Here is a 115,343-nt window from a genome sequence, read left to right on the forward strand (position 1 = left end):
CTGCTCCTGTCCAGGTAGAACTGGTAGCAAAATAAAGCGGAACTGCTCCCGGGAATAAAACCGGATCAGGTGTGAAACGCACGTGGTACAATCCTGTCGGTAAACTGTCTGCCGTGTAAGTTCCGTTAGTCACGTTGACGGTTTCTACCGGGATTGCAACGATTGTATCCTGTACGAAATTGAATACTTCCAGGATTCCTTCAGCCGGCTGGCCGTTAACCGTCAAACTTCCCGAAATATCGTTGTTTGCCTCCTGTTCGTCCAAAAAGATTGCAGAATCGTAAATACCGTCTGAAACATCGGAAATCACCAATTTGATATGATACGTACTTCCGACCTGTGCGAAAAACTTCGCCTGTAAAGGAACCGTATAAGCGTCGAATACAAAATTCGTGGAATTCAGTCCGCTGGCATTGTCTACATAATACTGCGAATTGATGTACTGGTTGATGGAATTGATTTCCACCGGAACAGTTGTGCCCGGAACATTGGCAATGTTCACCGGCGGGCCTGCATTTTCCGAAACCAGGAACAGGAAACGGTCTGTGTACTGCGTGTTGGAGAACTCCGGGTATTCTTCCGAAGCAAAGATGTAATTGAAACGGATGGTATCCGTAATGATAGGTGTGAAATCAAACTGAACGGAAATAGCATCAAAACTGCCTGTTCCGGTTGCTACATTCCCATACTGAATGATGTCATAATCTCCGGGCATACTCATATCCACACTGGAAAAAGTAGAAGATGGAGCACTGGAAAGGTTCGGATAACCGGTCGACAGTACCAAACCACTGTTTACCCCTAAGGACATTCCGTTCTCAAAACGGGCAACTTGGTTTTGTGTTCCCTGGAGCGTAACATTGGTGACTCCCTGGCACTGAACACCGAAAATGTTCGTGATCAGTACTTCCAGGTCGGAAACACCGGAGTATATCAATTGGGAATTGGAAAAATTGGAATAAGTGAGAAGGAGAGCAAGTACAAAAGTTGTTTTCAATTGTTTCATAGCGCGGGTTATTTTCTTTCGGTAGGTAGACGCCATGTCCCGAAAGAAAGTTGCACTAAGTTTTTTGGATCAACTGAAAAAACTAGTTTACGGCTTCCACAGCAACGATTTCAGGAGCAACTCTTTTTACTGCTTCTTCCAATCCTGCTTTAATCGTCATCACACTCATGGAGCAATCGCTGCAAGCTCCGAGTAATCTCACTTGAACAACGCCCTCATCAGTAATATCAACTAATTCCATATCCCCTCCGTCAGCGTTCAGATGCGGTCTCAATTCACTTAACGAAAGGTTGATTTTATCAGTTAATTCGGATTTATTTAACACCATCTTTTTGTGTTTTTATTGCTTTACGCGCTTTGAGCACGTTTACCTCGTCTACAAAGATACGCACTAATTCTTCAAATGCTAATGCCGTAGGCGTATTTTCCTGAAATACAGCAGGTCGGCCCGCGTCTCCGGATTCGCGCACCCCCTGAACCAATGGAATGTGCCCCAGGAATGTTTCGTTCATTCCGGCAGCCAGGTTTTTCACTCCGTCACGCCCGAAAATGTAGTATTTGTTTTCCGGTAATTCAGCCGGTGTAAACCAGGCCATGTTCTCCACCAATCCAACGATCGGAACGTTGATCGTATCCAGTTTGAACATGTTCACTCCCTTACGCGCATCTGCCAAAGCCACTTCCTGCGGCGTGCTTACGATTACTACCCCGTCCAGTGGAACGGTTTGTACCAGGGAAAGATGAATATCACCCGTTCCCGGAGGAAGATCGATCAGTAAATAATCCAATTCGCCCCAGTAAGCATCCGTAAACAATTGTGTCATGGCTTTTGCTGCCATAGGCCCGCGCCAAACGATCGCCTCATCATTCTGGGAGAAGAATCCCATCGAAAGGATCTTGATCCCGTAACTCATTACCGGGTTGATCATCGGTTTTCCGTCCACATCCAGCATGGTAGGGCGTTCACCGTTCACATCAAACATCGTCGGGATACTAGGCCCGTAAATATCTGCATCCACAATTCCCACGCGGTATCCGGCTTTCGCCAATCCTCCGGCCAGGTTCGCAGTAACGGTAGATTTACCGACACCTCCTTTCCCGGAAGCAACTGCAATGATATTCTTCACTTCAGGAAGGATCTTGCGGTGTGTATCGCGCGCCTCGGAAGGCATTCCTTTTACCATGCAGGTAATTTCGATATCGTCACCGAAAACACGCTTCAAATTGAACTCAACAGCTTCCTGCATGCGTTTTCTGGCATGCAAAGCCGGGTTCGAAACATAAATTGTCAGGGTAATTTTCGAACCTTCAATCTGCAGGTCTTCTACAAAATTGAGTGTTACGATATCTTTCTTTAGATCGGGCTCCAAAATGGTTCCCAATACTTCCAACACTGCTTCCTTGGTCATGGTAATTTTTTTACACTGCAAAAATAGCTATTCGTTCCCGGAACTTCTCTTAAAAGCAAAAAAAATCCCGATCTATACGTAAGATCGGGATCATCAGTTTTAAAATCGTATTATGGTCTTCCGGCCGGTCTGGTCGGTCTGGTTGTCGGAGTTACAGTTCCCGGTCTGGTTGTTGTTGGCCTGGTCGGAGTGGTGGTTTTTCCATTATTCCCTCCGTTTCCGCCATTTCCGTTCCCGTTCTCATCATCAACCGTTCCGTTTGTTCCGCCATTCGGACCGCCGGAACCTTGTCCCGGATTGGATTCATCTGTTCCATCCGTATTGTTTCCGTGTCCGTTGTTTCCGTTTCCATTTCCGTTCGAACCGTTTGGATTCTCAACCGGACGAGATACATTAATCACACACGATTTGGTATCGGATCCGCTCGCGTTGGTAGCTGTAACCACCAATGGAACCGACACGGTAGACAATGTTACATTCACCTGGAAAGAGAATGTCAATACATTGCTTTCGATGCTTGAAGTAAAGGTCACGTTCTCTCCGTTGTATAAAATACTTACCTGGCTTGCATTTGCTACGTTTTGAACCGTTCCGGAAATCACTGCTGTTCCTGGCAGGAAGGTAGCCGGACAACGAATCGGATTAGTAAATGCGATAACAGGAGCAGGAATGACTTCCGGAGTATTGTAAATCACGATCTTGGAATCAGTAGCCGTCCCACCGGGTGTAACAGCAGTTGCCACGATGATGTTTTGTCCAAGCACATAGGTTGCATTGAACTGGATTCCTCCGGTACCTGCATTGAAATTAAAGTTAGTCACCACACCGTTCAGCGTTACTGAAACCTGTGACGCAGAAGTAACACCTGTCGTCGCAATCATTACAGTTTGTGCAGACTGATCTGTTTCCAAAGGTGACATGGAAGGACTTGTAATTTGAATGGTCGGAGCAGGAACAACCACTACTTCTTTTCTCACCACGTTGATCGACTTACTGTTCTCGCCGCATTTGTTTTTAGCAAGAATCACAAACGCATTTGCTCCCACTACCAGGTTTCGGTCCAAAGTCAGAACTCCTGTCTGCTGGTTGTAAACAAAACCGATCACCTGCCCGTTTTGGGTCACTGTAATTTCCGACTGACTTTCCACGTTTGATACTGTTGCAGAAAGATTAAATCCATCCGAAGTCACTGCAGCATTATTCGGAGAAGAACTTCCGGTAATAGTTACCACCGGAGGTTTGCACACGATGCGGGTAACTTTCCAGCTCACTTGTCTGGAACCACATTCATTCGTTACGATGATATCGATCGTATGCTGGCCTTCTGTTAAAGTAGCATTCAATGTTACGGTATGAGAAGCTTCGTCGTAATTGAACGCAACAACTACTCCGTCAACCTTGCACTGGATCTGTGAAACCTGTGTTACATTGCTTACCGTTGCCGCTACCGAAGCGTATTCGCTTTCAGTAATCAGTTCTTCACGAACCGGTTTCAGGCGAACGATTTCCGGTGCAATACATGGTATTACTTTCGGCTTCATCACAACAACCGTTGTACTGGAAGATGTTCCGCATGCATTTGTGGATTTGATCTCAATGGAATTGGATCCTTCAATAAGTGTCAGTGCTTTTTCAAACAGGGAAGTTCCGGCATTGAACGTTCCGGCTGTTTGCAGGTTTCCGTTCAGGTAAACCTCAATCTGGTTCACGGAAGTACTATTCGTTACACTCGCTTTTACCACAAATGCCGTTGTTTCAACCGTTGTATTCTGCATAGCAGGATTACTGAATGTAATAACCGGTTTGTTACAAGGAATTTCAATACGCTTGTAAATCACCGAAGTTGAAGCTGTGTGGCTTCCGCCGGCATTTGTTCCGGTAATCTCGAAAATGTTGTTTCCTGCATTCAATGTGTGATTGAACGTCACTTCCAAAGTTGCCGGGTTGAATGTCCAGAAACCTGGGTTTACAATTACCCCGTCTTCTTTCACCACGATCTGAGACTGCATGGTCACATTCGTCACTTTTGCTCTTACTATGTAAGCCGGTGAAGAAACTGTTTGTCCCGGAGTTGCCGGATTGATAAAGCTCACCACCGGAGGCAGGATCACTTCGTCGCGCTTATAGATGATCTGAGTGGCATCCGATGAGGTTCCCGCACTGTTTGTTGCAGTAATATTCACGGTATTTGCACCCAAAATCAAAGAAGCATTCATCGTCAGCACTTTTGTTGAAGTGGAATAAGTAAACCCTGAATAAGGTGCTCCGTTTACCAATACCTGGATCTGCTGTTGATTATCCACATTCAATACGGTCGCTGCCACATTGCTATTCGGCACATTCACCGTTTGAGGGTTAGCAGCCGGGTAAGTAATGGTAACTACCGGAGGCAAAGTCGGATTCGGTGCTCTGTAATTGATCACTGTTGTTTCAGCATCCGAACCGGCAGCATTCGTTGCAACAATTTCGATTACGTTTGCTCCGTTCACCAAACCGGTAGTGAATTCCATGATTTCACTGGAAGCCGTATAGATGAAGTTTGTAGAAACCTGGCCATTGATCTTTAATACGATCTGGCTTGCTGTGCTCACAAAACGAACACGGGCTTTCACCAGGTAAGAAGCATTTAATGAGGTAGAAGGATTCAAACTCGGATCAATGAAAGAAACAACCGGAGGCTGAACCGAAACCGGTTTTCGGTAAATGATTGTTTGCGTTTCACTGTCAGTTCCGGCGCTGTTTGTTCCCGTAACGGTGATGATATTCGCACCTTCAATCAAAGTCACCGCAAAAGAAGCATTGCTGTTCACAAACGTAAAGTTGGTAACATTTGCCCCGTTCACATTCACGTTCACCCCGCTTTGGCTGGTCACGTGAAGCACAGATGCGATTACATTCTGTATTCCCGCTGATGTCGTATAAGGATCTACATTCGGAGTTGTAAACTGAACCACCGGCGGTTGCACTGTTTCAGCCCGTTTGTAGATAATCGTTGTTTGTTTGGAATCTGTTCCGTCTGCATTCGTTCCGGTAACAGTTACCACATTTGCTCCCGGAACCAGGTTCAATGATTCGGTAACACCGTTTGAAGCAGCATTGTAGGTGAAAGTTGTCAGGTTTGTACCATTCAGTGTTACTTTAACCTGGCTCTTCTGAGTTACGTTCAATACGGTTGCATTCAGGTTGAATACCGGGCTGGAAGTTTCGTAAGGATTTGTTCCGGGATTGGTAATCGTTACAATCGGAGGTTTAGGAGCCACCCGGTTGTAAATAATGATTGTTGTTGCAGAAGCAGAACCGGCAGCATTCGTACCGATTACTTCAAATACGTTTTGTCCCGGAGATAAGATTACATTGCTGGTGAATTTATCCGTTTGGGCATTGTATGCGAAGTTGTTGTTGATGGTACCGTTTTGCTTAAAGCTCACGTGTTGCGCATCTGCCACGTTCAATACATCGGCAGTCAATGCAAACGTATTTTGGTTCACCGTATACGGATTGATATTCGGATTTACGAAGTAAACTACCGGCGGCTGGATGGTTTGCTGCGGCTGGTAAATAATTGTTGCTGTTTCTGTATCGGATCCGTATTGGTTGGTACCTGTTGTAACAACTACGTTCGAACCGGTCACTAAATTCAATGTCGAAGCGATTCCCCGTGTAGAAGCATTGTAGGTAAATACTACAGGGCTTCCGTTCAAAGTCATCGTAATCTGGTCCTTTCCGGTCACATTCAACACAGTTCCTGTCAGGCTGAACACCGGGTTTTGAACAGTCGTCGGATTGGAAGCCGGATTGGAATAAGTCACAACCGGAGGAGTTGGTGTTTCTCTCACATAGTTGATCACCGTTTGGTCCATATCCGAACCAAAATCGTTCGTTCCCGTCAATTCAAAGGTATTCTGACCCGGAACCAATGTCACGGTACTTTGGAAATCCTGTGTAGAAGGATTAAAGGTGAAATTGGTGATGTAATTTCCGTTTTGTCGGAAAACCACGTTCGAACTGGAACTCACGTTCTGAATTTTCCCTCTGATCACATACGTATTTGAATTTACGGTTGTTCCACTCGTACTCGGGTTGGTGAAATCAACTACAGGAGGAGTTCTTGTCGGTTGTGTCCAGGTTGGGTTTGTAACAACCGGCTGGCGCACTGTATCCTGATAAGTCATGTGTTCGTAATGATTTCTGATGTGGAATTTCAAATAAACGCTGGTGTAGTGATACCAGTCATTGGTATATTTTCCTTTCGAAGAAAGATGACCGTCAAAGTTGTCAGCCATAGTAAAGGTTGTCTTGTGCTCAATTCCCAATGAAACACCTTTGGCAATCTGGTAGCCGATACCGATACCTACACTTGGCATAAATTTCCCCATGCTTGCAGGCGAATTCAAATCCGTATCGAATTTCTTATCCGTCATGGAATGAATTTCCGTTTGTGTATAAGAACCTGAAGCGAGTTTGGTTGAATCATACAGGTACGTAAATCCGTCAGATCCATGTAAATCTCCTTTGGCACGATACCAGGTATAGCCGATACCTCCGAAAATATATGGGTCCCAGCCCGTACGTTCTCTCAACTTGTTAAAATGGATTGCCAATTCCAGGCTCAATTCGTGCAATCTCGTACCGAAATTCATCACTACGGGTTGACCCGCAGCATTGTATTCCTGGTAAACAGGATTGGAAGAAACGTTCGTAGAATCGGTGTTGTATCCTTTCCAAAGCCCGGTTAAGTAACGCAAACGCAAATCAAAACTGATCGGTCTCCCATAATTGTAATTGAATTGATGGCCTACTATCAGACCGTATCCCAGATCCAGCTTGTATGGAACATCTGTTTTAGTCCACGTTCCACCGACGTTTAAACCCCAAAACCAACGACTGTCGTTGTCGTAGTTGACTTTTTCATTCTGGGAAAATAAGGTGGTGGCAAATAGTAGACTTACAATTAGCGTGTAAAAATATTTCATAGTCTAAAGTTTAATCTATTTTGTGGCTTAACCATTCCTGTGCCAAAAAAGCACAAAAAGGTTTCCATTTAACAAAATTGACGGCGCGAAACTACGAAAAAACCATTAAAATATCCCTGAATGTATTAGTTTTACAATCATATACGCATCTTTCGCACATGAATCTCAGCGCTGTTAAAGTATTGTTAATCTCATTTTTAAGTGTGACTTCCGGGTTCGCCCAGTTGACAAACGATGCATGCCCGACAGCTACACCTTTGTGCCCGAATGTTTCGGTTTCCGGTTCCAATACCGGAGCAACAGCAACGGTCTGTCCGGGATGTGAAGATGACTTTACTTTTTGCTTTTCGGGAACGAACAGTGTTTGGTACCAGTTCAACACCAATGTAACCGGTGGTGATGTTACGTTCAATTTCAGCAATCTCCTGTTCAACCTGCAGGCAGGAAGAGGCACCGAATTGCAAGCCGCGATCATACAGGCGGTCGTTCCCTGCGATGCTGCAACCTATACGCTCATCAGCAATTGTGAATCCGGCTCTGCAACAGCATTCAGCCTGACAGCAGTGGGGCTTCCTGCAAACACCACTTATTACCTGGTTGTTAACGGCGCAAAAAATGGCGGAGCAACACTCCCGGCAGAAGCTTCTTTTGATTTAATCGGATCAGGAACAGGATTCGACAGGCCGGCTCCGGGACTTTCGATCGGGGGACCGACAATTACAGTATGTCCGCAAACTCCGACTTCATTTACAGCCTATCTAAGCAATTGTACAGATACCAGTGATTTCACCTGGTACGTGAATGGTGTTGTAAAAGCTGTGACTCAGTCCTCTCTATGGATTACAAGCAGCTTACAGAACGGAGATGTCGTTTCCGTAGATTGCAGTTGTTTTGACGTTTGTCCGCAGGCATTGAATGCTACGTATCTGGCTGTAACAGTTGATCCTTTGACGGTTGATGCCGGTCCCGATTACACGATCCAGGCAGGTAGCAGTGTTCAGATAACAGGTACTTCAAACGGAACCGATTTTATGTGGAGTCCGACGCAAACATTGAATACTCCCTACTCCATTACAACTTATGCCTCGCCGGAGGAAACCACCACTTACACTTTAACAGCTTTGAACGCAAATTGTTCCCTTTCCGACGAAATGACCGTTTCCGTTTCCAATAACCTCACTATTCCGGGAAGTTTCTCACCCAACGGAGACGGAAGCAACGATAAATGGATCATCGACGGAATTGGTTTTTATCCGGATGCACAGGTAGTTATTTATGATCGCTGGGGACAGAAAATTGCAGAGATTTCCGGCTACAGTTTAACTAAAGCCTGGGACGGAACCAATAAAGGCAAACCCGTTTCGGATGGGGTTTATTTCTATTCATTGGATCTGCGCCAGAATAACGACACCAAACCCCTTAAAGGAAGTATTACCGTAATCCGCTGATGAAAAAAACACTGCTTTGCATACTTGTTTTGATTGCTTCCTGTTCTTTCGGACAGCAAGTGAGTCACATGTCGCAATGGATCCATCATCAGTATGCGATTAATCCGGCATATACAGGAATCAAAACCTGCCTGGAAGCACAATCCACCTTCCGGGGACAGTGGATCAAAGTTGATGGAGCACCTTATTCCGGATGGGTAAGTGTTCACGCTCCTTTGCAATCGAAGCGCAGAAAATTCCTGAGCGGAAGACATGGTTTGGGCGGAATGGTTTACCTGGACAATATCGGTCCGTTCCAGGATATCCGTGTGCAGCTTTCCTATGCGGGACACTTTAATTTTTCACTGACCAATCGTTTATCACTCGGACTCGCAGTAGGTGCCAGACAACTTTCATTCGATTTGAATGAAGCAAAACCTTTGACTCCCGATCCGACCATTAACGGAAGTGCTTCTCAAATCCTTCCGACAGCTACTTTCGGTGCGTGGTGGAACGGAAAGAACTATTTTGCGGGATTTACTTTGTATGAACTCATTCCTCAGAAATGGAATGTAATCGGTACGAACGCAGGATCAAAAATGCATTGGATGGCTACAGGTGGATATAAGTTTTATATCAATCCGAAAATCAACCTGTTTCCCGGAATGTATGTCGCATACACCAAAAACACGCCCATTGAGTTGCAGATCCATGCTTTGGTCGAATTTCAAAGCAAGTTCAATCTCGGTCTGGGTTTAAGAAACACCGATGCGCTGATTGCCATGGTTGGTTTCCGGTTCAAGGAAAAGTGGAAACTCGGATATTCCTACGATTTCGTTCTTTCAAAGCTGCGTCCGAACACTTTCCACTCCCACGAAATCACCCTTTCTTTTTCTCCTTGCAAACAGCGTTCGGAAAGCACTTCCGGTTGCGCTGATTTCGACTAGAAGGCTGTGCTATTCCCATTTCACTGTTTATAAGTATCTCCTGGCCTCCTCTCAGCCGCCCGATTTCTTTCGAAATTTGAGTTTAAAGCATTTGAATGAAAACACAACTTTCTATAATCGCACTAATTGGCGCATTGACAGCATGCGTACCTGCAAAAAAATACAACGAACTTCTTGAAAGAGAAAAAGTATGCAGCGAAGAACTGAGTAAATACAAGGCTTCAAGCATCGAAAACGAAGGAAAAGCAAAAGACCTGCAAATCATGGTCGATCAATTCCGTAAAGACATCGTTACCTTGAAAAAGGACACATTAGAATTGGGATCAAACCTGCGTTTCCTGCAGTCACAATACGATCTGATGGTTGCGCAAAATGAAGCTTACGAACAGAAACTGGATCAAATGCGAATGAAGGGAGCCAAAGAATCAGCCAATTACCAGGCAGATATTGAAGCAAAGAACCAGGAACTTCAACGCAAAGAAGACGCTTTGAAAGCTTTGGAAAGTGAATTGGTAGCCAAGGAAAAACTGCTTATCGAGCGCGAAGAACGCGTGACCGAACTGGAGGAAATGATCAAGCGAAAAGACGATGCCATGAAGCAGTTAAAAACCCGTGTCTCCAGTGCTTTAAAAGGATTTGAGAACAAAGGGCTCACCGTTATTGAAAAGAATGGTAAAATATACGTTTCTCTGGAAGCCAAATTACTTTTCGCATCCGGAAGCACCACGGTTGAACCGGATGGAAAAAAGGCTTTGGTGGATCTGGCAAAAGTATTGGAGAACGAAAAGGATTTGGAAATCATCGTTGAGGGACATACAGACACGGATAAATTGGCAAGCACTGCTCATCCGAAAAACAACTGGGAATTAAGCGTACTCCGTTCAACGGCCGTTGTAGAAATTATGATTGGCAATAGCAAAATGAACCCCATGCAGCTAATGGCGGCCGGAAGAGGCGAATATCATCCGGTTGATCCGAAAGACAAAGCAAAAAACAGACGCATCGAAGTGATTATTTCACCGAACTTAAACGAGCTTTACCAAATTTTAGACGGAAAATAATCCGGAATGGACTTTCAAGAAAGGCACTCTTTTGGGTGTCTTTTTTGTTGAAAATAATTCGTAATTTAAAGAAACAAAAAGAAAGGTCATTCACATGGAACAAACATTGGTTATAGGAGCAACAACGAAAGAAGATCGTTACGCAAACAGGGCAATCCGCGCATTAAGAAGCCACAATTATCCGGTAGTAGCTTTCGGACAAAAAGAAGGTAAAGTGCTGGATGTGGATATTGAAACCGAATGGAATCCGGATTGGGATATTGAAACAGTTACGTTATATCTTGGTCCGCAAAACCAGGAAGGTTACATCGACAAGATCATAGCATTGAAACCGAATCGGGTGATCTTCAATCCCGGAACAGAAAACCCGGCGTTTGTCGAAAAATTAAAAGCCGCTAAAATATACCCTGAAATTGGCTGTACGTTAGTGATGCTTTCAATAGGAACTTATTAAAACATAAAGCCTTGCAAAAATGATTGCAAGGCTTTTTTATTTATGTTATCCGCAAAGGGAAATGTGCTCTTTCAATGCGTGGATAACGGTTTCAGCAATCAAAGTATGAAATGCGTTTTTCCCGTCTTCAGGAGCTTTTTCCAAAGCATTGTAATAACGAAGCCTGTTTTCCAATTCTCCTTTGATATTAGCAATGGGATAACCACTTTGCATCAAAATCAGGTTCATGATCAAACGGCAGGTTCTCCCGTTTCCATCAATGAAAGGGTGAATACGAACGATTTGTTCATGCATTTCTGCAGCCAATATCACCGGATGGAGCAGCGATTTATTTTTTTTATAAAAGGCAAAGACCTCTTCCATCATTGGATTAAGCATATATGGCTCCGGTGGCAAATGAGCACTCCCCGAAATACGAACTCCTATGGAACGGTAAACTCCGGCGTTTTCACGATCAATTCCTTTAAGGATCAAGTGATGGATTTCCTTCAGAATGCGTTCAGAAAAAGCCGTTTTTTTTTGGATCATTTCTCCCAGATAACTGATAGCTTCGGAATGATTTATCGCTTCCAGGTGCTCTCTGACAGATTTCCCACCAACGGTTATTCCATCATTAACAACCAGATAAGTCTCCTGAAGAGTCAGTGTATTTCCTTCAATCCGGTTACTTTCATACGTATAATTCAGATTGAAGTATTCTTCCATTTTCTTTAACTGAAGTTGATTGAGAGGCCGTTTAGAAGACCAGATCTCCAATAATTCAGAACATTCTCTTAATAAATCATTTAATTGGGGAGAAATTACTTTTTGATAATCTGCTTTATTCTGACGATCGTATTTAACCCGCTCTTCAGCAACTTGCATAGCTTTCTCGAACAAACGGCTGTCTTCATCAAACAGAGCATAAATCCTTTCACCAATCCAACTTGCCCTGGTACTATCTTCATCCAATTCCAAATGAGAGATCAATAGTTGTATATGCTTTTCGGAAGGTGTTCTTTCTCCTTTCTCATATTTGTTCAATAAAGCGATATCTATTCCTGAAACCCGCGACAATTCTTTCAATGTATAATTGAATCGCGTGCGTGCCTCTTTTAAAACATCCTTTAATTTCACCTTTTGACAAATTAATTATAGACTAATTTAGTCAAATTTTTTGGATAAAAAAATCCCCGAATCATTTTCGGGGATTTTTTTACAATATCAACATCGCATCTCCGTACGAATAGAACTTATATTTTTCTTTTATTGCTTCATGATAAGCTTCCATCATTAAGTCATGACCGCAGAAAGCTGAAATCATCATTAACAAGGTAGAAAGCGGTGTATGGAAATTCGTTACCAAACTATCTGCAATGCTAAAATCGTAAGGAGGGAAAATAAACTTGTTGGTCCAACCATCAAACGCTTTCAACATGTTATCAGTAGAAACGGATGTCTCAACTGCACGCATGGAAGTTGTTCCGATAGCACAAACGCGCTTCTTATTCCTCTTCGCTTCATTCACGATGCTGGCAGCTTTTTCAGTGATGATCACTTGCTCGGAGTCCATTTTATGCTTCGTCAGATCTTCTACTTCCACAGAACGGAAAGTACCCAATCCTACGTGCAATGTTACTTCAGCAAAGTTTACACCTTTCAACTCCAAACGCTTCAGCAATTCACGGGAGAAATGCAATCCTGCAGTAGGCGCCGCAACAGCTCCTTCTTCTTTCGCATAAATGGTCTGGTATCTTTCCTCGTCAGCTTCTTCCACATCACGCTTGATGTATTTCGGAAGCGGAGTTTCTCCAAGTTCTGTAATTTTTGCCTTGAATTCTTCGTAAGGACCATCAAACAAGAATCGCAATGTTCTTCCGCGGGAAGTAGTATTGTCAATAACCTCAGCTACCAATGAATCATCATCACCGAAGTACAATTTATTTCCAATTCTGATCTTACGTGCCGGATCAACCAATACATCCCACAAAAGGCTCTCACGGTTCAATTCTCTCAATAAGAACACCTCAATCTTAGCACCCGTTTTTTCCTTGTTTCCGTACATGCGGGCAGGGAATACACGTGTGTTGTTCATAATCATAACATCACCTTCACCGAAGTAATTGATAATGTCCTTAAACAAACGGTGCTCGATTTTTCCGGTATCGCGGTGGACTACCATCAAACGTGCTTCATCACGGTTTTCACTTGGGTATTCAGCAATCAGTTCGTCCGGAAGATCAAAACTGAATTCAGAAAGCTTCATTTTATTCATACAAGCTGTATTTTTATCTGCTTTAAATCAAAAGAGGGCAAAATTACAAAAAATCAGGGTATTTTACAAGGGTTGTCCCTCAATGAATTCAATCCATTCTTCAACACTCTTAGAATCCTGAATATCATAAATGCCAGACTTCGTTCTTCGCAATGCAATAAGGGTCGCACCACATCCGAGTTTTTGTCCGAAATCATGTGCAATTGAACGAATATAGGTGCCTTTCGAGCAGGAAATCTCAAAATCAACTTCCGGAAAACGGGTTGCATCAATCTTGAAATCCATTACTTCAATTGTATTGGCTTTCAATTCTTTTTCAATTCCGGCCCTCGCATAGTCATATGCCCGTTTGCCATTGATCTGTTTGGCAGAAAACAAAGGCGGAACCTGTTGCTGCACGCCCAGGAAACTCAAACGAACTTCTTCCAGCTGTTCCGGAGTAATCCCGGCAGTTTCCTTGTCTGAATTGTACTCAGTTTCCAGGTCGTAGGAAGGGGTTGTTTTTCCCAAAAGGAAAGTACCGGTATACGTTTTAGCATCTGAAGTCAGGCCTTCAATGAGCTTCGTATGTTTTCCGATACAAATAACCAGTAATCCGGTAGCTAAAGGATCCAGCGTTCCTGCATGTCCTACCTTTAATTTCTTTACTCCGAGCCGCTTGCGAAGATGCCAGCGCAGTTTATTAACCGCATCGAAAGAAGTCCATTCAAAGGGTTTATCCACCAAAATGGTGCTTCCCTGTGCAAATTCCGTAATCATTAAAGGATTGTTAATTCGTAACCACAAAGCATCAGGATCAGAATAATCCCGCCGACAATAATTCGGTACCAGCCAAAGAGCTTAAATCCGTGTTTGTTCAGAAAACCGATAAATCCTTTGATAGCGATAATAGCAACTATAAACGCCACTACATTCCCAATAATCAATAAGTTGATTTGGTCACCGGATAAAGAGTCGTGTTTTTCAAAATAATCCAGGGTCTTTTTAGCCGTTGCTCCAAGCATGGTAGGTAAAGCCAAAAAGAAAGAAAATTCTGCTGCCAGCTTCCGGCTCATCTTCTGGCTCATTCCTCCTACTATGGATGCCCCTGAACGGGAAACTCCAGGTATCATGGCAATGCATTGAAAGAATCCAACTTTTAAGGCATCCCAATAAGTCATTTCTTCCATTTTATGGATACGCGGTTTATTGAACCAATTATCCACAAACAATAAGATCACACCTCCGACAAGTAAGGAAATGGCAACTGCCATCGGGTTTTCCAGTAACTGATCAATATAATCCGAAAGCAAAACGCCCAAAACAGCAGCAGGAATAAAGGCTACAATAAGTTTCAGGTAAAACTGCACACTTTGAAAAAAGCGTTTGAAATACAGTACAAAAACAGCCAGAATTGCCCCCAATTGAATAACAATCATAAACAATTTGGTGAAATCATCATTCTCAACCCCCATTGCAGCAGACCCCAGGATCATATGCCCGGTCGATGAAACAGGCAAAAACTCAGTTAGGCCCTCAATGAGAGCCAATATAATTGCTTCAAACCAATTCATGGATTATTCTTGAGAATTAGAATCTTTCGCTTTCTTCATGATGCCGTAAATCATTACGACAAATCCTGCTACAATCAAAATCGGAGCAATGGTAATCCGAACGGTAGAAAACAACTCTTTTTCATGGAAATCCGCAGGATTATCTGCTCCACCACCGATCATTAAGAGGTAGCCGATAATATTGATTGCCAAACCAATGAAAATGATTCGCAGGTTTTCTTTTTTTATGGGAAAGTCGAATTTATTGTTCATGCTGTAACTGAATGTGTGGCTAAATTAATATAAATCATCCAATTTCGCACGTAAATATTTGTTTAGCGCAAACCACGTGGAAACAATGGTTAAAATACACCCAATAATCAGAAGTGATGCAAAAAGCAGCAGCACATCCATCAGTTTCATATCAATCTCAATAATGTCGAGTACATTGTTCAATGCAAAAAATACGGTCATTAAAAAAGCCATCCCGATAATTCCTGAAACAATTCCCTGGTAAACTGCCTGCTTCAAAAATGGTCTTCTGATAAACCCGCTGGTAGCACCAACCAATTGCATGGTCTTAATGGTAAAGCGCTTGGAATAAAGCGCCAAACGAATGGTATTGTTGATCATTGCTACTGCAATCACAATCAACAGGGAAGCAACAACCAAAATCAGGAAAGCAAATTGTTTAAATCCTAAATTCACTTCTTCCAGGGCCGCTTTATCGTAATTTACTTCAGCCAGCATGTCGCCGTATTTATTATTCAGGCGTATTTCGATTTCTTTCATTCCTTTTTTAGTCACAAAAGAGCTTAGCGGCCGGAAGTTAATGGTCGGAGGGAGCGGATTCTCTCCTTCAAAAATGGCAAGAATCTCAGATGAGTTCTGATCGGAACCTTTGAATTCATCAATAGCACGTTCGGGTGAAACGAAAACCACTTCTTTGAAGCAATCCCATGATTTTAGTTCCTGTGCTACTTGCTTGATATCTGCTGGATTGTACTCCGATTTAAAGAATAAATCACCGTGCAGATTTTCCCGAGCTTGTCTTTGCAGCGAATCCAGGCCAATTACTCCTGCCAATACCAAACCTATCATAAACAGAACCAACGAAATTCCGATTACCGTTGAAACGTAACTGGTTCGCAGTCCTTTTTTTCCTGTTTTTTCGATTCCTTTACTCATCATTACGAAATTACACTTTTTCGATACATGCTCTTTTATCAATTTGAGAAGCTATTAACGAAGAAATGAACAAATTTTCAGCTTTCTGAAATTTTGCTGTTTTGATAACCAAAAAACGCCTATTTTGTACCAACTTTAATTCAAAAACCCTATGAAAAAAACATTCTTTTACGCAGCAAGCATTGCTTTTATCACTTTGGGAATGACCGCGTGCGGCGCTTCAACCGAAGAAAACAAGGAAGACACAGCAACAACCTATGAGCTGGATTCAAAAGCAACAACTTTGAAATGGAAAGGTACGTATGCCGCAGACGGACACACGCACAACGGAACCGTGGACATTTCATCCGGATCGATTACCTACAAGGGCGAGACATTCGAAGCAGGAAATTTTACGGTTGACATGAAAACGATCAAGAATGAACTGACTCCTGAAATGGGTTCTGAAGACCTGAACAGCTCCATCATGGGCGAAGGTTTATTCAACGCATCCCAATTCCCGAATGTAGACGTGGTTATAAACAGCATTTCAGACAAGGAAATAGATGCAACATTAAAAGTTGCCGGAAAAGAAGTTCCTGCTAAAATGCCTGTCACAGTTAAGAGAACAGACAAGGAATTGACCGCAAAAGGAAAATTCACCGTTGATTTTTCTCCGATGGACGCAGAAGGATTCAAACCGGGAACTGAAAAAGGAAAAGAAACGCAGTACATCAAGCCGGGTGTTGACTTCGAATTGAACCTGGTAATGAAAGCTAAGTAACTATCAATAGCATTCAAAATAATAGGCAAGGCTTCCTGAATGGAAGCCTTTTTTATGTCAATGATTCTACAATTTTATTTTCACGACCAACATTTCAAATCATTACATTTAAAACATCATGTTTTATTTCTAAAAATTTGTGATAATTTGTTTTCATCGAATCGTCGGATTTGTTTTTGGATTATTTTTGCCGGAAATTAATTTCAGATGAACGTTTTTAAATTTGGTGGAGCTTCTGTGAAAGACGCCAATGCAGTAAGGAATGTATCTCACATTCTTTCCCTTTTCCCTAAAGATCAATTGATTGTTGTTGTGTCTGCAATGGGTAAGACAACCAACGCCATGGAAGAGATCGTAGAATCCCTTTGGAACAGGAATGAAAAACGTTACATGGAATTAATCGAAGACCGTTACCAGTTCCATCAACTGATCGTTGCGGAATTATTCCCGGAAAAACATTACTTCATTCATCAGCAGATGGAAGAATTGTTTGAATCCCTTAAAAGCCGTTTTCACCTTCCGATTTCCGACAATTACAACTTTGAATACGATCAGATCGTTTCATTGGGAGAAGTTTTATCTACTATGATTGTAGAAGCTTTCATGAAAGAAGAAGGTCATGTTACAGCGTGGGTCGATTGCAGAAAAATCATCCGTACGAATCACGAATACCGCGAAGGCGAAGTAGACTGGGCAAAAACAGAGGCGTTGGTAAAAGAACGTTTATTGCCTTTGTTCAAGGAAAAACGCATCGCAATCACACAAGGTTTTATCGGGCACACTTCGGAAGGGTTTACAACCACACTTGGAAGAGAAGGTTCTGACTTCACCGCCGGAATTTTGGCGTATTGCACAAATGCAAAAGGAGTTACGATCTGGAAAGATGTTCCGGGAATGCTGAATGCAGATCCGAAATGGTTCGATGACACGATCAAACTTCAAAAGATTTCGTTCAAGGAAGCTATTGAACTTTCATACTACGGTGCAAGTGTTATCCACCCGAAAACCATTAAGCCGCTTCAAAACAAAGGCATTCCTTTGTACGTGAAATCCTTTATCGATCCGAATGCAGAAGGAACGGTAATCCAGGAATCCATGGATTTCGATCATCTGGTTCCGTCTTTCATTTTCAAAATGGACCAGGTATTGATGTCTTTCACACCAAAAGATTTCTCCTTTATCGTAGAAGAGAACCTGGGAGATATTTTCCAGCAACTGGCTTTCTACGGAGTAAGAATTAATCTGATGCAGAATTCAGCACTGAGCTTCTCCATCCTGTTCGACCGTTCCAAAACTGAACCGATGAAACTGGTGGAAAAATTCAAAGATCAATATTCTATTCGCTACAACGAAGGACTGGAATTGGTGACGATCCGTCATTACGACCAGGCTACTATTGACCGCGTCACCATCGATAAAGACATCCTACTGGAACAGCGAACACGACAAACCATTCGTATGGTCATGAAAAATAAGTAGGGACGCGACGCATCGCGTCCCTACTTATTTTTATTATCACATCGCCTCCCTACTTATTTTTATTGTCGCATTCGTCCTGCTTATTTTTGTAACGAATCCCTAAGTTTGCATTATCAACTATGAAAAACTTATGAAAGGACTCTTACATTCACTTTTCATCCTTGCACCTATTTTGTCGTTCGCTCAAACGAAAGCACCGGTCGATTCCATGTCTTTTTACTTTGAGTTCAACAGCCATGTCATCAATTTTCAGTATCCGCACAATTCGGACACAAAAACAAAGCTCTCCAAACTCAAAGAGCCGTCGCTGGTTCTACGCGCTTATACCGATTCAACCGGTTCCAAAGAATACAATCTCAAACTGGCAGAAGCACGATTGGAAGCAACCAAACAATTCCTGGACAAAACCTATCCAAAGCAGTTTAGCATCCGTACAGAAGTTGCTATCGGTGAAGACCTTTCACAGCGGTCGGATTCAGATAAACGGCGGGTAGACATTATTGCTTCCCACTCTTCCAAAACAAACAGCACCGAAATTGCCTCCAAAAAGAAACGGACCTTTGAACTTAATGTTCCCATTCAATTAAAGATCCAATTTGTTTACGGACGTGATGAGGTACTCAAAAGCTCTTATGAAGACATTCAATTCCTGATTGAAACGCTCCGGGAAGATCCGACGCTTTACGTAGTACTCGGCGGACACGTTTGCTGCGGAACAGACAGCAAAAACCTTTCAGGAATGCGCGCAGACCGCATCAAACAAATCCTTGTAATGGAGGGAAACATTTCAGGAAGCAGGATTAATGCCGTTGGGTTCGGAAACAAAAAACCGTTGTTTGTTGAAGATTCGGAAGAGCACCGCCAGGCGAACCGGCGTGTTGAAGCCACGTTTTATAAAAAATAAGTAGGTACGCGATACATCGCGTGCCTACTTATTTCCGCATACGGTGATAATAAAACAAAAAAAGCCTCGAAGATCGAGGCTTTTTTTGTTTATGAATTTCCCTTCAATGGTTTCACCGATTTAATCGATTTGGCCATCAGGTCGATAATGATCTTTTCAAATCCGTCATCACGGCTTCTGAATACATAGGTAATCCCATTGATTACTTTTTGTCCGTAAACATGATACGTTTTATGCTCTACTCCTACTGATTTGGAAGCGCCTTTCTTTCCGTCAACCTTCAGTTCGCGTTCGTATAAAATGAAATCGGGTTCATCCGTCAAGTACTTGATCTTATAAAAGTTCAGGCCGGCCAAACGCTTTTTCTCCGAAGAAACCATTTCACGGTCAGATCCCCAATCATCGATAATCATGTGAAAGTTCGGGCCCACCATCAATTCCCATTTGAAATCATCTTCTACGTGAATCACCTCAGGTTGTGTGGATGCACCGATATTCGCAGTTTCATCCGGTAGCATGATCATAACCGGAATATCGTATGGCTTCATGGAAAACCCTTGAAATTCATACAATTCCTCATCAGTCAATTCTTTACTTTCTTCTGAATCACCGCAGCGAACTGCAAGAAATGAAAGGGTTAAAAGCAATAAAAAGAGTGGAAATTTTTTCATACCTGTTTTATAATTATCCATCTGAATCAGACCTCAAACGGAGAAGTAATTAGGACAAATATAGTTTTTTTATCAATTTTGACCCAAAATGATGGTTTCAATTAATAGCAGCTCACCGGTTTGCTTTTAACGATCCGGTTGACAACATATTGAAGGGGTAAAAGTTATGGCAGGATACAAAATCCGGGACTTGGAAATTCTAACGGGAATTAAAGCACATACGATCCGGATGTGGGAAAAAAGATATGGCCTGCTCACTCCTCAAAGAACCACCACCCATATACGGACTTATTCTGATGACGAACTGCTTTTACTCTTAAACATCTCTTTATTAAACAAAAAAGGAATCAAGATCTCCAGGATTGCAGAAATGAGCACCCGCCAGATTTTTGACACCTCCAGATCGATACACGACTCAAGGGATGTTGATACGGCGATCGAAGAATTCATTGTTTCCGTTTTGCAGCTGGACGAACACCTGTTCAATAAAACATTCCGCGAGCTGAACCAAAAAGCACCTTTATCCGATATTTTTTCAGAACACATTATCCCATTTCTCAATCGGATCGGTATCATGTGGATGGTAGGAACTATTAATCCGGCACAGGAACATTTCATTTCCAACCTGATCCGGCAAAAAATCATAGCTGCCATCGATCAATTACCCATTCCCGATCCGAACGCAGAAAAAATCATTATTTACCTGCCGGAACACGAATGGCACGAAATCAGCCTGCTGGTTTATCATTATCACCTCCGCTCAAAAGGCATCAACAGCATTTATCTCGGCCAGGCTTTACCCTATGATGCTTTGATTAAAACGGTGGAAACATTAAAACCCAAAGGAATTGCATCCAGCTGGCTTACAGCAATCGAACCTCAAAAAATACTGGATTATTTCATACAACTCGAAAGAGATCTCGGTCATTTAAAGATCATTGCCGGTGGTTATCAGATCGATCAGCTGGGATCCGCTCTTTCAAAAAATATCCGCCGGATTCACACACTTTCTGATTTAGAGCAGCTTATCCGGTAAACTTTCCGGCACTATTCTTTCCGATTATTTCTTTTTGTTTAATCTTTTTATATATTTGTTAAACAAAAATGATTTTAGCCGATTGAGTCAATTTAAATTGTACATTCATTCCGGATAAGATTTATGTCACATTTAAACGGCTCAATGTCAGGAAAAAAAATAGCTATTATCGGTTCAGGTATTTCCAGTTTATCCTGTGCGTCATTCCTGGCAAAGGAAGGACACGAAGTGCTTATCCTGGAACAGAACGACAGCATTGGCGGAAGAGCACGTCAGTTTAAAACGGATAACGGATTTACGTTCGACATGGGACCAAGCTGGTACTGGATGCCGGATATTTTCGAGAATTTCTACCGGCAATTCGGCTACACTACGTCAGACTTTTATGAACTCGTCCGGTTAAATCCGTCCTACCAGGTTATCTGGGGCAACAATGACATTGATCCCATTCCTGCTTCGATTCCTGAAATGGAAGAATACTTTGAGAAACTGGAACTGGGAAGCAGTATTAAACTGAGACAATTCCTGGCAGATGCCGAAAAGAAATACAACATCGGGATGAAGGATTTGGTGTACAAACCAAGTCTGAAACTGACCGAATTTGCCGATACCCGTGTTTTGACCGGTTTATTCAAAATGCAGCTCTTCACATCCTTTGCTTCGTTCATCCGGAAATATTTCACGCATCCGAAAATCATTTCACTACTTGAATTCCCGATCCTATTCCTGGGAGCAACCCCAAAAGATACGCCGGCCCTTTATTCATTAATGAATTACGCGGATATTCAACTGGGAACCTGGTACCCGATGGGTGGAATGTTCGAATTTGTGAAAGCATTCGAAAAAATTGCGCTGGAACAAGGAGTCACTTTTTCATTGAACACGCGCGTTCTCGGATTTAATACTTCAAACGGGGAAATCCGGTCTGTTAATACTTCCCGGGGAGAAATTGCCTGTGATTATGTGATCTCCGGAGCGGATTATCAACACACCGAACAACTCCTGAAAAATAAAGCCAATTACACGGACAGTTACTGGGAAAAGCGAATAATGGCTCCCTCCTGCCTCCTGTTCTACATCGGTTTGGATTGTAAAGTTCCGAATCTGCTTCACCACAACCTGTTTTTCGATGAGGATTTTGACGCACACGCTTCTGACATCTATAAAAATCCGAAGTGGCCGCGCAAACCGCTTTTCTATGCGAGTTGTCCTTCGAAAACAGATCCTTCCGTTGCGCCGGAAAACGGTGAAAACCTGTTTTTATTAATACCGATCGCACCAAATCTTACCGATTCGGAAAAACAACGCGAAGATTATTTCCAGATCCTGCGAAATCGATTAATCGAAAAAATAGGGTTTGATCTCAATCCACACATTGTTTACAAGCGTAGTTATTGCATCTCCGATTTTGTAACGGATTACAACGCCTTTAAAGGAAATGCTTATGGATTGGCAAATACATTGAAACAAACTGCTTTATTGAAACCCCGTATCAAGAACAAGCATTTATCAAACCTGTTTTATACAGGGCAATTGACGGTTCCGGGACCTGGAGTTCCGCCATCTATCGTTTCGGGAGAAGTGGTCGCAAAACATGTGATCAAACAAATTGAAAAACAATATTAAACCACTGCTATGAAACAATTATTCGACACACTTTCACTGGACATGAGCGCCATGACAACCAAAAGGTACAGTACGTCCTTTTCCCTGGGCATCCGATTTCTGAGCAGAGACCTGCAGGCACCTATCCATGCCATTTACGGATTTGTGCGTTTCGCAGATGAAATCGTAGACAGTTTTCACGAGTATGAAAAGAAAGATTTGCTGAAGGAATTCAGAGCCGAAACTTACAAAGCGATTGAACGCGGCATTTCCCTGAACCCGATCCTGAACAGCTTTCAATGGGTGGTGAATACCTATAAAATTGACGAGGAATTGATTGAGATATTTTTGGATTCGATGGAAATGGACCTGGAAACCTCCCAATACGAGCGCACGGTATACGAGCGGTACATCTTAGGTTCTGCAGAAGTGGTAGGCTTGATGTGCCTCAAGGTTTTTGTAAGGGGAAGCCAGCTTGACTACGAAGAATTGCAGGAACCGGCCATGAAATTGGGTGCTGCTTTCCAGAAGATCAATTTCCTGCGCGATCTGAATGCCGATTATTACCAGTTGGGCCGCTCATATTTCCCGGAAATGAATTTTGATCATTTCGACCATGCCATGAAGCAGAAAATCGAAGAGGAAATCGAAATGGATTTCAAAGCAGGATATGAGGGCATTAAGAAATTGCCTAAAGACGCACGCTTTGGAGTTTATATGGCTTATCGTTACTATGTCAAGTTATTCCACAAGATCCGGCAAACAGATCCCCATATTATTTTGGGCGAACGCATCCGGATTCCCGACAATAAAAAGTACCGTTTGCTATTTACTTCTTATCTTCGTCATAACCTGAATTTATTGTAGTTGTCAGAAAGAATAGCAAACGACACGGCAAGATTCAGGTAATTCAGTACAAACAAATAATAGAAGAAATACTTTCCCATGAAGATCTTTCGCGTCGAACAATTCAATGCTGCACATCGCTTATTCAATCCGAACTGGGACGATGAAACCAATAACCGTGTTTTCGGGAAATGCAACAACCCCAATTTTCACGGACACAATTACAAACTGGAAGTGGAATTGGACGGTCCGATCAATCCCGACACCGGTTATGTAATGGACATGAAACAGCTTTCCGACATTATGAAGCTGGAAATCCTGGAGCGTTTCGACCACCGGAACCTGAACCTGGATTGTCCGGAATTCAAAGATTTGATCCCTTCTGCGGAAAACATCGCATTCGTTTGCTGGAATATTTTACGCGACAAACTTCCGGCAGGATTGAAATTAAAAGTGCGCCTGTGGGAAACTCCCCGCAATGGAGTCGAATACGATGGAAACTAAATATTTAAAATGTAAGAAAAGGTTCTTGAATCTTTTATATTTTTGCGCACACATCAATTAGTATGAGAGCTCTTTCGGCAATAGGTTTTGTAATCAGCATTGTAGGTTTGCTTTTGGTTTGTTACAACCAATTCGCGATCATTCCGTTCCTGACAGATTTGAACAGTAATGCCGATATCAAGGACAATGAATTTACCCAGGCATTGAGATTCAACTACGAAAACCAGTTGTTTTCCCTGAGCATGCTCAGCATCATAATCGGTGTTTTTTCCGTACTATTCTGTTCGATCGTTTACCTGAAAAAACGCACGAGAATGACCCTGATCGGAACGATCGTAGGTGTTCTGGTGGCCGTTATGGGGATTATACATTCGTGGTATTAAAACATAAGTGTAGGGGGCGAAAAAATTTTTCGCCCCCTGCACATTTTATAGAATTATGGAAAAACTGACCTTCTTCTGGCATCGGAGAGATCTGAGAATCCACGACAATGCCGGACTTTTCAAAGCATTAAAACAAGGAGAAAATGTTCAGCCTATTTTCATTTTTGATACCCAAATACTAAGCAAACTTCCGAAAAATGACCAGCGTGTTCTGTTTATTCATCAGCAGATTGAAACATTACAGGCAGCTTATCAAAAACTCGGGGCTTCCTTGTGGGTTTTCCGGGGAAATCCAACGCAATTAATTCCAGAACTGGTCAAAGAATATTCCGTTCAAAAAGTATTTTGCAACAGGGATTACGAACCCGATGCCATTAAACGCGACAAATCCGTTCACGAAGCGCTTCAAAAACTGGATTGTACCTTTTCAGGCTCGAAAGACCAGGTGATTTTTGAAAAAGATGAGGTGGTGAAGCCCGACGGAAATCCCTATCACGTTTTTACTCCCTACATGAAACGATGGAAGGAAAAACTGAACGATTTCTACCTGAGTACTTACCCGGTTGAAAAATATACTTCCAACCTGAACAAGGGAAAGAAATTTGCTCTTCCCAGCCTGGAAGAACTAGGGTTCAGTGAAATTCAAACACAGGAATTTCCTTCACTCACCATTCCAACCAAAATCATCCGGAATTACCACGAAACCCGTGATATTCCTTCCATTGAGGGAACGTCGCGTCTAAGTCTGCACCTGCGTTTCGGGACGATCTCCATTCGCGAATTGGCCAGGTACGCAAAAGCAACCAACGAAAAATACTTCAACGAATTGATCTGGCGGGATTTTTACCAGATGATCCTGTATTGGTATCCCAAAAGTATGGACCATGCTTTCAAATCCGAATACGACCGCATTGAATGGGAATTTGACGAAAAACAATTCCGGGCCTGGTGCGAAGGTAAAACCGGTTATCCGCTGGTTGATGCCGGAATGCGCGAACTGAATGAAACAGGTCATATGCACAACCGTATCCGGATGGTGGTGGCGAGTTTCCTTTGCAAGCATCTGATGCATGACTGGCGATTGGGGGAACGCTATTTTGCGGAGAAATTACTGGATTTCGAATTAGCGAGCAATGTCGGTGGCTGGCAATGGGCCGCAGGTTCGGGAGTTGATGCAGCTCCCTATTTCCGCATTTTCAACCCGACCAGTCAGCAGGAAAAATTCGATCCGAAGTTTGAATACATCAAAAAGTGGGTGCCGGAATTCGGAACTGCTGATTACCCGGAACCAATTGTGGAACACAAATGGGCTCGCGAACGGGTATTAGAACGGTATAAAAAAGCGCTGAAAGCAAAATAACCTTTTTACTCTTGCCGTAAAGAGGTCATCGAAGAGCAGAATATTAAAACATGATATTATGATTTCGTTATATCACGAAATCATTTTTTGGGAGTTTTTATTGACGTCTCAGTTCACCGGATCGCCATTTCTGCAGGAAGGTTGCCCAGGCAAACGGGTTCAGCAAGTTGTTTACCGGAGATTGCCCCATTGTATATAAACGTGTATTGTTTTGGTTTACCACGTTCCCGAAAGAAAGAGAAGCATCACTCGGAACTAGGGAAGCAATTTGCGCCAGGGATTGTCCCGACAATTGTTTCTGAGCCCTCAGCATCGCATCGTCATAAGGATTCATTTCTACAAACGCTTGTGCAAATGCTTCTTTGGATGGCCATGGATAGACAACTACCTCAGTTAACTGAATGGTATCAACCATCATCATATGAATAATTGAATAACGGTTCTCGGTTAAAGTATCCGGAACAATGTAAGAAGAAGGTTTGTGACCGTAATACCGGAACATCACTGTATCTCCCGGCTGGACAACCAGGGAAAAGAACCCATAGACATCAGCAATCGTACCTCTATGAATGGTTTTGTTATAAACCCCGGCGTAAGGCATTTCCTGCAAGCTATCTGAAGAAACAACTACTCCCGACAATTGAATTAAACGCTCTTTATTTTGAGAATTCGCGTTCAGTGAAATGGCAAATACCATTCCGATAAGTCCGTATTTCAACCAATTATTCATACAGCAAGAATACGGAATTTTCGACAATCATCGAAGGCTTTGGAAGCGTTTAACATTAATTATCAGCTGAAAGTCGAAAAGTTAACAGAAACTTTAACTAAACCGATTTGTTTGTAACCGAAAATAATTACTTTTGCGAGAATTTATTTCAAAAGTAGGTTCAAACATGGCACTGTCCAATCTTAATTCAGTCAGAGAAGGTCTCACTTACGACGACGTACTCTTAGTCCCGGCATTTTCACAAGTTCTACCACGCGACGTTCAATTAAAAAGTAAAATTACCCGTAACATCGAGGTCAATACTCCTATCGTTTCCGCTGCAATGGATACGGTTACGGAAGCAAGTCTGGCTATTGCACTTGCCCAGCACGGAGGAATCGGAGTGATCCACAAAAACATGAGCATTGCCGACCAGGCATTGGAAGTACGGAAAGTAAAGCGTTCCGAAAGCGGAATGATCCTGGATCCGGTGACTTTATCCGAGCACGCCCTTGTCAAAGATGCATTGGAATTAATGGCTGAGTATAAGATCGGCGGAATTCCGGTAGTGGATGAAAACAGAAAATTAAAAGGAATTATCACTAACCGCGATTTGCGTTTTGAGAAAAACCATACTCGTCCGGTTAGAGAAATCATGACCACTGAAAACCTGATCACTACCAAAGACGGAACAAGTCTGGCAACAGCAGAAGATATTTTACAGGAAAATAAAATCGAAAAATTACCGGTTGTTGATGCAAACAACACCCTGATCGGGTTGATCACTTACCGCGACATCATCAAAGTAAAAACACACCCGAATTCCTGCAAGGACCAATACGGAAGACTGCGTGTTGCTGCAGCTGTTGGAGTTACACACGATACCATCGAGCGTGTACAGGCTTTAGTTGAGGCCGGTGTAGATGCAATCGTTATCGATACTGCTCACGGACATACGGAAGGTGTGGTTGTGAAACTAAAAGAAGTCAAAGCGCAATACCCGCAGTTGGATGTGATCGTAGGGAATATTGCTACTGCAGCCGCTGCAAAATACCTGGTAGAAGCAGGTGCAGATGCTGTGAAAGTAGGAATCGGCCCGGGTTCTATTTGTACAACACGTGTGATCGCAGGAGTCGGAGTGCCGCAGTTGACAGCTGTCAATGATGTTGCTCTGGCATTGGAAGGAACAGGAGTTCCGGTAATTGCCGACGGTGGTATCCGTTATACGGGAGATATCGTAAAAGCGATCGCTGCCGGAGCAGATGTAGTGATGATCGGTTCCATGTTTGCAGGAGTAGAAGAATCTCCGGGTGAAACCATCATCTACGAAGGAAGAAAATTCAAATCTTACCGCGGAATGGGATCTTTGGAAGCGATGCAAAAAGGTTCGAAAGACCGTTATTTCCAGGATGCGGAAGACGATATCAAAAAACTGGTTCCGGAAGGAATTTCAGGACGCGTTCCATATAAAGGAAACTTATTCGAAGTGGTTTACCAGATCGTTGGTGGTTTGAGAGCCGGAATGGGTTACTGCGGAGCAGGTTCGATCGACAAATTAAAAGGAGCTGAATTCGTACGCATTACCTCAGCAGGAATGCGTGAATCGCACCCGCACGATGTAACGATCACACGGGAAGCACCGAATTATAGTTTAAAATGATACATGGCAGGGGCGAATAATTATTCGCCCCTTTTTTTATACGCCACTGCCTAATCCTTAATTTTTTCTTAAATCATCCCGATTTTACTTTCAAACCAAAAACAATGTGTTATTTTTGGCGTTCTTGGTTTGCATAAAGTATTACAATACATGAAAAAACGACTAATATTAGCCTTAGGAATCCTGTTTTCCCTGAATACCACCGCTCAAACGGATAACGTTGTGATGGAAATTGACGGTAAAAAGGTCACCAAATCCGAATTCCTCCAGATTTACTTAAAGAATAATACCAATCCGAAATACGACAAACAATCGTTGGATGAGTACATGGAATTGTTCAAGAAATTCAAGTTGAAAGTTGCAGAAGCAGAAGCACTTGGATACGATACCATTCCGAAATTGAAAAAGGAATTGGCGGGTTACAGAAAACAATTGTCGCAGCCATACCTGATTGATTCTACGAAGAACAGTGCTTTGGTAAAACAGGCATACGAGCGCATGAAAAATGAAGTTCATGCTTCTCATATTTTAGTGAAAGTAGCGGAAAATGCTTCTCCTGAAGATACGCTGGCGGCTTACAACCGCATCATGGCTATCAAAAAACGCATCGAGAACGGTGAAGATTTCGCCACTGTTGCAAAAGGAAAAAATGGTTCCGATGATCCATCCGCAGTAAGAAACGGCGGAGACCTGGGTTACTTCACTGCATTCCAGATGGTATACCAGTTTGAAGAAGCGGCTTACAATACACCGGTTGGGAAAATTTCCAATCCTGTTCGCACCAAATTCGGTTACCACATCCTGAAAGTAATCGATATGCGCCCGGCGAGAGGAACCATGAAAGCAGCACACATCATGGTTGCAACCGGAAAAGAAGCAACTCCTGAAGAAATCGAAACAGCTCATAAAAAAGTAGATGAGATTTACGCGAAATTGCAAGCCGGAGAATCTTTTGAAAAATTGGCAAGCGAGTTTTCCGACGATGCACAAACAGCTGAAAAAGGCGGAGAATTGCCATTGTTCGGAACAGGAACAACCACACGCATGGTTCCTGAATTCGAAGAAGCAGCTTTCCAGCTGAAAGCAAACGGAGACGTTTCACAACCGGTACAAACAGCTTTCGGATACCACATCATCAAACGTTTGGAATTAACACCTCTGCGCAGCTTTGAAGAATTGAAAAAAGAGATCCAGGGCAAAGTCAATAAAGACGAGCGTGCCGTTGTAACTCAGCAATCATTCATTGAAAAGCTGAAGAAAACATATGCTTTCAAGGATAATTACAGCAAAACAAGCAAGTGGTTCGTACAAAACATCGATACCAACTACTACAAAGGAACCTGGAATGCTGATGCTTTGAAATCAAACACAGCCATGTTTACTTTGGATAAAAAATCCTTCACTCAGAAAGATTTTGCCGCTTACCTGCAAAAGAACTTCAGAGCTTACAAGAGCATGGACGCAAATACCCTGGTGAAAAAGCAATACGCAGCTTGGCAAAACAGCGAAATCCTTGGTTACGAAGAAAGCAAATTAGACAGCAAATACCCAGACTTCAAAGCATTGATGCAGGAATACCACGACGGAATTTTGTTGTACGAAGTGATGTCCGATAAAGTTTGGAACAAAGCGATCAAAGATACTTCCGGGTTGAAAACTTTCTTTGAAAGCAACAACGCGAACTACAAATGGGGAAAAAGATACAACGCCTATATTTACGAATGTTCGAATGAAGACATCGCGAAAAAAGTGGCTGCTATGCTGAAAAGCGATACGATTTCTTCCCGCACGGTAATCAATGCAATCAACAAGGATTCGGAATTGAACCTGCGTGTAAGAACTGGTAAATTTGAAGTAGAATCTACTCCGTATTTGAAAGGACACGAGTTGAAAAAAGGAGTCAATCCGGCTTATGTGGTTGACGGCAAGTATTACATTGTGAAAGTGGACGAGATCCTGGAGCCGATGCAGAAAACAATGGCAGAAGCGAAAGGAGCTGCAACTTCCGATTATCAAACCTATCTCGAAAAAGAATGGTTGACGGAAATTGCCAAAAAGCACCCGATAGTGATACACGAGCAAGTCCTTTACAGTTTAGGAAAATAAGAAAAGAAAGCCGGCAAAGCCGGTTTTTCTTTTTGCAAAAAACAGTTTATTCTTAAAATAATGTAATTTGCTTTGCGTTATTGATTGAATCTCAAAAAAGAACACGAAATTAGCAACTCATTTTGCTTGATAAAAAGAACATGAAATACAGCATAATCCTTAGTTTATTCTTCATACTGGCATTTACCAAATCCTTTGCCCAACCTAAAATCATCGATAAAGTAGTTGCTCAGGTGGGTGATAACATTGTGCTTTTTTCAGAAATCGAGGGACAAAAACAATCCATGAAGCAAAATGGTATTCCGGATGCAGACATCAATGACTGCGCTATCCTGGAACAAATGCTGTATAACTTCCTGCTGGTAAACCAGGCCGAATTGGATTCTATCCAGATCAGCGACGAACAGGTGGATGCAGAAATGGAAAACAAGCTTCGCATGATTGAAAGTCAGATGAAGAATGTGAAAGATGAAAAAGGGAATCCGATTACCATTGAATCTTTTTATGGCAAAACCAAACTCCAGATCAAAGAAGAATTCAGAACCATCATTAAGAAAAGAATGCAGGGACAGGAAGTAGAACGAGGCATTACTTCTGCCATTGATGTTTCCCCGCTTGACGTTGAGAACTTTTTCAAGTCGATCCCCAAAGACAGTTTGCCGTATATCAACTCGCAGCTTTCTTTCCAGCAGATAGCCATTTTCCCGGCCATTACAAAAAACGATAAGGACATTGCCTACAAGCAACTTTCAGATATCCGGAAACAAGTCGTTAGCGGTAAAACCAGTTTTTGTTCCGCTGCAGCGTTTTATTCCGAAGACCCGGGAAGTGCTAAAATCTGCGGACGGATCGAAGGTACACGCGGTCAGATGGCACGCCCGTTTGAAGCAACGGCTTACAGCTTAAAAGTAGGAGAAATCAGTGAAGTGTTTGAAACAGAATTCGGATATCACTTCATGCAGCTGATCGAACGAAAGGGTGATGATTACGTAGTAAATCACATCCTGATAGCTCCTAAATTCAGCCTGGACAACCTGGATGCTTCCAGCAAGCGCATTGAGAAATGCTACAGCGAACTGAAAGAAAATAAAATAACCTGGGAAGACGCTGTTAAGATCTATTCGAACGATGCAAACACGAAGGAAAACAAAGGATTCATCACCAACCCGATTACCGGGGAGATCAAATGGAGTGTTGAACAAGTGAACCAGGTTGACCCGATGATGTTCCAATTGACAGACGGACTGGAAATCAACCAGATTACCGCTCCGCTTTTGTACTACGATTTCAACGAGCGCAAGGAAGCAATCCGCATTGTACGCGTAGCTGAACGTACCAAGCCGCACGTGGGTAACCTAACGGATGATTACAACTTATTCCGCATGATGGCATTGGAACAAAAGAAGCAAAAAGCTATCGAAACCTGGACGAAATCTAAAATTTCAACCGCATATATCCGCATTGATGATTCTTTCAAAGATTGTCAGTTTCAAAATCAATGGGTTCCTAAAGCACCTTAAAGAAAAAACGATAAAACTATGTCAGACGTAGCTGCTATTGAACAACTGGTAAAAGACTATAAAGCACTTAAGAACGAAATCCACCAGGTCATTGTCGGCCAGGAAGAAGTAGTTGATCAGGTATTGATCTCCATTTTTTCCCGCGGGCATTGTTTGCTTGTAGGGGTTCCCGGATTGGCAAAAACCCTTTTGGTAAATACGATTGCCGACACGCTTGGTTTGTCTTTCAACCGTGTTCAGTTTACTCCCGATCTAATGCCATCGGACATTGTAGGTTCTGAAATCCTGGACGAAAGCCGCCAGTTCAAATTCATCAAAGGGCCTTTGTTCAATAACATCATTTTGGCCGATGAGATTAACCGTACGCCTCCGAAAACGCAATCCGCACTTTTGGAAGCCATGCAGGAGCGAAGAGTAACTGCTGCGGGAACAACGTATTCATTGCCGCATCCGTTCTTCGTATTGGCAACACAAAACCCTATTGAACAGGAAGGAACTTATCCGTTGCCGGAAGCTCAGCTGGACCGTTTCATGTTCAATATCTGGGTAGATTATCCGACGTTCGTAGAAGAATTGGCGATAGTAAAAAGCACGACTTCCGATACAAAAATACAATTGAAACAAATCGTTTCAGGTGAAAAGATCGCGGAATACCAGGAATTGATCCGTCGTATTCCGGTTCCTGACAACGTATTGGAATATGCCGTGAAACTGGTCGCAAAAACACGTAAAGACAACCCGATGGCCCCGCAACTGACGAAAGATTTTATTTCGTGGGGAGCAGGTCCGAGAGCATCTCAATACTTAATTGTAGGAGCAAAATGCCACGCAGCACTGCACGGGCGTTTTTCACCGGATATCGACGACGTAAAAGCTGTTGCTTTACCGATTTTGAGACACCGTATCGTAAGAAATTACCGCGCGGAAGCAGAAGGGTTCTCCAACGACCGATTGATTTCGGAATTGATGAAGAGCTAACAATAACCGGCGGTTTGACACAGACAAACGTCAGTACTTTCGTAAAAACATTTGAATAAAAAACGTAGGGGTGGAAAAATTTTCCACCCCTCGTTTTTTTGGATATATCTATAGGCGTTACACCACGATCGTATATGTCTGACCGTTGATCAGGATGGTAAATGTTCCGTCACAAGATCCCGAACCGTAATCAATCGTACGAACCGATTTTCCGGTTGGTGTGATCTCCAATGTTCCTTTTGTAATGTAAGGACATCCTACTTTCACATGCAATGGGCTGGTAATGTTCGCTACGTAACCGTCTCCGTTTACTACTTCTGCTGTAGCCGTTCCGGTCACGTCCCATTCATCGTCGTAAATATTCAAAATCGTATTGTACCCGTTCGTAAAAGTTCGCACCTGGGAAGAAACATACGTTGCAATTTCTCCGGTAGTTAAGGTTACAACACCGTCTACGTTCACATTGTAATAAGGCTGCCCCAATCCGTTTGGCCCCATATTCTCAACCGTCATCAATCCTTCTACCTTGTTGTTATTGACATAGTAATTAACCGGCGTATAGCGGATAATTGTTCCCTGGTTGTAATACGGTCCGTTGTAAGCAATGATCAACTTACCACGACGTTGTTTCTGATCCAGGCAGGTACAGTTGTTGGATCCCCAATCAATGGTAATTGTATCCTGAGAACCTACCGTATCAATCGTGATGATCACATTACAGTCTGCTTTCTCTGTTTCGGAAACTTCGTGAGTGTCCTGGTAACGGATAATTGGCTTCCCGATCCCGTAAACGAAAACACCTCCTTTGTATGCCTGGTCGGACATGTTCGCCATTTCGGCATAAGCATTTTCTGCGATTGCGTTTGTTGTCGGAGCGCTGCTTTGGTCATACTCCCAGCCAACCTTTTTTTTACATGATGCAACTTGTGCAAGAGTCGCTAAAGCGAGGCTAAAAATTAATAGTCGTTTCATTTTGATGTAGTTTTAGAGATACGAATATCGTTGATAACAAATAACATACCAAACGTTTTTGATATAAATGAGCAAATATCACTTTTAACCGATTATTTAGCAAAAAGTTACACAGTCTGTTATTTTTTACCGAGCAAAATCAAGCCCTTTAAACCTTTTTAATTCGTTGTTCACATTCCGGTATTAATAGTTTCAACGAAGGAAATCAAAATCAGAATTCAGCTTCCCATATCTTTGTTCTATGAAAGATCTCAAATCTTTACAAGCACTGATTGCGCTCATGGATGATCCTGATGAGCAAGTATATGCGCATGTAAGAGATCGTTTGCTGGAGATCGGCCCGGAAGCAGTTCAGCTACTCGAATCTTCCTGGGAAGAAAAAGATTACGGATTGCTCTTTCAATCCAGGATCGAAACTTTGATCCACGAGATCCAGTTTGAAGAATGCAAACGGCAGATGCTTTCCTGGTACCGCAGTTCGACCAAAGATTTGCTGAAAGGCTCCATCATCGTTGCAAAATACCAATATCCGGGTTTAGACGAGAAACACATTTACGAATTCATCGAACGCGTACGCAGGGATTGCTGGCTGGAGTTAAATCCGAATATGACCGCTTTCGAATCAATCCGGATTATCAATAAAGTACTTTTCGGACAATACGGATTTTCCGGAAATTCCAAGAATTATAATTCTCCGCTCAATTCCTTCCTGAACACGGTGATTGAAACCAAGAAAGGAAACCCGCTAAGTCTGAGCATTCTGTACAGTATTATTGCACAGGAACTCAAATTACCGATTTACGGGGTAAACCTGCCGAACCATTTCATCCTGGCGTATATGGATAACAACGGCGTGAACCAGTTTATTTCCAATGGCAACGAATACGGTGTTTTGTTCTACATCAATGCATTTTCCAAAGGAAGCATGCTGCAAAAAGACGATATCGTACAGTTTTTGTCGAGTATCCAGGTAGCTCCGCAGGCGAGCCATTTCCAGCCCTGCTCCAATTCGGATATTATCCGCAGAATGCTGACCAACCTCATTTCTTCCTTCCAGCAGGTAGGAAACCTGGAAAAGGTGAATGAATTGATCGAGTTGAGAAGTTTGCTGGATTAATCTTCTGCATATTCTTTTGATCTTTTCTTCCGGGTTAGAAATCTGGAAGACAATCATTAATTTAGAAGGAATGAAAAAGATACCAACTTTATATGAGTGGGCGGGCGATATCAAAACCTTTGAAACGCTCTTCAGCCAATTTTACGCGAAAGTTCTGAAAGATGATCTGCTTGGCGAAGTATTTAAAGACATGTCACCGGAACACGTGAAGCATGTCTCCAATTTTGTGGCAGAAGTTTTCGGCGGAGAAAAATTCTATACACAGGAGAACAACGGAAGTCATGCTAAAATGATCGGTAAACACATCGGCAAAATGCTCAACGAGGAAAAACGGCAACGCTGGGTACATCTTTTACTGCAAACGGCTGATGAAGTCGGGCTTAAAAGCGATCCTGAATTCCGGTCAGCCTTTGTCGGTTACATTGAATGGGGCACGCGCCTGGCTGTAATCAATTCCGCATTGACAGAAAACCCGGTGGACACAAACGAACCGATGCCAAAATGGGGCTGGGGAGAAACCGGCGGCCCTTATCTTCCGGATACAGAATAAAGCTTTTCCAGACCAAATAATTTGTATCTTGTTTCCCGCCACATTCACAAACCGCAGATAAATAATATACCATGACAAAATATCCCCTCATACTCATGACACTTCTTGGAACAACTCCTTTTATCCAGGCACAGCAAGACAATTATTTATGGCTGGAAGAAGTAGACGGTGCAAAAGCACTGGACTTTGTAGCTGCTCAGAACAAAGCTACGCTCGACAAACTAAGCAAAGAGAAGGATTACCAGTTCATCTACGACAAGAGCCTGGAAATTTCCAATTCTCCCGAGCGGATCGTTTACCCGGGAATTCGTGGGAAATACGTTTACAATTTCTGGAAAGACCAGGAACACGAGCGTGGAATCTGGAGGAGATGTTTGCTGACGGATTATACCAACGGAAACATTCAATGGGAAATTCTTCTGGACATCGATGAATTATCGCGAAAAGACAATATCAAATGGGTTTACAAAGGATCCACGGCCTTTCACGGTTCTGAAAACCGCTTTTTGGTCCAGCTTTCCAACGGGGGCGGTGATGCGGTAGTTATCAAAGAATTTGATGCTGCAAAAAAAGAATTCATCGCAGACGGGTTCCAAATCAATGAAGCAAAAGGCGGAGCGAGTTACATCGATGAAAATACGCTGTGTGTTTCAACCGATTTCGGAGAGGGAACCATGACCACTTCCGGTTATCCGAACCAGGTAAAAATCTGGAAACGCGGCACGTTGCTTCAGGATGCACAACTTATCTATGAAGGACAAGCATCGGATGTGGGTACCTGGGGCGGAACATTGCGGGATGGCGAAAAAACGTATACTTTCATATCTAGAGCTCCTACATTCTTCACTTCCCAAAAGTTGATCTGGATCGACAATAAAATTGTTGCATTGGATATTCCGGAAGACTGTAATATCAGTGGTTTACTGAACGATCAGCTGATCATTCAATTGAAATCCGACTGGAAGGTCAATTCCAAAACCTATCCAAACGGAGCGCTTTTAAGCATGAATTTCAGCCAGTTATTGAAGGGAACGAAAGAAGTTCAACTGATGCTCCAGCCGGATCAATTTTCCAGTATTTCGGAAGTATCGACCACTAAGAACAAAGTACTAGTGAACCTGTTGACCAATGTGACGAGCCAATTGTATATCTATTCGTTCAACAATGGAAAATGGGCCCATGAAAAGGTGAAAGCCCCGGATTTCGGAACAATCACCATTATTACGACCAATGAATCTTCGGACCAGTACTTTTTCCAGTACGAAAATTTCATTACTCCGACGACCTTGTATGTGGCAGATGCTTCCACCAACACTTTTAAAGCAGACAAGTCCCTTCCATCTTACTTTGATGCAAGTAAATACGAAGTAAAGCAGTTCAAAGCAAAATCAAAAGACGGAACGATGGTTCCATACTTCGTGGTAGCTGCCAAAAACCTGAAAATGGATGAAAGCAACCCTACATTGATTCTTGCCTACGGAGGATTTGAAGTTTCTTACCAGCCGTTCTACATGTCGAAATACGGAAATGCCTGGCTGGACAAAGGCGGAGTGTTTGTATTGGCCAATATTCGCGGTGGCGGGGAATTCGGTCCGAAATGGCACCAGGACGGCATCAAGGAAAAACGCCAAAATGTATTTGATGATTTATTTGCTGTCTCGGAAGATCTGATTGCGAAGAAAATCACCTCTCCACAACACCTGGGAGTTATGGGAGGAAGTAACGGCGGTTTGCTGGTTGGAGTTGCCTTCACACAGCGCCCGGATTTATACAACGCCATCGTTTGCCAGGTTCCGTTGCTGGATATGCAGCGTTTCAATAAATTACTGGCCGGAGCAAGCTGGATGGGCGAATACGGAAACCCGGATATTCCGGAAGAATGGGCTTACATTCAAAAATATTCTCCGTACCAGAACTTAAAGGCCGGAATGAATTACCCGGAAGTCTTCTTCACCACTTCTACCCGTGACGACCGCGTTCACCCGGGACATGCGCGTAAAATGGTGGCCAAAATGAATGAATTGGGATACAAAACGTATTATTACGAAAATACGGAAGGCGGACACGCCGGTTCATCTACCAATGAGCAAACCGCAAAGTCCAATGCATTGGTGTTTTCTTATTTATTAATGAAATTGAAATGATTGAAAATGGGGCTTTTTAACTTCCTCAAGCCGAAATCCCGTCCGTTCCTTAACGAAGCAAATTTTCGCAATAGCCGGGATACGCAAAAACACATGACTCCAAAAACACTTGAACAGTTGAGAAAAATTGGCGTAAATGAGGTTAGTGAATTGAAATTAGAGTACTTTTTTTACACAAATACAGCAGATAAAGCCGAACTATTGGCCGCTGAAATTGCAAAACTGGGTTACGATGTTCAATTTGGCGTTTCAGCGAGTGACAAAAAACTTTTCATAATAACAGGTTGGACGAATAAAATGAAAATGTCCGATGAGGTGGTAACAAATTGGACAGTGCAAATGTGTGATTTAGGCTACCAATTTGATTGTGAATTTGACGGCTGGGGAACAACACCTGACCAGATATAGGCTTTTTCAATTCTTAATTTATCCAAAATCTTAACAGTTTCTGGCAATTCATTTTCGGCAAAAAACAGCATGAAGCTGTAACTTAAGAATTCACCAAAAAGGAATGATTATGATGACCTGGAGGCAATTACGGAATTATTTGAAAGGGAAAGTCTTTTTAATCGGCTTGACCTTCGTAGATAAAGATGGGAAAGTAATCGAGCGTTACCAAACACACGGAAGGGTTGCTAAATTGACCATTGACGGATTTTTCAAAATCATCCGGGATGACGACAGCATTTTCCGGATTCCTTATTTGAAGGAAACGATCCGGAAAGCAAAATTTGGAGCATACCGGGAAAAATCGACCGGTGAAACCGTTGAAAACCCGGATTTTATTATGACTTGGAAAGTAAAAACTTCAGATCATACCGATTTGGAGGAAATCAAAAAGCATGGATATTTGCCTGTCCCTTAATTTCAGCCGGAAATAAGAATGAGTTGCGACGAGTGATCCGGAGCTTGTCTATAACTATTATTCGTGCACTTGTAATGTTGCAATGCATACTTATTTGTATATTAAACTCTCCGGAGCATTAAACACGCTGGAGCACAAACCAGGTTTGTAATTGTGAAATATCATGAGTTTAACGAATGAAATCAGTTTTATTTCCGTGGAAAACCAAAATCAGGATTTTCCCAGGCATTTTCACGAAACATTTTGTATTTCACTGATTCGAAGCGGTATTGAAAAACTGGAACTTGAAAATCAATTCCTCTACAGCCAGGAAAACTGTATTTCAATCACCAATCCGTTTGAAGTACACTCAAACCCGCTGGCAGACAACGACACCAACGTCAGTTTCGATACCCTGTATGTTTCGCCCGAACTAATGGCACACATGCTGAAGGGAAAACACATCGAATTCCTGGACAGACAGATCAGAAACAACGACCTCAATCAGACCTTTATCCAGCTTTTGAACAGCCTGAAATCAGGCGCTAATCATTCCTCCGAATATGCACTAACGGATTTTATCCATCGGCTTCAGCCACACGCTTACAATTCCCGGAATGAAAAAACATCCGGTTTCCGCTCCGATTATCTTTCGGAATTGATTCACTACATTGAAGATCATATCGAGGACAAATTCTACCTGGAAGAATTGGCCAAAATGATGCACCTGAACAAATTTGGTTTTTCAAAAAAATTCAAAGCCCTTACCGGCATGTCACCGATGAGTTATGTCCTGATGAAAAAGGTCTTTTCCGCAAAATCAGAAATTCGTCCGGACAGTGACCTGACAGATATTGCCTACGCATATAATTTTACGGACATGGCGCATTTTTCCCACAGTTTCAAAAAGTATGTCGGACTTTCTCCAAAACTTTACCGGGACAGAATCGAAAGATAACTGCCAATATTTTACAAGTAAAGTATTTCTGCTTCCTCTAAATTTGACAGTATCATTTAGAAACACATGAAGCACTTAGTTCTCGCAATCTTGATCTGTTTATTCCCGTTTTTTCAATCGGAAGCACAATCATTCAGCAAGCATCAGTTCCAAAAAGACTTTGACATCCTTCAACGCATTTACGAAAAAGCCAATGCCGGACTATATAAATACCATTCCAAACGGGAAACAGACAGTATCTTTCAGGCAAACCGCAAACGGATCCGAAACGGTATTTCTTACCGTGAATTTTACAAGCTGGTCTGGGAAGTCATCGATTTTACCGGTAGCTGTCACAACGACCTGTTTTATCCCGACACCTTGAAAAATGCATTGCGGCAACAACGGATATTCTTCCCTCTGCCGCTTAAATACATCCGTAACAAACTTTATACGAATCTTGCCTGGGAGAATATGCCTGCCGGCAGCGAAATCCTTGCTATCAACCATACCGATGCCACCAGTTTCGCAACCGAAGTCTCCCGCTTTTTAAGCACTGATGGTTACAATACAACCGGAAAATACGCTTTCCTGGAAACGAATGCCTTGTTTTTTAATGTTTATCTTGCCTACGGGCCGCAGCAGTCTTTTACAATCAGTTATAAAGACAGTTCCGGCATTACTCAAAAAACACTGGAGGCCGTTGATTACAAAACCGCAATCGGAAATTACAGGCAACGATTTATCCCGGATTATGAAAAAAACGTTCCTGACTATTCCTTTCGACTCCTTGATCAGACGGGTTTGCTAACGGTAAGCACCTTTGCATTGGGAGGCACGAAAAGCGATGGACATCAGAAATATGCGCGATTTCTTGATTCGGTTTTTACCGACCTGAAACAAAAAAATATCCGGAATCTGATTGTGGATATCCGGGAAAACGGTGGCGGAAATGATCCAAACGACCTCTTGCTGTATTCTTATCTGACCCACCGGAATTTCAGGGAGAATAAGTCTGCGCATACGCTTTTCAATAAGGTGCCGCTGAAAAAGTACTATTTGGAAGAAGAAAAAAACGAGATCAAAGAACTCGAAGAAACATTGAAAGAAGAACATTCCGTTTTAAAAGACGGTAAATATTATCAAAACGAAACATTTAACCCGGTCTGGACTCCAAAACCAAATGCCTTTTCGGGAAATATATATCTGCTGATCAGTCCGTTCGTTGCGTCTGCAGGCTCCCTGTTTGCCAGTATGGTTAAAAGCGATGAAGGACCGGTCGTTATCGGTCAGGAAGCTTTGGGTGGATACTACGGACACACAGGGCACATCCCCGTTACCTACCGGCTTCCAAATACGGGACTACGATTGTCCTTTTCAATTGTGGACCTGGAACAGGATGTACAAAAATTGCCTGATCAAAGATACGGAGATGGTATAAAACCCGACTACCAGGTGGAACAGACAATTGACGATTACCTGGGAGATAAGGATACAATTTTGGAATTTGCAAAAAAACTCCTGATGCACTAATTCTCAAATGAGTGAGAACGACCTTCAAAAACGGTCTGGATCAACCAGATCCTGAACTGCAAAAAGAAAAAGTTTGACCGAGGAATGAGTAGTCAATTAATTCGTATCAAAACCAATCTCCAACTGCATTTCTTTCATTTCTGAGAGCATTCTGGCAGACGGATTGATCCGAAGACGTTTCGAAGGCATACTCACCGTCAGATTGTCCAAATGATCGATTACCGTGAATTTCACCGAGCAGTTTCCTTCATCGCTTTCGCGGAACATGGTTTCCAGCTTGTTGAGCATCATCTGGTCCAATAGTTTGATCGGAACTGTGATATTGATGGTTGCCGATTTGTTCCCCATCATATCCTGTAATTGCTCAATAGAAGTAATACTGAACTCGATCGGTTTCATTTTCGTGATCTTATCCGGGTACGGGCCCTCCTGGACACGGCCTTTGATGGCAACGAACAAATCTTTCGTCAACAGGTGTTTGAATTTCAGGTAAGTATCCCCGAAAATGTATTGCTTGTGCGAATTCGTATAATCTTCAATGATGATCAGTCCGAACGGTTTACCGGTCTTCGTAGTTAAGTGCTGCGCATCCGTGATGATTGCAGGAATGGTGAAATCGCGGCCCAAATGATTTTTCACATTCTGGAGCAATTCTACATTTCCGTTACAGAATGCTTCGATTTCCACCCTGAAATCATCCAGCGGATGGCCGGAAATAAAGATCCCGACTACTTCACGCTCGCGGTTCAGTTTGTACAGCAAGCTCCATTCTTCCGAATTCGGGATCGTTGGTTCGGGCATCTTCACATCTGCTGATTCACCGAACATGGAAACCTGTGCGGAATTTTCATTATCCTGCAAACTGTTCCCGTATTTCAGAGCATTCTCAATGAAGGTTTTCCCCGATCCGTCCAAAGCAAAATACTGTGCCCGGTGCGCTCCTTTGAAGGAATCAAAACATCCCGCATAAGCCATGCTTTCCAACGCTTTCTTATTTACCAGACGCAGGTTCAGTCGCTTGGTCATATCAAAGATGGAAGTGAAAAATCCGTTGTTGCGTTCTTCGATAATATTTTCAACCGGCCCGCTTCCCAATCCTTTGATACCTCCCAATCCAAAACGCACGGCTCCGGCTTGGTTTACGGTAAATTCATAGGAAGATTCGTTCACGTCCGGCCCCAATACTTCGATTCCCATGCGCCGGCATTCTTCCATGAAGAAACTCACCTGCGTAATGTCATTCAGGTTATTGGAAAGTACCGCAGCCATAAATTCAGCCGGATAATTTGCTTTCAGGTAAGCTGTCTGGTAAGCAATCCAGGCGTAACATGTGGAGTGAGACTTGTTGAAGGCGTAGGATGCAAATGCTTCCCAATCTTTCCAGATCTTTTCCAGGATGTTCGGATCGTGGCCCCGCTCCTGCCCCTGCGCAACGAATTGCGGCTTCATTTTATCCAGGATGTAACGCTGCTTCTTACCCATTGCCTTACGCAGAACGTCGGCATCACCTTTGGAGAAACCAGCCAATTTCTGCGACAGAAGCATTACCTGCTCCTGGTAAACGGTAATTCCATAAGTTTCTTTCAGGTATTCTTCACAGGCATCCAAATCGTATTTGATTTCCTGTTCCCCGTTCTTACGCTTAATGAAATCCGGGATGTATTCCAACGGGCCCGGACGATACAACGCGTTCATGGCAATCAAATCGGCAAACACCGACGGGCGCAATTCACGCATGTATTTCTGCATCCCGGGACTTTCATACTGGAAGATACCCACGGTTTCACCCCGCTGGAACAATTCGTATGTTTTTTCGTCGTCAATCGGGAAATGATCCGGATCGAGATCGATACCATGCCGTTTTTTGACATTCCGGACCGCATCCTTGATCAAGGTCAAAGTCTTCAGTCCCAGGAAGTCCATTTTCAGCAAACCGGCTTCTTCCGCAACGGAGTTATCAAACTGCGTACACCACATGCCGGTATCTTTGGCAAGTGCTACCGGAACGAAATTCGTAATATCATCCGGTGTAATGATCACACCGCAGGCGTGGATCCCGGTATTCCGAACGGAACCTTCAATGCGTTGCGCCTGTTTCAGAACTTGTGCGCGCAGGTCATTTCCCCGCGCAAGTGCCCGCAATTCCTGTACGTTTGCCAGATCCAGCGGACTATTTGCCAACTTTTCAGCCAGTTTCGGTTCTTCCCAATTGAAAATCGCATCCAGTGAGAAGTTATCCGGAATCAGTTTCGCCAATCCGTTCGTTTCGATCAGAGGCAAATCCAATACACGGCCTGCATCCCGGATGGAAGATTTCGCAGCCATTGTACCATAAGTAATGATCTGCGCCACCTGGTTGGCTCCATATTTTTCAATTACCCAATCAATTACGCGTCCACGGCCTTCATCATCGAAGTCAATATCGATATCGGGCATGGAAACACGATCGGGGTTCAGGAAACGCTCAAATAGGAGATCGTACGCAATCGGGTCGACATTGGTAATTCCGGTACAATAAGCAACCGCTGATCCGGCTGCCGAACCACGGCCCGGCCCAACGGAAACGCCCATATCACGCGCTGCCTTACAGAAATCCTGTACAATCAAAAAGTATCCCGGATAACCGGTTCTTTCAACAGTCGCCAATTCGAAATCCAATCGTTCGCGGATTTCAGGTGTAATTTCCGGGTAACGTTTTGCCGCTCCTTCGTAAGTTAAATGACGCAGGTACGCGTTTTCTCCACGTTTTCCTCCGTCGACCTCATCTTCCGGGTGTTTGAATTCATCCGGGATATCAAATGCAGGAAGAAGTACTTCCCGCGCCAATGGATAATGTTCGACTTTCCCCAGGATTTCCGCAACACTTTCAATCGCTTCCGGAAGATCCAGGAACAATTCCTTCATTTCGTCAGCGGATTTGAAGTAATATTCTTCATTCTCCAGCCCGAAACGGAAATTCCGTCCTTTTCCTTTTGGTGTCGTTACTTGTTCACCGTCTCTCACACACAAAAGGATATCGTGTGTATTGGCATCTTCGCGCGTGGCGTAAAAGGTATTATTGGTCGCAACAACTTTTACTTCATGCTTTTGAGCCAGCTTGATTAATGAAGCATTTACGCGGTTTTCATCTTCCTGACCGTGACGCATAATTTCCACGTACAAATCATCCTTGAAGATATTCTTCCACCAGATCAATGCTTCTTCGGCCTGCTTCTCACCCACGTTCAACAACAAACTCGGGATTTCTCCACTCAGTCCTCCCGTAAGCACGATGAGGTCTTCGTGGTATTGTTCTATAGCCATTTTGTCGATCCGCGGAACGTAGTACATTCCTTCGGTGTGGGCCATGGAAGCCAGCTTGATGAGGTTGTGGTAACCGTTCTTGTTCTTTGCAATGAAAACAACCAATGATCCGTTGTCTTTCACCGTTTTATCCTTGCGGTCGCGGCACACATACATTTCACATCCGATAATCGGAAGCAAAGGTTGTTTGGTATATGTTTGACCGTTTTCTTCCGCCTGCTGGCGTTCCGCTTCAATTTCCTTATTGATCCCGGCAATTGCTTTCTCGAAATGGAAAGCGGCCATCATGTTTCCGATATCCGTCAGGGCAACGGCCGGCATGTTGTGTTTGATTGCCTGTTTCACCAATCCTTTCACATCCATCGTGGATTGGAGAATGGTAAACTGCGTATGATTGTGCAAGTGTACGAAAGGAACATCTCTCAATCGTTCCCTTGCTTCCGTCACATCGACTGAAACGGAATCGTCGCTTGTCTGCTTTTTGAGTTTGGCGCTTTCTTCCTTAAGATTCAGGTGAGTAAGCCCGATCGGCTGGATGAAATCCGGGTTCGCAATCTTGAAACGATCGAAAAACTCCAGTTCGACCTTTAATTCTTCTTTGGTAAAGACTTCTCTGCGGACCAATTCGAAGAAACAACGCGTAGTTGCTTCCACATCGGCAGTTGCGTTGTGTGCTTCACCGAAAGGAACGCTGAACAGGTAATTGTGTAGCTCCGTCAGTGTCGGTAACTTGAATTTTCCTCCGCGACCTCCGGGAATCTTACACAATTCAGCTGTTACCTCGGTACAGGTATCCAGAACGGGAAGAGCATGCATATTGGTTTCCACCTGCATCCGCAGGAATTCCGCCCCCATAATGTTCAGGTCGAAGCCAATATTCTGTCCGACCACGAACTGCGCTTTCCCCAGAGCTTCATTGAATTCTGCGATAACATCTTCCAAAGCTTCCCCTTGCTCTGTTGCCAATTCGGTGGAAATTCCGTGAATACGTTCTGCATCGTAAGGAATATCGAATCCGTCAGGGCGGATCAGGAAGTCTTTTGCTTCGATCAGATTCCCCAACTCATCATGCAATTGCCAGGCAATCTGGATCGCTCTCGGCCAATTGTCCAAATCGGTCAAAGGAGCATTCCAATCACGGGGTAAACCTGTTGTTTCGGTATCGAAAATTAAAAACATGTGAGTCTTTGTTTGGGGACAATAAAGATAGTCAAAAGAAAGGGACGAATCAAAACCGGGAAGGCCGCTTGTTAATAACTCACAGCTATTTTTAGCAAGTTTTAAAAATCAGGTGAATTTCAGCGCGTGGAACCGGGTGAACTACTTCTTTCTTTCGATTTTCTTCCGGTAATCGTGCAGCTTGCCATTAACAGCATTAACGAGTTTTGAATTCTTCAGAACTGCATCCCTGTTGCGCATTTGATTCGTTTTCACATGATCTTCGATTTTTTTATGACGAATCAGTTCCATCCGGGAATTCCATGGAATGACCTTTGTGGATTTACGCATGGCCCAGGCAAAATAATTAAACGTTTCCACCAGGCTTTTTACCAGCGATTGGTTTTCGGTATTCCAGCAAATGGTTTCGGTAACAGTTTCAGAAGATTCCAGGCAGAATTGTTTGACATCCGCTCCCGTAAACACATTGGCACGTCTGAGCAACATAAAATTCTTTTTGTTTTTCTCAAAGGCTGCATCTCTCTTTTTAACCAGTTTCACCAGGTACAGGTAATCCTTGCAAACAGAATCTGCCATGTCCAGGACATCCCGGTCAACACTATTGGCCAGCACTTCTTTTTCCGCAGCAATTTTCTTCCGCAGTTCCCGGATGTAGAATTTGTAGCTATCCAATTGGTTGATAACCCGCATTTCACCATCCATGTAATAGTTATTTACCAGGGGAACAGCTACTTTTTGCTGCTCTCTTAAATTCAGCCAAAGCACTCCCAGATTCAATTTAAAACGCGTTTGGATCGAACGGATCTCGGTGGTCAGTGAATCGCAATAAGATTTACCGGCAGCTATTTTTTGCCGGACTTTCTCAAGTTGTTCATCCTTCATTTTCTTTACCGGCCCCGCTTCCCTGTAGTTGTTGTTGAACTTGTTCAAAAAATTCGTTTCGGATCTGTGCAAGCTCTTCGACTTGAAACCCAGCGCACGCACCTGGTTTCTTTTGGTCGCTGTCCGGTTCACCAACTTGTTCAACTCCGCCAAATCGGTACGATTTTCTTTTAAAAGCACGTATTTCTTGGCAGTGTTCTTCCTGATCTGGAAAGTCGCTTCAATCCGGGCATCCTGCTGCGCTTTTTTGTAATACCCTCTCGCTTTCAACAAATAAGCCTCGGTGGAATCCATCAAATGTACCCTGGTCAAAGAATCTGTTTCTTTCAGGACTTCACCGAACAAATATCCTCCCATGGTCAGGTTGTAATTTCCCGGCAAAAAATGATTGTCCGGATTGCTGCGGAGGCTTGCTGAATAATTCCTTGCTTCCCTTACCAGCTCGTCGGATGCTTCATAATCATCGCAATCCAGGCAAAATGTCCCGTAACGGGTAGTGTCCATTGCTAAATACTCAGGAATGTTATAGGATTTAGTATCTGCAACAAAATCCGCCACATTGAAAGTCTTTTGCGAGAAAGCCCAGACCGGGTTATTCGGGAAGTGGGTCACCGCAAACTTTTCCGGGTTTGCCAGGTAGAATTCCGAATTCGCAACACCGTTGAATTTCTGCTTCATTTTAAAAGGAAACCAATTCAGTATCCGGATGAATATGCGCGGGAAGAAGCGGATAACATGTATTTTTTGAGAACTGTAAACGGTTTCTTTCGGCAAATTGCAAAGCTTATTCCTTTTAATTTTCGAACCGAATTTTACCTCGACTTCTTTCGTACGCCCTGATAATTTTTCAATTTTCCGGATTCGCCATTTTGCCAAACGTTTGTAATCCCAACTCACATTTCCGGAACACCAGGTTGGGTCATACAAATACCAGACACGATCCAGTTTCACCGCACTCCAGGCGTGATTGTCAAAATAAAGCGCATCGTTCACATCAAAATTCACTTCTTTCGCATACCCGGTAACGGTTACATTTTGCAAACCGGCGTAAATGCACAGCGAATCCATCAGATTGGTGTAATCCGTGCAGATTCCCCTCCTTCTTTTCAATGTCTGTTTCAACGAACGGTTGGACGAAAAAGCTCTTCCGGAATTATACCGCCGGTAATCGTATTTCAGATTGTTGACCACCCAGGAAAGAATGGCGTCGAATTTTTCTTTATCGCCCGTTTTCCCGGAAGTAATTGCAGCGGAAAGCACCTTCGCATCCAGTGTCAGCCCTCTTTTAAGAACTATTTTTTCAAACCGGATCGGCTTCAGGGAATCCTGCGCGTATGAAGGAACACTCCAAAATAAGAGCAGCACCATACTCAATTGCAGCAAATGTTGATTGGCCAGCCGGTTCATTCGATTAAATCTCTATACAATAATGCCTTTTCCGGAAGATGTTACAAAACAAAAAAGGTAAACAAAATTAGTTCTTTGTTTACCTTTTCAGAAATCGGGTGGATTGGAATTTTAGTTCGTCGAAACGGCTTCCGTTTTAGTTTCAGGCACTTTCGCAGTAAGCACATTTCCTTTGATGCGTACTACTTTCACCGACTCATTCACTGCATTGGATGTGATCGTAACGGATTTATTGATCGGACCTGCAGTAGCGGTGTTGTAATGCACCTTGATCTCACCGGTTGCTCCCGGCTGGATCGGTTCTGTAGGCCATTGAGGCACGGTACACGAACAGGAACCTTTCACATTTTCGAGGATCAACGGAGCATTTCCCGTGTTTTTGAATACAAAGACGCAATCGCCGTTTGCTCCGTTCTCAATCGTTCCATAATCGTGCGATTCTTTCTCGAATTGAATTTGCGGCCCTGTCAAAACTTGTGGCTGAGCCGATGCTTGTTTTACACCCAGTGTAAAAACAAAACTTAAGATTAAAAGAAGTGTATTTGCTTTCATTGTGTAGCATTTAAATATGAAGCAATCTACGGAATAGCAACGAAGTGGAAGTCAGGTTTAACAGGGCTTTAACTCAAGTCTTAAATTGTTGTTAATACAGAATGAGAGCGGGATAGATAATGAGAATGATGAAAAGAAGTGAAACGGCCTGAAAGCAGTTTTCTAGAGTTGTAAAAGATGGTTTAAATCCTCTTTACCGCTCTCATTTTCACTCTCTATTCTCCCTCCGGAATAACGAAGACTTTGAAGCGGACCTTTTCGGTTCCTTTTTTGGTATTGGTCGAAAGGATGATTGAACGATCCTGTTCGTAGTATTTTCCCTTTGTCTCAAAAGTCACGTGCATCACTGCCGATTTTCCGGGAGGAATCGGTTCTGGAAGTATTGCTTTGGTGCAAGGACAGGAAACTTTGTAATCGGAAATGATCAGGGGCGCATCACCGGTATTGGTAATAACGTAATCGTGTGAAATGACCGGCCCTTCTTTTGTTTTGGGGAAAGTAAACACGGCCTTATCAACAGAAAATTCCGCTTTCTGACCGATGCAAAAAGCGGAATTCAATAGCAGAAATGCGATAGTTAAAACACGCATTTGATGTTCATTTTTTTTAGTGAGCAGATGGAGCTCCACCATCGTTTACAGGACTTGTTCCTTCCGGTTGCGGAGCAACGTTTCCTTTGATACGGATTACTTTTGTAGGCTCATTTACAGCATTGGAAGTGATTGTTACGTTCTTGTTGATAGCACCCGGACGTTTTGTATCGTACTTCACTGTAATTACTCCTTTTGCTCCCGGAGCAATCGGTTCTTTCGGCCACTCAGGAACCGTACAACCACATGATCCTTTTGCGTTTGAAATAATCAAAGGCGCGTTCCCTGTATTTGTAAAAGAAAATGTACAAGTTCCATTAGCTCCGTATTTGATATTTCCGTAATCATGCGTTTCTTTCGCAAATTCAATCTTAGCCCCGCTTTGACTCTGAATTTCCTGAGCTACAGCAGTGTTTGCACTGATCACAGCTACAAAAGCTAACATCATTGTAAATAATACTCTTTTCATTTTGTTTCTTATTAGTTGTTGTAAATATAGATTATAAAGTCTTACTCCAAATTTTCTTTAACACATAGTTAACGAAATTCCATTCAAAAACCTAATTTGCTTTGGAAACGTATTCGTCAAAGGTCAAATCAATGTACTTTAAACGGTCTTCGATCTGCTTTCGTTGCTCGGGTTTCATATCCGGACTTTCCTTCAGCAATAGTTCGTAATACTTTTTAACCTTGTCCTTCTGTCTCGGAACAACAAATACATCGTAAGCACCGGCAAGACTTTCCAATACCATCGGCCGGTTTTTGTACACCGGGTACATGGCAATCAAAGAATCCGCGATAACTACCGAACGCTGGTGCAAACCGGAAGAAGCAAAAATAATGTGTGCTTTATCCATGTATCTTGGAGCTTCGGGTGATTTGGGAAAACGATGCGCTACCGACAAACATTTCTCTGCATACAGAACTGCTGTTTCCTGACTGTACTGCATTCCGCTTCTTTTCAGCGAATCTTCAAATAATTTCACTTCCTTCACGGCAGAAGCCAAATCGCCTTTCCGGGTTCCGGTTTTCTTTTCAACAGTTTTTTCGGGGCCGGAAGAACAAGCCATCATCAAACTTCCGACAGCAATTGCATAGAATACCTTCATTATTTTCCTTTTTTGAATGTCGGGAACTTCATTTTATAGGCTACAGAGATCAATCCCTGGGAAATATTCTGCAGTCGTTTGCTCAGCAATCTTCTTTTCAATACCGAAAGATGGTCTGTAAACAATACTCCTTCGATGTGGTCGTATTCGTGCTGAATGATCCGTGCTTTATAGCCATCAAACCACTCATCGTGGAATTGCCAGTTCTCGTCGTAATAAGTCATGCGGATCTTTTCCTTGCGGTAAACCTCTTCGCGGATTTTCGGGATACTCAAACATCCTTCATGGAATCCCCATGCTTCACCGGCTTCTTCTTCAATAATCGGATTGATGAAAACGCGTTTGAAACCTTCCATTCCTTCTGCTTTCGGATCTTCTTCTTCATCCTCATCTGTTTCCGCAAACGGACTTCCGTCTACCACAAACAAACGAATGGAGCGATTGATCTGAGGCGCAGCAAGACCAACTCCGGATGCTTCATACATCGTTTCAAACATGTCTTCGATCAGTTTATTCAATTCCGGATAATCCTGGTCGATTTCCACCGCTTCCTTTTTCAGGATCGGGTCACCGTATGCAACAATTGGCAATATCATTCTTTTCTCTTTTTTACTCTCATTATACAGATCAAGGTACCAATCCTTGTCTTTTCGAACTATTTCAGCGCGTTCAAAAGTGGAAATGTTCAATCGTTCAATGGAACCCTTTTGAACATTTAAACTCTTTGAACCATTTAAACATCTGCAAAGTTAGGAAATAGACTCTTTCAAAATACTTTTCCTTATTTTACGCGGGTTTCAAGGTAATCCTGGAGGATAATCGTGGCACTTACCGTATCAATCAATCCTTTTTGCTCCCGGTCTTTTTTCTTCAATCCGCTTTGTGCAATCACTGCCGAAGCCATTTTTGAAGTGAACCGTTCGTCCAGCAAACTCACTAACACCCCCGGAAAATTCTTCTGAACCGCTTCTTTCAATAAACGTACATTTTGGGTAATGTGTGAGTCGGAAGCATCTAATCTTTTTGGTTCACCGATTACAATCTCCACCACTTTCTCTTTCGCAACAAGCTGCTTCAGTTCATCCATCAGGGTTTTGCTGTCAATTGTTTTTAAACCGAATGCAAATAATTGCATGTCATCGGAAAGCGCCAGACCGGTTCTTTTCAGGCCGAAATCGATTGCGAGGATTTTAGACAAGTATTGAGAATTATAAGTTACCATGCAAAAATACTGCTTTATTCGTGATGAATTCCTAATCGGAAACAGGACGCGCAGCATTCGTTTTCCTTCCTATTATTTTTACTTTTGCTGAAAAACCAAAAATATGCGTTCCATTATTGAAGCTGCCTGGGAAAATCGGGCATTGTTAGACCAGGCCGAAACCCGCCAGGCAATTGAACACGTTATCGAAGATATCGACAAAGGAATACTGCGTGTTGCAGAGCCGAAGGAAGATGGTTCCTGGCAAGTGAACGAATGGGTAAAGAAAGCGGTTGTGATGTATTTCCCGATTCGCAAAATGGAAACCATTGAAGTGGGCCCGTTCGAATTCCACGATAAAATGGCTTTGAAAAAGAACTATGCCGAATTGGGAGTTCGCGTGGTTCCGCATGCCATTGCGCGCTACGGAGCATTTGTTGCACCGGGAGTTATTATGATGCCTTCTTACGTAAACATCGGAGCTTATGTAGATTCCGGAACGATGGTTGACACTTGGGCAACGGTTGGATCCTGTGCACAGATCGGGAAGAATGTACATTTGAGCGGTGGTGTAGGTATCGGAGGCGTATTGGAACCTTTACAGGCTGCGCCGGTGATTATCGAAGACGATGCTTTTATCGGATCGCGCTGTATCGTGGTAGAAGGAGTGCGCGTTGGAAAGGAAGCTGTTTTGGGTGCAAACGTTTGTTTGACCATGTCTACGAAAATCATTGATGTAACAGGACCGGAGCCGGTTGAACTGAAAGGATATGTTCCCGAGCGTTCGGTAGTGATCCCCGGATCTTACACCAAATCATTCCCTGCAGGAGATTTCCAGGTGCCTTGTGCTTTGATCATTGGCAAGCGCAAAGCATCTACAGATTTGAAAACTTCGTTGAACGATGCGCTGAGAGAGCACAACGTAGCTGTTTAAAACAGTTCTCAAAACATGGATTTATGAACCTTTCATTCAGGAAATGTCAAACTTGTTGCATTTCCTGAATCTTTACTATTTTTCAACCTGAATAAATTACAACCATATAAATCATGAAAACCATCCTTTTAATGATAATCCTGGCCGCATTTGCATGCGCATCCTGTGATAAAAACTACACCTGTAGTTGTGTGGAAACGGTTCACCAACCTGAATTTACCTATGGAACATACCATCAGGATGAATCCAGAACAAACTACTGGGTTGGTTTTTCTATTATCAAAAACACCAAAGAGCATGCTCAGAAGCTATGTGAAAGCAGAAACACGGCCGATATCTATCAGTCTGCTTATTATGCGGAAGGTTGTCCACCAGTAGTCTCAATAACAAACTGCTTTATCAGGTAAGCTCCGGAAATAACTTTGAAATGGTTGTTGGTCGCAAATTCGTTTAAAAAAACACTCGAATTCATCAATTTGTTAAACTTTTATTCAGGAAATATCAAACTTGTTGCATTTCCTGAATCTTTATTATTTTCGACCCGAATTTATAATCATTTGAATCATGAAAACAATCTTTTCATTGGCTATCTTAGCTACTTTGGCGTTAACATCTTGTAAGAAAGAGTACACATGTGCTTGTACTGTAACTGTACACCAACCGGAATTCTCTTACCAGGGACAAGTTTATCAGGAAGAAAATACAACAACGTCTTCCAGTTCAACTACAATCAAAGACAAAAAAGACGATGCTAAAAGCACATGCGAAGCAGGAAGCGCGAAAACATCTACGCCTTCTCCTTATGCTCAAGCAGGTGCTGAGCCAACAACTACAACTACTACTTGTGCTATCAAGTAAGCTGTAAAAAACATTTTAACATAAAAACCCGTCCTGGCCAAGCCGAGACGGGTTTTTTATTTGTGGATCAATTATAAAAAAGGGACATGTATGGACACGATGATGCCTCGCGTTCCTTCTATGGTTTTTCTTCTTCTTTCTTTTCCTGTGCCTTTTTCTCCTCTTCGAGTTTCTTCTTCTCTTCTTCCAGTCTTTGTTTTTCCAACTCCAATTTCTCCTGTTCCAGCTTCAATCTTTCTTTTTCAAGCCGGATACGTTCTTCTTCCAATTTCTTGCCTTCTTCTTCCGTATTGGAATTACCGGTCTTTTTTTCCAGTTCTTCTTTCTTTTTCTCAGCATCTTCTGCTTTTCTTTTTGCGTCTTCTGCTCGCTTTCTCAGGTTATCTCCCGCTCCATCCGGATTCAGGTTATCCATTCCCGGAATTTTTGGCACCTTGAATCCGAAACGGGAAGAAACACCCGTTGAAACCAGCGGCCCGCCAATACCTAATTCAAAGTTCATTCCCACAAACTTGGAGAAGTAGTAGCGGAATCCCCAACAAGTTCTCATCGAGATCGGGAAAGTCGGGAAACCACTCCAGAAACCGGTTTTGTCTTCTGTTTTAACTCCATTAACGAATGTTGTGCGGTATTTCGCATTGCTTCCGATACCGATTCCGCCATACATATCCAGGCGCTTTTTCTTGATCGGGAAATGGAAATTAAAGCGGGCCTGAATGCGCACCCGGCTCATTTTGCGTTCATAAGAGTTCGTGTACGAAATCCCATCAACGATTGAATCCAAACGGTCATAACTTACACTGCTTCCGCTGTAAATCGCGTCGACACCCATTCCAAACCAGTTGTTCAACATAAATTCAGTGCGTAATCCTGTCGGGCCGGACCCGCGACTGTCGATATTCGAAACATTCTCGTCGTCTTTTACCGCACCCAGGATTGAGCTTTTTAACCCCGGAAATAAATTGGTGTAATTCGGGAAACCGTAGTAGGGATCGTTGATCAGGTTCCATTTGGTATTCGCTTGTCCGGTTGCATGAAACACAAGCATAATGGACAGAATACTTCCCGCAAAAGCAGAAATTCTTTTCATAAATTGTAGCGTTTGGTTTTTATTATTCTCGCAAAAAAACCTTCCCTTTTTCAAAGGAAGGTTGATTTACGCGTTTTCGTTTTCACGGAGCGAAATTAAACTTATAGTTCATCTGCCTTGCATAAGTGAGACCTCAATTCGTAAAATACCTGTTTGAATGAGCCATTGACAGTATTAATTATGCTTGCATATTTCCCTTGAAAACCCCGTAAAACCAATAATTGGGAACAAAAAAATCCCCTCTTGAATGAAGGGGATTTCATAAGTTTTTCAGAATGAATTTCTTAGCTGTTTTACAACTTCCCGATCCACTCACTGCAAACCGGGATTTGTTATTCAAGCTATTTTAATTTGACTTTTCCTGCAACTTGATAAGATTCAATGCCGAACCTGCTTTAAACCAATCAATCTGTTGTTCGTTGTATGTATGGTTCAATTTAATCTCTTCTTTCGAACCGTCTGCATGAACGATTTCCAGGGTTAATTGTTTTCCCGGAGCGAAATCAACCAGGTCAATGAAGTTGAACGTATCGTCTTCCAGGATCTTGTTATAATCTGCTTCGTTTGCGAAAGTCAATCCCAGCATTCCCTGTTTCTTCAGGTTTGTTTCGTGGATGCGCGCAAAGGATTTTACAATGACTGCCTTCACTCCCAAATGACGTGGTTCCATGGCAGCGTGCTCACGGGAAGACCCTTCTCCGTAATTGTGATCTCCCACAACAATGGAAGGAACTCCTGCATTTTTATATGCCCGGGCAACCGCAGGAACTTCACCGGTAGAACCTGTCAATTGGTTCACCACTTCGTTTGCTTTATGATTAAACGCATTTTCAGCACCGATCAGCATGTTATTGGAAATGTTGTCCAAATGTCCGCGGTAACGCAGCCATGGGCCTGCCATTGAAATGTGGTCGGTAGTACATTTCCCGAATGCTTTGATCAATAATTTAGCATTGTGGATATTTTGTCCGTCCCAGGCAGGGAATGATTCCAATAGTTGCAAACGCGTAGAATCCGGTTTTACAATTACTTCTACGTTCGAACCGTCTTCTGCCGGAGACTGGTATCCCGGATCTTCCACATCGAATCCTTTGGTAGGAAGTTCGTCACCGTGAGGCGGAAGTAGTTTCACTTCTTCGCCCTTGTCATTGGTTAAGGTATCCGTTAGTGGATTGAATCCTAAATTTCCGGAGATTGCTATCGCAGCAACCATTTCCGGCGATGTTACGAATGCGTGCGTATTCGGGTTACCGTCTGCTCTCTTGGAGAAATTCCGGTTGAAAGAGTGCACGATCGTGTTCTTTTCCTGTTTATCCGCTCCTTCACGGTCCCACTGACCGATACAAGGTCCGCAGGCATTGGTAAAGATTTTCGTTCCCATTTTTTCGAAGGTCGCAATGATGCCATCGCGCTCAATGGTGTAACGAACCTGTTCCGATCCCGGGTTGATCCCGAATTCTGCTTTCGGAGTGATTCCGTGCTTCACAGCCTGCTCCACGATGGAAGCTGCCCGCGACATATCTTCGTAGGAAGAGTTGGTACAAGAACCGATTAGCCCCCACTCTACTTTCATCGGCCAGCCGTTTGCTTCCGCTTCTTCTTTCATTTTGGAAACTGGTGTACCGCGGTCCGGCGTGAATGGCCCGTTGATATGCGGTTCTAAAGTATCTAAGTCAATTTCGATCAATTCGTCAAAATAGGTTGCCGGATCTGCATACACTTCCGGGTCTCCTGTTAAATGTTCTGCAATCTGATCTGCCAAAGCAACTACTTCTGCTCTTCCGGTTGCATTCAGGTAGCGGCGCATGGCATCGTCGTACCCGAAAGTAGAAGTCGTAGCACCGATTTCGGCACCCATGTTACAGATCGTTCCTTTTCCGGTAGCAGAAAGCGAGATCGCTCCGTCACCGAAATATTCCACCACTGCCCCAGTTCCACCTTTTACCGTAAGAATTTGTGCCACTTTCAGGATCACGTCTTTCGCGGAAGTCCATCCGTTCAGTTTACCTGTTAATTTCACCCCGATCAGTTTCGGGAATTTCAACTCCCACGGCATTCCGGCCATGACATCCACCGCATCGGCACCACCGACACCAATGGCGATCATTCCAAGTCCGCCTCCGTTTACCGTGTGCGAATCCGTCCCGATCATCATTCCTCCCGGGAAAGCATAGTTCTCCAGCATCACCTGGTGAATAATCCCGGCACCCGGTTTCCAGAAACCAATTCCGTATTTATTGGAGATAGACGACAAGAAGTTAAATACTTCGCTGCTTTCGTTCAATGAGCGCTGCAAATCGGCATCAGCACCTACTTTTGCCTGGATGAGGTGGTCGCAATGTACGGTTGAAGGAACCGCTACTTTCTTTTTACCTGCCTGCATGAATTGCAATAAGGCCATTTGGGCCGTTGCATCCTGCATGGTTACGCGATCCGGCGCAAAGTCCACGTAAGATTTTCCTCTTTCGTAAGTTTGTGAAGCTGCACCATCCCAAAGGTGTGCGTATAATATCTTTTCTGTCAAAGTCAAAGGGCGACCAACAACTTTTCTTGCAGCAGCTACGCGTTCAGGATATGCAGCGTAGACTTTTTGGATCATGTCTAAATCGAAAACAGCCATTTTTAGTTTGTTTTTGTATACCTCTAAATTTAAGCATTAAAAAAATAACGCGTATCACCTGGAATCTATAAATGCATAGAATTTGTCTATGGGTGGGAAGATTGAGGTTTTTATTGCGCGCAGATCTCGCGGATTATGTGGATTCATGGGACCGCAGAGAAGAGCCAGCTGTAGCTGGTGAAGACGGAGTGTCGTCTGGAAGACGCAACACGGATGTAGGAGTACGCGAAGATTTATACTGGTTTTGCTCCGAGACTTTGAGGTTATTTGTGTTTCAAGGTGTTGATTGGTTGTTTCGCTCCACTCTCTGTTTTATCGCACGCAGATTTCGCAGACTACGCAGACTCATAGAACGCAGAAAGAAGGAGGGCACAGAAGCATGAAGATCGAACTGACGGTTCATCGGTCTACTTTGAATACTTCTTCTTAACGCTTACTTTTCCGAATAGTATTACCTTAGAATGTAAATACGGAAGCATAAATCCGAACCGGAAAATAAATAGACGATGGCTTATAGCGAAGAAACATTGGAAAGGATACGCAGAGTGTTGTTATCCAAAGAAGTGGATTTCGAGGAAAAGAAAATGTTCATGGGAGTTTGTATCATGGTAGACGATAAAATGTGCTGCGGTACACATATTTCAAAAAATAGTCAGGAAGATTTGCTTTTTTGCAGAATCAGTGATGAAGACTATTTGAAAGCGGTGGAACGAGACGATGTTTTCCCTATGAAAATGGGCGAACGTGTCATGAAAAACTACATTTATGTGATGGAACATGGATTTGAACATTCAAAAGACCTGGATTATTGGATCCAACAGTGTTTGAATTACAAGCCAACAGCAAAATCAAGCAAGAAGAAGTGAAAAGCAAATCTATCGCATCAATGAAACAACTCATAACCATCACGTCATTACTCATCCTTGCCATCAGCTTACCGGGCTGTAAACGGAAACTGTTTGATTACCGCAACAAGTACATCGGAAATTACCAACTCACGTATGATTTCCATTACTGGGAAATGGGCGGCATCACAAAGGACACTTCTGTTGTTTACAAGGGAAAAGTGAAATACGGAGAAAAAGGAAGTGTGAAAATCGACTGGTACGACGGTAGCGAATACATATTTGATGTTTCCAAAAAAGGGGCTATTTCCAAATGCAATCAATCTATTGGAACGATGGAGAGGAAACATTTCGAACTAAGCTTCACCGATGATGTTTGCGGCACCGGACCGATGGGGTCTAATTATACAGTAACGCTGAGTGGGAATAAGGAGTAATATTTATATCCACTTAATTTTCATCCATTACATCCATGAAAATCCAACTTGCAATACAAAAAATTGACTGGACACTTAGCAGGCACTATCATTTTACCGATTGGGAATTTGGTGGCGGGCTAGATAAAACAGGATTAAAAGCTCCCCGACCGGAAAAAACAGAATGGCTGACTGAATTATTTAAATACAAACTTAACCGACTGAAAGATTTTCTGTCTAGTAATCCAACCCCTCAGCATTTAGAAGACTTCATTCTGCAAGAAGTAATCAATATAAATACAACTCTTTTTCTCAGACAAGAATTCGCATTATTTGTCGGTAAGTACAATGAAATACCTTATTACCTGTTAAATTGCAATTCAGTTTTCAATTATTACTATCAAAACATAGATACCTTTATTTTTGAAGATGGCGTTATCTGACTTTTAATATGAATTTCTTCCGCAAACATTGGTATGACCTGGGAGGTGCTTTAGCTCTGATCGTTGGTATTGGCTTGTACATCAACCGGTATTCATTGACAGGTTACCAGTGGCTAATGTGGTGCAGCCTCATTTCGCTCTTCTTGCATCAATTGGAGGAATACCGGATTGTTAGGACTTTTCCGGGAATGATCAATAAAGTCATGTACAACAGTGTATTGCCTGATCGTTATCCTCTGAACACCAATACTGCTTTGTACGTGAATGTATTTGTTGGCTGGATTGTTTACTTATTGGCAGCAATTCTGGCTGAGAAAGCAATCTGGCTGGGCATTGCAACGCTGTTGGTCTCAGCGGGAAACATCATCGCCCATACGATTGTTTTTAATTGGAAGGGAAAAACGGTTTACAATGCAGGCTTAGCCACCAGTTGGTTGTTTTTTGCTCCTTGCCTGTTCTTCTTTTTTAAAATTGTTCAGGCCAATCATTTGATTACACTCACCGACTTAGTGATCGGCATTCCGCTGGGTATTGTTTTAAACGTTGTTGGTATTCTGAAAATGATTACCTGGTTTGCAGACAAAAATACGCCTTACGTTTTCGAACAGCGGAATTTGCTGCAAAGGGACAGGAAGTGAAAAAGCCCCGCACTTTCCCGAAAATTCGGGACTCAGTGGACGGGGCTTCCAATTATTATTTATTCTTTTCTTAATTCGCCAACAGCTTGTGAGATGGAGCAAACTTCGTTAAGTTAATTCCCTCAACAGCCTTTTTGTATTCTTCGATGGATGGCGTTCTACCCAAGATTGTAGAAAGCACTACAACCGGCGTGGATGAAAGCAACGATTCTCCTTTTTTACCTTCGGAGTCTTCTACTACACGGCCCTGGAACAAACGCGTGGATGTTGCCATTACCGTATCTCCTTTTTCAGCTTTTTCCTGGTTACCCATACACAGGTTACATCCCGGACGCTCCAGGTATAACATGTTTTCGTATTTCGTACGTGCTTCGCCTTTTGGAGCGTTGTCGTTGAACTCGAATCCGGAGTATTTCTGCAATACTTCCCAGTCGCCTTCTGCTTTCAATTCGTCTACGATATTGTATGTCGGAGGAGCAACAACCAACGGAGCTTTGAATTCCACTTTCCCGTTTTGTGCTTCTACGTTTTTCAGCATTTGCGCCAGGATTTTCATATCGCCCTTGTGTACCATGCACGAACCGATGAATCCAAGATCTACTTTTTTATCTCCGCCATAGAATGACAACGGACGAATCGTATCATGTGTGTATCGTTTGGAAACGTCTGCGTTGTTTACATCCGGGTCAGCAATCATCGGCTCTGCGATCTGGTCCAGATCAACCACTACTTCTGCGTAATATTTCGCATTGGCATCCGGTGTCAAAGCCGGTACTTCTCCTGATTTGATCTCTGCAATACGCTTATCGGCTCTGTTGATCAAGCCCTGAAGTACTTGTCTTGCATTGTCCATTCCTTTGTCGATCATGATCTGGATACGGCTTTTCGCAATTTCCAGTGATTCGATCAACGTATCGTCTTCCGAAATACAGATCGAAGCTTTCGCTTTCATTTCTGCCGTCCAGTCTGTAAACGTAAATGCCTGGTCAGCAGTCAGTGTCCCGATGTGAACTTCAATAACGCGTCCCTGGAATACATTCTCGCCACCGAATTGGTGAAGCATCTGGGCTTGCGTTGCGTGAACCACATCGCGGAAATCCATGTATTCTTCCATGGTTCCTTTGAAGGTTACTTTCACGGATTCCGGGATCGGCATGGAAGCTTCACCGGTAGCAAGCGCCAAAGCAACCGTACCTGAGTCGGCACCGAACGCAACTCCTTTCGACATACGTGTGTGTGAATCACCACCTATGATGATCGCCCACTCGTCTACCGTAATATCGTTCAATACTTTGTGGATTACATCCGTCATGGAATGGTAAACACCTTTCGGGTCGCGAGCGGTAATCAAACCGAAATCGTTCATGAACTTCATCAGTTTCGGGATGTTTGCCTGCGCTTTTTTGTCCCAAACAGAAGCCGTGTGACATCCTGACTGGTAAGCACCGTCCACAATCGGGGAAATAACCGTTGCAGCCATGGATTCCAATTCCTGTGCAGTCATCAAACCGGTTGTATCCTGCGAACCTACGATGTTTACTTCTACACGTACGTCAGAACCTGCGTGCAATACTTTCCCCGGGGAAATCCCTACTGCATTTTTGTTGAAGATCTTCTCAACTGCCGTCAATCCTTGTCCTTCCACGGAAACTTCTTTGGACGGAGCGAAAACTACCGGAGCTTCTATTTCAAGGATCTTCGCTGCCAATGTCTGTAGTTTCTTACCGAAAACGATCGCGTAAGATCCTCCGGCTCTGATGAACTCCATTTTCTGTGGCGTAAATGCCTTTGAAATATCAATCAGTTCCTGGTCGCCGTGGTATAATTTCTTGGTTTTTGTATTAATGGTCAAAACCGTTCCCGTAGCTACGGAATACACCTGCTCCAAAACCGGCTCGTCGTTCTCATTGCGGATAACGTTTCCTTCCGCGTCTGTTTTCTTCACCCAGTTTTTCAAATCCAACCCGATACCTCCGGTTACATCCACTGTGGTTAAGAAAATCGGGGAGATCCCGTTTGTTCCTCCCACGATCGGAGCGAAATTCACGAACGGCACATACGGACTAGCTTGTTTACCTGTCCACAATGCTACGTTGTTCACCCCCGACATACGGGAAGAACCAACACCCATTGTTCCTTTTTCAGCGATCAGCATCACGCTTGCATCCGGGTGCTGGGTTTGAAGCATTTTAATCTGGTCCTGCGCTTCCGGAGTGATCATGCATTTCCCGTGCAATTCACGGTCTGAACGCGAGTGAGCCTGGTTACCCGGAGAAAGTAAATCGGTAGAAATATCTCCTTCACCGGCGATGAACGTTACAACTTTAATTTCTTCGGCAACTTCCGGAAGTTTTGTGAAGAACTCAGCTCTTGTATAACTTTCCAAAATTTCCAATGCAATGGCATTTCCTTCCTTGAACGCTTCTTTCAAACGGTCGATATCTGCATCATACAGGAAAACCTGCGTTTTCAGAACATCCGCAGCCTGTTTCGCGATAGCAGGGTCATTTCCAAGTGCCAGATCAAGCAACACTTCGATGGAAGGACCACCTTTCATGTGTGACAACAATTCAAACCCAAAAACCGGCGTAATTTCATTCACCGTTGCTTCTCCAAGGATGATTTCCTTTAAAAATTCCGCTTTTACACCGGCAGCACTCGTAGTTCCCGGCAAGGTGTTGTAAATAAAAAACTTCAGTGAATCTTCGCGATACGCATTATTGACATCTTTGATCTGAGCAATAATCTCGCTTAATAATTCAGCACCATCGATCGGTTTCGGGTGAAGCCCCTGCGCTTTTCTCTCTTCAATTTCCTGAAGGTATTCTTGATAGGTATTCATAAAAGGAATTCTAGCTTTTGAAAGTTGTTGTTTTTTTCGAGTTGTTCGACGCGCGAATTTAGTCAAAAGCAATGGAACCTGAAACACAAAGAAAGCGGGAAGCTATCATTCCTAATTAATTCAGATTGGTTCTAAATTAATTGCGAATAGCTAATTTCGAATTGCGGATTGCAAAATGGGAGCATTCAACTAATGGTATTTTCCTTTCCGCAAAGCCTGGATTAAGAGCAAAAACGAGCAACATTCTTAAAATCATGCTTGTTATAAAGATTTTATTCCTACCTTTGCACCCCGCTAAGTGTGTCTTGGCGGTAATTTAGTATAAATAACAAATAAGTTTAATTATGAATTCTTACGAAACTGTTTTCATTCTTACTCCCGTTTTGTCTGAAGACCAGGCAAAGGAAGCAGTGCAAAAGTACGAAAGCGATTTGGCTGCCATGGGTGGTAAATTAACGCATTCTGAGAGCTGGGGCCTTAAAAAATTGGCTTACCCGATCCAAAAGAAATCAACTGGTTTCTATTTCTTATTCCAATTCGATGCTGAAGGTTCAGTAATCGCTGAGTTGGAATTGGCTATGAAACGTGACGAGCGCATCATGCGATTCTTAACTGTGAAAATGGATAAGGACCATGTTGCTTACGCTGAGAAACGTCGCAAAAAAATGAGCGGAGCTCCGGTTGAAGCTTAATTATTAATCCCATTAAATTTTAAGGACATGTCACAAAACGATATTCGCTATTTGACTCCGATCAACATCGAGATCAAAAAAGATAAATACTGCCGTTTCAAAAAAAGCGGAATTAAATTCATCGATTTCAAAGACGCTAACTTCTTGTTGCGTTTGGTGAACGAGCAGGGAAAAATTCTTCCTCGCCGTATTACCGGAACTTCTGCTAAATACCAGAAGAGAGTTAATAAAGCTATCAAACGTGCTCGTCACCTGGCTATCTTGCCTTACGTTGGCGATATGTTGAAATAGTCTTACCGTTTAATTTTAAAGACAAGAAATCATGGAAGTAATTCTTAAGAAAAATATCGATAAATTAGGTTACAAGGACGAAGTTGTAACTGTGAAGCCAGGTTACGGACGTAACTTCCTGATCCCTCAGGGTTACGCTTCTTTGGCTACTCCTTCTGCGAAAAAAGCGCACGAGGATATGATGAAGCAACGCTCTCACAAAGAGTCTAAAATTGTTGCTGAGGCAGAAGCAATTGCAGCTAAATTGTCTGAAGTTACTGTGAAAATCAGCACGAAAGTGGGTGAAAACGGTAAGATCTTCGGTTCAGTTAACACGGTTCAATTGTCTGAAGCATTGAAAGCTGCAGGATTTGACATCGACCGTAAAGCTTTGAAAATTAAAGACGAGCCAATCAAAGAAGTTGGAACGTTCGAAGCTGAAGCAAACTTACACAAAGGTGTGAAGCCTGTATTCAAATTTGAAGTTGTAGGAGAATAATCTTTTTCCGACTCCATATTTAGAAATCCCGTTGGTCATTGATTAGCGGGATTTTTTTGTTCATATAGACCACGAGGTACACAAAGAGCACCAGGTTACTTTTATACCGCTCCCATGGAAGACCACAAAGCAATATTCGGGAAGAACTATTCATTTGTTATAACATTACCTCGTGTGCTTCGTGCTCCTCGTGGTTAATTTTCGTGTTAATTTTCGCATCTTTGTTTTACTAATTACAAAGTCATGGCAATAGCAGTAGGAGACAAATGCCCCGCATTTACATTAAAGGATCAGAACGACCAATCTTTCGATATTCAATCGGTTCTCGGAAAAAAAATCATTGTGCTTTATTTCTACCCGAAGGACGGAACCCCGGGATGTACCGCCGAAGCCTGCTCCTTTCGCGACAGCTACGAAGATTTCAAGGACCTGGGCTGTGAAGTAATCGGGATTTCGAGTGATACCGCTAAAAGACACGCGAAATTCGCTGAAAAGAACCGCCTGAGCTTTATCTTGCTTGCCGACACCGGTAAAACTGTTCGGAAGCTGTTTGATGTCCCTACGAATCTCTTCGGGCTGATCCCGGGAAGGGTCACATATATCATCGACAAAAAAGGAATTGTGCGCTACATTTACAATTCACTGACGAATGCCGCCGGACACATCGAAGAATCTATTAATGCCGTAAAATCCATCCTTCATGAAGAAGCTTAATTTCCTGTTCTTAACTGCTTTTTGCGCAGGTTTGTTGATGACTTCGTGTTCACGCGAAGAAGAGAAAACGTGCTCCGAACCACAGATTGAACCCGGAACTGAAAAAAGTGTGGCAGGTGATTTCGACCAGGCATTGGCAACGGAACTGCAAGCTGACGATTACGGGATGAAGCATTACGTGATGGCTTTCCTGAAGAAAGGGCCGAACCAAAATCAAAGCCCCGAAGAAGTGCAGCGTTTGCAGCGTGCTCACATGGCCAATATCGGGAAACTGGCAGAACAACGCAAACTGGTTGTAGCCGGCCCGTTCATGGACGACACCGACCTGCGCGGAATCTACATTTTCGACGTGGAAACCGTTGAAGAAGCAGAAGCATTGACGAAAACAGATCCTGCAATCCAGGCCGGGCGACTGGTGATGGAAATGCATCCGTGGTATGGTTCTGCCGCCCTGATCAAATCTGCCGAGATCCATAAAACGATTTCGAAGAAGGAGATTTAAGACCCGATTTACTTTTTCAATAACGAATCTATCAGGCTTTCAACTTCGTCTATTTTAACTCCTTTTTGAATGAGCTTGTCCTGTTTGTCAAAAATGAGGATTGTCGGGTATTGGGAAATCGCATAATTGGTACTCATGCAAAAGTGGCTGTCGTGAAACAAAATCAGTCCTTTGTATTTCTGTTCATTTTGTTTTATCCAGGAAAACACCAATTGGGGATCTGATTCCGAAGTAACTCCTACAAACAAAACAGGTTCATTCAAATACTTTTTTTGGTTCAGTGCTGCCAATTGCTTCATTTGAGGTTTACAGGGCCCGCACCAGGTAGCCCAGAAAATAACAACTTTCAAATTATCTTCCAGAACGGCAGGATCAATGGATGAGGTTTTACTTTGAAAAACAAGTTTACCCGGATCACTTTGAATGCAATTCCCCAATTCATTTGCTTTCTGCATGCGCTTCAACTCTTTCGCAAATGAATCGTCGGCTTTATCCAGCAAAGTTTGCCAAAGAACTCTGTTACGGTTATTCAGATGCGTGGTGAAACTTTCTTCAGACGAAGTAGTGAGGATGCTGTGAATGTGATAACCGGTCAGTTCACTTTTGGGATACTTTTTTGAAAAATCGGCCAGATTTTCTACAAAAGCATTCACCAGCACACTTGTATCTTTTTCCGACCGGGCAATCCGTGTTAAAAACTGTTCATAATCATTCAAGTAGTGATTCCCTGAAAAGTGAATAAGTCGTTGCTGATGATTCCCGTTTTTCAATGTTCCGATATTTACCAGGTAATTATTCAAAGCTCCCGGTTTAACCGGAACAACTGCATTGATCTGGCTATTCTTCCAAAGTACAGAAGCCACCAGCACCTGCTGTTTCACGTCTTCCGGACACTTAAATTTCAATACTTCCCCTTTGTCAAAACGCGTTTTAAACAGCGTGTCTTTCGTAGTCAGATTCACCAAATAAAATTTGAATTCACGCTTTTTTCCGGCATCGCTGCAGGAATGGAAAGACCATATTGTTATCAAACAAGTGAGTAGAATAGCACAAAACTTCATACCAGTTAATTTTTGGAAAGGCGCATAATGGATTTATACGCCTTTTAAATGGGTTATTCTCTTCCGCAAGCATCAACCAACGGACGCAATTCCGGATTAATTGTATGAACCTGCTCCTGAGACAATCCTGCTAATCCATCAAAAAATTCCTGAGCAATGGGAATCAAACCCGGATCATTATTCTTTATCGCTTGAATCAAGGCTTCCAGTTTTAAAGACAAGCCTTCAAAACCAACATGGGATTTAAGTATCAAGCAAACATTTTCAAGGTTTACGAGATTCACATCATCAAAATAAGTTCCTTCGGAAATGACCAATCCACCGGCCCCGGCTCCTCCGCATGTACAGGAGGTCATACTGCCAAATATTCCAAAAGGGCCAACCTTGATTCTAACACAACTTGCAAGACAAACACCGTGCTTGATTGGGCATGTCACTCCACAACTTCCCCAAAAACCACTGATAAAACAACTACATGTATTTGCTTTCTCAATGGGTGTTTCAGGCTTCGTTTTTTCGGTTTTAACCGCAGGGTTTATTTTTTCCTTGGCGCATGAGAAAACAATAAGAGCCGCTAATGGTATTGATAGAAATACCGTTACAAAAATCAACTTTTTCATTTTTCTGATTTTAAATTGAAGTCTCTTTATACAGCAGAGATTTGCTAACTGACTTAATCGTGAATAATGGCCATCTATGTGAATAAGCACAATGATAACCATAAAAAATGAATTGGTTACACTTTCGTAACTAAAAAGTTTCAAACCCGGGATTTAAAACCCCTAATGCTAACAATATCACACAAATTTGCGTAATTGGTTCTATTGCGGAGTCGTCCTTAAAACCTCGAAACCTTGTGCATCGCCAGTGGATTCAATGCAGAATCTACGTGAGTGCTTGTATTGAACAATTCGTCTACTTTCTTGATGCGGTAAGCAAAGATGTCTTCCAGTTGTTTGCGGATGAACAGCCAATGAAAAAACTTGCCGATGAAACCGAATGGCATACGATAGGAAATCAGATCGGTCATTTCCACACCTCCTTCCACTTCCTTGAAATGGTGTTCGTGGTGCCACATGGCATACGGGCCTCTCCGCTGTTCGTCTATGAAATAAAGTTCTTCTTTGATGGTTTTGATCTCACTGATCCAGGTCAGCGGAATTCCCAAAATGGGGCGAATGGTGTAACGAATAATCAATCCTTCGTACATGTTTTCCGGAACCGGAGTGTGAACCCTGAAATCGACGTAATCAGGTGTAATGACATGCAGATTACCCGGCGCGGAAAAATATTTCCAACAGGTTTGAAGATCGGTATTGATGAATTGTGTTCTTTTTAGCTGATACATCCCGTTGAATTTTGCTTTCAACTAAATGTAGAAAAGTCCCTGCTGGTTTCAAAAAAGATTCACACGCTTTAACAATTCGGAACGATGGGCCTCACTCACCGGAATTTCCTTCCCGTCAATCAGCAGCAGTGATTTGGGATTAATCTGCGAGATCTGGCTGATGTTGACCATGTAAGTGCGATGTACCCGCAGGAATTCCTGTACCGGCAATTTCGCTTCCACGTGTTTCAAGCTGTAACTTACCACGAACTTCGCATCTTTGGTGTGAAGAATCGAGTAATTGTCACAAGCCTCCGCATAGGTGATATCGGAATAGGCCAGTTTTACCAGCTTTTGCTTGTCTTTGATGAAGAAATGCGTATTCGCCAAAACAGAGTTCGTAAAATCCACCTGCATATTGCTGGTTCGCACCTGGTAAGCATGCCAGGCCAGTTCAATTTGAGTTACCAGGTCGATTTTCTTGAACGGTTTCATGACAAATCCGCTTGGGTTCGTCAGTTTCACCCGTTCCAGCGTCTGCGAATCGGTATTGGAAGTCACGAACAGGAAAGGCTTGCCAATTTGCTGGTTCACAAAATGCGCCAGGTCCACACCATCCGGACCATTGCTCAGGTTGATATCCAGTAGGATTAAATCCGGTTTGAGATGTACCATTTGTGTTTTCGCTTCATCGAAACTGTCGGCTATTCCCAGGCTTTCATAACCTTCGTCCTTCAAACACTGCTCCAGGAATGCTGCAATGATCGGTTCGTCCTCTACAATAAAAATCCTCGGCTTCGTCATGACAATACGTTGTATTTCGTTATTACTAATTCTGTTTTCAAGCCTCTTTCGCTGCTGGTTTCGTTGATTGTTGCCTGTAATTTCCGCGCCATGGAACGGATGAGTTTCGCACCGAAATGCGTTCCTTCCGTGATATTCGATTTCCCGTTGCCATTATCCGCAACAACCAGGAAGAGTTTCTTGTCGCGCAATTTCAAGGACAGGCCGATCTGTGGGTTTTCCTGTTTATCGAATGCATACTTGCAGGAATTCATCACCAATTCCGCCACGATCAAACCGATGGGCAATGCTGTTTCGATGTCCAGGCTCAGGTTGTCACACTCCGAATTCAGGAAAATTTCTTTATTCACCTCTTTCTTGAAATGCGTAACCAGGTCGTTTACCAATTCTGCCAAATAAGGCCCGATCTGCACCGCACGGATATTTTCAGACTGGTACAATTTCTGGTGGATCATGGAAATGGCATTGATCCGGTTCATGCTCGCATCAATGAGTTTAATCGATTCCGGATCTTTCAATTCCCGCGACTGTAAGTCCAAAATTGCGGAAATGATCTGCAGGTTGTTCTTTACCCGGTGATGCACTTCGCCCATCATGAATTCCTTTTGTTCCAGGTTGGCCTGTGTCATGATGTACTTTTGCTCCAGCAGTACATTGATCCGTTTTTTATTCCGGAACAGGAAAAACAACAGCACGGACACCAGCAACACAATAAAAATAATAATCAGTAAAATGACCATCTGCCACCAATGCTGTTCTTCTTCGGCCCGTTGTTTCAGCTTCAGGTCCTTGACCTCAAAACGCGCCTGCATTTCTGCCAGGGCGTCGCTTTTTTCCTGCGTAAAGATCGTGTCGCTCAAAACGGTATACTCATTCAGGCTTTCGTAAGCTTTTTGGTATTCTCCCAAACCGGAATAAATCCGCGACAAAGTTTCATGAACAAATACTTCCCGTTCCTTTGCCCCTGTTGCCTTTGACAATTCCAGGCTTTTGAGCGCGTATTCCTCGGCTTTTTGATAATCTTTCAGATCAAGGTAGCAGTTCGCTGTTCCGTTATAGGCAGAAATCAGGTTGAAATCGCTGCGGTAGGTTTTGAAATTTGCCGCAGACTTTTCGAAATAAGCAATGGCCTTGTGCAAATCTCCTTCGTCGTAATAGATCTTGGCCAGTGAATTATAAGCTGCCCCCAAACCTTCCGGGTAGTTTTTCCGGTTGTAGATCCCAATGGCTTCCAGGAAATTCTTTTTCGCTGCTTTGGGTTTGTTCTGATAAGTAAAAGTGATTCCCTGGTTCACCAATGCATCCGCCAGATCAATTTCAAAGCCGTTCTTTTTACAGAGTTCAATGGCTTTCCGGTAATAGAAATCGGCATTCTCATATTGGTACTGGGAAAAATAACACACACCAAGCTGGGAATAGCAATAGGACAAATTCTCCTCGTTCTTTTCCAGTTTGAATAAACGGATGGCTTTGTGAAAATAAGAAGTGGCAACGGCAGAATTCCCCTTGATGTCATTGGCAACAGCCAGATTCATGTACGCAAAGGCCTCTCCGGACTGATAATCAGATTCTTTTGACAGTTTCAATGCCCGGGTGCTGACGGCGATGGATTTTTCCACGTCATTGGCATACAATTCTTCTGCTTTGAAATTAAGCGAATCTATCCTCTCCGTATTCTTTTGGGCAAAAATACAGTTGGCCGTTAAGCCAATACTCAGGAGGAGGAGACTTCGGAACATCTTCACACCAAATTTAACATCATTTACTCGAAAATATCCGGTAAACACCCTTTTTTTTTGAGTACTCACCACCCGTTCCCGACTTTCGCAGCGCAAAACTGTGTATGAAGAATCAATGAACCATTCCCCTTATTTCCCCGGGCAATTTGCTTCTGTTGCAAGCTGCCATACCAGTAAGAAAACAAATTAACCATCAAATCAACCTGTAATCGAAGATGATGTTTACAGAAACAATAACGTTTAAACATTGGGTGTTCGAAGTCCCGAGTAAATTAACCCGGAAAATCTATTCGAACACCCTGTGTGGTTACTCGGAATACCACGTACAGGAGTTCCGTTCCTTTTTCAAGTATTACGACGAGATCTTTACTCCCGAAATCAAAGACCTGCTGCATAAACTCGGCATTGATTACAAAAAAGACACCTTTCTGAAGCTGGTTCAGGATAAAGGCAAACAATCCTACATCGTTACCTACCAGTTTTTGGGAAGTATGGAAGTAAATTCTCCCGGGCGCATGCAGGAACCTTTTATTTTAGACGAGTTGGAATATGAGCCCGTTTCCGGACAAACCAGTATTGCTTTCTACCAGGTCGAAGAAACGATGATCGGGAAAGAGATTATTTATGCGGAACTTCTTTTTATTATCCCGGATAATATCTGATCCGGCGATTTAAAGCAGGCCCGAACCGCCGGATTTGCGGAAAAATTCCTATTCCTTCACGATTTTATACCTGTGATCGCTGATCTGCAGAAAATACAATCCTGCTCCATAACCGGAAAGATCTACCTGGAACTGTTTTTTGTTTAAGATTTGTACATCTGCTGAAACCGATCTTCCCGAAGCGTCAAACACTCCTGCAAAATCATTTGCGGAAGCATTCACGGTCAGTAACCCTTTTGCCGGATTCGGGTAGAGTGTTACTTCGTCATTTTCACACGTCAGGCTTGCAACGGAGAGCATTTCTTCTGTTCCGTCTACATCTGTTAAAAGCAAGCGGTAATAACTTGTTCCGCTGAGCGGATTATCAACCCGGTACGAATAATCGGTCCGTGTCTGGGAACTGAATTGTGCCTTCACTTGTGCTTCTTCCTTCCAGGAAAGGCCATCGGCTGAACTTTCAATGGTAAAATGATCCGTGCGGGATTCGCTTTCGGTAGTCCAGTTTAAAAGCCCGGAACCGCCAGAACAATTTGCTGTAAATGAACTAAGTTCCACCGGAAGGGCAGAAACAAGAACAAGCTGGACATTATCTACAAGCAGGTTACATGTTTCGGTGGTTGTACCGGTAAAAGTAAGCGTGTGCACAGTGGCTGTCGGTACAAAATCCACAAATTCGGTAACCAGGGAAAAAGCCGTTCCGTTTCTCGAAATATTTTTGGAAGCTGCCCCTCCGCTAATTGTTACGGTCATGCTTTGAACAGTTGGGCCACAACTGGTTCTGCGGGAACACAGGAAAGTAACGCGGTATAAAGCTCCGACCGTTAACCCGGTGATGGTCTGGCAAAGGCCGGCCACGGCATCAACTTCTGCTACTACATTTGTATTGGACGAACCTCCGTAAACGGATTCGGCATTTGTTTCAGGGTTACATCCCCAGGAAGCTGTTCCCGAATTGAAGTTTCCGTTGGCAATAGATTGGGCATACACCTGACAAGACAAGATGCCGCTTAACGCAAGAATAATAAATTTCATTGTAGTTTTTCTTCAGGCTGCAAAACTAGCTATTTAGCCAGACTTCCGGCGTTTGGAAACTGTTACTTTTATGCTAAAAAAAACCGAACAGGCTCCTTTTTTAAAAAATGAACTGCTTTTTTGCTTCCCGTTAGAATTCCTGACAAGAAGCGGATTAAAGTTCCACCAACTCGATCGGTAATCCGTCCGGGTCTTCGAAAAAAGTAAAGCGTTTCCCGGTGAATTCATCGATGCGCACCGGTTCGCAGATCACGCCTTTCAGGAGTAATTCGGTGACACAATTGTCCACATGGTCAACCGAAAAAGCCAAATGCCTTAATCCGAGGGCTTCGGGACGCGAAATTCTTTTCGGTGGATCCGGGAATGAAAACAGTTCCACGCAGTAAACTCCGTTCAGGATAAGGTCCAGTTTATACGATTTCCGGTCTTCGCGGTAATTTTCCGCCAGGATTTCGAAACCAAGTACTTCCGTGTAAAACCGTTTGGACCTCTCGTAGTCCGAACAAATAATGGCAATGTGATGAATGGATTTAAGCACTGCTAAAAGATCTGTTTTAAAGTTCCAAAATACAATTATTAAGGCAGAAAATGGTTCAAATGGTTCAAATGGTTCAAATGGTTCAAATGGTTCAAGAAATTTATTTTGAATTTTGAATCCGGAAAATTTCTTCCTGATCAGATGTATTTCCCTTCCATCAAATAGTTCTTCACGTAATCCTCGATTCCTTCCTCCAGTGAATGAAAGGGAACATCATATCCCTGGCCGATCAGTTTCTGCATATTTGCTTCGGTGAAATACTGGTATTTATCGCGGATATCTTCCGGAGTGTCGATAAAAGAGATATTCGGTTCTTTGCCCAATGCTCTGAACGTATTTTCTGCCAAATCCAGGAAAGTACGTGCTTTTCCGGAACCTAAATTGTAGATCCCCGACTTCGCGGTTCCTTTCATCAAAAACTCGATCACCGAAACCAAATCCTTCACGTATACGAAATCGCGCATCTGGCCGCCATCCGTATAATTGGGGTTGTGCGAACGGAACAATTTCATGGAGCCGTGTGCTTTCACCTGGTTAAACGTATGGAAAATCACCGAAGCCATACGCGCCTTGTGGTATTCGTTGGGCCCGTAAACATTGAAGAATTTCAATCCGTACCAATGCGGCGGTGTTTCTGTTTGCTCCAGCGCCCACATATCAAACCATTGTTTCGACCAGCCGTAAGGATTCAAAGGCTGCAACAGCGGCATTTTCGATTCGTCGTCGTCGTAGCCCAATTCTCCCAAACCGTAAGTCGCTGCCGAACTTGCATATACCAACGGAATTTGATACTTCACACAATGGTTCCAAACCATTTTGGAATAGTCCACATTCAATTCGTCAAAAATGGCTTTGTCAAATTCAGTCGTATCCGTACGCGCACCGATGTGCAACACGCAAGTTACCTCATCACCGAACTCCTGCATCCACTGATCGAAATCAGCACGCTGAACCATGGCAACAAACAGTTTTCCATCGAGATTGGCCGCTTTTTCCGTTTTGGAGAAATCGTCCACCAGGATCAAATTATTAATTCCCTTGCTATTCAGGGTCCCAACGATGCAACTTCCGATAAATCCTGCTGCTCCTGTAATGACGATCATCTTCCTTAATTTTAAACAAAATTATCAATTATCAGCGGTTTAATTATCAAGAATGAAGTTTTTCCTCCTGATAATTAATAATTGATAATTCTCCCCGGATGTTTAACTTCTCACATCAATCCGCTATCTTTGTACCCTATTTTTCAAGACTTGGAAACAGTATACATAACACGACGAGAACATTTCAATGCTGCGCACAAATTGTGGCGCGAAGAATGGTCTGATGAAAAAAATGAAGAAGTATTCGGAAAGTGCAGCAACAAAAACTGGCATGGACACAACTTCGAACTATTTGTAACGGTAAAAGGCGAACCCAACCCGGAAACAGGTTTCGTGATCAATCTCAAAGACCTGAGTGTAATCATCAAGGAATTGGTGATCGAGCAACTGGACCATAAAAACCTGAACCTCGATGTGCCTTTCCTGGCAGGAAAACTCGCTTCCACGGAAAACCTGGCTATTGAAATCTGGAAAATCATCGATTCCCCGATCAGAGAAGCCGGCGGCCAGCTTTGCAAAATCAAACTCGTAGAAACCGAGAACAATTTCGTAGAATACTTCGGCGGGAAAGAACCCTTTTAACTAATTAAAATGTAAAAAGTTAAATGTAAAATGTGGTCCTTATCCATCTTCATTTCACACTTATCTCCTTTTTACATTTCACATATTACATTTCACATAGACTCATGAGCGAATTTCATTACAACGACGACACAACTGAAAACATTTCCGGCATTTACAGAACCATTCTTTCTCAAATCGGGGAAGACCCGCAGCGTGAAGGCTTATTGAAAACTCCCGAACGCGTAGCAAAAGCTTTGCAATTCCTGACACAGGGCTACGATATCAAACCGGAAGAAATTCTCAAAAGCGCTTTGTTCCACGAAGAATATTCCGAAATGGTGATCGTGAAAGACATCGAGGTATATTCCATGTGCGAACACCACATGCTGCCTTTCTTCGGGAAAGCACACATTGCCTATATCCCCAACGGAACAATTGTAGGCCTGAGCAAAATTCCGCGCGTAGTGGATGCGTTCAGCCGCAGGTTGCAGGTACAGGAGCGCTTGACGATCGAAATCCGCGATTGTATCCAGGAAACTCTGAAACCGAAAGGGGTAGCTGTTGTTTTGGAATGCCAGCACATGTGTATGCAGATGCGTGGCGTACAGAAACAAAATTCCGTAACAACTTCCAGCGCATTTACAGGATTATTCCTGAGTAACGATTCTACCCGAAAAGAGTTTATTAATTTAGTGCAGGCAAAATTGCATTAAATCAAAGAGATAACACTAAAACTCACTACACTGCATGATCAAAAAAACCACCTTTTTAATTGCTTTGCTGGCTTCATTTTTTGCCGGTGCAATAGCTTATGGTTCGGAAGGATTGAAATTTTCGCTGGAAAAAACCATTGTGGTGGTCCAGGCCGGCGGAACTTACCAAACCACGAATTATTTCGAAGGTTCCAACGAAACGGGCACCGACCAAACATTCTATTTTTCGATCAGTGAAACGGAAAGCCTGCTGTCAAAACAAGGAACGTTCACCATCAACGGCAGGCCCCAAAAAATCAAGTTTGAGTCCAATCTCACGGTTTCTACCATCAACTGGAGCTCTGTTTTCAACGGACTGAGAACATACAGCTTCTCCATTCCCCCGAATTGCCTGTTCAAGTTTGAATATCAAACCTCAGCTACCGAACTCATGTTCCTGACGGATATCTACAAAGACGGGATCAATGATGCTGATGATTTCTTCTACGAAATCACACTTCCGGATAATATGGAGGCTTCGTTCCGGCATCGGGCAGAAAAGAAGTCCGGGCATTTTGTGATTGCCAGCCAGGATTTTCTTCCGGATGAAGAACGTATCTACTTTTTGGTGCACCCGAAAGGCGCGGAACCCAATGCGTATTTCAACGAATGGTTTGAGCAGAAAATCGAAGATCACGGCTCCATCAATCCCGGTTATCTTCCGGAAAATATTATGACGCTTTCCAAAAAAGGAAAATCATTGGAACTTGCGCAGGCTTGTTACGAGTACGTACAGGAAAACATCGTTTACCTGGATATCGAAAACGGGTTGAACGCACTCATTCCCCGGAAAGCCAATCAAACCATCATCAACAAATACGGCGACTGCAAGGACATGGCCATGCTTTTGCACCAGATGCTTCAGTTTTTCGGTTTTGAATCGTACCTGACCGTTTCAAAAACATCCATCAAAAAAGATGTTTACGATTTTCCTTCCATTGCCATGGCTAACCACATGATTGTTTCGCTGGTTTGGGAAAACCGAATCATTTACCTCGACGGTACGGAAAAACAATGCCTGTTCGGAGATCCGAGCCTTCAGATCCTGGGAACGGAAGCTTTCCTGCTCCAAAAGAAAACAGACGCATATCAAAACGTTCCGGGTACTTTGCTGTTCCAGCCGAACCTGTCTTTCGATTACGAGTTCTACCTCAATGCTTCCAATCAGCCGGCATACCGGTTGAAAATGAACTTCCGGGAAAAATTCGCGCTGATCTTTGCACACCTATACAAATACACCGACAATTCCTCCACGATGAAAAAGGTTGTCGATTACCTGATCCCGTATGCACACCAGATCGACAGTTCGTTTACCGACAAACACCAGACTTCGATCTATGTTTCGAGTACACTTCCGGCTTCTTACTACAATGTGGTGAATGACAACCAGTACATCGATCTGAAGTGCCTGCCCGAAATGACGAAACTGATGCACGTGGTTTACAACGGCGACAGTGCGCGTTTCGATGCGGATTTTCACTTCTCATTCAATCACCTGAAATTCAAACCGGGTTTTGATACCGGGAAAGGCATTGATCTGGAAACAGCAACTACACAAACGAAATTCCACATGCACCTCACGAAGGAAAATTCCGGAAGCAAAGGCGCATTGGTCAATTATTGGAAAACTTATATTCTTAAACCTGCAACATATCAACCATGAAGCACATTCTTTTAGCCACTTTATTGCTACTGGCATTTAACAACCTGAGCTTTGCCGGGGACAAATACGTCTGGCCCGAATTTTCAAATCCGGCTATCCCCGATTCCCTGAAATCCGAGGACGCGATTTATTTTGAAAACCGCATTACGGTCGACTTTATGATGGATTACGAAACGTCTGTCGTTTACTTCAAGCGCATCAAACTGCTTTCCAAAAAAGGGGTCGAAGATTTCATCAATCACGATTTGTTCCAGTTCAACAACGGGCGAATTACCCTCAAGAAAGCCCGCATCATCAAAGCCGATAATTCGATCAAGGAATTGACCGATGAGAACATCAAGGAAACATTCATCGACAACAAGAACAAGTACGAGTCCGAATACTACAAGCGCATCCAGTTCATTTTCCCGAACCTGGAAGTCGGCGATGTCATTGACGTCGTGTACCAGATCGATTACAAAAGCTACAGCCTTTCGCATTGCATTTACCTGGAAGACGACCTGTATTCCTTAAACTCGCGTCTTTCCCTGCGCAACTTCAGTAATTACGAACTCACGGTTTATCCATCCAAAAACCTGAGTAATTACGTGGTGAAGGACAAAGGCACATCCCCTACTTTTTACTGGAATATCCAGGGCGTGAAAAAGAATTCCCAAAATGAATTTTCCGCGCACCCGGCTAATGCTTCCAAAGTGGCTTATACGCTTTGGCTTCCGAACGAAACCTTCACGTATGAACTCATTCATTCGGGAGATTACGACCGTTACCACGTCAATACCGGGTTTAAGGATTTTACCGTTACCCTGAATGCCGAAGCAATTTTGGACAAGAATCTGGGGCCGCTTGAAAACCTGAACCGGATCATTCACTTTTTTGAAACGGATTTTGCCTGGAACGAAGATGAGAATATGCCCGAAAGCATCAAGGCAGTTGATTCGTACAAAAAAAGAATCATGGACCAGAAGATCTTTTTCCGCCTGATCCAGCAATACCTGGAAGAAAGCAAGCTGAAATACCATGTCGGATTTACGAGAGGACTGAACGAAGGCGTCTTTGAGCACGGGTTTGTGGCGCTTTACCAATTGGATTACCGGTACCTGGTGATCGAAAACCTCGGAGGAGACGAACATTTCCTGTTTGGTCCGACCGGCAAAAGCCGCTTCTATTACCTGGATGAAATTCCTGCTCCGTGCGAAGGGAACCAATCCATCTTATTTACCAGCGAGGAAAAAGGAAAAGTATCAACCAGCGCCGTGCTGCTTCCGCAAAGTGATTTAAACAACAACAAGCACACGGCAACCATTGTGTTAAAAACCAATCACCTTTCGGACAGCACGATCAGTATCAACCGCAGGGATTCGTTCAGCGGACAGCATTCGGTACTGTTCCGGAATCCGGCTACCGCGCGTTTCTTTAAAAACATGAATGTTTGCGACACGATCTTGAAACCAAGCGAAGTGAAATACGTGTATCCGTATCCTGTGAACTTCAAACAGGAAGACACCGTGAGTACTTATTTTTCAAACTTCGATGACAACCTGTATTCCTTCAATGCCGAAAAACTGATCCCGAATTTCATTTTCTTCCAGGGAGAAAAATTAGAGCCCCTGGCAGATTACAGCATCATTCCGTTCAGCAAACAACAAAAATATTCCATCTACATCGAATCTCCCAACCCGATCAAAATAGCCGACAAAGTAACGACGGTGGTGAAATCGAATTCCGTTGGAACGGTGAAAACAGAGATCGTTCAAACCGATCCCAATAAGATCAAGATCAACTATGAGATCAAACTGGAAAAACGCATCCTTTCCAATGAAACCGAAAGCGGCGAGTACCAGGACCTGGTAAAGGAATGGGCAAACATCGTGATCAAGAAATGGATTATTATGGAAGGATAAAACAAAGTTCAACAAGTTCCAAAGTTTAAAGCGTTGAAACTTTTTGAACTTTTGTACTTGAACCTTTTGAACCTTTTGAACTTTTGAACCTTTTGACCCATTCAACCTTTTTTATTAAATTTAAACTTTCTAATACCAACAAAAATGAATCAAATCATAGACGATTACAGCTTTGATACAGCTGAAAAACAAGCAGCAGCAAGACAATTCTTCGCAAAGGTTTACGGATTTATGTTCTTCGCATTGATCGTATCGGGTGCTATTGCTTACCAATACGGAACTGTTGAATTCATCGGGAAATACTTCATTACTGCAACTCCGCAGGGTGGCGCTAAATTATCCCCGCTTTTCTATGTCGTAGTCTTTTCACCGATAGGTGTTGCTTTACTGATGCAAACGATGATTAATCGCTTATCCTTCCCTTTATTATTCGGATTATTTGCGCTTTACAGCATCCTGATCGGGTTTTCGCTTTCGACCATTTTCGTGGTATACTCCATGGCATCGATTGCAGTAACTTTCGGGGTTACCGCAGGAACTTTTGCAGTGATGGCAATTATGGGATATACAACGAAAGTCGACCTGACTAAAATGGGCTCTCTTTTGTCCATGGCTTTCATCGGGATGTTTATCGCTTCCATCGTTAACTTCTTTTTGAAAAGTGACAGTTTCGGATACCTGATCTCCATCATCGGCGTAATTGTGTTCACCGGTTTAACAGCCTATCACATGCAGCAGTTAAAGAAGTATGCACATGACTCCGAACTTTCAGCCGACAACAAAAACAAATTGGCCCTGTTGGGAGGATTTACCCTTTACGTTTTATTCGTGAATTTATTCCTTTCATTGCTTCGTTTATTCGGAAGCAGAGACTGATTTTAAGCATAACATTCTTTAAGTTAAAACCTGCTAAATTTGAAATATAGCAGGTTTTTTTGTGCCTAACTTTAGGGAAAATTCAAATCGATGATACCTTTTGGACCTGCGATGCTCATTGGATTAGTCTTCATGGGAATTGGACTATTAGTGAGCTGGCGCTTAAGAAGCAAATTCCAGGAATTCAGCAAGATTCCCTCTCAAAGTCGTTTAAGTGGTCGCGAAGTGGCTGAACGCATGCTGCGCGATTACAACATTTACGACGTGCGGGTAACCTGTGTTCCCGGGCAATTAACCGACCATTATAATCCAGCGGATAAGACCGTGAATCTTTCGGAAGAAGTTTATCACGGAACAAATGCCGCTTCTGCCGCTATTGCAGCACACGAGTGCGGACATGCCGTTCAGCATGCCAAAGCTTATGCTCCATTGCAATGGCGTTCCAAACTCGTTCCGCTTCAGCATGCTTCCGGGTTGTTCCTGAACGTCCTGATGATGCTCACTTTCATTGGTGGCGCGGTGTTGTTTGAGTCCTTCCCGATCAAATGGGTGCTTTGGGCAATCGTGATCGCTTACGGTTGTATTGCGCTGTTCAGTTTGGTAACACTTCCCGTAGAATTCGATGCTTCGAGAAGAGCGCTCAACTGGATTGAACGTTCCGGAACAGCCACAAAAGTGGAGTACGAACGTTCCAAAACAGCCCTGAACCTGGCAGCTTCGACCTACGTGGTTGCTGCTCTGGGAGCCATTGTAACTATGTTTTACTATGTTTTGAGATTAATTGGAACAAACAACGATTAATTTGCTTCCTTTTTCAAACAAAATCTTAAATTTGGAAAAAAATTGAAGTTATGTCAGAACACCATTCAGAACATCATTCGGATCACCACGATAAGAATGACACTTTCTTCGAAAGTTCAACTGTAGGAATTGGGTTTGTGTACACTGTGATCCTTTTAGCAATTATCGGGTCTATTTACGCATTCGGATAGTATAAGGAGTTCGCCGCGGCGGGCTCCTATTTTTTTTCATTTCACTGAATTTCAGCTATGCCATTCAATTCAATTTTTGCATGGGTAATCAGGAAGCGCTTGCACCAGATCGAGCTTTTCAGAAAATATCCGGAGGATGTTCAGCACGAACTCTTCGAAAAATTGATTGAGCAGGGAACTCAAACCGCCTACGGCAAACACTACCATTTTCATCAAATCCAGTCTTATTCCGATTTTAAGGAACTCGTTCCCCTGAATAATTACGAATCCCTGAAACCGTGGATCGAACGCCTGATGGAAGGCGAACAGCATTTGCTTTGGTCACAGGACACGAAATGGTTCGCAAAAAGTTCCGGCACCACTTCCGAAAGGAGCAAATTCATTCCCGTAACCCGGGAATCGCTGGAAGACTGCCATTACAAAGGCGGAAAGGATTTACTGGCACTGTATTACGAGAATTTCCCCAACAGAAAGCTTTACAAGGGGAAACACCTCATTGTCGGTGGAAGCGCTCAAGTTCTTCCCGTAGCAGATGATGCTTACCAGGGCGATCTTTCTGCCATCATCCTGAAAAACCTGCCGTGGTGGGCGGAAATCCGCAGAACTCCTTCCAAAGAAATTGCCCTGATGACGGAATGGGAGGAAAAGATCGAACTCATGGCAAGAAGTACGATCGAAGAAGATGTGTACATCATTGCCGGTGTTCCGAGCTGGACGATGGTACTGGCGCGAAAAATACTGGAGATTACCGGGAAATCAAACCTGCGGGAAGTGTGGCCGAACCTCGAATTGTTCATGCACGGAGGCGTGAGTTTTGAACCTTACCGGCAGGCATTCCGGGAATTGATTCCTTTCGACGACATGCATTACGTGGAAACCTACAACGCTTCCGAAGGATTTTTCGGGATCCAGGATGTAGACGGCTCCAACGAATTGCTGCTCATGCTCGATTACGGCATTTATTATGAATTCATCCCGATGCATGCTTTTGAAGACACCGATTCCAAAATCATTTGCAAACTGGATGAGGTAGAACTGGGCGAAGAATATGCACTGGTTATTTCCACCAACGCAGGCCTTTGGAGATACATTGTCGGGGATACGATCCGTTTTACATCCAAAACGCCCTACCGTTTCAAACTTTCTGGTAGAACGAAACACTTCATCAATTCCGTGGGTGAAGAAGTCATTGTCAACAATACCGATCATGCCATTACGGAAGCTTCTTCCAAAACAAACGCCATCATCCGCGAATACACGGTAGCACCCATCTACATGGACGGTAAAACGCAGGCAAAGCACGAATGGCTCATCGAATTCGACCGCGAGCCCAATGACATCAATCGTTTCATGTTTCTGCTGGACGAGTCTTTGCGCGCCGTCAACTCCGATTACGACGCCAAACGTACCAAAAACATGGCTTTGGGAAAACCTTTGCTTCACATACTAAAATCGGGCAGCTTTGATGCCTGGTTGCAAAAAAAAGGTAAATTAGGTGGACAACACAAAGTGCCCCGCCTGATGAATTCACGCGAAATCGTGGAACAAATCTTGCAGGAAGCCGAGTTCGAAACCATTCAATATGTTTAGATTTTGGGTCACATGCTTTCTCACCGCTCTTCCCTGTTTGGGGTTTAGCCAGCAATCGTGGAAAGAACTCTGGCACCTCGAACTGGATTCCACCGCCATCTGGGACATTGACCCGATCCATCAAAGCATTATTTACCAGAATCAAAACATCCAGAAGCGCGATGCAAAAGGACAGATCATGCTCCAGGAAAGCATCAAATCATTGGGAAACATCCAAAAAATCGATGCACAAAATCCTTTGAAGATCGCTTTGTTCTCGGAAGATCAGCAAAGTATTTGTTTTCTGGACAATGCATTGGCATTACAAGGCGATTGTATTTACCTGAGCGATCTGAACGTGAGCCTGGCAGCTAGCATGAGCGCTTCGATCCAAACCGACCGCATCTGGATTTACGACGAACCCAATTCAAAACTGGAATTGATCACCCTCAGAAACGGCCAGGGACAACAGGTGCAAAACGTGAAAGGACTGCTGAATATGAAATCCATCGTGAACATGCAGGAAATTGACAACCGCCTGTTTTTGTTCGACGAGGAAAACCAGGTTGCCTGGTTCGATCAGTTCGGGAATTTCATTGACGTAGCAACTCTCACACCGGGAAAACCCATTTACCCGATCCAGGACTATTTCCTGATCGCAGAAGGGAAGAACATCCAGACTGTTGACCTCAATTCGGAATTTGTGGCCTTTTTCTTCGCAGGGGATCATGTCCTTGATTCCAAAATCCTGAAAATGGAGGTTTCCGGCGACCGCTTGTACATCCAGACGCAGACGATGTTATATTGTTTTAAAATTGTTCAATAATTGAAAATGGATTTAACAGTAGGAGCGAATAATTATTCGCCCCTACTGTTCGCTTAAATCTGCCATCCACCAACCCATTTCCGTTAATCACACAGTACCAGGTACGCGAAAGCATTGAACACCTACTTTTTTTTGAACAAAGGGCGATTTATGTAGGCAGATTTTGTAATTTAGTCAGCCCCAAAACACAAGTAGATTATGCATATTGCAGTAGCAGGAAATATCGGTTCAGGAAAGACAACCCTCACAAAAATGTTGGCGAAACATTACAACTGGGAAACGCATTTCGAAGATGTTGAAATGAACCCGTACCTCAATGACTTCTACGAAGATATGCAGCGCTGGTCGTTCAATTTGCAAATTTATTACCTGAACTCCCGCTTCACGCAGATCCAGGAAATCAAGAACAGCACCACGCATGTGATCCAGGACCGTACGATTTACGAGGATGCTTTCATTTTCGCACCGAACCTTCATTCTATGGGATTGATGACTACCCGCGATTTTGAAAACTACTTTTCTTTGTTCAACCTGATGGATTCCTTTGTTTCCGCGCCGGATCTGTTGATTTACCTGCGAGCTTCCGTTCCGACACTGGTAAACCAAATCCAGCAACGCGGAAGAGAATACGAAGAAAGTATCCGTTTGGACTACTTAAAGCGCCTGAATGAGCGTTACGAAGCGTGGATTTCTACTTACGACAGCGGGAAATTACTGATCATTGATGTGGACAACAACCGCTTCCCGGAAAACCAGGAAGATTTAGGGAAGATCATTCAATCGATCGATGCGGAAATAAACGGTTTATTCTAAGAACAAATCTTCCGTTCCCTCCATTTCGGAGAAATCTTTTAAAAGTATGGCCAAATCCGTTAAGATCGCATCTTTCTGCTCGTCTCTGTTCTCTGTTTGCCCGAAATATTCGGTCAGCAATAACTGTGATTCCAAAATAGCCGATTCCGGAGCAACCGTTTCAAAGTTCTCGATCAATGTAATGACTTCCAACGCGTCCAAAAAGTCGCCTTCAATTCCGAATAGCACAAAATCTGCCAGGTAATCCGAGAAATCCAGTTTGGAATTCCAGAAAGCGCTTGCCAGTTTTCTGCGCAGGTCCGCATTCTTCGGATCGTTGAATGCTTCCATCAGAGGTTCGATTGCAGAAGTGTCTTTCAAACTCTGGAACAAGTCAACAACCAGCGCTTCATTTCCAGCCGATAAACCCGATCTCCACACCTCGATAATCGGCTCGATAACAGTTGCATGACCATGAATGGCAAATGCCTTGATGGCACTCGCGACCTTTACTTCGTCCTTGCTCTGCAAATCGCTCAAAAGCGTGTTGATCTTTAACTTGTCCTGTTTATTTAAATTGCTTTTCGACACGGGAATCTTTTTTTTACAAAAGTACGCCAAACTAATTGAAAAGGTAAAAATCCAAAGGTAAAAGTGTAAAGAAACCCCATTTTGACAATCTATCCGGCAAATAACTTTTAACTTCTCACTTTTCAATTCAATCACCTATCTTTGACCCATGTTGAATTGGAAGATTTACGTCCTTTTTTCGGTCTTGCTTACAGGACTTCATTCCTGCGTGATAGACGAAGCAAAACCCAGTGTGCACGAAAAGGTGATTGTTTACACGGATGTTTATTGTCCGGCAGACAGCCTGATCATCAAGGAATTTGAAGCATCCGGAAAGATTTCCGTACAGGTAGTTTATCAAACCACCGAAGAGATCGCAAAGATGATTCGGAAAAATAAATTCAATACCGGGATTGATGTGCTCCTGCTATCTTCCGATAGTTTGCGGGAAAGTCTTTATAATCAAAGCTTGTTCAGCCAGCTGAGAGACCGCAGCTTCTTCCGGAATATGGACCGCCAGTTCAACAACAACCACGGTTTTTGGGTTCCGGTGTGTCACGATCCGCTAATCCTGATTACTCCAAAAGATTCCGCAGCTAACTGCACCGCTATGAATTGGGACAAATTCAGGAAAGACAGCATTCGTCCTAAAATCACTATTCAATCCAACGAAAGTGCATACCTGGCGAAACTCGAAAAAACAACCAAGTTCGCATCATTGGTCAAAAGCAAAGCTCCTGTGAACCCGAAATGCAGTATTACCACTTTGAGTCAGGTTGCGGAATTGTCAAACAAAGACCTTCTCTCCAACCAATCCAAATGTTTTCATTACCTGGTAGAAAACCAGCGTTTCATGACGAATTTTACGAGCATCAGTCTCTATAAATACGGCCGGAATAAAGTGGCTTCCCAGCAATTTGTAGCCTTTTATTGCCGCTTCCAGTACCAGATAGCCTCTAACCGGAACCAGCTTTCTACCTTCAAAACCATTCAGCCCAATTTCGGGATCCGTGCCCTTGAAATTCATTAGGCCTGCTAAGTGACTTAAAATTAATTTGTTAAAATTTAAAGACTATTTTAAATTTAGCTTACTTTTAGTCAAACTTACGCTACTATTATGAATTCTACCGTGCTGATGAATACGGATCGAATCCTGCTAAACCCCGATAACCGGAAACAAGCCTTTGGACTGCTTGTCATCTCTTATCTTTTAGTAAGCTCTTTGTGCGTGCTGCTTTCGATCCAAATGACCAATCATTTTTCCATTCCTTTACTAACGTCTGCAGGCCTGGCAATTGTATTCACCATTTGGGTGAAGATTATCCGGGTAACGCTGGCAACCGGGTACATTAAAAATAACGTGGTAATCGTAAAGCTCCTGTCCGAACGTTCTTTTGTGCTTGAATTTATCTGCATCAAAAAAGCGCGTTCGTTTTCATTGCTGGGATTATCCGTCACTTTCCTCAAATTCAAGTTCGACGGCGTTGAATACCACACTATTTTATGTGGAAAACCCATGCAGGGCGGAACCATCGAAACAGTTCTGAGAGCGCACAAAAAAGCGTACAAGGAGAATTTTAAGAAAGGCAAGCCATAAGCCGGGTTCTGTACATCCGGATGAATAATCGTCCGAACTGACTGTCATTTATCTGGCACTGACGTCACCGTCAGCGTCTATCGATCTACCCTCCAGGCATCCCGACAGAATCGTCGGGAAGAGAACGAGCAGCCCTACTCGCCTGGTTTACATGATCTTTCAGCCCGTGAGGTTTGCCTAGCTTCCGAATGTCACCACCGGAACGGTGAGCTCTTACCTCCCCTTTTCACTATCACCCGCCAACGTTCCGGAGAACGAAGGAGGCTACCTATTTTCTGCTGCACTTTCTGTACCCATCCGGTTTCCCGGATAGATCCTTCCCGTTAGGAAGCACGGTTACTCTATGCTGCCCGGACTTTCCTCCCCCGGTAAACCCGGGAGCGACAGTCGGCTTGCTTAACTGCGAAATTACGTTTATTTCATGAATTTTCGGGAAGTATAGCCGGTTGAAAATAAAACAACCAGTGAATAAGACCCTGAAGCCAGGTCGGAAACATCAATTACCTGGTCTTTGGACGTCCCGGAAATGCGTTTCCAAATTCTTCCTGCCTGGTCCACGATCACGAAATTCTCCGCTTTTTCTTCTGTAGAAACGTGTAATTCATTCACTGCCGGGTTTGGATAGAAAGCTACTTTCAAAGCACTTTCCGTCAATCCCAATCCGTTGAAATTATCGCGATACTCAACAGCGGTTACCGTTTCGTTTCCACCGATTTCATTGGTGCGGATTTTCATCACGGATTCTTTATCGGAAGTGGACCTCCACTCATACTCATGCGTCAATGGAACCGGGATCGGGATCCACATGCCAAAGCCCTGGAACGTAAAATAAATGGAGTCCAATTCATCAATTACGTGGTGAATGCGCAATGCATCAAACTGTCCGTAAGGTGTTTTTACTGTTCCCCAGCCATCTACATTCGAAACACGGTGACGGTGCTGTCTCCAGATTGCATCGTAGATCGGGTTCAGGTCCAGGTTTGTGTATCCTCTCGATTCGTAGCTGTTTCCGTAAGTCATTGGAAGGGCATAACGTGTTTCAATCGTATCCGAACGGAAACCCAATCCTTGTCCGCCACTCACCAATTCATACCCGATAGAAGTCACTCCGTCAGCTGCTCTTCGTGTAAACGCATTCAGTTCATCAATCGGGATGGGTAAAAAAGAAGATGCCTGGTCCAGTGGCAAATCAGTTGTTTCATTGAAATAAGTAGCTTTATAAGGTGCCGGGGCAAAAGATCCGAATAGGAAAATTGACGTTCCGGCCAACTGTGTGGTAGGACGTGTAATTAAATTCCGCTGGCTTTGCGGAACCATCGTCGAAAAATCCCAGGTATGATTTGCTCCTGTGGTTGCATAATCAATCGTCGGATCGGTCAGCGTACTGAAAATATAGGTTTCATCCGGTCCTGCAAAATGCTGATCCGTTAATGTGATCTGGCCGAAAGAAAGAGAGCTTAAAGCGATAAACGGGAGTAGTAAATGTTTCATTTTCAAAGTAGTTTCAACAAATATAGGAATACTTCCCGAATTATCAGAAAACTGTTTCTTACTGACCGGTTTGCGGCCACGGAACGGGTCCGTCCAGTCCTCCGTTGTAAGGTAAATCGTAATCATCGTACCCGGCCACAAAGGTCGGAATACCGGCTTCCCAGAACAATTCCAATGCTTCTACCACATTTTGGAGGCTTTCTTCCTCAGGCAGGTTCAAGGCATCGTCATTGTACTCCAGCATGTAGCGAAAGTGATCGTAATCCATCCAGCTTTCCAGATAGGTCTGGTTGCGGTCAATGTATATTTCAACTCCATTCCCGTGCCTGAAATGATAACTCACAGCCTCACCGCCAATGATAAGATAGGACTTTTCCGGGTCCTTATCTCCCATTTTATCCAGCCATTTTCTGATAATCGCTACCTGCATCCTGGTTCTCAGGGTACAATCGAAATAAATTGTTGCATGCATATCGGCAAATATAGAAATCTGCCACTGACTTATTTCAGAAATCTTCTTCGCAGTACGATCTGGCCGTTTACAGGGAATCCGGCAGATTTACCCAAATAGTAATCCGTATGGAACGGGCGCAGGATATCTGCATTCACTTTCGCACCCACACCCCATTTCGGGTTGAAGTTGTAATAGTATTGCAAGCCGAATTCCATCGTCAGGGAATTGGAATGCTCTACTTTCCCGGTGAAAGTCCGTTCGCGCTGGATGACCTGGTTCTCGAAAATTTGTTCTTTTCCATGGATAAACAGCTGCACACCCGGAACAACTGCCACGGCAAATTCCGAACGTCTGAAGGTATAACCGAATTTCAACGGAATTTCCAACGAATACAATTGTTTCACGGAAACTGTTCTTGTGATATTCGGAGAGAAATTCGTTTCGCGGTATTCCAAGCCGCCGAAACCTTCCAAACGGCCTTGTAATCCGAAACTTACAAATGCATTGTCGATCCGTTTGATGTAACCGCCACCAAATACTGCTCCGCCCACCACATTCCGTTTCTGGTCCGGTGACAAGTAGGGAGATCTGCCGATTGTCGGCCCCAGCTCTGCATACCATTCATTGGATTCCTGGGCTGTTTTTTCCGGAAGCGGGGCTATTTCTTCGTGAGGAACGCGTTCGTAACGTGCTTCCAGGTTCAGTGAGTCTAATTCAGAATGAGAATGAGAAACAGTATGAGGATCAGCTTCGGGATTTGGTGTCAAAACAATGCTATTTTCCGGCGTTTGCTGAGTGTTGTTTCCGTCAATCGCATTTACCGGTTCTTCTTCAGCCAAAAAAGCTTTTATCCGCTTACCCGGACTTTGGGTGTGTACCTGTTTTTCCGGTGCTCTGAAAGACGTGTTGATGTGCTGCGTATTTACTGCCGCTTCAGAAGATGGAACAGAGGAGTTTTCGGCCATAACAGGAAGCTGTTTTTCTTTCCCGCTTTGAACAAACAGTCCCTCATCCTGCTTTTCATTCTCATTCCCGCTCTGTTTCTCATTCTGCACTAAGCGGTCTACTTTCTCTGAATGCGACGGATAGAACCATACGATTCCGGCCAGAACAAAAGCAGAAGCTAAAGGAATCCAGTAAAGTCCGCGTTTCTTTTTAGGCTCTGCAGGCAGCATGGCTTCCATTTCAGACCAGAATTCCGGAACAAAAAGCGCCTCAGGTCCTTCAGAGGCATGTGCATCTCTGAACAACTGATCCAGCTCCTCGTCGCTGATATGTCGATCTGAATATTTCATATTACAAAGCGTTTTTCATACCTGTTTTCCATCAATTCCAACCGGTCTCTCAGCAGTTTTCGTGCCGTAGATAAATGCCACTTGGAAGTTCCCTCCGAAATCTCGAGCAAGTCGCCGATTTCTTTGTGGTTATACCCGTCAATTACGTAGAGCGTAAAAACGTGTGCTGAAATGGGCGGGATTGTCTTGAGTAAATCCAGGATTTCCTGGTAGTTCAATTCAAGAGCTCCTGAATTCTCAACCCTTTCCGCCGAATTCGCCAACTCGGCTTCCGTTTCTTTCGCTAAGATTAGCTGATTGTGATTCTTATTTTTCCGGTATTCATCAATCAGTGTATTTACAATAATCCGTTTGGCCCATGCTGCAAAGTTCAACTCATCCAGGTCTACATTCTGCAAGCCGTTCACTATCTTCAGGAACCCGTTGTTCAATGCATGCCGCGCATCTTCATGGTTGGAATAATAGCGCATGCAGAGGCGTATAAATTGCCTGTAACAATACTCGTAGAGCACTTTTTGCGAGCGTCTATCATTCTCAGCGGACCCCAACAATATCTGTTTGGTTACTTGCATGTATTTGGGTTCAAATAGTTGTTCATTAACAAGTCAAAATGTTGAAAGTTGAATCTTGCTTTTTACACATAACGTCCTATCTTTACATTTGGTTGGAAATTAAGTAAAAATGTTGACACTAAACCTGATTCGGCACGCAAAAACCCAGCAAATATCACCAACCGGGAAGGATTACGATCGTGAACTTTTAGATAAAGGAATCTCCCAGGCAAACGTCCTGGGCAATTATTTACAGGCTCATCACATCTCTCTCGGGAAGGTTATTTGTTCCAGTGCTGTCAGAACACAGCAAACACGATCTATTATTTGTCAGCATCTGACCGAACGCTGCAACTACGAGTTCTCGAAGGATTTATACAATGCTTTTTATACGGAAATCATCGATGTGATTCAGGCTCTTGGCAAAGGAGAACCCGTTGTAACCATTGTGGCGCACAACGACGGCATTTCACAACTGGCCCGTTACCTTTCGGGGGAGTTTATCCATTTGCGTACTTCTGAAATGATTTCCCTGGCTATTCCCTTTGAATCGTGGGAGTATTTAAGTGAAGGCACTGCGGGGATTATCTTCCAGTATCGTCCTGAGGTCTTTCTCCCTCATCCGGTGATTTCCTGATCGGGTTTACGTGATAAATAACCCGGATCGGTGGCCGCGGCCCGTAAACAGCTTCCTGTTCGCGCATGAGTTGTTCGATGTATTGCCGGTGTGCGATTTCTTCCTGGTTCCTGCGCCACATTCCTTCCAGGTCGGGAGGTTCGATACCCAGTTCTTTTTCAATTTCATACTGGAACTTGGCACGCACCGGCCCACGGTTGCGGTAAGCAACTGCTAACAGCACGCCCACCACAAATCCTCCGAAATGGCCTTCCCAGGAAATGGACGGTTCGATCGGGAAAATTCCCCAAATCATACTCCCGTACACAAAGATGACCGCGAGTGAAATTCCCTGCAGGGCCAATATTCTTCGAAAGAAACCGGAAACAAACAGGAATCCGAAAAGTGCGTAAATCACACCGCTCATCCCAATGTGGTACGAACCGTTGTCTTTTGCGATCCACCAAACAATCAATCCAGTTCCTATCCAGGAAATTGCAAAAACTTTCCAGGCGATTTCCCGGTAATAATAGATCACCGCAGCCAAAAGCAGGAAAGTAGGAAGCGAATTATTCAAAATGTGCTTCACATTGTAAGGATCATGTAATAATGGCATGAAAAGCACTCCTTTCCAACTGCTCCATTGCCGCGGACGAATCCCCCATTCCACCAGATTACCCCCTCCCGGAGTCGTTTCCAGCAGCCAGATTGTCCAGCAAAGAAGAAGCAAAAGCAGCGGGTAAATCAACGCTTCAGCAGCTGAACCTGGTATTTTTGTTTGTGTTCTCACGGCTGGGCCACGTCAAAAAGCAAACCGGAAATAAAAGCCTGACAGAATGGCATTTATACGTTTAAAATTTGTCATTCTCTCGTAGGGGCATAAAATTTTATGCCCCTACGGTTTTTAATCAACGTTGGTAACAGATGAATGTTTAATTTAGGAATATGAAGAGAAAAAACAGACTATTCCTTCTGGTCCTGGGCTTATTGCCTGTTATTTCACTGGGACAAGACAATCATTACTGGAACGACCAATTCGGGATTAAAGCTACCGCCCTGGGAGGTGCTGCTGTTGGCGGCCTGGACGATTATTCCATGGTTTATTACAATGCAGCGGCCATGACACTGGTTGAAAAGAGAGCACTTTCATTTTCCCTGAGTGCTTACCAGATCAGGAAATTCAAACAACAAAACGCATTGGGGCCCGAACAGGATATTCAAAGTACCGAATTCTCCGTGGTTCCGAATATGATCGCGGGAATCATGGTACCGAAGAAATTCAAAAAATGGCATGCCGGGTATATGCTCTTGTCGAAAAATGTACACAACAGCAAACTGAACTCCTTTCATTCGGGAAAATACGATGCAATCGACGCTCCGGGGGAGGAGAAATTTCTTTCCAAATACGCCCAGGAGATCCGGAATATCGAATATTGGGTTGGTTTTGGGATTTCCTATGATATCAACAAGCACTTATCGGTAGGCTTAACGCACATGGGCGGATTTAAAGGCGTGCGTTATTACAATGATTACTCGGTAACGGTGCTTCCACAAGACACTTCTTCCTCACAGGACACCCGTTTTTCGTCCAATATCTCTTTCAACTATTGGGATGTAAAAGCCATGTTCAAGCCTTCAGTATTACTTCATTATCCCAAATTCCGGGTAGGTTTTGCAGCCACGCTTCCCACTTTCAACATTGTGGGCAGAGGCACTTTCCTTCGCGAATTTTCAACCCTCAACCTGGATGGCGAAGGCTTGCTTCCAGTAGATATTTCTATTGCTTCCAAATCAACCAGGAACAAAGTCAAGGTGAAAAACCCGGCTTCCTTCAGTTTAGGAATTGCGGCACAACTAAGCAAAAATATCTGGTTGAATATTACCGCGGAAACATTCCTGCAACAAAAATATTACCTGATCCATGATGATCCGACAACCGCAGAGCGCTATCCGGAGTTTATCAGTGATTCGACCATCAAAGCCTTATTTGGCGGACAAAAATTCCTGGATTATGGTGAAGGTGCAAGGCCGGTTACCAATCTCGGGATCGGGTTTGATATTCAACTGTCCAAAAAGGCTTCCTTTCAATTTGGCGGTCATACGGATTTCAACTACAACCGGAACCCGGTCTACCTGTTTACACGACAACACATCCAGTCTTCCCAATACAATCGGTTGGTCTTTGCTATGGGAGGAAATCTGGACTTAAAGGGCGGTAAGAAAGCTGCTCTTGTACTGGAATTCGGGTTTTCGCTGCCCAAAACAACAGATTACGTGATCGATTTCACCACACCGAATGCAGGGCGGAATGGGTTAATGGGCGATCCGGGAGGTGGCGTTGAAACACAATCCTATACCTTTCGGTTGATGCTTGAATTGACTTTGGGCAAAATTTTAGATGAAATTAAAGTCGAAAAGTGATTCAGGGAGGAAGTTTTTAATTCATCTTTATTTTTCAGGTTTTAATTTACATTTCAATTTGTAAATTCGGAACATGAACCGGAATAAGACTGTACTGCTTCTGTTTATGAGCTGTTTAAGCTTTGTCTTGTCGGCACAGGATTTTCACTACTGGACGGACCAATTCGGGATTAAAGCCACAGCTTTGGGTGGTGCTGTCGTGAGCGGACAAGACGATCATTCCATGGTTTACTACAACCCGGCAGCCATGACGCTGGTTCAGACCCCCAGCCTTTCCTTTTCGATCAACGCCTATCAATACCGGACTTTCAAACAAAAAAATGCACTTGGCCCAAACCAGGACCTGGAAAGTACCGATTACGCAACGGTTCCCAACATGATGGCAGGGATTTTTGTTTTCCGCAAACGTCCCAGGTGGCGCGTCGGGTACATGGTTGTTTCCCGGAATGTCTACAACAACAAACTGGATCTATACAATTCCGGGCGGTACGATGTCCTGGAATTGCCCGGAGATGAAAACTTTGTTTCTTCCTATGCTTACGAAATTCACACGGGTGAATACTGGGCAGGGTTGAGTGTTTCCTACGCAGCTAACACGCATTTGTCATTCGGACTTTCGCACATGGGAGCTTACAAAACCACCAAGTATTACAACAATTATTCGATTACCGTTCTACCGCCCGACACTTCCTCTTCGCAGATTACGCGCTTTGCTTCCACCATCTCCTTCAATTACTGGGACGTGAAAGCAATCTTCAAACCTTCCGTGCTGGTTCATTACCCGAAATTCCGATTCGGGCTGGCCGTAACGCTCCCTTCCATCAACATTATCGGGAAAGGGAATTTTTACCGGGAAATTTCTACCCTGAATATGGCCGATGTACTTCCTTTTGACTTTGCCGTCATTGACCGGGCTCAAAAGAGCAAGGTACAGCACAAAACAACCACTTCATTCAGTTACGGGATCAGCGCCCAGCTGTGGTCGAAATGCTGGCTGCACATCAATGCGGAAACGTTCCTGGGGCAAAGCTATTATCTTATCCACCGGGCAAAAAGCGAAACCGAACATTATCCGTCCATCATCAACGATGTACTGATCACCAATATTTTCGGCAACCAGGCTTTTCTTTCTTACGGAGAAGCATACAAACCGGTCACCAATATCGGGATCGGGCTCGATTTCAAACTTTCCGATCAATTGAACCTGCAACTGGGCTCACACACCGATTTCAATTACAACAAGTTTCCGGTGTATGAATTTGAACGGCAACGGATACAGGCTTCGCAATACGACCGGTTAGTGACATCAGCCGGTGGGAATTATGTCTTAAAGAACGGCAGACGCTTCGCACTGGCTTTCGAATTCGGCTTCTCTCTGCCGAAGACAACGGATTACAATGTCGACTTCACCACGCCTAACGTTTCCCGGAACGGAATTACGGGTGATGCTGCAAGCGGTGTAAAAACATACGCTTATTCGTATAAGCTGATGTTCGAGGTGACACTGGGGAAATTGCTGAAGTAATACATTTCTCACAACCGCGCAAAATCAACCGTCATTTTCCAGTCAAAAATGGGTCAAGTATGGATTAAGTACGGATCAAGTATAGGTCAAGTATGGATATAGTATCAAACAGTTAAATATTGAACACGCAAGCTGCGTTTTTCCACGCAAAATTGAATTGAAATTTTCGAAAAATAGCTTGAAAAAATCCGGGCATATCGCTCTCGTACACAAACCCATCCTTCTCACAAATGTAAAATCGATTTACCGGAAACCGAAGTAAATAATCACCGACCCGACAACCAGCCACAACCAGAAAGTGCGGTCTACAAAAGCCATTAATTTGAATCTGTTACTTCTCATGATTCCTCCTGTATTTTTGTTACTTCAAAGATAGCGCAGGGATTTTGGAAGGAAGTTAAGCCCGAATGAAGGATGGATTAATTCCTGAAACAGGATTTGGGTAACAATCTGTTATTCATGCAACTTTCTTCTGTAAGGATATAAAAAAGCAGGAGGCAGAAAAAACTACTTTAGACAGGACTTGTAATACTATTCTTATGAAAAAGTTCTGTTTGTTGTGTTCGTTGTTTTATGTGACCGATTCCATTGCGTGTATCAATTGCAACAAACCCCTGCAACAAGCCATTTATGACAGTACTTTTTACCCCAACATCGTCATCATGCTTTCTGCATTTATTGTACTGGCACTGATGGTTTGGCTGCTAAGCTGGTTATCTGTCAGAAAATACCGCAGGTATACCCTTCAAAGCCCTGCGTTTAAAACGCTTAATCCCGTTCCACTCATGACCGTATCCATGATATGGGGAATTGGCCTGGGAGGTTTTATCGATGGTATTTCGCTGCACCAGGTTCTGCAATGGCATGAAATGCTTTCCAATAAAATCAGCACCGATTCCTTGCTGGGCAAAAGTGTCAACATGTTCTGGGATGGGGTTTTTCACTTTTTCTGCTGGATCGTTGTGCTGATCGGTGTGGTACTCTTTTGGAAATTATTATCCCGGAGAGACATTAACCGGTCGGGGTATTTACTTTCAGGCGGATTGCTCCTTGGCTGGGGATTATTCAACCTCGTGGAAGGAATTATTGATCATCATTTGCTGAAACTACATGTGGTACGCCAGCGGTCCCTGAACCCTGAATACGAAAATTACCTGTTCCTGGGCGCTTCCGTTGGAATCGTTTTGATTGGCTGGTTCCTGGTATCCAGGCGTTCCAATTACCGTACTCCGCTTACCACCGGATAATATTTCATTTATTCACATTAAATTTTCAACAGATGGAAAATTGGACAAACACACCTACCCTGCGCTGGTACCATTACCTGGCCGCATTTTTTGCCGGTTTCTTCCTCGCAAATGCCGTTCCGCACTTTGTCAATGGAATTTCAGGAAACCTGTTCCCCACTCCATTTGCAGATCCGCCGGGACAAGGTCTTTCTTCTCCGCTGGTCAATGTACTGTGGGCTTTGGCAAACCTGCTGATCGGTTACTTACTGTTCAGAGCTGGCAGAATCAATTCCAGGAGACCGGGCGTATTGATTACATTCTACCTGGGCATTTCGGTGATCAGTATTCTGCTCAGCATCCTGTTTTTCGATAAGGATTTTGCGTAAAAAAATACATTTATTTCTGCTAAAGCGTTGCTCAAAAAGGGGTTTTTCGATTTTAAAAACTTCATTTTTGTTTTTATGCTTTTCCTTTATATTTGTATGTCATGCACGAAAAACTGATTGCTTACATAGCCAAACATACAACAACTCCTCTTTCGGAAAATGATACATCATTGATCCGGGAAACCTTTATTCCTAAAAAAATCCGAAAACGCCAGTATTTTTTACAGGAAGGTGAGGTTTGTAAATACATGGCTTTTTTGGTTCAGGGTGCAATGCGCCAATACAGTGTTGACGATAAGGGAACGGAACACATTGTCCGTTTATCAATTGAAGAATGGTGGGTAGGTGATCGCGAAAGCGCAATCAACCTCACACCATCCATTTATAATATTGATGCCTGGGAAGAAAGCCTGGTTTTGACGGTAACCAATGCCGACATGATCAAGTTAAGACAGATTCCGGCAATCAACGAATTGAGTCTGGCACTCGACAATAAGCATGCAATCGCTCAGCAGAAACGGGTAAATGCTGCCATCAGTTTATCTGCCGAACAGCGTTATGCCGAATTGAAAAAAAACTATCCGCAATTTCTTGAACGGTTCCCACAACACATCATTGCTTCCTACCTGGGAATTACAAAAGAAACATTGAGCCGGGTCCGAAGCAATTCCTTAAACAACTGATTTCTGGTTCCGGTTGCGCAGTAACTTTTCAATCTAAAGCACCCCTCTATATTCCGGGGTACTATCGAATACCGATGCGGCAAAAGAACATAAGGGTGTAATTTTAAGCTGGTGTTGTTCTGCGAATTTCACAGCAGCATGTACCAGTTTTTTTCCTACCTGCTGATTTTGCATTTGCGGAGAAACCAGCGTGTGATTAATAGTAATCCTGTTTTCTCCCGACCAAACATAAGTCATTTCTGCCACCACCCGCTCACCGAGTGCAACAAAGAACTTTCCCTTTTTTCCGTTATCTGACTGTTGAATTTCCATTTTATCCTTCTTTTAAACAACGTTTTCTTTAGTAGTTTGCCTTCATCTTTATCAGTTCCACGTTGGATAATGCACCACCGGGATCCTGCAATTTCCCTTCCTTTAAAGTTCCGATATCAATCGTAGCAAACCCCATCATTCCTGCAAGCTCCACCACCGTCGCTTTAGCTGCTGCATAATCTCCGCTCATAACAATCACCCTGTTTCCCTCAGAACCGGAATTTACCGGGTTTTTAGCCAGGATAAAATATGGAAGTGTATTAAATGCCTTCACTACATGTTGTCCCGGATACAATTGGGAAACATATTCCCCGGTGGTCTTACCTTTCAGGTCCGTAACCCGCAAAGGAAACATCGATACAATATTATTCGTAGCATCCACGATAATTTTCCCCGTATGCCCTTCAAGATATTTTGCAAACGCTTCGTGGCCTCCCCATGGAATAGCCAGGAACAGCATGTCTGCTTCTTCAACCGTTTGCTTTAAGTCGGCAGCTTTTAAACTTCCCCCGATAGATGCCACAACTTCCTGCAAGGATTCCGCACCCTTCCGGTTACTGATTAAAACCCGGTAATTTGTTTTGGATAAATGTGTGGCTAAGGCCTGGCCGATATGGCCCGCTCCGATAATTCCAATTGTGTAATTCATACTTTTTGTTTTTAGTTAAATGTGCAGCCCTCTTTCAGAAAGAGAAACATGCTGCAAACCTAAATCATCGGAGACCTTTTAGTCGATGACCTATATCAATGAATGGCGTTGACATAGATCAACGTAATTTCTTACCAAATATCATCGTTTACAGCGGCGTGGTGGTCGCAACTTTGCATCAGAATCATTTAAAAATCTGTTACCATGAATAAGCAAGTAATAATTACCACCAAAGGACACAGAGCTGACATTGGTGAGTACAAAATCAACCGCATCCTACCGAATGAGCGCATGGAAGCCGTTGGGCCGTTTGTCTTCCTGGATCATCTGATGCCTATTTATCACTCTAAGGACGAGAAACGCCTGAAAGCAGACGGTACAAATGCTCACCCGCACCGGGGAATTGCAACTTTAACATATGTAATAAACGGTGAAGCGGATCACAACGATAGTAATGGTCATCATGCCGTTGTAAGATCAGGTGGTGTTCAGTGGATGAAGGCCGGAAATGGGATTGTCCATGATGAAAGTTTCAATGTGGATGAACAATCCGACAGCCTTTTAACCCACGGTATGCAGTTTTGGATCAACCTGCCGTCAAAAAACAAGTCTGAAAACCCCGACTACCTGCCCCTGGAAGCAAAAGAAATTCCCCGAAAGGAACTGCCCGGAAACGGATGGATAAAAGTCATTACCGGTAAGTTTGAAAACCTGGTGTCCAAAATCCCGGATTATTCTACCCAATTTATCTATCACATTCACCTGGAAGCAGGCCAGCAATGGTCGTTACCAACGGAAAATGGTTTGGAGTATGCCGTTTTTCTACCCATAAACGCCGCTGCCATTGCCGGAAAAGTATACAACCAGGGCGAGATTCTTATCCTGGACGAAAAAGAATCCATCCTTGAACTTGCCGCCAGTGCAGATGAACCGGCGGATTTCATCCTCTTCGGCGGTGAGCACTACCAGGAACCCGTAGTGGCTTATGGTCCTTTTGTAATGAATACCGAACATGAGATCTCGGAAGCTTACAATGATTTTTACGATGGCAAATACGGCCAGATAACTTATGTCAGTTAAAAAAACCTGATTACTAAACGCAAATAATTAATAACAAATACATAAAACAACAAAAATGGAAACAACTCAAACATCCGAACAAACAAAGTCAAAATGGGTAATTGATACACTTCACAGTCAAATCGGCTTTAAAGTAAAACACCTCATGTTTACCAACGTAAGAGGTTATTTCAGAGAGTATGACTCTAACATTGTAACCGAAAGCGATGACTTCCTGACTCCCGAGATCGATTTTTGGATCAATCCGGCTTCCATCTCAACAGGCGATGCCAAACGCGATGAGCACCTGAGAAACAGTGACTTTTTCGATGTCGAAAAATACAAGGAAATCAATTTCACGGGGAATACTTATGAGAAGGTTGACGACAATGGCAACTACTTGCTGTATGGCGACCTGACCATGAAAGGTATTAAAAAGCAAGTGAAGTTACAGGTGGAATTTGGCGGTGTTATTAAAGATCCTTGGGGAAATGTAAAAGCCGTTTTCAACGTCCACGGAAAAATCAACCGCAAAGACTGGGGTGTCAGCTGGAATGCAGCTTTAGAAACAGGAGGTCTTTTGGTAAGTGATGAGGTTGAAATCAATTGTGAAGTGCAATTATCCAAACAACCATTATAAGCCACCAAATCAAATTTTAATGAAAGCCATTCTTTAACAGGATGGCTTTTTCCGTTTCTTCCGGAAGTTCATATCCGGGTAATCAAAATACGTAAAATGCCGTATTCCGGGGACTAATTTGACGGTCTATTTTTGCTTTACATTTCAAATGAAAGCTAAGCATTATGGTACGAATAAATATCCCTTTAATCATTATTTTGACTACATTCCTGGCATGCAGCTATTTATCCGGAGCACAAGTACTCGACGCGGGAAGAGACCATTCCCTGTATTTATGCAGTGATTCCATTCCCAGAAGCTGGGGAAAGGCAAGCAACGGAGAACTGGGATTGGGCGTTACTTCCAACAAAGCTATTCCTACCGGTATTCCCGATATGGAGCAGGTTATTGCTGTTTCTGCCGGAAATTATTTCTCCCTGTTCCTAAAATCAGACGGTACCGTGTGGGCTACCGGTCTGAACCAGCAGGGACAATTAGGCATGGGCAACACCACCAATCTCAACGAAGCGGCCCAAATTCCTTCTCTAAGCAATATTACTGCCATATCTGCAGGATCTGCGTTTTCTCTGTTCCTGAAAAGCGACGGTACGGTTTGGGGCTGCGGAATGAATGATGTCGGTCAATTGGGTAACGGCACCAATGACAATGTGCTGAGTCCGGCGCAAATTCCGGGATTGACCAACGTAACAGCTATTGCGGGAGGAGGAAATCACTCTTTGTTCCTGCTTGATGACGGGACAGTCAAAGCCTGCGGACTCAATCTTGGAGGACAACTGGGCATCGGAGCTAGCAGTTTCGGTAGCAACGTTCCTGTAGCTGTAACGGTATTGACCGGGATCAGCAAAATAGATGCCGGCTGGGCACATTCCCTGTTCCTGAAAAATGATGGCACGGTCTGGAGCTGTGGGACTAACAACAACGGACAACTGGGACTTGGCAACAACACCAATCAAAATACGCCAACGATGATCACAAGCCTTTCCGGGATTACACAAATCTCATCAGGCACACTCAGCAATCACTCGCTTTTCCTCAAAAATGACGGTACGGTTTCGATGTGCGGTCACAACGGATGCGGACAATTCGGCCTGGGTAATAGCACTGCTTCAAATACTCCGATCCAAAATCCGGGACTGACAGATGTGGTACAAATAGCGGCAGGAGAATGCTATTCGCTGTTCATTAAAGGAGACGGAACAGGGTTGGCTGCAGGAGGAAATGCATCCGGGGGACAATTGGGAATAGGAAACTCCACCAATTCAACGAGTCTGGCGGCGATGGCGAATTTATGTCCGTTACCGGTGACAACAGGTCTTGAAGAAAATACGGCAGATGCCTTTCAGGTCTATCCAAATCCGTCCAGCGGTTCTTTATATGTGAAATCAGCATCAGATGCCCGGTTTGAACTGGCAGATATTTCCGGGCGAATCATTTTTTCCCAATCCATATCCAAAGGAGAAACTTCGATCGACATTACCGACCGATCTGCAGGAACTTATTTTTACCGATTAATGGGGAGTGATGCGACTAAGAGTGGAAAGCTGGTGGTTGAGTGAACTATTCATCGGCGACCAAAGTGATAGATCTTCGTTGTTATTCTATTCGATACCCAAACCAAAAATTATTTCCTGTTTCTGTTTTAACCTTGTAGGTCCGAACTGGGAGGAACAGAATTGAAACTTCGAACCGGGATTATTTCCTCATTCTCGTTCTGTTTCTCGCTCTGAAAAAGAATGAGAATGAGAGCGAAAATGAGGTACAAAAAGAAAGAGCATGAATGCTTGCGCTCTCATGCTCTTTCTTTTTGTGGTGATGGAGGGAATCGAACCCCCGACACAAGGATTTTCAGTCCTTTGCTCTACCAACTGAGCTACATCACCATCCTCAATTGCGAGGGCAAAGATAGTAATAGAATTCATTACTCCTAAAAAAAAGTGATTTTTTTTCTAAATCAATCCTATCTTTGTTACAGATGGAGCAAGGAATCAGATCAATTGTTATTGATGCGGGAAACACCCGGATCAAGGTAGGATTGTTTCAAGATTCTAATATCCAGGAAGTTCATGCATTCTCCAATGAAGAACTCGACAAACTCAAGTCCTATCTGATCAAACACAAAAATATTCCCGGAATTATCAGTTCCGTGCGCTCGGATAAGAACACCAAATGGATCAAAGGACTCCTTCCGAACGCAATCCTGTTCAACAATCAATTGCCTGTTCCTTTGGTGAACAATTACGAATCTCCGCAAACGCTCGGGATCGACCGGTTGGCAAATGCGATTGCCGCAGCCAATATTTCCGAAAAAAATGCGTTAGTGATTGACGTTGGAACCTGTATCAAATATGATTTTGTCCGTTACCCGAAAATCTATGAAGGCGGAAGCATTTCCCCGGGAATTGAATTACGGTATCGTGCCATGAACCAGTTTACGGGAAAATTGCCCCTGATCGAAGACCGGATCCAGGGACCATTCATCGGGAAAAACACCCTGGACGCCATGCGAAGCGGTGTAATAAACGGAATGCATTTGGAAATGGTGGGTTTTATCGAAGAATACCGGAGACTTTACCCCGAATTAACAATTTTTCTCACCGGTGGCGACAGTCAATATTTTGAATTAGGTAATAAATATGGCATATTTGCCGACGAGAATTTGACCTTAAAAGGATTATTAATAGCGCTTTTTCATGCCCAAACATTTCATTCTTCTAGTATTTAGTACTATCTCGTGTTTCACAATGTGGGCACAAACCACCTCATCATCGCCGTACAGTACAACCGGAATCGGTGAAGAAGGTGCTCTTCCTGAAGCTCAATACGGAGGAATGGGAAATATTTCCGGAATTTCTTTTGATTCTACGCTGATCAATACGTACAACCCTTCCAGCTATTCCCAATTGTCTTTCGGACAACCGCTTTTTTCGGTAGGAGTTTCATCCAAATTCTCAACTTACACTACCAGCGCAGGAAGCTTCCAAGGAAAAACAACCGGAATCTCCAACATCACGATGGCTATTCCGATGGGGAAATTTTTCGGTATTGCTTTGGGACTAAAACCTTTCACACGTAAAGGCTACGACCTGAGCCAGCGTTCATATGCCTATGATGATTCAACGACTTTCAGCTATAAAGGCTACGGATCTACCAACCTGCTTTTCGTTGGTTTGGCTTATTCGATCATTAAAAACGACCGTTCTAACCTGAGCCTTGGTTTTAACGTGGGATACCTGTTCGGATCGGTAACCAATGAGCGCCGCAGTGTGTTTGATGCAAATAGTCCGGCGGGTGGCGTAGACCAGACCACTTACCGTTTGAAGTCTGTGCATTATTCATTCGGGGCTAGTTACCAGCGTTTCCTGGATGTTGACAAGCGCAAACAGTTGTTCCTGTCTGCTGTTTACACCCCTAAAATTTCGATCAACGCTTTCCGCGACTACGCTTTGTATTACGCAACGGATGTAAACAACCAGCTTTCGTATGTGGATACAGCAACCTATGTAGACAATAACAAAGGAAAGATCGTTTTCCCGAGCAAACAAACATTCGGAGCAGGATATGCCTTCAGCCCTGATACCAAACTTTCAAACAAACAGAAATTCCAACTGGGTGTTTTCGCAGAAGTAGACCTGATGCAGTGGAAATCTTACGATGAAAAATTTGATGCACACACCACATCCGTTACATTCACCAATACGTTCGTATCCAAAATCGGGTTGCAATACATTCCAAGCATTGATTTTACGAAAAAATCCAAGGGAGCGAAATATTTCACAAAAGTGAAGTACCGGATCGGGGGGGAATACGGTTTATTGCCGAATTCCATGAATGGCAGACAATTGAAAACCGCAGTGGCAACAATCGGGTTCGGATTCCCTTTCCTGAGTCAAAAAACCAATTCATCCCTGAATGTGAGCTTCCAGTACGGATCTACCGGAACAGGAAATGCAGCAGATTTGAAAGAACGATTCTATTCGATCAATTTCGGGATTATCATTGCGCCTTCTTCTTACGAGAAGTGGTTCAAAAAGTATAAACTGGATTAAATGAAGCGCGGGCTGACAGTATTCCATCTTTGCCTTGCAGGTGCAATGGTGTTGGGTTCCTGCGTGAATGACATCGACGAAATCAAGCAGATTACGTTTAAATCAACGGATCCCGAGCAAAAAACGGAGGAATTGTACGTCTTGCAAACGGAAGGTGGTTTTCCCCAGTTCAAATTATATGCTCCTTTAGCCGAAGCTTTTTCCAAACCCGAACAGGTTACCAAATTCAAGGAAGGAATCAAGGTCGAATTCTTTGACAATGATGGAAACCCGGAATCCACCCTGACAGGGCTTTACGGCGAGATCAACGAAACAAAGGGAACCATGCGCGTGCTGGATTCCGTTCAGCTTTACAACCCGGAGCGAAAACAGACCATGTACACCGAAGCACTTTACTGGGATCAAAAAGATAGTCTTATCTTTACAGACAAAATGGTCATGATCAAGAGTCCAACAGAACTCATTTACGGAAAAGGGATCCGTGCCAGACAGGATTTCTCCTGGTATGAGTTTTTGGAACCTCAGGGCCGTATTTCAATTAATAAATGAGAGAAAACACTGCTTTTGACCGGAAGCGGATGGATAAATAAATACAAACAGACATGAAACTATATAACCGCATTATGGAGCTTTTCTGGCTCGCAGTGGGAATTATCATCATTATTATGGTAACAGTCATGTGCCTGAAAGAAAGTTTCAGCAGCTGGGCTGTTTACTACGCCTTTGCATTCATGGCTTTGGGAACTTACTTCCTGAGAAGATACATGAGAAAACGCATGGAAAAACACCAGGCTTTTCTGAACAATCAGAAACCGAAATAGCCGTTCAAAACAACATTTTGAGCTTTTAACTAATTTTCAAACAATTAGCATTCAAATCTCCTTATTTTCGCTTCACCAAAAACATTCCGGGTTAAATGAAGCTTTTGAAGGTTTTTTACCTACTCTGTACAATCTGCATCCCTGCATTTTCCATGGCTCAATGGAATTTGAGCGGGACGGTGCTGGATGAAAAAAAGCTTCCCATTCCTTTCGCAAACGTATACATCAAAAACAATACGGACCTGCGCACCCAGACCGATGAGAACGGAAAATACTCCCTGCAGCTTTTCGACGGTGAATACTTTGTGATTGTCAATGCAACCGGCTACCAGGAACGCGAAACCTATGTGGTTATTTCGAATAAAGGCGCTGTAAAAGACATCCAGCTCTTCCCGATCAAAATCAATGAATTGGAAGATGTGGAAATTGCCACCAAACGCACCAACCCGGGAAGGGAAATCATGCTGGAAGTAGTCAAAAAACGCGACCAGATCAACCCGTGGGCTTACCCGCATTCCACCGATGTTTACATCAAAGCCACCGAAAACATTACCCGCAAGGAAAAACCCGACGACGATAAGAACGACCGACAAACCGCTGATCCTTTCGAAGAAGAGAAACGGAAAATGGAAAAACTGGCCGGGAACATGAACTTTGCCGAGATCCAGGTTACACGCCATTTTTCTCCTCCCAACAAAGTCAAAGAAGTCCGCAACGCGTATGAACTGCGCGGAGACGACAAAACGCTCTACTACACCACCACGGTCAAATCGAATTTCAACTTCTTCCAAAACCTGCTTTACCTGGAAGATTTGCACAGCACTCCGGTTATGAGCCCGGTCTCCACGCCCGGAATTCTTTCTTACCGCTATCGATTAGAGGCTCAATACGAAGAGAACGGACGAAAGATCAGCAAGATCAAGATACTGCCGCGAATGAGTTCCACTTCAACGCTCACCGGGTACATCTATGTAATCGATTCCCTGTGGCTGATCCAAAAACTGGATCTGACCATGGAAAAGGGAAACCTGTTCATGTACGATTATTTCACCATCCACCAGGAATTCGATCTTCCCGGAGATTCGATGTGTGTGCTGAAAGAACAGGTGCTGGAATACGGAGTGAAGTACAAAAACCAAAGTTCTGCGTGCAAAACCGTTGCCCAGTTCTCGAATTACAACTTCCGGCCGAATTTCACCCCGAAGTTTTTCAATAACGAATTGGCCGTCACTACTGAAGAAGCTTATGAGCGTGACAGCAGTTTCTGGAAAGAACAACGGGCCGTTTCCCTGACTCCGGAAGAACAGCGTTTCATCATAGTCAGAGACAGTATCCACGACGCCCTGAACCGGAAAGAATACCTCGATTCCATTGACCGGGTCTTCAACAAAGTGACTTTCCTGAAAGTGTTGTGGTTCGGGGTGGAACACCGCAACCGTCCTAAAAAAGTACAGTGGTCGATCAGCTCGCTTGCTGCCATGGCACGGCCGCTCTATCCTGCCGGTCCGCGGGTTGCTCCGGGTTTCAGCTATTTCAAGAAATGGAATGACCAACGGACTCTGGATGTCAACACCGAACTTTCTTATGGCTTTCTAAACCACGACATCAAGGGAAACATCAACGGGAATTACCTCTACGATCCTTTCAAACAGGCACGGCTCCGGATGGGCTTTGATCACGATTTCGACGCCATTGTTTCCTACGACGCCATCACACAAATCTATAAACGGAGTAACTTCATTGAAGCGACTTCCCTGAATATCGGGCAAACACAGGAATACATCAACGGCTTGTATGTCGACATCGGTTTTGACTTTTCCGAACGGCGCTCCATCAACGGCTACAAAAAACTGGGCTTCCTGGACAGCGTTATTCCCAACGACGATTTTAAACCTTTTGTCGGGTACCAGGCACTTTTGGGTGAAATCACCGTTACCTACACACCCGGGCAAAAATACATGCGCGAACCTCATCGAAAAGTGGTGTTGGGTTCCAAATGGCCTTCCGTCTATGTGTATTACCAGCGCGGAATTCCCAAACTATTCGGCAGTGACGTGGATCATGAATACGGATTGGTCGGAATATACCAAAACTTTCAGCTGGGAACTTTAGGAACCTCTTCCTATCACATCAGATCCGGGAAATTCCTCAGCTCCAAGAGCCTGAAAGATGCCGATTTCAAGTACCAACGCCGAAGTGATCCGATCTGGTTCTCCAATCCTTTGTACTCGTTCCAGGACCAGGATTCGTCCCTTCCTTCCCGCGATTATTACATCGAAGCCCATTTCATCCACCACGACAACGGATCCATCATGAACAAAATTCCGTTTATGAAGAAAACAGGAATCGGTTTGGTTTTCGGATGCGGAGCTATGTATGTGGCAGAATACAACTGGAGGCATTACGAAGTGCTGGCCGGAATCGAGCGTAACTTCAAGTTTTCGAAAAGACGTTTAAGAATCGGTCTGTATGGCGTTTTCTCCGATGGAAACCACATTTCTCCCAGATGGACCGGTAAAATTTCCTTCGCCGTCCTGGATGACCGGAATATGAAATTCAATTTTTAACCAGATTTAAAATAAAATTTGTGGGTACGCGATGCCTCGCATCCATACCAATTTTCTATCAATTCCTTTTTAAAATCAAATCTACTGGTTATCTTTGCACCAGATCTTTGAGATAACTTATGAAGAAAGGTGGAGGGACAGGCCCTGTGAAACCTTGGCAACCTGCCGTTTTGAACGAAAAGGTGCCAAATCCGATCCCGGTGAAACCATTGGGAAGAGATAAGTATATAAGCAGTTTTTCGAAACTACTTCCCCGACTTCATAGTTTGCAAAGCAATAAATAAGCTATGAAAGACATCAGGCAATTATTAAACGAGCGCATTCTCATCCTTGACGGAGCGATGGGAACTATGATCCAGCGTTATAAACTGGAAGAAGACGATTTCCGTAAAGGTTGGTTTGAAGATCACCCGCATAAACTGAAAGGCGACAACGATATTCTTGTATTGACACGCCCGGATGTCATCAAAGAAATTCACGCACAATACCTGGAAGCCGGTGCAGATATCATCGAAACCAATACGTTTGGAGCAACGTCTGTGGCACAGGCAGATTACCACCTGGAAAAAGCCGTTTACGACATCAACTACCACGGAGCAAAAATTGCAAGGGAAGTATGTGACGAGTTTACCGCTAAAAATCCGGACAAACCGCGTTTTGTTGCAGGTTCCATGGGACCGACGACCAAACTGGCTTCCATGTCACCGGATGTAAATGACCCGGGCTTCCGCGCAATCACTTTCCAGGAACTGGTAACCGCTTTTAAAGAACAGGCAACCGGGTTAATAGACGGAGGAGCAGATTTCCTGCTGGTGGAAACCATCACAGACACCCTGAACTCCAAAGCAGCCTTGTTTGCCATTGATGAACTGAGCGAAGAAAGAGGTATTCAGATACCGATCATGATCTCCGGAACCATTACCGATCAAAGCGGAAGAACATTAACCGGGCAAACCACCGAAGCATTTTTGGTTTCCGTTTCCCACATGCCGCTTTTAAGCATCGGGTTGAATTGCGCTTTGGGGGCAGATGCTATGAGGCCTTACCTGCAGGTATTGGCAAACCAGGCACCATTTGCAGTGAGCGCTCACCCCAATGCAGGATTGCCGAACGAATTCGGGCAGTACGATGAAACTCCTGAAATGATGGGAACCCAGATCGAGGAATTCCTGCAGGAAGGATTGATCAATATCATCGGGGGTTGTTGTGGAACAACTCCGGACCACATTCGCAAGATGGCTGAAATTGCCGCTAAATACTCACCCAGAAAAATCAGCGAAACAGCAAACGCATGAACCATTTACGCTTATCGGGCTTAGAAGCCATTACCATCACACCTGAAAGTAATTTTACAAATATCGGTGAACGCACCAACGTAACCGGGTCGCGCGCTTTTTTGCGCATGATCAAGGAAAATGATTACGAAGCAGCGCTATCCGTTGCCCGCGAACAAGTGGAAGGTGGTGCGCAGGTGATCGATATCAACATGGACGAAGGAATGATCGATGGAAAAGAAGCCATGGTGAAATTCCTGAACCTGATAGCTGCTGAACCCGATATTGCAAGCGTTCCGATCATGGTCGACAGTTCCAAATGGGAAATTATCGAAGCCGGTTTGCAATGTATCCAGGGAAAAGGAATCGTAAACTCCATTTCACTGAAAGAAGGGGAAGAAAATTTCATTCGCCAGGCAAAGCTGATCAAACGTTACGGTGCGGCAACGGTAGTTATGGCTTTCGATGAAAAAGGCCAGGCAGACAGTTACGAAAGGCGTATCGAAATTTGTGAGCGTTCTTACCGCATTTTGGTAGATGTGGTCAAATTCGCACCCGAAGACATTATTTTCGACCCGAATATTTTCCCGGTTGCAACGGGAATGGAAGAACATAACAACAACGCATTGGATTTCTTCCGTGCCACCAAATGGATCCGCGAAAATCTTCCCGGAGCACATGTTTCCGGTGGTGTGTCGAATGTTTCATTCTCTTTCCGCGGAAACAACCCGGTTCGTGAGGCCATGCACTCGGCATTCCTGTACCACGCCATTAAAAACGGAATGGATATGGGAATTGTGAACCCTTCCATGCTGGAGGTTTACGACGACATTGACAAGGAATTATTGGAATACGTAGAAGACGTGCTTCTCAACAGAAGAGACGATGCTACGGAACGCTTACTGGATTTTGCGGAGAATTTCAAGGGAGAAGACAAGAAGAAAGAAGTTTCCCTGGAATGGCGAAATGCCCCGGTGAATGAACGTTTAGCACATGCTTTGGTAAAAGGGATCGTAGATTTCATTGACGAAGATGTGGAAGAATGCAGGCACCAGTTCCCACGGCCGATCCAGGTAATCGAAGGCCCGCTGATGGATGGAATGAACATTGTAGGAGATTTATTCGGAAGCGGGAAAATGTTCCTGCCGCAGGTCGTGAAATCTGCTCGTGTGATGAAAAAAGCCGTGGCTTACCTCTTGCCCTTTATCGATGCGGAAAAAGACGGGAAGTCAGCTTCTGCCGGAAAAGTGATTATGGCCACCGTAAAAGGAGATGTCCACGATATCGGGAAGAACATTGTTTCGGTAGTTCTTAGCTGCAACAACTACGAAATTGTGGATCTGGGAGTAATGGTTCCTGCGGAAAAGATCATCCAGGCTGCTATCGATGAAAATGCACATGTTATCGGGTTGAGTGGATTGATTACGCCTTCTTTGGATGAAATGGTTCACGTTGCCAAAGAAATGGAACGCGCGAACCTTTCTATTCCGCTCCTGATTGGTGGAGCAACCACTTCCAAGGTACATACAGCCGTTAAGATCGAACAGAATTACCACAAAGGACAAACCGTTCACGTATTGGATGCTTCCCGCTCGGTAACGGTGGTTGAGCAGTTATTGGGTCATAAAAAAGAACAGTTCGTGAAAGACGTGCAGGCAGATTATGCCCGGGTACGCGAACACCATGAAAAACACCGCGGAGCAAAACAGGTACTGAGCTATGCGGAAGCTTTGAAGAATAAGCTGGTATTAGAATTCAATTCCGAAACCATCAAAAAGCCCAATCAACTGGGAGTTCAGGTCATTGAACAACAAAACCTGGCAGAATTGGTCCCATACATTGACTGGACACCTTTCTTCCAAACCTGGGAATTGCATGGGAAATTCCCGCGCATCCTGAAAGATGAGGTGGTTGGAAAAGAAGCTACACAGCTTTACGAAGATGCACAGAAAATGCTGCAACAAATCGTGGACGAAAAATGGCTGACCGCTAAAGCAGCTTATGGGATTTTCCCGGCCAACAGTATTGATGACGATATCGAAATCTATTCCGACGAACAACGGTCTTCTGTTTTAGGAATTCAGCACGCTTTGCGTCAGCAGACAAAAAAAGCACAGGGCCAGCCCAATCTTTCCCTGGCAGATTTTATTGCACCGAAAGCAAGCGGACAAATTGATTACCTGGGAGCGTTTGTGGTTACTGCCGGACTTGGGATTGATGAGCACGTAAAACGGTTCGAAGACGATCACGATGATTACAACTCCATCATGATCAAAGCACTGGCCGACCGGCTTGCAGAAGCTTTTGCAGAATACCTGCATGCCAAAGTAAGACGCGAAACCTGGGGATACGCCAAAGACGAAACATTGGACAATGATGCGCTCATTGCGGAAGAATATAAAGGAATCCGTCCGGCACCGGGTTATCCCGCATGTCCGGACCATACCGAGAAACCAAACCTGTTTAAACTGCTGAATGCCGAAGAGTTAAGCGGTGTTTCTTTGACCGAAACCTTAGCCATGTGGCCCGCTGCATCGGTTTCGGGCTGGTACTTCGCACACCCGGATTCCAAATATTTTGGTCTTGGTAAAATCACTATAGATCAGGCAGATAACATTTCCGGTCGAAAAAAGATGGATTTAAATGAAATGAAACGCTGGTTATCGAGCAACCTTATCGATTAATTTAGCATCTTTACGAGGAAGATTAACGATTTAATTAGTTAATTGTTAACAAATTAACAACAAGCGATCGTTAATCTCACAATAGTGTGAACCTTGAAACTATGCTTACTTATGCGCGTACTACTCTTTTGCCTAATGATATCCACGTTTGGATTGTCACAAACACCACCTACTGCTCAATTCACTGCATCACCACTTATTGTTTGTCTGGAAGAAAGTATCCATTTCACCAATCAGTCCACTCAGGGAAGTTCACCGATTACTTCCTATCAATGGGATTTTGGTGACGGAAATTCTTCTTCCGTGCAAAACCCGAACCACGTATACAGTGCGCCGGGAACTTACACGGTCACTTTAACGGTTCAGGCTTCAAACGGCCAGGCTGATTTCGAATTGAAGTCTGCATACGTGAAAGTAAACCCGAAACCTGTTCCGAATTTCACTACCACAGCGAACGGTTGTAGCCTTCCGGTGAGTGTCACTTTCGGGAACACCACCACGGGAGCCGTTTCCTACAACTGGAATTTCGGGAATAGCCAGACTTCTACTCAGCAAAACCCGGCGGCAGTGAATTATACCACTGCTGGGACTTACAACGTCACACTTATTGCGACCAACAGTTTCGGCTGCAAGGATACGATGATCAAACCGATCGTTATTTCGAATTTCCAGGCGGGAATAACTGCTCCGGCAACAGCTTGTCAAAACACACCTGTTTCTATTACAGATAATTCAACGGTGGGCGCGAACTCCTGGAGTTGGTCTTTCCCCGGAGGATCACCGGCTAGTTCCACTTCGCAAAACAATACCGTTGTTTACTCAACTCCGGGAACATACACGATCAGTTTATCCGCTCAAAATACCGGGCTGGGTTGTTCGGGATCAACAACGAAACAAATCACCATCTTACCGACCCCGGTTCCGTCCTTTACTGCAAATCCAACAACAGGCTGTGCTCCGCAGGGAGTTACTTTTACCAATACCAGCCCGAGCGGAACCAATTTCCAATGGAACTTCGGCGACGGAACAACTTTCAACGGGCAAAATCCACCGGTGCACAATTACTCCAGCAACGGGTCTTACACCGTAACGCTTACTATGACAGGAGCAAACGGATGTCCGGGATCAGTGAGCATAAATGCAGTTACATTAACTCCTCCGGTTGCCAGCTTCACCAGCACCGATACCGCAGGTTGTGAGCCGCTGACCGTAACCTTCTCAGATAATTCATCGGCTAGTATTCCGATTACAAACTGGTTGTGGACATTTGGCGACGGAACGACTTTCGTTGGTCAAAACCCACCTCCTCATACTTACAACCTGGGCGTTTACGATGTTTCTTTAACCATCACCACTTCTACCGGTTGCCAGGGAACAACTACGATACCGGCATATATTGAAGTCGGAAAAGTAGATTTGGTTGCTTTTACACTGGACCAAAGCCCGGAATGTGCCAAAAGATCCGTTCATTTCCACAATCAGTCAGTGGTGTTAACGCCGCATACTTCTACCGAAGTAACTTATCTGTGGAACTTTGGTGACGGAGGCACTTCCACTCTGGAAAACCCGGATCATTCCTACACACAGGATACCGGTTATTTCGATGTGACTTTGATCGTAACTTTCCGCGGGTGCAGCGATACACTGACAATTCCGGATGCCGTGTACATCAAGGCTCCTATCAGCCGGTTTACGCCTGCTCAAACATTGTATTGCAATCCTGCAAGTTTCCCAGTAAATGTTGCCGTTACCGATCAGTCCATCATCGGAAAAATTCCGGATGACTGTTCGATGATCTGGCGTTGGGGAGACGGATCAACCACCACATTTGACGATCCCGATTTCGACGATGCCAACCTCGGATCCACTTCGCACAACTACACCGCTTACGGAAGCTACACCATCGAGCAGGTGATTTACAACTACACGACCGGTTGTTCAGACAGTACGACCCAGGTAGTCCATATTTCAACTACTACTGCGGGAATTGCAGGAATATCGAATGACAGCGTTTGTGTAAATAACCCGATTACGCTGATGGACAATTCCACGTCCTCGCATCCTTTCGGAACTTACTCCTGGAATATGGGGAACGGGGCAACAGTCAGCGGGGCAAACCCAACTTACGCTTACCCGAGTTTCGGAACATTCACCATTACCTTAACAGCTACCAACAGCGTTGGCTGTGCAGACGACGCAACCTTCAGCCCGATGACCGCTCTTGCACTGCCATCGGCTCAGATTACTCCGGATGACAATGCCGGCTGTGCACCTTTTTTGGTCAACTTCACCAACGGTTCGACCTTACAGAACAACGGGGTGAATCTTGCGTCCTTCCTATTTACGTTCAACGACAACAACACCACACAAACAACAACGAGTGTCGGGACGGTGGTAAGCCATACTTACAACACCGAAGGAACATTTACAGCTACATTGGTAGCAACGGATCAGTTCGGTTGTGTTTCCGCGCCGGCATCCACTTCGATAACAATTACGAAACCGGTTGCTTCGTTCACTATTGATTCCGTTATCTGTAACCAGGAAAATGTCACTACAGCAAATGCTTCTTCCGGTTTCGCACCGTTGAGCTATCAGTGGATCGTTGACGGTTCACAAGTAAGCACAGGATTGGATTATGGGCATACGTACAACGAAAGTCTGAATAACGCCACTTCCAGTTTCACGCATGGTTATGTGTTGATCGTAACGGATGGCAACGGATGTAAGGATACATTATCACGCGTATTGACCATTTCAACGCCGGTTGCAATTCCGCAATATACTTTCAGCGGAGCCGCTACAAACGCAAACGGGGATTACTTATGCCCTCCGGTTTTTGCCGCTTTAACAGATGCTTCCCTGACTTACGGAAATATTACCAATTACAGCTGGGTATTCGGAGACGGAAAAACTTCCGTACTTGAAAATCCAAACAACACCTATGTATTCCCGGGAACTTACAGTTTGACTTTAACCATTACCGACGAATTCGGCTGTACGGCAGATACTACTTACGCGAATTACCTGACGATTTTCGGTCCGGTTGCAAACCCTTCCTGGACACAAAACACAGGTGGATGCGGTCAGGACGTGAACTTCACGATCGGCGCAACGAGCTTCCTGGAAACCATTCTGTGGACATTGGACGACGGAACGACTGTAAGCGATTCTACGAGCTTTACGCATACTTACCATGACGTAACGACTTACAACCCCACATTGACCGTTACAGACAGCAATAACTGTGAGGTGATTTACCCGATGAATCCTATCACGATTCCGGACATCGGATTGAATGCTTATTTTGTGGTAAACCCAACGGCTATTGACCTGGGTAGTCTGGTTGAACTGGACGATCAATCTTCCAGTGTGAACGGAATTTCTACCTGGACATGGGATATGTTGCCTAATCCTCAGGTAATCAACACCTCCGGGGCTTCCGTTTATCCGAGTTACTACACACCGGGATCTTACACCATTACATTGACGGTAGAAGATCCGAACGGATGTTTTGATACGTACACAACAGTCATTACTGTTACCGGTGATTTCGAAATGCCGAATATCATCACTCCGAACGGTGACGGAACCAACGAGGTTTTCTCCTTCAAGAAAGACATTTTCAAGTCATTTGACATCCTGATCGTAAACCGTTGGGGAAATGTAGTGCACGAAGCAAAAAATCAAACAGGAACAACTTTCTGGGACGGAAAAACTCAGGGCGGCGACCCTTGCAGCGAAGGAGTTTATTTCTACAAATTAACCGGAATTTTAAAAGACAACAGCCCGATCGAGAAATCAGGGTTTGTGGAGGTTGTCCGGTAAACAATCTTTAGTTGAACTTTAAAAATAGTATTTAGGTGAAAAACAAAAAGCGGTCATTGCTGACCGCTTTTCGTTAACCTAACCTAACCACTATTCACTGAATCAGAAACTGAAGATATCAGCTCCTTTTCGATTACAAAAGTGCGCATTAAATTATGATATTCAAAATGCATTTTAAGCTATTTCCAACATTTCTTGAAAGTTAATACCTCGTTACCGAATTAAAAACCATCACTTTATCGTTCTAAAACCTGCATTCAGAAGAATTTTAGCCCCGTTCGACCGTTCTGATTATTGGAATCCTAAAAAATCCACCATGGTGAATTTTTAACAACTATTTAAGGAAAACCCCTTTTTCTACAAGGATTATAAAAAAATTTAAAGTGGAGATTTTTTATAACTTTGGCAGGTGTCAGCATACATTGAAATATATACAGACGGCTCTGCCAGAGGAAATCCGGGACCCGGAGGTTATGGAATCATCCTGAAATACAAACAATCCGTCAAGGAAATTTCCCAGGGTTATCGCTTAACAACGAACAATCGCATGGAATTACTCGCAGTTGTTGTGGCGCTGGAAAGTTTGAAAACCAATACCATTCCCGTAAGGATTTATTCCGATTCCAAATACGTCATTGATGCAATCGATAAGGGATGGGTTTATGGCTGGCAGAAAAAAGGGTTCGTCAAGAAAAAGAACAAAGATTTGTGGCTTCGCTACTTATCTGTTGCCAAGTCTTTCAAGATCCAATTCATTTGGGTGAAAGGCCACAATGGCCACCCTGAGAATGAGCGCTGTGATGTGCTGGCGGTTGAAGCGGCTTTGGGAAGTAACTTATTGGCCGACCAATACTTCGAGGAAGTTCAGCAGCACGAAGATTAATTGCCTAAAAAGCAGGATTTGACGAACGTATAAACCAAGGGATGCGGAAGTTCCCTGGTAGAACTGATTTGCGGACAGAATCCACACGCCAGGAAAAATCGGCGGTTCTTTAAACTGATGATCTCAGGTTCTTCGAATTGATTATAAGCTTCAATATCCAAATCTGTTTCCGTGAGGCTCCCTATGAGTTGCGGATATAAGCTGTAACGTGTTGCCGTTAATTCTTCCGGGTTACGGGTTTCATACAAATGGATCAATGCGGAAGAATGTGGAACCACATAAACACGCTCGAAATGATTTCCGTCTACCAGGTTATCCGAGATCAGTTTTTCACCGTTGGCGCTCAGGTTATTCCGGTGGATCAACACATCGATCAAGGCTTTGTAACCTTCTCCGGTAATAAAAACAGGAGCTTCCTGCTGAAGCAGCAAATCGATGACTCCGTTGAGGTAAAATAAATTGAGATACGGACCCGGAGCAAACCAGAAACCGTCGTAATTGGACAATTGCTGTGGTTTCATGTTGATAATCTCATTAACCTTGATCCAGTAATAAGACAACTCCACCTCCAGGAAACGACCTGCATGGTCTAATGCCATATTTGTCGCATGATGCGTATTGAAGGTAAAGTTAAAATCCCCAATAATTCCGATCTTCAATTGTTGCATAAAAGGAATAAGCTAAAAAGCCATCCGTCAGTTGACAGATGGCTTCTCTAAATTATCAATTATCTTTTAAACCAGGCTTTTAGAACTCCGTTCTGGATCGGTAGTGAAATTGTTATCGAATCACTCGGGTTAGGTGTCGACGTATCAGGCACATCCCTGTATACATTACAGTTAAACGTACAAGTGAATTTCGAGTAATCTCCCGAACCGTCAGATTCCTGAACAATTCCGGTGAAAATTACGTCCTGAGGAGTCGAAGCAGGATCAGATGTCCATACATTTCCTGAACCATCGCGGTAAACTACTTCAAAACCGTTAGCTGCATTTGCAGTATAAACCGGAGTTGTTGTTGTCGTAAAGAAGTTATTGAAGACAGACAAGCTCGGATCGCTGTTCGCGCTTCCGTCAAACTGGATCGAACCCAAACTTACACGA

General features: G+C 43.7%; 107 protein-coding genes, 1 tRNA gene, 1 other RNA gene and 1 riboswitch (2 of these 110 running past the window's edge). Of the genes, 65 read left to right on the top strand and 44 right to left on the bottom strand.

The genetic code is table 11. The features are described from left to right. The 4 genes from ABDW02_RS18615 to ABDW02_RS18630 form a co-directional block, all read right to left on the bottom strand. Window positions 1-1,006, bottom strand: the 5' portion of a protein-coding gene (locus ABDW02_RS18615; protein WP_343637288.1) for a choice-of-anchor L domain-containing protein. It extends 635 nt beyond the left edge of the window; 1,006 of the gene's 1,641 nt are visible here — the first part of the coding sequence; the start codon lies at window positions 1,004-1,006; its stop codon lies off the left edge, out of view. An 82-nt stretch (window positions 1,007-1,088) separates the two neighbouring features. Then, window positions 1,089-1,334, bottom strand: coding sequence for a NifU family protein (locus tag ABDW02_RS18620; protein WP_343637291.1), 246 nt, complete (start codon window positions 1,332-1,334; stop codon window positions 1,089-1,091). After that, window positions 1,321-2,415, bottom strand: coding sequence for an Mrp/NBP35 family ATP-binding protein (locus ABDW02_RS18625; RefSeq protein ID WP_343637293.1), 1,095 nt, complete (start codon window positions 2,413-2,415; stop codon window positions 1,321-1,323). Before ABDW02_RS18625 ends, ABDW02_RS18620 begins: the two co-directional genes overlap by 14 nt. 110 nt (window positions 2,416-2,525) lie before the next feature. After that, window positions 2,526-7,388, bottom strand: a complete 4,863-nt coding sequence (locus ABDW02_RS18630; protein WP_343637295.1) for a hypothetical protein — start codon at window positions 7,386-7,388, stop codon at window positions 2,526-2,528. Window positions 7,389-7,546: 158 nt separating this feature from the next. Between ABDW02_RS18630 and ABDW02_RS18635 the strand changes: the two genes are divergently transcribed. The 4 genes from ABDW02_RS18635 to ABDW02_RS18650 all read left to right on the top strand — a co-directional run bounded on the left by ABDW02_RS18635 (window position 7,547) and on the right by ABDW02_RS18650 (window position 11,277). Beyond that, on the top strand, window positions 7,547-8,836 hold the full coding sequence (locus tag ABDW02_RS18635) for a gliding motility-associated C-terminal domain-containing protein (RefSeq protein ID WP_343637297.1): 1,290 nt from the start codon (window positions 7,547-7,549) through the stop codon (window positions 8,834-8,836). Further along, entirely contained in the window at window positions 8,836-9,762 is a 927-nt protein-coding gene (locus tag ABDW02_RS18640) for a type IX secretion system membrane protein PorP/SprF (protein WP_343637299.1), read from the top strand. The genes ABDW02_RS18635 and ABDW02_RS18640 overlap by 1 nt, the downstream gene beginning before the upstream one ends. A gap of 95 nt (window positions 9,763-9,857) precedes the next feature. Next, complete coding sequence (locus ABDW02_RS18645; protein WP_343637301.1) at window positions 9,858-10,823, top strand: OmpA family protein; 966 nt, start codon at window positions 9,858-9,860, stop codon at window positions 10,821-10,823. A 94-nt stretch (window positions 10,824-10,917) separates the two neighbouring features. Next, window positions 10,918-11,277, top strand: coding sequence for a CoA-binding protein (locus ABDW02_RS18650; RefSeq protein ID WP_343637303.1), 360 nt, complete (start codon window positions 10,918-10,920; stop codon window positions 11,275-11,277). A 45-nt stretch (window positions 11,278-11,322) separates the two neighbouring features. Here the strand turns inward: ABDW02_RS18650 and ABDW02_RS18655 are convergent, their stop codons facing one another. The 6 genes from ABDW02_RS18655 to ABDW02_RS18680 form a co-directional block, all read right to left on the bottom strand. Continuing rightward, the gene (locus tag ABDW02_RS18655; RefSeq protein WP_343637305.1) at window positions 11,323-12,393 is read right to left on the bottom strand and encodes a Fic family protein; all 1,071 of its coding nucleotides are present in this window, start codon (window positions 12,391-12,393) and stop codon (window positions 11,323-11,325) included. A 79-nt stretch (window positions 12,394-12,472) separates the two neighbouring features. Then, window positions 12,473-13,522, bottom strand: coding sequence for a tRNA preQ1(34) S-adenosylmethionine ribosyltransferase-isomerase QueA (queA, locus tag ABDW02_RS18660; protein WP_343637598.1), 1,050 nt, complete (start codon window positions 13,520-13,522; stop codon window positions 12,473-12,475). A gap of 72 nt (window positions 13,523-13,594) precedes the next feature. Then, window positions 13,595-14,290, bottom strand: a complete 696-nt coding sequence (gene truB / locus ABDW02_RS18665) for a tRNA pseudouridine(55) synthase TruB (RefSeq protein ID WP_343637307.1) — start codon at window positions 14,288-14,290, stop codon at window positions 13,595-13,597. Next, entirely contained in the window at window positions 14,290-15,084 is a 795-nt protein-coding gene (locus ABDW02_RS18670; RefSeq protein WP_343637309.1) for an undecaprenyl-diphosphate phosphatase, read from the bottom strand. Before ABDW02_RS18670 ends, truB begins: the two co-directional genes overlap by 1 nt. A 3-nt stretch (window positions 15,085-15,087) precedes the next feature. Continuing rightward, the gene (locus ABDW02_RS18675) at window positions 15,088-15,336 is read right to left on the bottom strand and encodes a DUF3098 domain-containing protein (protein WP_343637311.1); all 249 of its coding nucleotides are present in this window, start codon (window positions 15,334-15,336) and stop codon (window positions 15,088-15,090) included. Between the two features lie 24 nt (window positions 15,337-15,360). Next, window positions 15,361-16,251, bottom strand: coding sequence for a permease-like cell division protein FtsX (locus ABDW02_RS18680; RefSeq protein ID WP_343637313.1), 891 nt, complete (start codon window positions 16,249-16,251; stop codon window positions 15,361-15,363). A 151-nt stretch (window positions 16,252-16,402) separates the two neighbouring features. On the opposite strand from ABDW02_RS18680, the gene ABDW02_RS18685 reads away from it, so the two are divergent. The 3 genes from ABDW02_RS18685 to ABDW02_RS18695 all read left to right on the top strand — a co-directional run bounded on the left by ABDW02_RS18685 (window position 16,403) and on the right by ABDW02_RS18695 (window position 19,397). Next, window positions 16,403-17,014, top strand: a complete 612-nt coding sequence (locus tag ABDW02_RS18685; protein ID WP_343637315.1) for a YceI family protein — start codon at window positions 16,403-16,405, stop codon at window positions 17,012-17,014. Window positions 17,015-17,221: 207 nt separating this feature from the next. Beyond that, window positions 17,222-18,493, top strand: coding sequence for an aspartate kinase (locus tag ABDW02_RS18690; protein WP_343637317.1), 1,272 nt, complete (start codon window positions 17,222-17,224; stop codon window positions 18,491-18,493). 130 nt (window positions 18,494-18,623) lie between these two features. Beyond that, window positions 18,624-19,397: an OmpA family protein gene (locus tag ABDW02_RS18695; protein ID WP_343637319.1), complete on the top strand. Its 774-nt coding sequence runs from the start codon at window positions 18,624-18,626 to the stop codon at window positions 19,395-19,397. A gap of 89 nt (window positions 19,398-19,486) precedes the next feature. Here ABDW02_RS18695 and ABDW02_RS18700 read toward each other — a convergent pair whose 3' ends face one another. Beyond that, window positions 19,487-20,068 (bottom strand): hypothetical protein, encoded by a 582-nt coding sequence (locus ABDW02_RS18700; RefSeq protein WP_343637321.1) that lies wholly within the window; start codon window positions 20,066-20,068, stop codon window positions 19,487-19,489. A 166-nt stretch (window positions 20,069-20,234) separates the two neighbouring features. Here ABDW02_RS18700 and ABDW02_RS18705 point away from each other — a divergent pair, with 166 nt between their 5' ends. From ABDW02_RS18705 to ABDW02_RS18730, 6 genes are all read left to right on the top strand, one after another. Continuing rightward, complete coding sequence (locus ABDW02_RS18705) at window positions 20,235-21,104, top strand: MerR family transcriptional regulator (protein WP_343637323.1); 870 nt, start codon at window positions 20,235-20,237, stop codon at window positions 21,102-21,104. Between the two features lie 144 nt (window positions 21,105-21,248). Then, complete coding sequence (gene crtI, locus ABDW02_RS18710; RefSeq protein WP_343637325.1) at window positions 21,249-22,730, top strand: phytoene desaturase family protein; 1,482 nt, start codon at window positions 21,249-21,251, stop codon at window positions 22,728-22,730. Window positions 22,731-22,739: 9 nt separating this feature from the next. Then, window positions 22,740-23,576 carry a phytoene/squalene synthase family protein gene (locus ABDW02_RS18715; RefSeq protein WP_343637327.1) on the top strand — a complete coding sequence of 279 codons (837 nt, stop codon included), beginning with the start codon at window positions 22,740-22,742 and terminating at the stop codon, window positions 23,574-23,576. Window positions 23,577-23,654: 78 nt separating this feature from the next. Further along, entirely contained in the window at window positions 23,655-24,059 is a 405-nt protein-coding gene (locus tag ABDW02_RS18720; RefSeq protein ID WP_343637329.1) for a 6-carboxytetrahydropterin synthase, read from the top strand. Between the two features lie 62 nt (window positions 24,060-24,121). After that, on the top strand, window positions 24,122-24,442 hold the full coding sequence (locus ABDW02_RS18725; protein WP_343637331.1) for a hypothetical protein: 321 nt from the start codon (window positions 24,122-24,124) through the stop codon (window positions 24,440-24,442). Between the two features lie 55 nt (window positions 24,443-24,497). Beyond that, window positions 24,498-25,802 (top strand): deoxyribodipyrimidine photo-lyase, encoded by a 1,305-nt coding sequence (locus tag ABDW02_RS18730; protein WP_343637333.1) that lies wholly within the window; start codon window positions 24,498-24,500, stop codon window positions 25,800-25,802. 97 nt (window positions 25,803-25,899) lie between these two features. On the opposite strand, the gene ABDW02_RS18735 is transcribed toward ABDW02_RS18730, so the two are convergent. After that, window positions 25,900-26,532 carry a carboxypeptidase-like regulatory domain-containing protein gene (locus tag ABDW02_RS18735; RefSeq protein ID WP_343637335.1) on the bottom strand — a complete coding sequence of 211 codons (633 nt, stop codon included), beginning with the start codon at window positions 26,530-26,532 and terminating at the stop codon, window positions 25,900-25,902. Between the two features lie 166 nt (window positions 26,533-26,698). On the opposite strand from ABDW02_RS18735, the gene guaB reads away from it, so the two are divergent. From guaB to ABDW02_RS18755, 4 genes are all read left to right on the top strand, one after another. Next, window positions 26,699-28,171: an IMP dehydrogenase gene (gene guaB, locus ABDW02_RS18740; protein WP_343637337.1), complete on the top strand. Its 1,473-nt coding sequence runs from the start codon at window positions 26,699-26,701 to the stop codon at window positions 28,169-28,171. A 150-nt stretch (window positions 28,172-28,321) separates the two neighbouring features. Further along, a complete protein-coding gene (locus ABDW02_RS18745; RefSeq protein WP_343637339.1) occupies window positions 28,322-30,277 on the top strand; it encodes a peptidylprolyl isomerase in 1,956 nt (651 codons plus the stop codon). Between the two features lie 140 nt (window positions 30,278-30,417). After that, window positions 30,418-31,797, top strand: coding sequence for a peptidylprolyl isomerase (locus tag ABDW02_RS18750; RefSeq protein WP_343637341.1), 1,380 nt, complete (start codon window positions 30,418-30,420; stop codon window positions 31,795-31,797). 18 nt (window positions 31,798-31,815) lie between these two features. Beyond that, window positions 31,816-32,775: an AAA family ATPase gene (locus ABDW02_RS18755; RefSeq protein WP_343637343.1), complete on the top strand. Its 960-nt coding sequence runs from the start codon at window positions 31,816-31,818 to the stop codon at window positions 32,773-32,775. 117 nt (window positions 32,776-32,892) lie between these two features. On the opposite strand, the gene ABDW02_RS18760 is transcribed toward ABDW02_RS18755, so the two are convergent. Beyond that, a complete protein-coding gene (locus ABDW02_RS18760; RefSeq protein WP_343637345.1) occupies window positions 32,893-33,747 on the bottom strand; it encodes a hypothetical protein in 855 nt (284 codons plus the stop codon). Window positions 33,748-33,988: 241 nt separating this feature from the next. On the opposite strand from ABDW02_RS18760, the gene ABDW02_RS18765 reads away from it, so the two are divergent. The 7 genes from ABDW02_RS18765 to ABDW02_RS18795 all read left to right on the top strand — a co-directional run bounded on the left by ABDW02_RS18765 (window position 33,989) and on the right by ABDW02_RS18795 (window position 40,872). Then, window positions 33,989-34,864, top strand: a complete 876-nt coding sequence (locus ABDW02_RS18765) for a transglutaminase-like domain-containing protein (RefSeq protein WP_343637347.1) — start codon at window positions 33,989-33,991, stop codon at window positions 34,862-34,864. A gap of 70 nt (window positions 34,865-34,934) precedes the next feature. Next, window positions 34,935-35,414, top strand: a complete 480-nt coding sequence (locus ABDW02_RS18770; RefSeq protein WP_343637349.1) for a group II truncated hemoglobin — start codon at window positions 34,935-34,937, stop codon at window positions 35,412-35,414. Window positions 35,415-35,485: 71 nt separating this feature from the next. Beyond that, window positions 35,486-37,558: a prolyl oligopeptidase family serine peptidase gene (locus tag ABDW02_RS18775; RefSeq protein ID WP_343637351.1), complete on the top strand. Its 2,073-nt coding sequence runs from the start codon at window positions 35,486-35,488 to the stop codon at window positions 37,556-37,558. Between the two features lie 6 nt (window positions 37,559-37,564). Beyond that, entirely contained in the window at window positions 37,565-37,966 is a 402-nt protein-coding gene (locus ABDW02_RS18780) for a ribonuclease E inhibitor RraB (protein WP_343637353.1), read from the top strand. Window positions 37,967-38,075: 109 nt separating this feature from the next. Next, window positions 38,076-38,423, top strand: a complete 348-nt coding sequence (locus ABDW02_RS18785) for a hypothetical protein (protein ID WP_343637355.1) — start codon at window positions 38,076-38,078, stop codon at window positions 38,421-38,423. Window positions 38,424-38,586: 163 nt separating this feature from the next. After that, on the top strand, window positions 38,587-39,360 hold the full coding sequence (locus ABDW02_RS18790; protein WP_343637357.1) for an AraC family transcriptional regulator: 774 nt from the start codon (window positions 38,587-38,589) through the stop codon (window positions 39,358-39,360). A 66-nt stretch (window positions 39,361-39,426) separates the two neighbouring features. Next, entirely contained in the window at window positions 39,427-40,872 is a 1,446-nt protein-coding gene (locus tag ABDW02_RS18795; protein WP_343637359.1) for a S41 family peptidase, read from the top strand. 96 nt (window positions 40,873-40,968) lie between these two features. On the opposite strand, the gene dnaE is transcribed toward ABDW02_RS18795, so the two are convergent. The 8 genes from dnaE to ruvX all read right to left on the bottom strand — a co-directional run bounded on the left by dnaE (window position 40,969) and on the right by ruvX (window position 51,092). Further along, window positions 40,969-45,354 (bottom strand): DNA polymerase III subunit alpha, encoded by a 4,386-nt coding sequence (gene dnaE / locus ABDW02_RS18800; protein ID WP_343637361.1) that lies wholly within the window; start codon window positions 45,352-45,354, stop codon window positions 40,969-40,971. 141 nt (window positions 45,355-45,495) lie between these two features. Then, entirely contained in the window at window positions 45,496-47,643 is a 2,148-nt protein-coding gene (locus ABDW02_RS18805) for a transglutaminase domain-containing protein (protein WP_343637363.1), read from the bottom strand. Window positions 47,644-47,754: 111 nt separating this feature from the next. Beyond that, entirely contained in the window at window positions 47,755-48,195 is a 441-nt protein-coding gene (locus ABDW02_RS18810) for a DUF1573 domain-containing protein (protein WP_343637365.1), read from the bottom strand. 215 nt (window positions 48,196-48,410) lie between these two features. Further along, window positions 48,411-48,785 carry a DUF1573 domain-containing protein gene (locus ABDW02_RS18815; protein WP_343637367.1) on the bottom strand — a complete coding sequence of 125 codons (375 nt, stop codon included), beginning with the start codon at window positions 48,783-48,785 and terminating at the stop codon, window positions 48,411-48,413. A 16-nt stretch (window positions 48,786-48,801) separates the two neighbouring features. Then, complete coding sequence (locus tag ABDW02_RS18820) at window positions 48,802-49,254, bottom strand: DUF1573 domain-containing protein (protein WP_343637369.1); 453 nt, start codon at window positions 49,252-49,254, stop codon at window positions 48,802-48,804. Between the two features lie 91 nt (window positions 49,255-49,345). Further along, entirely contained in the window at window positions 49,346-49,894 is a 549-nt protein-coding gene (locus tag ABDW02_RS18825) for a hypothetical protein (protein ID WP_343637371.1), read from the bottom strand. Next, on the bottom strand, window positions 49,894-50,490 hold the full coding sequence (gene def / locus ABDW02_RS18830; RefSeq protein ID WP_343637373.1) for a peptide deformylase: 597 nt from the start codon (window positions 50,488-50,490) through the stop codon (window positions 49,894-49,896). The genes ABDW02_RS18825 and def overlap by 1 nt, the downstream gene beginning before the upstream one ends. A gap of 185 nt (window positions 50,491-50,675) precedes the next feature. Beyond that, entirely contained in the window at window positions 50,676-51,092 is a 417-nt protein-coding gene (ruvX, locus tag ABDW02_RS18835; protein WP_343637375.1) for a Holliday junction resolvase RuvX, read from the bottom strand. A 127-nt stretch (window positions 51,093-51,219) separates the two neighbouring features. Here ruvX and ABDW02_RS18840 point away from each other — a divergent pair, with 127 nt between their 5' ends. Together ABDW02_RS18840 and ABDW02_RS18845 are read left to right on the top strand one after the other, a co-directional pair. Further along, window positions 51,220-52,029 carry a 2,3,4,5-tetrahydropyridine-2,6-dicarboxylate N-succinyltransferase gene (locus ABDW02_RS18840; RefSeq protein ID WP_343637377.1) on the top strand — a complete coding sequence of 270 codons (810 nt, stop codon included), beginning with the start codon at window positions 51,220-51,222 and terminating at the stop codon, window positions 52,027-52,029. 564 nt (window positions 52,030-52,593) lie between these two features. After that, window positions 52,594-52,887, top strand: coding sequence for a hypothetical protein (locus ABDW02_RS18845; protein WP_343637379.1), 294 nt, complete (start codon window positions 52,594-52,596; stop codon window positions 52,885-52,887). A 118-nt stretch (window positions 52,888-53,005) separates the two neighbouring features. On the opposite strand, the gene ABDW02_RS18850 is transcribed toward ABDW02_RS18845, so the two are convergent. Both ABDW02_RS18850 and ABDW02_RS18855 read right to left on the bottom strand, forming a co-directional pair. Next, entirely contained in the window at window positions 53,006-53,977 is a 972-nt protein-coding gene (locus ABDW02_RS18850; protein ID WP_343637381.1) for a hypothetical protein, read from the bottom strand. 346 nt (window positions 53,978-54,323) lie between these two features. Next, on the bottom strand, window positions 54,324-56,597 hold the full coding sequence (locus tag ABDW02_RS18855) for an aconitate hydratase (RefSeq protein WP_343637383.1): 2,274 nt from the start codon (window positions 56,595-56,597) through the stop codon (window positions 54,324-54,326). A gap of 506 nt (window positions 56,598-57,103) precedes the next feature. Between ABDW02_RS18855 and ABDW02_RS18860 the strand changes: the two genes are divergently transcribed. Genes ABDW02_RS18860 through ABDW02_RS18875 form a run of 4 tightly spaced genes read left to right on the top strand, consistent with a single transcriptional unit; the run spans window position 57,104 to window position 58,939 of the window. Further along, window positions 57,104-57,463, top strand: coding sequence for a TfoX/Sxy family protein (locus tag ABDW02_RS18860; RefSeq protein WP_343637385.1), 360 nt, complete (start codon window positions 57,104-57,106; stop codon window positions 57,461-57,463). Between the two features lie 20 nt (window positions 57,464-57,483). Next, window positions 57,484-57,879, top strand: a complete 396-nt coding sequence (locus tag ABDW02_RS18865; protein WP_343637386.1) for a hypothetical protein — start codon at window positions 57,484-57,486, stop codon at window positions 57,877-57,879. 35 nt (window positions 57,880-57,914) lie between these two features. Further along, complete coding sequence (locus tag ABDW02_RS18870; protein ID WP_343637388.1) at window positions 57,915-58,301, top strand: hypothetical protein; 387 nt, start codon at window positions 57,915-57,917, stop codon at window positions 58,299-58,301. Between the two features lie 8 nt (window positions 58,302-58,309). Beyond that, window positions 58,310-58,939 (top strand): HXXEE domain-containing protein, encoded by a 630-nt coding sequence (locus ABDW02_RS18875; protein WP_343637390.1) that lies wholly within the window; start codon window positions 58,310-58,312, stop codon window positions 58,937-58,939. Window positions 58,940-59,009: 70 nt separating this feature from the next. On the opposite strand, the gene ABDW02_RS18880 is transcribed toward ABDW02_RS18875, so the two are convergent. Continuing rightward, window positions 59,010-61,781 carry a bifunctional aconitate hydratase 2/2-methylisocitrate dehydratase gene (locus tag ABDW02_RS18880; RefSeq protein ID WP_343637392.1) on the bottom strand — a complete coding sequence of 924 codons (2,772 nt, stop codon included), beginning with the start codon at window positions 61,779-61,781 and terminating at the stop codon, window positions 59,010-59,012. Between the two features lie 344 nt (window positions 61,782-62,125). Between ABDW02_RS18880 and rpsF the strand changes: the two genes are divergently transcribed. From rpsF to ABDW02_RS18905, 5 genes are all read left to right on the top strand, one after another. After that, window positions 62,126-62,473 carry a 30S ribosomal protein S6 gene (rpsF, locus tag ABDW02_RS18885; RefSeq protein ID WP_144333872.1) on the top strand — a complete coding sequence of 116 codons (348 nt, stop codon included), beginning with the start codon at window positions 62,126-62,128 and terminating at the stop codon, window positions 62,471-62,473. A gap of 27 nt (window positions 62,474-62,500) precedes the next feature. Then, complete coding sequence (gene rpsR / locus ABDW02_RS18890) at window positions 62,501-62,764, top strand: 30S ribosomal protein S18 (RefSeq protein WP_309280419.1); 264 nt, start codon at window positions 62,501-62,503, stop codon at window positions 62,762-62,764. A 31-nt stretch (window positions 62,765-62,795) separates the two neighbouring features. Then, window positions 62,796-63,242, top strand: a complete 447-nt coding sequence (rplI, locus tag ABDW02_RS18895; protein WP_343637399.1) for a 50S ribosomal protein L9 — start codon at window positions 62,796-62,798, stop codon at window positions 63,240-63,242. A 243-nt stretch (window positions 63,243-63,485) separates the two neighbouring features. Further along, entirely contained in the window at window positions 63,486-63,956 is a 471-nt protein-coding gene (locus ABDW02_RS18900) for a peroxiredoxin (protein ID WP_343637401.1), read from the top strand. Then, complete coding sequence (locus ABDW02_RS18905) at window positions 63,943-64,458, top strand: YciI family protein (RefSeq protein ID WP_343637403.1); 516 nt, start codon at window positions 63,943-63,945, stop codon at window positions 64,456-64,458. Before ABDW02_RS18900 ends, ABDW02_RS18905 begins: the two co-directional genes overlap by 14 nt. Window positions 64,459-64,466: 8 nt before the next feature. On the opposite strand, the gene ABDW02_RS18910 is transcribed toward ABDW02_RS18905, so the two are convergent. The 5 genes from ABDW02_RS18910 to ABDW02_RS18930 form a co-directional block, all read right to left on the bottom strand. Beyond that, a complete protein-coding gene (locus ABDW02_RS18910; RefSeq protein WP_343637405.1) occupies window positions 64,467-65,519 on the bottom strand; it encodes a TlpA disulfide reductase family protein in 1,053 nt (350 codons plus the stop codon). A 53-nt stretch (window positions 65,520-65,572) separates the two neighbouring features. After that, entirely contained in the window at window positions 65,573-66,139 is a 567-nt protein-coding gene (locus tag ABDW02_RS18915) for a hypothetical protein (RefSeq protein WP_343637407.1), read from the bottom strand. 218 nt (window positions 66,140-66,357) lie between these two features. Further along, on the bottom strand, window positions 66,358-66,867 hold the full coding sequence (locus ABDW02_RS18920) for an SRPBCC family protein (protein WP_343637409.1): 510 nt from the start codon (window positions 66,865-66,867) through the stop codon (window positions 66,358-66,360). Between the two features lie 48 nt (window positions 66,868-66,915). Beyond that, window positions 66,916-67,650, bottom strand: coding sequence for a LytTR family transcriptional regulator DNA-binding domain-containing protein (locus tag ABDW02_RS18925; protein WP_343637411.1), 735 nt, complete (start codon window positions 67,648-67,650; stop codon window positions 66,916-66,918). After that, window positions 67,647-69,389: a histidine kinase dimerization/phosphoacceptor domain -containing protein gene (locus ABDW02_RS18930; protein ID WP_343637413.1), complete on the bottom strand. Its 1,743-nt coding sequence runs from the start codon at window positions 69,387-69,389 to the stop codon at window positions 67,647-67,649. The genes ABDW02_RS18925 and ABDW02_RS18930 overlap by 4 nt, the downstream gene beginning before the upstream one ends. A gap of 218 nt (window positions 69,390-69,607) precedes the next feature. Between ABDW02_RS18930 and ABDW02_RS18935 the strand changes: the two genes are divergently transcribed. Beyond that, on the top strand, window positions 69,608-70,051 hold the full coding sequence (locus tag ABDW02_RS18935; RefSeq protein WP_343637415.1) for a hypothetical protein: 444 nt from the start codon (window positions 69,608-69,610) through the stop codon (window positions 70,049-70,051). A 48-nt stretch (window positions 70,052-70,099) separates the two neighbouring features. Here the strand turns inward: ABDW02_RS18935 and ABDW02_RS18940 are convergent, their stop codons facing one another. The 3 genes from ABDW02_RS18940 to rfaD form a co-directional block, all read right to left on the bottom strand. Beyond that, on the bottom strand, window positions 70,100-71,083 hold the full coding sequence (locus tag ABDW02_RS18940; RefSeq protein WP_343637417.1) for a T9SS type A sorting domain-containing protein: 984 nt from the start codon (window positions 71,081-71,083) through the stop codon (window positions 70,100-70,102). 154 nt (window positions 71,084-71,237) lie between these two features. Next, window positions 71,238-71,621 carry a VOC family protein gene (locus ABDW02_RS18945; protein WP_343637419.1) on the bottom strand — a complete coding sequence of 128 codons (384 nt, stop codon included), beginning with the start codon at window positions 71,619-71,621 and terminating at the stop codon, window positions 71,238-71,240. 137 nt (window positions 71,622-71,758) lie between these two features. Beyond that, window positions 71,759-72,724 (bottom strand): ADP-glyceromanno-heptose 6-epimerase, encoded by a 966-nt coding sequence (rfaD, locus tag ABDW02_RS18950; RefSeq protein ID WP_343637421.1) that lies wholly within the window; start codon window positions 72,722-72,724, stop codon window positions 71,759-71,761. A 150-nt stretch (window positions 72,725-72,874) separates the two neighbouring features. Between rfaD and ABDW02_RS18955 the strand changes: the two genes are divergently transcribed. From ABDW02_RS18955 to ABDW02_RS19000, 10 genes are all read left to right on the top strand, one after another. After that, window positions 72,875-73,306 carry a 6-carboxytetrahydropterin synthase gene (locus ABDW02_RS18955; protein ID WP_343637423.1) on the top strand — a complete coding sequence of 144 codons (432 nt, stop codon included), beginning with the start codon at window positions 72,875-72,877 and terminating at the stop codon, window positions 73,304-73,306. Window positions 73,307-73,410: 104 nt separating this feature from the next. Continuing rightward, on the top strand, window positions 73,411-74,001 hold the full coding sequence (gene folE / locus ABDW02_RS18960) for a GTP cyclohydrolase I FolE (RefSeq protein ID WP_343637425.1): 591 nt from the start codon (window positions 73,411-73,413) through the stop codon (window positions 73,999-74,001). 34 nt (window positions 74,002-74,035) lie between these two features. After that, complete coding sequence (locus tag ABDW02_RS18965) at window positions 74,036-75,703, top strand: hypothetical protein (protein WP_343637427.1); 1,668 nt, start codon at window positions 74,036-74,038, stop codon at window positions 75,701-75,703. Beyond that, on the top strand, window positions 75,700-77,604 hold the full coding sequence (locus ABDW02_RS18970; protein ID WP_343637428.1) for a DUF3857 domain-containing protein: 1,905 nt from the start codon (window positions 75,700-75,702) through the stop codon (window positions 77,602-77,604). Before ABDW02_RS18965 ends, ABDW02_RS18970 begins: the two co-directional genes overlap by 4 nt. A 144-nt stretch (window positions 77,605-77,748) precedes the next feature. Further along, window positions 77,749-78,480: a Bax inhibitor-1/YccA family protein gene (locus ABDW02_RS18975; protein WP_343637429.1), complete on the top strand. Its 732-nt coding sequence runs from the start codon at window positions 77,749-77,751 to the stop codon at window positions 78,478-78,480. Between the two features lie 90 nt (window positions 78,481-78,570). Further along, window positions 78,571-79,281 (top strand): zinc metallopeptidase, encoded by a 711-nt coding sequence (locus ABDW02_RS18980; protein ID WP_343637431.1) that lies wholly within the window; start codon window positions 78,571-78,573, stop codon window positions 79,279-79,281. A gap of 50 nt (window positions 79,282-79,331) precedes the next feature. Further along, window positions 79,332-79,472, top strand: coding sequence for a hypothetical protein (locus ABDW02_RS18985; RefSeq protein ID WP_294672613.1), 141 nt, complete (start codon window positions 79,332-79,334; stop codon window positions 79,470-79,472). 57 nt (window positions 79,473-79,529) lie between these two features. After that, window positions 79,530-81,062: a GH3 auxin-responsive promoter family protein gene (locus ABDW02_RS18990; protein ID WP_343637435.1), complete on the top strand. Its 1,533-nt coding sequence runs from the start codon at window positions 79,530-79,532 to the stop codon at window positions 81,060-81,062. Beyond that, entirely contained in the window at window positions 81,055-81,867 is an 813-nt protein-coding gene (locus tag ABDW02_RS18995; RefSeq protein WP_343637437.1) for a hypothetical protein, read from the top strand. Before ABDW02_RS18990 ends, ABDW02_RS18995 begins: the two co-directional genes overlap by 8 nt. A 198-nt stretch (window positions 81,868-82,065) precedes the next feature. Then, on the top strand, window positions 82,066-82,680 hold the full coding sequence (locus ABDW02_RS19000; RefSeq protein WP_294672604.1) for a deoxynucleoside kinase: 615 nt from the start codon (window positions 82,066-82,068) through the stop codon (window positions 82,678-82,680). Here ABDW02_RS19000 and ABDW02_RS19005 read toward each other — a convergent pair. Continuing rightward, window positions 82,672-83,250 (bottom strand): hypothetical protein, encoded by a 579-nt coding sequence (locus ABDW02_RS19005; protein ID WP_343637440.1) that lies wholly within the window; start codon window positions 83,248-83,250, stop codon window positions 82,672-82,674. The two genes, ABDW02_RS19000 and ABDW02_RS19005, sit on opposite strands and share 9 nt — an antisense overlap. Window positions 83,251-83,398: 148 nt before the next feature. Between ABDW02_RS19005 and ABDW02_RS19010 the strand changes: the two genes are divergently transcribed. Next, entirely contained in the window at window positions 83,399-84,259 is an 861-nt protein-coding gene (locus tag ABDW02_RS19010) for a hypothetical protein (RefSeq protein ID WP_343637442.1), read from the top strand. Window positions 84,260-84,808: 549 nt separating this feature from the next. Here the strand turns inward: ABDW02_RS19010 and rnpB are convergent. The 5 genes from rnpB to ABDW02_RS19035 form a co-directional block, all read right to left on the bottom strand. After that, window positions 84,809-85,225: RNase P RNA component class A (gene rnpB, locus ABDW02_RS19015), an RNA gene on the bottom strand. 15 nt (window positions 85,226-85,240) lie between these two features. Then, the gene (locus ABDW02_RS19020; protein ID WP_343637444.1) at window positions 85,241-86,317 is read right to left on the bottom strand and encodes a T9SS type A sorting domain-containing protein; all 1,077 of its coding nucleotides are present in this window, start codon (window positions 86,315-86,317) and stop codon (window positions 85,241-85,243) included. A 58-nt stretch (window positions 86,318-86,375) separates the two neighbouring features. Further along, window positions 86,376-86,789, bottom strand: a complete 414-nt coding sequence (locus tag ABDW02_RS19025; RefSeq protein WP_343637446.1) for a hypothetical protein — start codon at window positions 86,787-86,789, stop codon at window positions 86,376-86,378. A gap of 29 nt (window positions 86,790-86,818) precedes the next feature. Beyond that, a complete protein-coding gene (locus ABDW02_RS19030; protein ID WP_343637448.1) occupies window positions 86,819-88,066 on the bottom strand; it encodes a hypothetical protein in 1,248 nt (415 codons plus the stop codon). Further along, entirely contained in the window at window positions 88,063-88,638 is a 576-nt protein-coding gene (locus ABDW02_RS19035) for an RNA polymerase sigma factor (protein ID WP_343637449.1), read from the bottom strand. The genes ABDW02_RS19030 and ABDW02_RS19035 overlap by 4 nt, the downstream gene beginning before the upstream one ends. Window positions 88,639-88,747: 109 nt before the next feature. Between ABDW02_RS19035 and ABDW02_RS19040 the strand changes: the two genes are divergently transcribed. Beyond that, the gene (locus ABDW02_RS19040) at window positions 88,748-89,254 is read left to right on the top strand and encodes a histidine phosphatase family protein (protein ID WP_343637450.1); all 507 of its coding nucleotides are present in this window, start codon (window positions 88,748-88,750) and stop codon (window positions 89,252-89,254) included. Here ABDW02_RS19040 and ABDW02_RS19045 read toward each other — a convergent pair. After that, window positions 89,202-90,023: a rhomboid family intramembrane serine protease gene (locus tag ABDW02_RS19045; RefSeq protein ID WP_343637452.1), complete on the bottom strand. Its 822-nt coding sequence runs from the start codon at window positions 90,021-90,023 to the stop codon at window positions 89,202-89,204. The two genes, ABDW02_RS19040 and ABDW02_RS19045, sit on opposite strands and share 53 nt — an antisense overlap. 155 nt (window positions 90,024-90,178) lie before the next feature. Here ABDW02_RS19045 and ABDW02_RS19050 point away from each other — a divergent pair, with 155 nt between their 5' ends. The 5 genes from ABDW02_RS19050 to ABDW02_RS19070 all read left to right on the top strand — a co-directional run bounded on the left by ABDW02_RS19050 (window position 90,179) and on the right by ABDW02_RS19070 (window position 95,477). Continuing rightward, window positions 90,179-91,654 carry a hypothetical protein gene (locus ABDW02_RS19050; protein WP_343637454.1) on the top strand — a complete coding sequence of 492 codons (1,476 nt, stop codon included), beginning with the start codon at window positions 90,179-90,181 and terminating at the stop codon, window positions 91,652-91,654. 73 nt (window positions 91,655-91,727) lie between these two features. Next, window positions 91,728-93,179, top strand: a complete 1,452-nt coding sequence (locus tag ABDW02_RS19055) for a hypothetical protein (protein WP_343637456.1) — start codon at window positions 91,728-91,730, stop codon at window positions 93,177-93,179. A 539-nt stretch (window positions 93,180-93,718) separates the two neighbouring features. Continuing rightward, window positions 93,719-94,426: a DUF2243 domain-containing protein gene (locus tag ABDW02_RS19060; protein ID WP_343637458.1), complete on the top strand. Its 708-nt coding sequence runs from the start codon at window positions 93,719-93,721 to the stop codon at window positions 94,424-94,426. Between the two features lie 32 nt (window positions 94,427-94,458). Next, on the top strand, window positions 94,459-94,794 hold the full coding sequence (locus tag ABDW02_RS19065; protein ID WP_343637460.1) for a hypothetical protein: 336 nt from the start codon (window positions 94,459-94,461) through the stop codon (window positions 94,792-94,794). Window positions 94,795-94,895: 101 nt separating this feature from the next. Beyond that, on the top strand, window positions 94,896-95,477 hold the full coding sequence (locus ABDW02_RS19070; protein WP_343637462.1) for a Crp/Fnr family transcriptional regulator: 582 nt from the start codon (window positions 94,896-94,898) through the stop codon (window positions 95,475-95,477). A gap of 33 nt (window positions 95,478-95,510) precedes the next feature. Here ABDW02_RS19070 and ABDW02_RS19075 read toward each other — a convergent pair whose 3' ends face one another. Both ABDW02_RS19075 and ABDW02_RS19080 read right to left on the bottom strand, forming a co-directional pair. Beyond that, entirely contained in the window at window positions 95,511-95,789 is a 279-nt protein-coding gene (locus ABDW02_RS19075) for a GNAT family N-acetyltransferase (RefSeq protein ID WP_343637464.1), read from the bottom strand. A 28-nt stretch (window positions 95,790-95,817) separates the two neighbouring features. Next, complete coding sequence (locus tag ABDW02_RS19080) at window positions 95,818-96,438, bottom strand: NAD(P)-binding domain-containing protein (RefSeq protein ID WP_343637466.1); 621 nt, start codon at window positions 96,436-96,438, stop codon at window positions 95,818-95,820. A gap of 204 nt (window positions 96,439-96,642) precedes the next feature. Between ABDW02_RS19080 and ABDW02_RS19085 the strand changes: the two genes are divergently transcribed. From ABDW02_RS19085 to ABDW02_RS19095, 3 genes are all read left to right on the top strand, one after another. Then, a complete protein-coding gene (locus ABDW02_RS19085) occupies window positions 96,643-97,518 on the top strand; it encodes a pirin family protein (protein ID WP_343637468.1) in 876 nt (291 codons plus the stop codon). 55 nt (window positions 97,519-97,573) lie between these two features. Next, window positions 97,574-98,137, top strand: coding sequence for a YceI family protein (locus ABDW02_RS19090; RefSeq protein WP_343637470.1), 564 nt, complete (start codon window positions 97,574-97,576; stop codon window positions 98,135-98,137). Between the two features lie 164 nt (window positions 98,138-98,301). Further along, window positions 98,302-99,693 (top strand): T9SS type A sorting domain-containing protein, encoded by a 1,392-nt coding sequence (locus ABDW02_RS19095; RefSeq protein WP_343637472.1) that lies wholly within the window; start codon window positions 98,302-98,304, stop codon window positions 99,691-99,693. Window positions 99,694-99,944: 251 nt separating this feature from the next. Here the strand turns inward: ABDW02_RS19095 and ABDW02_RS19100 are convergent. Further along, window positions 99,945-100,017, bottom strand: a tRNA-Phe gene (locus ABDW02_RS19100). 92 nt (window positions 100,018-100,109) lie between these two features. Here ABDW02_RS19100 and ABDW02_RS19105 point away from each other — a divergent pair. The 9 genes from ABDW02_RS19105 (at window position 100,110) to rnhA (ending at window position 114,240) form a co-directional block, all read left to right on the top strand. Further along, on the top strand, window positions 100,110-100,859 hold the full coding sequence (locus ABDW02_RS19105; protein WP_343637474.1) for a type III pantothenate kinase: 750 nt from the start codon (window positions 100,110-100,112) through the stop codon (window positions 100,857-100,859). Window positions 100,860-100,878: 19 nt separating this feature from the next. Next, the gene (locus ABDW02_RS19110; RefSeq protein ID WP_343637476.1) at window positions 100,879-102,183 is read left to right on the top strand and encodes a hypothetical protein; all 1,305 of its coding nucleotides are present in this window, start codon (window positions 100,879-100,881) and stop codon (window positions 102,181-102,183) included. After that, window positions 102,184-102,732, top strand: coding sequence for an LPS export ABC transporter periplasmic protein LptC (gene lptC / locus ABDW02_RS19115; RefSeq protein ID WP_343637478.1), 549 nt, complete (start codon window positions 102,184-102,186; stop codon window positions 102,730-102,732). Between the two features lie 53 nt (window positions 102,733-102,785). Next, window positions 102,786-103,004 carry a hypothetical protein gene (locus ABDW02_RS19120; protein WP_343637480.1) on the top strand — a complete coding sequence of 73 codons (219 nt, stop codon included), beginning with the start codon at window positions 102,786-102,788 and terminating at the stop codon, window positions 103,002-103,004. Window positions 103,005-103,156: 152 nt separating this feature from the next. Further along, window positions 103,157-105,571: a DUF5686 and carboxypeptidase regulatory-like domain-containing protein gene (locus ABDW02_RS19125; protein WP_343637482.1), complete on the top strand. Its 2,415-nt coding sequence runs from the start codon at window positions 103,157-103,159 to the stop codon at window positions 105,569-105,571. A 114-nt stretch (window positions 105,572-105,685) separates the two neighbouring features. Beyond that, a riboswitch (SAM riboswitch) is annotated at window positions 105,686-105,797 on the top strand. 61 nt (window positions 105,798-105,858) lie between these two features. Beyond that, the gene (locus ABDW02_RS19130) at window positions 105,859-106,866 is read left to right on the top strand and encodes a homocysteine S-methyltransferase family protein (RefSeq protein ID WP_343637484.1); all 1,008 of its coding nucleotides are present in this window, start codon (window positions 105,859-105,861) and stop codon (window positions 106,864-106,866) included. Next, window positions 106,863-109,529 carry a methionine synthase gene (gene metH, locus ABDW02_RS19135; RefSeq protein WP_343637486.1) on the top strand — a complete coding sequence of 889 codons (2,667 nt, stop codon included), beginning with the start codon at window positions 106,863-106,865 and terminating at the stop codon, window positions 109,527-109,529. Before ABDW02_RS19130 ends, metH begins: the two co-directional genes overlap by 4 nt. A 135-nt stretch (window positions 109,530-109,664) precedes the next feature. Then, on the top strand, window positions 109,665-113,357 hold the full coding sequence (locus ABDW02_RS19140) for a PKD domain-containing protein (protein WP_343637487.1): 3,693 nt from the start codon (window positions 109,665-109,667) through the stop codon (window positions 113,355-113,357). Between the two features lie 409 nt (window positions 113,358-113,766). Beyond that, the gene (rnhA, locus tag ABDW02_RS19145; RefSeq protein ID WP_343637488.1) at window positions 113,767-114,240 is read left to right on the top strand and encodes a ribonuclease HI; all 474 of its coding nucleotides are present in this window, start codon (window positions 113,767-113,769) and stop codon (window positions 114,238-114,240) included. On the opposite strand, the gene ABDW02_RS19150 is transcribed toward rnhA, so the two are convergent. Next, window positions 114,237-114,839, bottom strand: a complete 603-nt coding sequence (locus ABDW02_RS19150; RefSeq protein WP_343637489.1) for a hypothetical protein — start codon at window positions 114,837-114,839, stop codon at window positions 114,237-114,239. The genes rnhA and ABDW02_RS19150 overlap by 4 nt on opposite strands. A 128-nt stretch (window positions 114,840-114,967) precedes the next feature. Continuing rightward, window positions 114,968-115,343, bottom strand: partial view of a hypothetical protein gene (locus tag ABDW02_RS19155; protein WP_343637490.1) — the 3' portion only. The gene runs 266 nt beyond the window's last position; 376 of the gene's 642 nt are visible here — the last part of the coding sequence; its start codon lies beyond the right edge, outside the window — the gene reads right to left on this strand; its stop codon occupies window positions 114,968-114,970.

The organism is Fluviicola sp., from assembly GCF_039596395.1.
Classification (GTDB): Bacteria; Bacteroidota; Bacteroidia; order Flavobacteriales_D; family Crocinitomicaceae; genus Fluviicola.

Bases quoted from the DNA above. Each gene is read 5' to 3' on its own strand.
- ABDW02_RS18620 (WP_343637291.1), bottom strand. From the start codon at position 1,334: ATGGTGTTAAATAAATCCGAATTAACTGATAAAATCAACCTTTCGTTA.
- ABDW02_RS19010 (WP_343637442.1), top strand. From the start codon at position 83,399: ATGTTGAATTGGAAGATTTACGTCCTTTTTTCGGTCTTGCTTACAGGA.
- ABDW02_RS18910 (WP_343637405.1), bottom strand. From the start codon at position 65,519: ATGAAGTTTTGTGCTATTCTACTCACTTGTTTGATAACAATATGGTCT.
- ABDW02_RS18745 (WP_343637339.1), top strand. From the start codon at position 28,322: ATGAAAAAACGACTAATATTAGCCTTAGGAATCCTGTTTTCCCTGAAT.
- ABDW02_RS18690 (WP_343637317.1), top strand. From the start codon at position 17,222: ATGAACGTTTTTAAATTTGGTGGAGCTTCTGTGAAAGACGCCAATGCA.
- ABDW02_RS18750 (WP_343637341.1), top strand. From the start codon at position 30,418: ATGAAATACAGCATAATCCTTAGTTTATTCTTCATACTGGCATTTACC.
- ABDW02_RS18975 (WP_343637429.1), top strand. From the start codon at position 77,749: ATGAATCAAATCATAGACGATTACAGCTTTGATACAGCTGAAAAACAA.
- ABDW02_RS19055 (WP_343637456.1), top strand. From the start codon at position 91,728: ATGAACCGGAATAAGACTGTACTGCTTCTGTTTATGAGCTGTTTAAGC.
- ABDW02_RS18790 (WP_343637357.1), top strand. From the start codon at position 38,587: ATGAGTTTAACGAATGAAATCAGTTTTATTTCCGTGGAAAACCAAAAT.
- ABDW02_RS19000 (WP_294672604.1), top strand. From the start codon at position 82,066: ATGCATATTGCAGTAGCAGGAAATATCGGTTCAGGAAAGACAACCCTC.
- ABDW02_RS18795 (WP_343637359.1), top strand. From the start codon at position 39,427: ATGAAGCACTTAGTTCTCGCAATCTTGATCTGTTTATTCCCGTTTTTT.
- ABDW02_RS18645 (WP_343637301.1), top strand. From the start codon at position 9,858: ATGAAAACACAACTTTCTATAATCGCACTAATTGGCGCATTGACAGCA.
- ABDW02_RS19130 (WP_343637484.1), top strand. From the start codon at position 105,859: ATGAAAGACATCAGGCAATTATTAAACGAGCGCATTCTCATCCTTGAC.
- ABDW02_RS18805 (WP_343637363.1), bottom strand. From the start codon at position 47,643: ATGAACCGGCTGGCCAATCAACATTTGCTGCAATTGAGTATGGTGCTG.
- ABDW02_RS19105 (WP_343637474.1), top strand. From the start codon at position 100,110: ATGGAGCAAGGAATCAGATCAATTGTTATTGATGCGGGAAACACCCGG.
- ABDW02_RS18840 (WP_343637377.1), top strand. From the start codon at position 51,220: ATGCGTTCCATTATTGAAGCTGCCTGGGAAAATCGGGCATTGTTAGAC.
- ABDW02_RS18680 (WP_343637313.1), bottom strand. From the start codon at position 16,251: ATGAGTAAAGGAATCGAAAAAACAGGAAAAAAAGGACTGCGAACCAGT.
- ABDW02_RS19095 (WP_343637472.1), top strand. From the start codon at position 98,302: ATGGTACGAATAAATATCCCTTTAATCATTATTTTGACTACATTCCTG.
- ABDW02_RS18725 (WP_343637331.1), top strand. From the start codon at position 24,122: ATGAGAGCTCTTTCGGCAATAGGTTTTGTAATCAGCATTGTAGGTTTG.
- ABDW02_RS19030 (WP_343637448.1), bottom strand. From the start codon at position 88,066: ATGAAATATTCAGATCGACATATCAGCGACGAGGAGCTGGATCAGTTG.
- rpsR (WP_309280419.1), top strand. From the start codon at position 62,501: ATGTCACAAAACGATATTCGCTATTTGACTCCGATCAACATCGAGATC.
- ABDW02_RS19040 (WP_343637450.1), top strand. From the start codon at position 88,748: ATGTTGACACTAAACCTGATTCGGCACGCAAAAACCCAGCAAATATCA.
- ABDW02_RS18715 (WP_343637327.1), top strand. From the start codon at position 22,740: ATGAAACAATTATTCGACACACTTTCACTGGACATGAGCGCCATGACA.
- ABDW02_RS19120 (WP_343637480.1), top strand. From the start codon at position 102,786: ATGAAACTATATAACCGCATTATGGAGCTTTTCTGGCTCGCAGTGGGA.
- ABDW02_RS18640 (WP_343637299.1), top strand. From the start codon at position 8,836: ATGAAAAAAACACTGCTTTGCATACTTGTTTTGATTGCTTCCTGTTCT.
- ABDW02_RS18630 (WP_343637295.1), bottom strand. From the start codon at position 7,388: ATGAAATATTTTTACACGCTAATTGTAAGTCTACTATTTGCCACCACC.
- ABDW02_RS18785 (WP_343637355.1), top strand. From the start codon at position 38,076: ATGATGACCTGGAGGCAATTACGGAATTATTTGAAAGGGAAAGTCTTT.
- ABDW02_RS19110 (WP_343637476.1), top strand. From the start codon at position 100,879: ATGTGGGCACAAACCACCTCATCATCGCCGTACAGTACAACCGGAATC.
- queA (WP_343637598.1), bottom strand. From the start codon at position 13,522: ATGAAGCTTTCTGAATTCAGTTTTGATCTTCCGGACGAACTGATTGCT.
- dnaE (WP_343637361.1), bottom strand. From the start codon at position 45,354: ATGTTTTTAATTTTCGATACCGAAACAACAGGTTTACCCCGTGATTGG.
- rplI (WP_343637399.1), top strand. From the start codon at position 62,796: ATGGAAGTAATTCTTAAGAAAAATATCGATAAATTAGGTTACAAGGAC.
- ABDW02_RS18985 (WP_294672613.1), top strand. From the start codon at position 79,332: ATGTCAGAACACCATTCAGAACATCATTCGGATCACCACGATAAGAAT.
- ABDW02_RS18760 (WP_343637345.1), bottom strand. From the start codon at position 33,747: ATGAAACGACTATTAATTTTTAGCCTCGCTTTAGCGACTCTTGCACAA.
- ABDW02_RS19035 (WP_343637449.1), bottom strand. From the start codon at position 88,638: ATGCAAGTAACCAAACAGATATTGTTGGGGTCCGCTGAGAATGATAGA.
- ABDW02_RS18980 (WP_343637431.1), top strand. From the start codon at position 78,571: ATGATACCTTTTGGACCTGCGATGCTCATTGGATTAGTCTTCATGGGA.
- ABDW02_RS18870 (WP_343637388.1), top strand. From the start codon at position 57,915: ATGAAAATCCAACTTGCAATACAAAAAATTGACTGGACACTTAGCAGG.
- ABDW02_RS18705 (WP_343637323.1), top strand. From the start codon at position 20,235: ATGGCAGGATACAAAATCCGGGACTTGGAAATTCTAACGGGAATTAAA.
- ABDW02_RS18865 (WP_343637386.1), top strand. From the start codon at position 57,484: ATGAAACAACTCATAACCATCACGTCATTACTCATCCTTGCCATCAGC.
- ABDW02_RS18770 (WP_343637349.1), top strand. From the start codon at position 34,935: ATGAAAAAGATACCAACTTTATATGAGTGGGCGGGCGATATCAAAACC.
- rpsF (WP_144333872.1), top strand. From the start codon at position 62,126: ATGAATTCTTACGAAACTGTTTTCATTCTTACTCCCGTTTTGTCTGAA.
- ABDW02_RS18720 (WP_343637329.1), top strand. From the start codon at position 23,655: ATGAAGATCTTTCGCGTCGAACAATTCAATGCTGCACATCGCTTATTC.
- ABDW02_RS18810 (WP_343637365.1), bottom strand. From the start codon at position 48,195: ATGAAAGCAAATACACTTCTTTTAATCTTAAGTTTTGTTTTTACACTG.
- ABDW02_RS19070 (WP_343637462.1), top strand. From the start codon at position 94,896: ATGCACGAAAAACTGATTGCTTACATAGCCAAACATACAACAACTCCT.
- ABDW02_RS19125 (WP_343637482.1), top strand. From the start codon at position 103,157: ATGGCTCAATGGAATTTGAGCGGGACGGTGCTGGATGAAAAAAAGCTT.
- ABDW02_RS18965 (WP_343637427.1), top strand. From the start codon at position 74,036: ATGATCAAAAAAACCACCTTTTTAATTGCTTTGCTGGCTTCATTTTTT.
- ABDW02_RS19065 (WP_343637460.1), top strand. From the start codon at position 94,459: ATGGAAAATTGGACAAACACACCTACCCTGCGCTGGTACCATTACCTG.
- ABDW02_RS18765 (WP_343637347.1), top strand. From the start codon at position 33,989: ATGAAAGATCTCAAATCTTTACAAGCACTGATTGCGCTCATGGATGAT.
- ABDW02_RS18625 (WP_343637293.1), bottom strand. From the start codon at position 2,415: ATGACCAAGGAAGCAGTGTTGGAAGTATTGGGAACCATTTTGGAGCCC.
- ABDW02_RS19085 (WP_343637468.1), top strand. From the start codon at position 96,643: ATGAATAAGCAAGTAATAATTACCACCAAAGGACACAGAGCTGACATT.
- ABDW02_RS18670 (WP_343637309.1), bottom strand. From the start codon at position 15,084: ATGAATTGGTTTGAAGCAATTATATTGGCTCTCATTGAGGGCCTAACT.
- lptC (WP_343637478.1), top strand. From the start codon at position 102,184: ATGAAGCGCGGGCTGACAGTATTCCATCTTTGCCTTGCAGGTGCAATG.
- ABDW02_RS18780 (WP_343637353.1), top strand. From the start codon at position 37,565: ATGGGGCTTTTTAACTTCCTCAAGCCGAAATCCCGTCCGTTCCTTAAC.
- guaB (WP_343637337.1), top strand. From the start codon at position 26,699: ATGGCACTGTCCAATCTTAATTCAGTCAGAGAAGGTCTCACTTACGAC.
- ABDW02_RS18855 (WP_343637383.1), bottom strand. From the start codon at position 56,597: ATGGCTGTTTTCGATTTAGACATGATCCAAAAAGTCTACGCTGCATAT.
- ABDW02_RS19020 (WP_343637444.1), bottom strand. From the start codon at position 86,317: ATGAAACATTTACTACTCCCGTTTATCGCTTTAAGCTCTCTTTCTTTC.
- rfaD (WP_343637421.1), bottom strand. From the start codon at position 72,724: ATGATCGTCATTACAGGAGCAGCAGGATTTATCGGAAGTTGCATCGTT.
- ABDW02_RS18730 (WP_343637333.1), top strand. From the start codon at position 24,498: ATGGAAAAACTGACCTTCTTCTGGCATCGGAGAGATCTGAGAATCCAC.
- ABDW02_RS18735 (WP_343637335.1), bottom strand. From the start codon at position 26,532: ATGAATAATTGGTTGAAATACGGACTTATCGGAATGGTATTTGCCATT.
- ABDW02_RS18675 (WP_343637311.1), bottom strand. From the start codon at position 15,336: ATGAACAATAAATTCGACTTTCCCATAAAAAAAGAAAACCTGCGAATC.
- ABDW02_RS18900 (WP_343637401.1), top strand. From the start codon at position 63,486: ATGGCAATAGCAGTAGGAGACAAATGCCCCGCATTTACATTAAAGGAT.
- ABDW02_RS19090 (WP_343637470.1), top strand. From the start codon at position 97,574: ATGGAAACAACTCAAACATCCGAACAAACAAAGTCAAAATGGGTAATT.
- ABDW02_RS19060 (WP_343637458.1), top strand. From the start codon at position 93,719: ATGAAAAAGTTCTGTTTGTTGTGTTCGTTGTTTTATGTGACCGATTCC.
- ABDW02_RS18695 (WP_343637319.1), top strand. From the start codon at position 18,624: ATGAAAGGACTCTTACATTCACTTTTCATCCTTGCACCTATTTTGTCG.
- ABDW02_RS19150 (WP_343637489.1), bottom strand. From the start codon at position 114,839: ATGGCATTAGACCATGCAGGTCGTTTCCTGGAGGTGGAGTTGTCTTAT.
- ABDW02_RS18875 (WP_343637390.1), top strand. From the start codon at position 58,310: ATGAATTTCTTCCGCAAACATTGGTATGACCTGGGAGGTGCTTTAGCT.
- ABDW02_RS18635 (WP_343637297.1), top strand. From the start codon at position 7,547: ATGAATCTCAGCGCTGTTAAAGTATTGTTAATCTCATTTTTAAGTGTG.
- ABDW02_RS18775 (WP_343637351.1), top strand. From the start codon at position 35,486: ATGACAAAATATCCCCTCATACTCATGACACTTCTTGGAACAACTCCT.
- ABDW02_RS18860 (WP_343637385.1), top strand. From the start codon at position 57,104: ATGGCTTATAGCGAAGAAACATTGGAAAGGATACGCAGAGTGTTGTTA.
- ABDW02_RS18970 (WP_343637428.1), top strand. From the start codon at position 75,700: ATGAAGCACATTCTTTTAGCCACTTTATTGCTACTGGCATTTAACAAC.
- ABDW02_RS19140 (WP_343637487.1), top strand. From the start codon at position 109,665: ATGATATCCACGTTTGGATTGTCACAAACACCACCTACTGCTCAATTC.
- ABDW02_RS18825 (WP_343637371.1), bottom strand. From the start codon at position 49,894: ATGAAGGTATTCTATGCAATTGCTGTCGGAAGTTTGATGATGGCTTGT.
- def (WP_343637373.1), bottom strand. From the start codon at position 50,490: ATGATATTGCCAATTGTTGCATACGGTGACCCGATCCTGAAAAAGGAA.
- ABDW02_RS18685 (WP_343637315.1), top strand. From the start codon at position 16,403: ATGAAAAAAACATTCTTTTACGCAGCAAGCATTGCTTTTATCACTTTG.
- ABDW02_RS19075 (WP_343637464.1), bottom strand. From the start codon at position 95,789: ATGGAAATTCAACAGTCAGATAACGGAAAAAAGGGAAAGTTCTTTGTT.
- crtI (WP_343637325.1), top strand. From the start codon at position 21,249: ATGTCAGGAAAAAAAATAGCTATTATCGGTTCAGGTATTTCCAGTTTA.
- ABDW02_RS19080 (WP_343637466.1), bottom strand. From the start codon at position 96,438: ATGAATTACACAATTGGAATTATCGGAGCGGGCCATATCGGCCAGGCC.
- ABDW02_RS18820 (WP_343637369.1), bottom strand. From the start codon at position 49,254: ATGAAAAGAGTATTATTTACAATGATGTTAGCTTTTGTAGCTGTGATC.
- ABDW02_RS18850 (WP_343637381.1), bottom strand. From the start codon at position 53,977: ATGAAAAGAATTTCTGCTTTTGCGGGAAGTATTCTGTCCATTATGCTT.
- ABDW02_RS18700 (WP_343637321.1), bottom strand. From the start codon at position 20,068: ATGAAAAAATTTCCACTCTTTTTATTGCTTTTAACCCTTTCATTTCTT.
- ABDW02_RS18815 (WP_343637367.1), bottom strand. From the start codon at position 48,785: ATGCGTGTTTTAACTATCGCATTTCTGCTATTGAATTCCGCTTTTTGC.
- truB (WP_343637307.1), bottom strand. From the start codon at position 14,290: ATGATTACGGAATTTGCACAGGGAAGCACCATTTTGGTGGATAAACCC.
- ABDW02_RS18905 (WP_343637403.1), top strand. From the start codon at position 63,943: ATGAAGAAGCTTAATTTCCTGTTCTTAACTGCTTTTTGCGCAGGTTTG.
- ABDW02_RS18920 (WP_343637409.1), bottom strand. From the start codon at position 66,867: ATGTATCAGCTAAAAAGAACACAATTCATCAATACCGATCTTCAAACC.
- ABDW02_RS18995 (WP_343637437.1), top strand. From the start codon at position 81,055: ATGTTTAGATTTTGGGTCACATGCTTTCTCACCGCTCTTCCCTGTTTG.
- ABDW02_RS18930 (WP_343637413.1), bottom strand. From the start codon at position 69,389: ATGTTCCGAAGTCTCCTCCTCCTGAGTATTGGCTTAACGGCCAACTGT.
- metH (WP_343637486.1), top strand. From the start codon at position 106,863: ATGAACCATTTACGCTTATCGGGCTTAGAAGCCATTACCATCACACCT.
- ABDW02_RS18880 (WP_343637392.1), bottom strand. From the start codon at position 61,781: ATGAATACCTATCAAGAATACCTTCAGGAAATTGAAGAGAGAAAAGCG.
- ABDW02_RS18650 (WP_343637303.1), top strand. From the start codon at position 10,918: ATGGAACAAACATTGGTTATAGGAGCAACAACGAAAGAAGATCGTTAC.
- ABDW02_RS18935 (WP_343637415.1), top strand. From the start codon at position 69,608: ATGTTTACAGAAACAATAACGTTTAAACATTGGGTGTTCGAAGTCCCG.
- folE (WP_343637425.1), top strand. From the start codon at position 73,411: ATGAGCGAATTTCATTACAACGACGACACAACTGAAAACATTTCCGGC.
- ABDW02_RS18925 (WP_343637411.1), bottom strand. From the start codon at position 67,650: ATGACGAAGCCGAGGATTTTTATTGTAGAGGACGAACCGATCATTGCA.
- ABDW02_RS18990 (WP_343637435.1), top strand. From the start codon at position 79,530: ATGCCATTCAATTCAATTTTTGCATGGGTAATCAGGAAGCGCTTGCAC.
- ABDW02_RS18940 (WP_343637417.1), bottom strand. From the start codon at position 71,083: ATGAAATTTATTATTCTTGCGTTAAGCGGCATCTTGTCTTGTCAGGTG.
- ABDW02_RS18915 (WP_343637407.1), bottom strand. From the start codon at position 66,139: ATGAAAAAGTTGATTTTTGTAACGGTATTTCTATCAATACCATTAGCG.
- ABDW02_RS18755 (WP_343637343.1), top strand. From the start codon at position 31,816: ATGTCAGACGTAGCTGCTATTGAACAACTGGTAAAAGACTATAAAGCA.
- ABDW02_RS19050 (WP_343637454.1), top strand. From the start codon at position 90,179: ATGAAGAGAAAAAACAGACTATTCCTTCTGGTCCTGGGCTTATTGCCT.
- ABDW02_RS19025 (WP_343637446.1), bottom strand. From the start codon at position 86,789: ATGCATGCAACAATTTATTTCGATTGTACCCTGAGAACCAGGATGCAG.
- ABDW02_RS18845 (WP_343637379.1), top strand. From the start codon at position 52,594: ATGAAAACAATCTTTTCATTGGCTATCTTAGCTACTTTGGCGTTAACA.